Source organism: Microbacterium galbum, from assembly GCF_032464915.1.
In the GTDB taxonomy this organism is placed as follows: domain Bacteria; phylum Actinomycetota; class Actinomycetes; order Actinomycetales; family Microbacteriaceae; genus Microbacterium; species Microbacterium galbum.
In genome coordinates this window covers 732,828-841,948 of record NZ_JAWDIS010000001.1, presented here as the reverse complement: position 1 = coordinate 841,948, position 109,121 = coordinate 732,828, and the positions used below count along the sequence as shown (strand labels likewise).

Below are 109,121 nucleotides of genomic sequence, written 5' to 3'. Positions count from 1 at the left end.
CCACGGATCCGCCTACCGATACCCCGACGGATCCGCCGACGGAGGAGCCGAGTCTCCCGCCGATCATCGTCGATCCCCCCACCACCGGTGACGGCACGGGGACCAGCTCGTGATCGCCGACGCGAGCTCGCGCCGCGACAGGTCTCGCCGCTCGGGTGGGGATGAGGCGCCCGAGCGCTCGTCTCGCGCCTCTCTTGCCGCCACCATCACCGGCTGGACCCTGGGCGCTCTCGGCTTCGCCGTCTTCGGAGCGGCCGCCGTCGCCCTCGCGTTCGCCCACCAGGCGGGCGTCGTGCGCACCGACCTCCTCGGGGCGCAGGCGAAGCTCTCCTTCGTTCCGCAGATCGTCGCCAACCGCGACATTGCGGGTCTGAACCAGGTCTCGGGCGAGGTGCTCGAGCAGACGAATCGGGCGGATGCCAATTCGTCCGGACCGCTCTGGGACCTGGCATCCTCCCTTCCTCTCGTCAGGGACAACACCGAGGCGGTGCAGAATCTCACCGCGATGACGCGAGAGCTGACCGCGCGGGCGCTCCCGCCGACGGTCGCGCTGCTGTCGGCCTCGGACTTCTCGTCGCTCGCCGTCGAAGGCGGGGGCATCAACCTCGAGCCGTTCCGCGCGGCCGAGGGCGCTCTGCCCGAGATCACCGCCGCGTTCACGGATGCCAAGGTGGTCACCGACGGGATCGACCGCACCAACCTGCTGCCCATCGTCACCGAGCCGCTCGACCAAGTCGCGCAGATCGTCGACCAGGCCGCCCCCTCGCTCACGCTGGTGCAGAAGTACCTGCCGTCGCTGCTGGCGGCCGCGGGGGCGGACGGACCGAAGACGTATCTGGTGCTCTTCCAGAACAACGCCGAGATCCGCGCCACCGGCGGCAACCCCGCCGCATCGAGTGTCATGGTCGTCGACAACGGACGGATCGAGCTCAAGGAGCAGTCCGACTCGATGGCGTTCTACGCCGCGGGTCAGGCCGGCCGCTCGGCGCTCGACCTGCCCGAGAGCACTCTCGCGCTCTACCCCGACACCTTCACGCGGTACTCGCAGGACTTCACGTTCTCACCGGACTTCCCGACCACGGCGCGCCTGTTCGAATCCCTGTGGAAGCGCACCGATGGCTCGCAGTTCGACGGTGTGATCTCGATCGACCCGGTCGTGCTCGCGCACATGCTCGAGGTTCTCGGACCCGTCGATCTGCCGACAGGCGAGCAGATCACCGCGGAGAACGCGGTGAAGCTCGTGCTCAGCGACGCCTACCAGCGCTACGGCGACGCCGGCGACAACGGACGTTCGTCCGACGAGTTCTTCGCGGCCGTGTCGTCGACGGTCTTCTCGCGCCTCGCAGCCGGGCAGTGGAACCCGATCGCGATGTTCGACCAGCTCACCCGGAGCGCGCAGGAGCAGCGCATCAACCTCTGGTTCACCGATGAGCAGGCCCAGGCCCTCGTCACGGAGGTGGGCCTCGACGGCGGTCTGCGCGGCGACAACGCCGCGTCGACGCAGCTGGGTATCTACCTGAACGACTTCTCGGTCAGCAAGCTCGAGTACCACCTCTCAACCGAGGTCTTCGCCTCGTGCAACGCAGCGGATCGCACCGTGAATGTCAGCATGAACATGCGCAACGGCATCACGGATGACATCACGAACGCGTACACGCTGGGCTTCCGTAACAGCTCCTACGGCCTGCCTCCGCGCACGATGATGCTGGACACGCTGTTCTTCGCACCTCCCGGCGCGGCGATCACGGCGATGGACCCCGGGCAGGGCGACATCGCGTCGCTGTCGCGCAGCGGCAACGAGAACGGCAACACCGGCGAGAGCCGTATGGTCACGCTCGGCCAGAACGAGACCCGCACCGTCTCGTATACCGTGCAGCTGCCCTCCGGCCCGCTCGGTCCGCTCGATCTGCGCCACACCCCGACGGCGAGCGACACCCCGGTCACGATCGATCCGTCGTGCGACCCGTTCGTCGCCGGTTTCTCCAGCTGACGATCCTCGATCTCTTCGAGCCACCGCCGGGCTCTGAGGGGGAGGAAGGATGCCGTGAGCTTCACCGCTCGCGGCATCCGGCTGCGCGAATTGTGCAAGTCTTAGCGCAATCTTGACAATCCCTTGACGTTCCACCGCGAAAGCATTGCGGTCCTCCCGATTGCATGGGTGATGCGCTGGGCTGCGATCCGGCGCGACGATCGCGCATCCGGTGCGGTCCTGTCGTACTGCGTCGGGGGGCGTCGGTGGTCATCGCGGTCAACGACACCGCTCCGATCGAAGCCGGATTCGGCAGCGTGCGTATTCGCGCGAGTGTTCACGCGCGGCCGGTGTCCGTGGCATCCGGAGCCGCGGACGACGAGGTCTCCCTGCTCATCGCGCTCGACCGCCCTCCCTCCATTCGTGGGGCGGTGACCGAGAAGGGGCCGAGCACGGCACTGCTCGCCTCACGAGCGCAGGCGGCGATGACCCCGGCGGCGAAGTGCCACCTCGTGCTGACGTTCCCCGCTCAGGTGCTGAACGGCATCGGGATCGAGGCTCCCTTCGCGCACGCGATCGACACGCATTCCGCCCTCTTCTGGCCGTTCTTGACCTTCGCGTGGACCTGCGCGACGACGCGAGACCGGCAGACCGGGCTTTCGCTCTACTTCATGGAGCGACTGCTGCAGGAGATGATCGTCGGCGTCGTCGTGGCGTCGCTGAAAGCCCGGCACGACAAGCCCGCGGCGGACCTGCACGCGGCCGCCCTGTCGGTCATCACCGCGCGCGTCGGGGATCCCGACTTGACGGCGGCGTCCGTCGCCGCGGAGCTGAACACGTCGTTGCGCACGTTGCAGCGGCAGTTCACGGCGCGCGGCACGACGATGGACCGCAGCATCCGGGGCGCGCGTGTTCGGCACGCCATGACACTGCTGCGCGATCCGGCCTATTCCTCGCTCTCGATCGAGCGGGTGGCGCACACCTGCGGTCTCGCGAACGGCTCGTCTCTTGCCCGGGCGTTCGCCGCTGAGGGGCATCCCTCTCCGACGCGCGTGCGCGCTGCGCGCCGCCCGCACGCGGTTCGCGCCTGACGCGCCATCTCTCATACCCGAGACGCCGTCTTCCGCCACTCACCCGCGTGCTCACCGCCCCGCGTCGAGATCATCGCCGTGTTGTCACCTCGTTCTTCACCCGATGACGGACGAGACATCCGATCGAACCCCTGGGGGGCACACATGAGCACCGAGAACTCCGAGACCGCCACCGGCTCCGTCAGCCGTCGCGCCGTCATCAAGACCGCCGCGTGGGCCGCGCCCGTCATCGCCGTGGCCGTCGCCGCGCCGCTGGCCTCCGCCAGCACGACCGGACCGCAGCCTGTGCCGTCGGGGTCCGCGAGCACGCTCGACGGTGGCACGTCGATCTCCACCTACCGTGGCGGCAACCCGAACGAGATCCGTATCAACCAGTCGACCTCGGGCTTCGGGTTCTTCATCTACGACGGAAACGGCGACGAGTATCCGGCCGGTTCCTACTACGCGTCGGCGCCCACGATCACGGTGAAGTGGTCGGGATCGGGCGACTACACCCCGATCCTCCAGAACCTGCGCGGCTGGACCCAGTCCGGCGGTACGGTCGCGTCTGGGACGTCGGGCAGCATCACGTTCTCGTACTCCGGCCAGCTGCTCAACGGCTCGGCGAACCGCGTTCCGGCTCCGTACGTCATCCTCCGCCCGACCTCGGGAAACACTCTGCCGCCGACGCGCGCCGTCGTCGAGGCCTCGGCCGTCAACTTCGAGACGATCGACAGCGGCGTCACCATCTGATCCACCGGTGACACGAGGGCGTCGCGCACACCGCGCGGCGCCCTTCGTCGTCCGTGCGCGTCAACGTCTTCCCCGCGATGACCACGCGCGCCACAATGAGCGGTGAATCGACCCGGCGTTCCGGCCGGATCGACCGAGTGAGGGGGAACGCCATGGGCGTCGACGACATCATCAACAAGGGCAAGAAGCTCCTCGACGAGAACCGCGACAAGATCGAAGAGGCGCTCAAGAGCGAGAAGGCCGAAGAGGTCAGCGACAAGATCCTCGACGGCGCCGCCGACGCGATCAAGAAGGTCGTGCCGGCCGAGCAGCACACAAAGGTCGACGAGGTCCGTCAGAACGTCGACAAGCACATCGGCAACGCCTGACACCAATTCGCGCCGGCGCCGTTCCCACCTCGGGGGCGGCGCCGTCGTCGTATGGACGCCGCAGACGGGGGAGCGGCGGCCCGCCCGCCGTCAGTCCAGTGGGCCGAACGCGCGGTCGAGGGGCCACACGATCGCGCGTACCTCGCCGATCATGTCCGCGCGGTCGACGAAGCGTGCGCAGTCCGTGGATGCCGGGGCTCCTCGGCATCCGACGACCGAGTCGGCCGAGTTCGCCCGGTTGTCGCCCATCACGAGGTAGTGGCCCTCGGGAACGTCGATGGGACCGAAGCATCGCGAGGACGTGGGGGCGCTCTCGCAGTCGAGCTGTCCAGCGATGAAGGGCAGGTCGTTGCGAACGTAGTCCTCGTCGAGCGCGACCTCGTCGACCTCGACCTGCCCCTCAGTGCTGCAGCACCGCACCGTCGACCCCGGGGTCCCCACGACGCGCTTCACGAGCGCATCGAGGTTGCTCGGACCGAATCCGACGAGGTCGCCGACCCACCCCGCCGCCGTCCGCAGCGCTCCGCGCGGCGCGGCATCCGTCTTCCACCCGTCCGGGCGCGAGAAGACGACGACGTCGCCCTGCGCAGGGTCGGACACGGCGAGCGAGATCCGGTCGGCCACGATGCGGTCGCCGGTCTCGAGCGTGGGCGACATCGACTCCGACGGCACCTGGAACGGCTTGACCAGGAACAGCTGTACGAGGGCCAGCACGATGAACGCCGCGATCACGTGGGTCACGGGCGACCGGCGCACCCGTCGCCATCCGCGCGCACGCGGCACCGGGGGAGAGGTCCGGTCGGTCATGCGGCCTCGATGAACCCGCGTGTGCGCAGCTCGTCGAGAGTGGAACGGATCACCGCCGACGCGCTCCCCTCCGCCGGCTCGCCGAACTCCGCCTCCGCCGCCTCGGCGATCGCCTCCTCGGACGCCCCCGCGAGACACAGCGTCCACACGAGGCGTCCGAGCTGCTCGAGCGCCGTCACCACACCGTCGCGGAGGATGCACGCGCGGCCGTCCACGAGGATCGCGTCGTCGTACGCGGTGGCCCGCCACGGACCCACGGAGTCCGTGCGGCGGGGGAGCGTCCAGGCTTGGGCGCGCGGCGGGGGCGCATCGAACATCTGCTGCACGAGGGCCGGGAGCTCGGTGGCATCCCGGTAGATCAACCGGGTGGGGGCGCCGATCGTGTCGAACAGTCGCGCCAGCCGCTGCAACGGGGCCGGCATCTCCGGCAGATAGCTGATCTGCGGGGTCAACTCGCAGACGGCGTCGATGAGGTCGACGACTTCGGGGCCGACCGTCGGGGACCCGGGTCGGCGGTCGATGAGCGTGAGCCCGACGAGCCGGAGCGGCACAGCGGGCAGACCCTTCAGCCCGAAGTGGCTGGGCGCGATCTGCTCCTTGTGGACGAGCCCCTCGGTGATGACCGAGAGCGGCTTGCGATAGGGGCTCACCGCGAGGTCGTCGGCGACGGCCACGGTCTCGTCGCTCACGTAGCTGAAGTGCCGTCCCAGATGACGGGATGCCGTGGTCTTGCCGCGACCGGAGGGTCCCACCAGCGCGATCGTGCGGCCGTCCTCGGTGGCCACCCCGGCAGCGTGCAGGAGCAGCCGCGTGCCGCGGAGGGCGTCGAGCGCCTCCAGCGTGACGAGGGTGGAGAGGTTCGAGAGCCCGCCGTCGGGGTCGACGAACGCGTCGGGGTGGAGCTCCAGCACGCGACGACCGCGGGTGTCCTCGGCCCCGACGCGGCAATCGCGCCACGCCTCCAGGATGCGGGAGCGCATCCGATCCGGCAGGGGGGCGTCGGTGCGCATGTCGACGACGACGCCCATCGCGTCGACGGTGCATACGGTCGCGGGTGCAGACCCGTCGTCAGCAGGACTCATCCGTGCCTTCCTGTCCGGCCGGAGACGCGCGATGGTCGTTGTGATCGCCCCCCAGGCGCGACCATCCTATGGCGCAGCTCCGCCGGTTCGGGATGGGTTCGAAGGGTGATCCTGAGCATCCGCCGCACGCGACACGCCCGGGTTTGCGACACGTGCCGGGGGTCCGTAGACTAGTCCAGTTCCACATTCCGGCGTGCGCTTGGCGCGCGCCAGGATCACTGTCTCGGCAGTGCACAGGCGGCGCGGAAGCGCAGGGTCCTGGGCCGCGGGCAGCAGAACACCACACCGAACCCCTCATCCTTCACGGGATTCGCATGCGTGCGTGCGCGGGGCGGGCCGGAGGCCACAACGTGGCATCCGGTTTGACAGCTGAACAGCGGTGCAGCATCTCTCGCGTGAGCGAGGGGAAGTGCCAGGGTGCGTCAGCACCACCGTGCGTCCAATGCCCCAGGTCGGGTAAGACGCTGAAAGAGAGAGAGCAGACAATGGCGGGACAGAAGATCCGCATTCGCCTGAAGTCGTACGACCACGCCGGGCTCGACTCGTCGGCGCGCAAGATCGTCGACACCGTGACCCGTGCCGGCGCCACCGTGGTGGGCCCGGTTCCCCTTCCGACCGAGAAGAACGTCGTGTGCGTCATCCGGTCGCCCCACAAGTACAAGGACAGCCGCGAGCACTTCGAGATGCGCACCCACAAGCGCCTCATCGACATCATCGACCCGACGCCCAAGGCCGTCGATTCGCTGATGCGCCTCGACCTCCCGGCCGATGTCAACATCGAGATCAAGCTCTGAGGTTCGACATGGCTGACATCAACTCCAAGATCTCCAAGGGCCTCCTCGGCACCAAGCTCGGTATGACCCAGGTGTGGGACGAGAACGGCAAGCTCGTTCCCGTCACCGTCATCGAGGTCGCCCCGAACGTCGTGACCCAGCTGCGCTCGCTCGAGAAGGACGGCTACAACGCCGTTCAGATCGGCTACGGCCAGATCGACCCCCGCAAGGTGAACAAGCCCCTCACGGCTCACTTCGACGCCGCCGGTGTCACCCCGCGCCGCCACCTCACCGAGGTGCGCACCGCGGATGCCGCCGACTACTCGCTGGGCCAGGAGCTCACCGTCGACGGTCTCTTCGAGGCCGGCCAGCTGGTCGACGTCGTCGGCACCAGCAAGGGCAAGGGCACCGCCGGTGTCATGAAGCGTCACAACTTCAAGGGTGTCTCCGCATCGCACGGTGCGCACCGCAACCACCGCAAGCCCGGTTCGATCGGCGCCTCGTCGACCCCGAGCCGCGTCTTCAAGGGCATGCGCATGGCCGGCCGTATGGGTGGCGAGCGCGTGACCGTCCTCAACCTCACGGTGCACGCCGTCGACGCCGAGAAGGGCCTGATGCTCGTCAAGGGCGCCGTCCCCGGTGCTCGTGGCCGCATCGTCTACGTCCGCAACGCAGTGAAGGGTGCCTGATCATGGCTGACTCGACTCTCGCGCTCGACGTCGTGAAGGCCGACGGCAACAAGGCCGGCTCTGTCGAGCTGCCCGCCGCGCTCTTCGACGTCAAGACGAACATCCCCCTCATCCACCAGGTCGTCGTGGCGCAGCGCGCCGCGGCTCGCCAGGGCACGCACTCGACCAAGCGTCGTGGCGAGGTCTCGGGTGCCGGCCGCAAGCCCTTCAAGCAGAAGGGCACGGGTAACGCCCGTCAGGGCTCGATCCGCGCGCCGCACATGACCGGTGGTGGCATCGTCCACGGGCCCAAGCCCCGCGACTACAGCCAGCGCACCCCCAAGAAGATGATCGCCGCCGCCCTCCTGGGTGCGCTCAGCGACCGTGCTCGTGGGCAGCGCCTCCACATCGTCGACAGCTTCGCCATCGAGGGTGCGCCCTCGACCAAGGCCGCCGCTGCCGCGCTGAAGGCCTTCGGTGCCGTCAAGAACGTCCTGGTGGTCATCGACCGCGACGACGAGCTGACGATCAAGAGCGTGCGCAACCTCGCGTACGTCCACGTGCTGACCGTCGGCCAGCTCAACACGTACGACGTGCTCGTCTCCGACGACATCGTCTTCACCAAGGCCGCCTACGACGCGTTCGTCGCGTCGAAGAGCGCTGCCACCGAGGAGGTCTCGGCATGACCACCGTCAACAAGGACCCGCGCGACATCATCCTGAAGCCGGTCGTCTCCGAGAAGAGCTACTCGCTCATCGACGAGGGCAAGTACACCTTCCTGGTGGACCCCCGTTCGTCGAAGACCGAGATCAAGCTCGCGATCGAGAAGATCTTCGGCGTCAAGGTCGCTTCGGTGAACACGCTGAACCGTCAGGGCAAGGCCCGTCGGACCCGCTTCGGCATCGGCAAGCGCAAGGACACCAAGCGTGCCATCGTCACGCTGAAGTCCGGCACCATCGACATCTTCACGTCTGTCGGCTGACGGTCGGGATAGAGGACAAGAACAATGGCTATTCGCAAGTACAAGCCCACGACCCCCGGTCGCCGCGGCTCGTCGGTGGCCGACTTCGCCGAGATCACCCGATCGACGCCTGAGAAGTCGCTGCTGCGCCCGCTGTCGAAGACCGGTGGCCGCAACAACCAGGGCCGCATCACCACGCGTCACATCGGTGGTGGACACAAGCGTCAGTACCGTCTGATCGACTTCCGTCGTAACGACAAGGACGGCATCGACGCCAAGGTCGCTCACATCGAGTACGACCCCAACCGCACCGCGCGCATCGCGCTGCTGCACTACGCGGACGGCGAGAAGCGCTACATCCTCGCCCCCGCGAAGCTGTCGCAGGGCGACGTCGTGGAGTCGGGTGCCGGCGCTGACATCAAGCCCGGCAACAACCTGCCGCTGCGCAACATCCCCACCGGTACCGTGATCCACGCGATCGAACTGCGTCCCGGCGGCGGAGCGAAGATGGCCCGTTCGGCCGGCGCCTCGGTGCGTCTGGTCGCGAAGGACGGCCCCTACGCGCAGCTGCGTCTGCCCTCCGGCGAGATCCGCAACGTCGACGTGCGCTGCCGCGCCACGATCGGCGAGGTCGGCAACGCCGAGCAGTCGAACATCAACTGGGGCAAGGCCGGCCGCATGCGCTGGAAGGGCGTCCGCCCGACCGTGCGTGGTGTCGCCATGAACCCGGTCGACCACCCGCACGGTGGTGGTGAGGGTAAGACCTCCGGTGGTCGTCACCCTGTTTCGCCGTGGGGTAAGGCCGAGGGCCGCACCCGCCACGCGAACAAGGAAAGCGACAAGCTGATCGTCCGCCGTCGCACCGCCGGCAAGAAGCGCAAGTAGGAGTAGAGGAAGATGCCTCGCAGCCTTAAGAAGGGCCCCTTCGTCGACGAGCACCTGCTTCGCAAGGTCGTCTCGCAGAACGAAGCCGGTTCCAAGAACGTCATCAAGACCTGGTCGCGCCGTTCGATGATCATCCCCGCCATGCTGGGACACACCATCGCCGTGCACGACGGTCGCAAGCACATCCCCGTGTTCGTGACCGAGACCATGGTCGGCCACAAGCTGGGCGAGTTCTCGCCCACCCGCACCTTCCGCGGCCACGTGAAGGACGACAAGAAGGGCCGTCGCCGCTAAGGCGACCGAGGAGGAGAGAGAAATGGTGGAGTCCATCGCACGTGTGCGACACATCCGCGTGACCCCTCAGAAGGCTCGTCGTGTCGTCGCGCTCATCAAGGGCAAGCAGGCCGAAGAGGCCCTCGCGATCCTGAAGTTCGCGCCGCAGGGCGCGAGCGAGCCGATCTACAAGCTCGTCGCCTCGGCGATCGCGAACGCTCGCGTCACCGCCGACAAGACGAACGAATACCTGGATGACGCCGACCTGTACGTGAAGAACGCGTACGTCGACGAGGGCACGACGCTCAAGCGTTTCCAGCCCCGCGCTCAGGGTCGCGCCTTCCAGATCAAGAAGCGCACGAGCCACATCACGGTCGTGCTCGCGACGCCCGAGGCCGCTGAGGCAGCCCCGGCTCGCGCCAACAAGAAGGCGAGCAAGTAATGGGACAGAAGGTCAACCCGTACGGCTTCCGCCTCGGCATCACCACCGACCACGTGTCGCGGTGGTTCTCGGACTCGACGAAGCCCGGTCAGCGTTACGCCGACTACCTCGCCGAGGACATCAAGATCCGTCGCCTGCTGACCACGTCGCTCGACCGCGCCGGTGTCAGCAACATCGAGATCGAGCGCACGCGTGACCGCGTCCGCGTCGACATCCACACCGCCCGTCCGGGCATCGTGATCGGTCGCCGCGGCGCCGAGGCCGAGCGCATCCGCGCCGACCTCGAGAAGCTCACCGGCAAGCAGATCCAGCTGAACATCCTCGAGGTCAAGAACCCCGAGGCCGACGCTCAGCTCGTCGCGCAGGGTGTCGCCGAGCAGCTGTCTGCTCGTGTGGCGTTCCGTCGCGCGATGCGCAAGGGTCTGCAGGGCGCTCAGCGCGCCGGCGCCAAGGGTGTCCGCATCCAGGTGTCGGGCCGCCTCGGCGGCGCCGAGATGAGCCGCTCCGAGTTCTACCGCGAAGGCCGTGTGCCCCTGCACACCCTGCGCGCGAACATCGACTACGGCTTCTACGAGGCCAAGACGACCTTCGGCCGCATCGGCGTGAAGGTCTGGATCTACAAGGGCGACCTCACCAACAAGGAGCTCGCCCGCGAGCAGGCCAACGCGCCCAAGTCGCGCGGTCGTGACGACCGCGGTGGCGACCGTCGTCGTGGCCCGCGCAACGAGGCCCCCGTGGCAGAAGGAGCGTCGGCGTAATGCTCATCCCCCGCAAGGTCAAGTACCGCAAGCAGCACCACCCCGGTCGCTCGGGTCAGGCCACCGGTGGCACCACGGTGTCGTTCGGTGAGTTCGGCATCCAGGCGCTGACCCCCGCGTACGTGACGAACCGTCAGATCGAGTCCGCTCGTATCGCCATGACGCGTCACATCAAGCGTGGTGGAAAGGTGTGGATCAACATCTACCCCGACCGTCCGCTGACCAAGAAGCCGGCCGAAACCCGCATGGGTTCCGGTAAGGGTTCCCCCGAGTGGTGGGTCGCCAACGTCAAGCCGGGTCGCGTCCTCTTCGAGGTCGCGGGTGTCAACGAGGAACTCGCTCGTGAAGCACTCACCCGTGCCATCCACAAGCTGCCGCTGAAGGCACGCATCATCAAGCGCGAGGAGGGCGACGCGTAATGGCGATCGGCACCAAGCAGCTCGCTCCGAGCGAGCTCGACACGTTCGAAGACCAGCGCCTCGTCGAGGAGCTGCGCAAGGCCAAGGAAGAGCTGTTCAACCTGCGCTTCCAGTCGGCCACCGGCCAGCTCGAGAGCCACGGTCGCATCCGTGCAGTCAAGCGCGACATCGCGCGTCTGTACACCGTGATCCGTGAGCGCGAGCTCGGCATCCGCGCCACCCCGGCTCCGGTCGAGGCTCCGGCGAAGGCGAAGAAGAGCAAGGCGAAGAAGGCGGATGCCGCTGACGACGCCGCGAAGGAAGAGGCGGAGTAATGGCTACCGCGAAGAAGGCCGAGGCGCAGGTCGCCGGTCACGAGCACGCCGAGAACGATGTTCGCGACGAGAACGCCCGCGGTTACCGCAAGGCGCGTCGTGGCTACGTCGTCAGCGACAAGATGGACAAGACGATCGTCGTCGAGGTCGAGGACCGCGTGAAGCACCCGCTCTACGGCAAGGTCATCCGCCGCACCTCCAAGGTCAAGGCGCACGACGAGACCAACTCGGCGGGCATCGGCGACCTGGTCGTCATCAACGAGACCCGTCCGCTCAGCGCCACCAAGCGCTGGCGCCTGGTCGAGATCCTCGAGAAGGCCAAGTAAGCCTCGCGGCTTGCTTGGAACCCAAGGAGTAAAAAGTGATTCAGAACGAATCCCGGCTGAAGGTCGCCGACAACACCGGCGCCAAGGAGCTGCTCACCATCCGCGTGCTCGGCGGCTCCAACCGCCGCTACGCCGGCCTGGGTGACGTCATCGTCGCCACGGTCAAGGACGCGATCCCGGGTGGAAACGTCAAGAAGGGCGACGTGGTCAAGGCCGTCGTCGTCCGTGTCGTGAAGCAGACCCGCCGTCCCGACGGCTCGTACATCAAGTTCGACGAGAACGCCGCCGTGATCCTGAAGAACGACGGGGAGCCCCGCGGCACCCGTATCTTCGGACCGGTCGGTCGTGAGCTTCGCGACAAGAAGTTCATGAAGATCGTCTCGCTCGCCCCGGAGGTCATCTGATCATGGCGAAAATCAAGAAGGGCGACCTGGTTCAGGTCATCTCGGGCGCCAAGCCCGAGCGCGGCGGCGACCGCGGCAAGCAGGGCAAGGTCCTCGAGGTCCTGTCCGAGCAGAACCGCGTCATCGTCGAGGGCGTGAACTACGTCACCAAGCACAACCGCGTGGGTCAGTCCCAGCGCGGCACCAAGACCGGTGGCATCGAGACGTTCGAGGCCCCGATCCACATCTCCAACGTCGCGCTCGTCGACCCCTCGACCAAGAAGCCGACCCGTGTCGGTCACCGTGTCGAGGAGCAGGTGAAGGACGGCGTCAAGCGCACCGTCCGTGTGCGCTACGCGAAGAAGAGCGGCAAGGACCTCTGAATATGAGCACCGACACTGCCGCGGTGGCTGGCAAGATCCAGCCCCGCCTGAAGCAGAAGTACAACGCCGAGATCAAGAAGGCGCTGCAGGACGAGTTCGGCTACGAGAACGTCATGCAGATCCCCGGCCTGGTCAAGGTCGTCGTGAACACCGGTGTCGGCGAGGCTGCTCGCGACAGCAAGGTGATCGATGGTGCGGTCGACGACCTCACCAAGATCACCGGTCAGAAGCCCGTCGTCACCAAGGCCCGCAAGTCCATCGCGCAGTTCAAGCTGCGCGAGGGCCAGGCCATCGGTGCGCACGTCACCCTCCGCGGCGACCGTGCGTGGGAGTTCATCGACCGTCTCGTCAACCTCGCCCTGCCCCGCATCCGCGACTTCCGCGGTCTGTCGGCCAAGCAGTTCGACGGCAACGGCAACTACACCTTCGGTCTCCAGGAGCAGTCCGTGTTCCACGAGATCGATCAGGACCGCATCGACCGCGTGCGTGGTTTCGACATCACCATCGTCACCACCGCCAAGACCGACGACGAAGGCCGTTCGCTGCTCCGCCAGCTCGGGTTCCCCTTCCAGTCGGCCGACCAGCAGGCCTGACCCCTCGGGCCCCCGGGTTTCCGGGGGCCCGTCATCGAAGGTCGGCTGTCGCGTAACGGCAGCCGAAACCTCATGAAAGAAAGAAGCAACACATGACGATGACAGACCCGGTCGCAGACATGCTGACCCGTCTGCGCAACGCGAACTCGGCGCACCACGACTCCGTGTCGATGCCGAGCTCGAAGTTGAAGACGAACATCGCCGCCATCCTCAAGCAGGAGGGTTACATCGCCGACTGGAGCGTCGAAGACGCCCGCGTCGGCCAGACCCTCAACATGACGCTGAAGTACGGTCCGAACCGCGAGCGGTCGATCGCCGGCATCAAGCGCGTCTCCAAGCCCGGTCTTCGCGTGTACGCGAAGTCGACCGAGGTCCCCACGGTCCTCGGCGGACTCGGCGTCGCCATCCTGTCCACCTCCTCCGGTCTCCTCACCGACCGTCAGGCCGAGCAGAAGGGCGTCGGCGGGGAAGTCCTCGCCTACGTGTGGTGATCTGACATGTCGCGTATTGGACGTCTTCCCATCGACATCCCCGCCGGAGTCACCGTCTCGGTGAACGGCCGGGAGGTCAACGTCAAGGGCCCCAAGGGCGAGCTCGCGCTCACCGTTGCCCAGCCCCTCGAGGTGTCGGTCGAGGAGAACCAGGTTCTCGTCACCCGCCCCGACGATGAGCGTGAGTCGCGGTCGCTCCACGGCCTGACCCGCACCCTCATCAACAACAACATCATCGGTGTCACCCAGGGCTACTCCAAGGGCCTCGAGGTCGTCGGCACGGGTTACCGCGTGGCGCAGAAGGGCAGCTCGATCGAGTTCGCCCTCGGCTTCTCGCACCCCGTCCTGATCGACCCGCCCGCGGGCATCACCCTCACGGTCGAAGGCAACAACAAGGTCACCGTGAGCGGCATCGACAAGCAGGCCGTCGGCGAGGCCGCCGCCAACATCCGCAAGATCCGCAAGCCGGAGCCGTACAAGGGCAAGGGTGTGCGGTACGCGGGCGAGGTCGTGCGTCGCAAGGCCGGAAAGAGTGGTAAGTGACCATGGCTGTCAAGACAAAGTCTGTCGCTCGTGCTCGTCGTCACGCGCGCCTTCGCAAGAAGGTCGTCGGCACCGAGCTGCGCCCCCGTCTCGTCGTGACGCGTTCGGCGCGCCACGTGTTCGTCCAGGTCGTGGACGACAGCAAGGGCCACACCGTGGCCTCCGCCTCGACCCTCGAGACCGACCTGCGCGGTTTCGACGGTGACAAGACCGCCAAGGCCCGCAAGGTCGGCGAGCTCGTCGCCGAGCGTGCCAAGGCCGTGGGCGTCTCCGACGTCGTGTTCGACCGTGGCGGCAACCGCTACGCGGGACGCGTCGCGGCGATCGCCGACGGAGCTCGCGAAGGAGGGCTGAACCTGTGAGTGACAACAAGGAGACCGAAGTGACCGAGCAGACTGCACCGGCTGAGGGTGCGGCTGCGGCTCAGGCCCCCGCCGAGCGCGAGCGCGAGCCCCGTCGCGGTGGTCGCGAGCGCAACACCAACCAGCGCGACCGTGGTTCGCGCGACCGCAACGAGAGCCAGTTCCTCGAGCGCGTCGTCACCATCAACCGCGTGTCGAAGGTCGTCAAGGGCGGCCGTCGCTTCAGCTTCACGGCGCTCGTCGTCGTGGGTGACGGCAACGGCGTCGTGGGTGTCGGTTACGGCAAGGCCCGCGAAGTGCCCCTCGCAATCTCGAAGGGTGTCGAAGAGGCCAAGCGCAACTTCTTCCGCGTCCCCCGCTCGGGCTCGACCATCCCGCACCCCGTCCAGGGTGAGGCCGCCGCCGGTGTGGTGCTCCTGCGCCCCGCCGCCGCCGGTACCGGTGTTATCGCCGGTGGTCCCGTCCGCGCCGTCCTCGAGTGCGCCGGCATCCACGATGTCCTCTCGAAGTCGCTCGGCTCGTCGAACACGATCAACATCGTGCACGCGACCGTCGAGGCTCTGAAGGCGCTCGAGGAGCCCCGCGCCGTGGCCGCCCGCCGTGGCCTGGAGTTCGACCAGGTCGCCCCGGCCCGCCTCGTGCGAGCCGAGGCCGCCGCTCAGAAGGTAGGTGCCTGATGGCCGAGCGTCTGAAGGTCACGCAGATCAAGTCCAAGGTGAGCGAGAAGCAGAACCAGCGTGACACGCTGCGTTCGCTCGGTCTCAAGCGGATCGGCGACTCGGTCGTCCGTCCCGACGACGCGCAGACGCGCGGCTACGTCAAGACCGTCGCCCACCTCGTCAAGGTTGAGGAGATCGACTAATGGCTGCCAAGAAGGACGAGACCGCTACGGTCGACGCCCCGAAGAAGGCGACGGCCGGTAAGACGGCCGCCAAGAAGGAAGCCCCCGCGGCGCGCCCCGGCGTGCTCAAGGTCCACCACCTGCGTCCCGTCCCGGGCGCTCACACCGCGAAGACCCGTGTCGGTCGCGGTGAGGGCTCCAAGGGTAAGACGGCCGGTCGCGGTACCAAGGGAACCAAGGCCCGTTACCAGGTCAAGGTCGGCTTCGAGGGTGGGCAGATGCCGCTGCACATGCGCACCCCGAAGCTCCGCGGCTTCAAGAACCCGTTCCGCGTCGAGTACCAGGTCGTGAACCTGGAGAAGCTCGCCGAGCTCTACCCGCAGGGTGGCGACGTGACCGTCGCCGACCTCGTGGCCAAGGGCGCCGTCCGCAAGAACGAGAAGGTCAAGGTGCTCGGCACCGGCGACATCTCGGTCGCGCTGACCGTTTCGGTCGACAAGGTCTCCGGCTCCGCTGAGCAGAAGATCGTCGCCGCAGGCGGCTCCGTCAACTGACGCCCGACCCCGCAGGGGCCGGCGGCCTTACGGCCGTCGGCCCCTTCTGGGTTAGTCTGATTTGGTGTGCGCCCCGTCGCGCGCCGAGATCGTTCTGGAGGAATCTCCCTTGTTCAGCGCCATCGCGCGGGTTTTCCGCACGCCCGACCTGAGGCGGAAGATCGCCTTCACGCTGGGCATCATCGCCATCTACCGGCTGGGTGCCCACGTGCCGACGCCCTTCGTCGACTTCCCCAACGTTCAGCAGTGCCTGAACCAGTCGGGCGGCACCGAGGGCCTGCTCTCGCTGGTCAACCTGTTCTCGGGTGGCGCGCTGCTCCAGCTGTCGATCTTCGCGCTGGGTGTGATGCCGTACATCACGGCGACGATCATCGTGCAGCTGCTGCGCGTGGTGATCCCGCACTTCGAGACGCTGTACAAAGAGGGCCAGGCAGGGCAGGCCAAGCTCACCCAGTACACCCGCTACCTGACGATCGCGCTCGCGCTGCTGCAGTCGACCACGCTCGTGACCGTCGCCCGCTCGGGTCAGCTCTTCGGTTCGGCCGGCGTTCCCGAGTGCCAGCAGCTGCTCACCAACGACATCTGGTGGGCGCAGCTGCTCATGATCATCACGATGACCGCCGGTACGGGCCTGGTCATGTGGTTCGCCGAGCTCGTCACCGAGCGTGGCGTGGGCAACGGTATGTCGATCCTCATCTTCACCTCGATCGCCGCGACCTTCCCCGGTGCGATGATCTCCATCCTCAACGCCCGCGGAGTCGAGGTCTTCCTCCTCGTGCTGGCGGTGAGCATCGTCATCGTGGCGCTCGTCGTGTTCGTCGAGCAGTCGCAGCGGCGCATCCCGGTGCAGTACGCCAAGCGCATGGTCGGGCGCCGCACCTACGGCGGTACCAACACCTACATCCCGATCAAGGTGAACATGGCCGGCGTCGTGCCCGTGATCTTCGCCTCGTCGCTGCTGTACATCCCCGCGCTCATCGCGCAGTTCAACCAGCCGCAGGCGGGCCAGGAGCCGCAGCCGTGGGTGACGTGGATCTCGCAGTACCTCACGCGCGGTGACCACCCGCTCTACATGCTGATCTACTTCCTCCTGATCATCGGATTCGCCTACTTCTACGTCGCGATCACGTTCAACCCGGTCGACGTCGCCGACAACATGAAGAAGTACGGCGGATTCATCCCCGGCATCCGCGCGGGCCGCCCCACGGCGGAGTACCTGGACTACGTCCTGACCCGCATCACGCTCCCGGGCTCGATCTACCTCGGCCTCATCGCGCTGCTGCCCCTGGTGGCGCTCGCGACGGTCGGTGCCAACCAGAACTTCCCGTTCGGCGGGGCCTCGATCCTCATCATCGTGGGTGTCGGTCTCGAGACGGTGAAGCAGATCGACGCGCAACTCCAGCAGCGTCACTACGAAGGGCTGCTGCGATGACCGCGCGTCTTCTGATCGTCGGACCGCAGGGATCCGGAAAAGGAACGCAGGGTGTTCGCGTCGGCGAAGCCCTGGGCATCCCCGTCGTCTCCACCGGCGACGTCTTCCGTGCCAACGTCAAAGACGGCACCGAGCTCGGCCTCCAGGTGAAGTCGATCATCGACGCCGGTGATCTGGTCCCCGATGAGCTCACGAGCGCGGTCGTGCGCGACCGCCTTGCGCAACAGGATGCCGCCGAGGGATTCCTCCTCGACGGATACCCGCGCAACCTCGCGCAGGTGCTGCACCTCGATGAGTTCCTGGAAGGGCGTGACGAGGCGCTCGACGCGGTCATCGCGCTCGTGGTCCCCCGCGAGGAGTCGTTGTCGCGCCTGACCGCGCGCGCGGCGGAGCAGGGGCGAGCAGACGACACCGAAGAAGCCATCGCGACGCGACTGGGGATCTACGAGCGGGAGACCGCCCCGATCCTCGACGTCTACGGCACGCGCGGCATCGTCGACGAGATCGACGGTGTCGGCAGCCTCGACGAGGTCACGGTTCGTATCTTCGCGGCGCTCGACGCGCGCGGCATCTCGGCTCGCTGACGTGGGACTGCGCTCCTCGATCTACAAGAAGCCGGCGCAGCTGCGCTCGATGATCGAGCCCGGGCTGATCACGGCGGACGCGCTGGATGCCGTCCGTCGTCTCATCGAGCCCGGTATGACCACCCTGCAGCTCGACGCGGAGGCCGCGCGTCTCATCGGCTCGCGGGGGGCGAAGTCGAACTTCCAGATGGTGCGCGGCTACCGCCACACCATCTGCGCATCGGTCAACGAGCAGGTGGTGCACGGCATCCCGAACGAACGACCTCTTCAGGCCGGCGACATCCTGTCGATCGACGCCGGTGCGGAGTTCCAGGGGTGGAACGGTGACTCGGCCTTCACGGTGATCGTGCCGGGCGATGCGCCGGACGCGCTCGTCGCCCCCCGCCGCCGTCTCTCCGAGGTCACGGAGGGTTCGCTGTGGGCCGGCATCGCTGCTCTCAGCCGCGCGACCCACCTCGGCGAGGTCGGTGCCGCGATCCAGTCCTACATCGAGGAACACGCGCCCGAGGGCGGGTACGGCATCCTGCGCGATTACGTCGGCCACGGGATCGGGCGCAAGATGCACGAATCGCCCAGCATCTTCAACTACGCGGTCGAGGACCGCGGTCCGGAAGTACGCCCCGGTCTGGCTGTGGCGATCGAGCCCATGGTCGTCATCGGAGACCAGGCAACCCTGGTCGAGGACGACGGGTGGACCGTGTCCACCGTCGACGGCACCGACGGCTCCCACTGGGAACATAGCGTCGCGGTGCATGATGGGGGCATCTGGGTCCTCACCGCTCACGACGGCGGTGCCGAGAAACTGGCGCCGTTCGGTGTGGTGCCGAAGGAGATCGACTGATGATGATGGCGGCTGTCCGCAAGTCCACGAACTGGTTCGCGATCGGGATCACGGCCGCGGTCGTGGTGGTCGTGCTGGTCGTGGGTGGCGTGGTCTGGTTCGCCAACAGTCAGGCGACCTCGCCGGGAACCCTTCCGCAGTCGTCGGCCGTGAACACCGAGACGGGCGCGATCTCCGTCGGCGCGGGGGAGAAGACGGTCGACACGTATGTCGACTTCATGTGCCCGATCTGCAACCAGTTCGAGCAGAGCTACGGCCCGACACTCGACCAGCTCGTCGCCGACAACGAGATCACCCTCAACGTCCACCCGATCTCGATCCTCGACCGCGCATCGCAGGGGACGCAGTACTCCACGCGTTCCGCGAATGCCGCGTACTGCGTGGCGGTCGACGACGCCTCCAACATCCCGGCTTTCGTGAAGGCGATGTACGCGCAGCAGCCCACGGAGAACACCTCGGGTCTCGACAACGCCGCACTGGCGTCGATCGCGACGTCGGCGGGTGCGTCGGATGCCGTGACCTCGTGCATCGACGACGGGACCTACTCGAAGTTCGTCACGGCGATGACGCAGAAGACCCCGGTGCAGCCCGGGCAGAGCGGAATCGCCACGCCGACCATCGCCGTGGACGGGACGGTGCTGTCGAACCAGTCCGACCTCACCGGCGATCCGCAGAAGGACATCGTCGGTCGACTGAACGGCTGACGCGCGCCCCGCGAGTTGCCGGGGCGAGTATTACCACGTATGCTTGATCTTTGGTGCGTTGCGCCTTCCTTGGCGTGTCGAGGCACCGAATCCCCATCCACCGCAGACCGGCCGGTCTGCAACTGAGCGTGAGCGAGTTTATGGCGAAGAAAGACGGTGTCATCGAGATCGAGGGCACGGTGTCCGAGGCACTGCCCAACGCGATGTTCCGTGTCGAGCTGACGAACGGTCACAAGGTGCTCGCCACCATTTCGGGCAAGATGCGACAGAACTACATCCGCATCATTCCCGAGGACCGCGTCGTCGTCGAGCTGAGCCCGTACGACCTCACCCGTGGTCGTATCGTCTACCGCTACCGCTGAGTCCGGTCGAGAAGTAACGAGCCGCACCCGCGGTCTCGAAGACAGCGAAACAGGAACATCATGAAGGTCAACCCCTCCGTCAAGCCCATCTGCGACCACTGCAAGGTGATCCGTCGTCACGGGCGCGTGATGGTGATCTGCAAGAGCAACCCGCGCCACAAGCAGCGCCAGGGCTGAGCTTCCAGCTCGACACCTTTTCCAACTGAATACATATCGGCAGGATCAGATCCCTCCCGCGCAGGCGGGTGGGGGACACCTCGGGGCGGAGGCCCGAGCACCGATCCTGCTCCACACCTCCACGACACTCTGAGGAGAGCCGCATGGCACGTCTCGCCGGCGTCGACATCCCGCGCGACAAGCGCGTGGTGATCGCACTTACCTACATCTACGGCGTGGGCCGCACCCGCTCCGTCGAGATCCTGAACGCCACTGGCATCAGCCAGGAGATCCGCGTCAAGGACCTCACCGACGACCAGCTGGTCGCGCTTCGCGACCACATCGAAGGCACCTACAAGGTGGAGGGTGACCTCCGTCGCGAGGTCGCCGCCGACATCCGCCGCAAGGTCGAGATCGGTTCCTACGAGGGCCTGCGCCACCGCCGCGGCCTCCCGGTGCGCGGTCAGCGCACGAAGACGAACGCGCGTACCCGCAAGGGTCCCAAGCGCACCGTCGCCGGCAAGAAGAAGGCGCGCTAAGCCGCGGGCTGAGCGTCAGGATTCAGGAGAACGCACATGGCACAGGCCAAGTCCGCCGCGCGCAAGCCGCGCCGCAAGGAGAAGAAGAACATCGCCGTGGGTCAGGCCCACATCAAGTCGACGTTCAACAACACCATCGTTTCGATCACGGACCCCTCGGGTGCCGTCATCAGCTGGGCCTCGTCCGGCGGTGTCGGATTCAAGGGCTCGCGCAAGTCGACGCCGTACGCCGCCGGCATGGCCGCGGAGTCGGCCGCTCGCCAGGCGCAGGAGCACGGCGTCAAGAAGGTCGACGTCTTCGTGAAGGGTCCGGGTTCGGGTCGTGAGACCGCGATCCGCTCGCTGACCGCTGCGGGTCTCGAGGTCGGCTCGATCCAGGACGTGACGCCGCAGGCTCACAACGGCTGCCGTCCGCCCAAGCGCCGCCGCGTCTGACGCGTCCGTTCCCGGGGAGTGCTCGTCGCTCCCCGGGAACGCCGCGCTCACGCGCGACTCAGACTTCCGGATGCCGCGAGACCGTCGCGGTCGAGCGTCATCCCGCGAGTACAACTCAACACCTCACCCCATTACACGTGTCATATAGCGGGCACGTGATCGAAAGGAACACATAGTGCTCATCGCACAGCGTCCCACTCTGACCGAGGAGAAGATCGGGGAGTTCCGCAGCCGTTTCGTCATCGAGCCGCTGGAGCCCGGTTTCGGTTACACGATCGGCAACGCGCTGCGCCGCAGCCTCCTGTCGTCGATCCCCGGCGCGGCCGTCACGAGCATCCGCATCGACGGCGTCCTGCACGAGTTCAGCACCATCCCGGGCGTGAAGGAAGACGTCACCGAGATCATCCTGAACATCAAGCAGCTGGTCGTCTCGAGCGAGCGCGACGAGCCCATCACGGCGTACCTGCGCAAGACCGGCGCCGGTGAGGTCACCGCCGCCGACATCTCCGCTCCGGCGGGTGTCGAGGTGCACAACCCCGAGCTGGTCATCGCGACGCTCAACGACACCGCGAAGTTCGAGCTCGAGCTGACGATCGAGCGTGGCCGCGGCTACGTCTCGGCCACGCAGAACCGCAACGAGTACGCCGAGGCCGGTCAGATCCCGATCGACTCGATCTACTCGCCGGTGCTCAAGGTCAGCTACCGCGTCGACGCCACCCGTGCCGGCGAGCGCACCGACTTCGACAAGCTCGTCCTCGACGTCGAGTCGAAGGCGTCCATCGCGCCGCGCGACGCCGTCGCTTCGGCTGGCCGCACCCTCACCGAGCTGTTCGGTCTCGCTCGCGAGCTGAACGTCGAGGCCGAGGGCATCGAGATCGGCCCCGCGCCGGTCGAGACCGTCCTCTCGAACGAGCTGTCGATGCCGATCGAAGACCTCGACCTGTCCGTCCGCTCGTACAACTGCCTCAAGCGCGAGGGCATCAACACCGTTTCGGAGCTGGTCGCCCTCTCCGAGACGCAGCTGATGAACATCCGCAACTTCGGTCAGAAGTCGGTCGACGAGGTGCGCGACAAGCTCACCTCGCTCGGACTGTCGCTCAAGGACTCGGTGCCCGGTTTCGACGGCGCCCAGTTCTACAGCGGCTACGACGAAGAGACCGTCTGACCCCGGTCGGACCCGACCGAACCTTTCACTGGAGTAACACGACATGCCTAAGCCCACGAAGGGTCCCCGCCTCGGAGGCGGCCCGGCCCACGAGCGTCTGCTTCTCGCGAACCTCGCGGCAGCCCTGTACACGCACAAGTCCATCAAGACGACCGAGACGAAGGCCAAGCGCCTGCGTCCGCTCGCCGAGCGTCTCATCACCTTCGCCAAGCGCGGCGACCTGCACGCGCGTCGTCGCGTGCTGAGCGTGATCGGTGACAAGGAGGTCGTGCACACCCTCTTCACCGAGATCGCGCCCCTGGTGGCCGAGCGTGACGGCGGATACACCCGCATCACCAAGGTCGGCAACCGCAAGGGCGACAACGCCCCCATGGCCGTGATCGAGCTCGTCCTCGAGCCCGTCGCCAAGAAGGCGTCGTCGAAGGCCGCTGCGGCTCCTGCCGCTGCCGCCCCGGCCGCCGAGGAGCCCGCTGCGGAGGAGCCCGCCGTCGAGGAGACCTCGACCGACGAGGCCGCCGACGCCGGCGCCGAGTCGCCCGAGGAAGGCGCGGCTGCTGAGGCCGCCGCCGATGACGCCGTCCAGGACGACGCCAAGGCCTGAGCTTCCTGCTCGCACGGAGCCCCCACCCATCAGGGTGGGGGCTCCGTCGTTTTCTCGGCCGTCCCCGACCGGGGGATCCGTCGTTTCCCCGGCTGCGGCGCTCGTAGGCTGGACGTGTGCGCATACGTCTCGACATCGCCTACGACGGCACGCATTTCCGGGGATGGGCGCGGCAACCGCGGCTGAGGACGGTGCAGGGCGAACTCGAAGGGGCGCTCGAACGCATCATCGGCGGCTCGCCCCGTCTCGTCGTGGCCGGGCGCACCGACGCGGGAGTGCACGCCTCCGGCCAGGTGGCGCATCTCGACCTCGACGACGCGCAGATCACCCGCCTGCCGCGACGGCGTCGTGACAACGATGAGGGTGACGCGGTCGCCGCCCTGGCCGGTCGTGTCCGCGGCGTCCTCGGCGCCTACCCGGATGTCACGGTCCGTCGCACGTCTCTCGTGCCGGAGGGCTTCGACGCCCGCTTCTCGGCGGTGTGGCGTCGATACTCCTACCGTCTGGCCGACGCGGAAACGGACTACGACCCGCTCGATCGCTCGAGGACGACGACCGTTCGCAGCGCTCTCGACGTCGAGGCGATGGATGCCGCCGCCGGTCGCCTCATCGGGCTCCACGACTTCGCCGCTTACTGCAAGGCCCGCGAAGAGGCGACCACCATCCGCACCCTCCTCGAATACGACTGGCACCGTGGCGACGACGGCGTCCTCGTGGCGAACGTGCGCGCCGATGCCTTCTGCCACAGCATGGTCCGCGCGCTCGTGGGCGCGTGCGTCGCGGTGGGGGAGGGGCGCATCGCGATCGACGACGTCGTGGCGATCCGCGACGCTCGCATGCGGATCCCGGAGACGAAGGTTCTCGCGGCCCGGGGGCTCGTCCTCGCCGAGGTCGGATACCCCGCCGACGACCTGCTCGCGGCGCGCGCGGAGCAGACGCGGAACCGACGGGACGCCGACGAGTCGGCATCCTGAATCGACCTCACGGCGGCTGCGCAACCCCTCAGGAGCGGCATCGGCGCGAGTCGTAGGCTGGCTCCGCCATGAAGGTCATCTCGTACAACCTCAACAAGCACCGCGCTGCGGGTGAGCTCGCCGCGCTCGTCGAGCAGCACGAGGTGGACGTGCTCTGCCTGCAGGAGTGCGACTCCACGGACATTCCGGAGCGGATCGGCGGCCTCCGATTGGCGGATGCCACCCAGCGCAATCGGCTCGGTCTCGCGCTGTACTACCGCGAGAACACGTTCCGCGCCGAAGAGGTCCGGGCGATCGCGTTGAAGAAGTCGCTTCACGACTACGTGCTCAAACCGGCCGAGGAACGGATGCTCGGCGTGCGCCTGCGCGACATCGACCACGGGCGAGACGTCATCGTCGCCTCGTTCCACGCCGCGCCCCTGACCGCGCTCAACTCGCTCCGCCGCCATCAGATCCGGACGGCGCTCACGGAGCTGCAGAACCTCGGCCCGGGGTTGCCCGTGCTGATGGTCGGCGACTACAACTACCCCGTCTTCAAGGAGAACCTCGGGCAGAAGGTGCGCGATCAGGGCTACGAGCTGACGCTCAGCGACACACGGACGTACACGCGGTACCGCTTCTTCCGCGGGCACTACGACTTCGCGACGTCGATGGGATTCGACATCGCCCACATCAAGACGCTGCCCCAGGGACAGAGCGACCACCTCCCGATCCTCATCACCGCGGAGGTCACCCCATCGCGTGCGGGCGCCCTCGACTGAGTGCTCGGCAACGCCGAAGAGGGGGCCGTCCGAGGACGGCCCCCTCTTCTTGTCAGGAGGGTCAGCTCTTCGAGGCGCGGCGGCGGCGGATGACGGTTCCGATGCCGACGGCCGAACCGCCGACCAGGAGGGCCGCGCCGGTGAGCCACAGGCCCGTCGTGCTGCCCACATCGAAGCCGGTGACCGCGAGACCGCCCTGGGCGGGTGCGCTCGGTGCTCCGACCGGGGTGACGGTCACGCTCGAGTGGAGGACCACGCCGCTGCGGGTGCCGGTGAAGGTGAACGAGTAGACGCCGGTCGCGTTCGCCGGGAAGCGAACCTGCGCGTGAATCTTGCCATCGACGGCTTTCGTCCGCAGCGAGTCGTTGGTCTCGGTCGCGATGGACGCGAGGGCCACGCCCTTCGCGGCCACACCGGTGATCGAGATGGCGACGTCTTCATCACCGTCGAAGCCCTCGCGATCGGTCGTGAACGTCGCGCTGCCGCCCGGAGCGACGACGGGCGGCGTCACCGAGATCACGGCGGGGTCGGTGTAGGCGTTGGCGGCCGTGGGCGCCAGCACAGCGGCGGCGGCGAGCGAGAGCGCCGCGACGGCCCGGATGATCGTGGTCTTCATGGTGTGCCCCATCTGCTTGGCGTGGTCGAGCCGGTGTTCGAAAAGCGGAACGCGCCGCTCCACCGGGGAGTCTCGCGGAGGAGGAGTACTCGGTGCGGCGTGTCCCGTTCCCTTTCACGCCCCGTGCCTCGCGACTTCACCCGCAGCCGCCGAAGAGGGGTCACCCAGCGGCCGGACACGCCCCCACGTCGGGCGTCTCGCGTGGATCCCGCGTCGGCGTGGACAGGATCTCGAGGCGGGGGGTGGTCGGCATCCGGATGTCGAGGTCCAGGACGCCCGTCTGGCCGGGGGACAGCTGCACGGACCACTTGACCACGGCCCGGCCGTCGTGCAGACCGCCCGCGAAGCCCGGGGCGACGGCTCCGTCGGACGACGTGCGTCTGTCGACGACCTCGGCCCCCGGCGGAAGGTAGACGTACACGCCGGTCAGCGCGTCGCCGGGACGGACGCCGTACTCGCCCCCACCCGTCACGTAGGGCGGGAGCGTGGAGGGCTCGGGCGCGTCGTTGCGCAGGCTCACCCGGAGGGTCGCCAGGCCGTCTGCGCACCATCCGATCGCCGTGCGGGGGTGCAGGTAGTAGTCCATCTTCGAGCCCGTGCCGTCGTTGAGATAGACCCCGACCGTTGTGCGGGTGTCATCGGACACGGGAAGAGCGCCCTGCAGCGTCGATCCGTCGAGCACGGCCTGGTCGGCGGCATCCGCGTTCCACACCAGGAGGCGGCGCTCGTCGCCCGCCCGCGTCAGGGCCTCGACGAGAGCGGTCGAGTCGCCGCGTCCTTCCGCCAGCGCCCCGAAGACCGCGGCGGCGGCGCTCTGGAAGAAGGCGTCCTGTTCGCGCGGATCAGCGAAGCGGCGGTACACCTCGTCGAGGAGGAGGGGAACGGCATCGTCGCCGTCGATCACCTCGCCCGTGGGGAGGGTGACGGGTCCGGTCGCCCGCAGCAGATACGACAGCGTCACCGGGTCCAGCGCGACGACCGCATCGACCTCTTCGCCGTGCGTGCGACGCCACATCTCACGGGCGACAGCGGCACCGACGGCGAAATCGGGAACCTGGGTGGTGTTCTGCAGGTACCGGGCCGGACGCGTGTCGAAGACGCCGCGCACATCGTCGGGCAGAGGAAGGACCGGGTCGTCGACGAAGGCGGTGACATCGGCGCTCGACGCCTGAGCGACGAGGGCGAGGCGCCCGGCATCGGCATCCACCTGGGCCACGGCCCCGACCACCCCGCCGAGGGATCGCCACTCGGCGTTGTTCTGGAAGAGCAGGAGGGTGGAGCGTCGGCCGTCGGCCCCGAGCATGCGAGGGACGAGGGTGGTCGCGCGCTCCAGCGCCTCGGCGGCGGTGGCCGCCCGATCCAGCGCGGCGGAGGTCGAGGAGACGGCCCTGGACACGGCCCCGAGGAGAGGTGCGCGGTCGATCTCGGCGATGCGGTCGACGGCCATCCGCAGCCGCGTCGCCGCATCGGCGGCCGCGGGCCGCGCGGCCGCGATCCGCGCCACGTCGATGGCCCCATCGGGCGTGTGGAGGGCGCCGGGTGCGAGAACGGCGGCGGCGGCTCGGAGAGGGAGGACGGCGGTGGATGCCGCGTCGTCCACCGACGCGGCGACGGTCCTCACAGCGGCGAGCTGCGGTCCGATCCAGGGCAGGATCTCTGCGCCCCCCCACACCGGGTCGCCGGTGAGGGCGCGCGCGGCCGAGGTGTCGGGGGCGGCTTCGCCGAGGCGCTCGATCGCTCCCGCCGGATCGGCGACCTCGGTCGTCGCAGAGCCGACCGTCGCCTGCGCCGACCGCAGGTGCTGCACGGCCGACGCGCCCCGAAGCCCGATCCAGACCGCACAGCCGAGGCCGACGATGAACACGCCGAGCACCACGGCCGCGAAGACGGCGGGCGCACGACGGCGAGGGACCGAAGGGGACGAGCGTTGCACGCGCATACCTTAGACACCCGGCGGCAGCCACCCGTCCTCGGACACCTACACTGAAGGGAACGATCCGGGGGAGGACGAATGGGGCTCGCAACGAGGCGCGGCAGGCTCGTCGGTGCCGCGGCACTGCTGGTCGCGGGTGCGTTCGCTCTCGCCGGATGCGGCGCTCCTCCGTGGGCCCAGGGAGGAGGACCGGCGACGGCCTCGGCTTCGCCGACGCCCACGGCATCCTCCGCTCCGCAGCCCGTCCGCAACGACCTGAGCAGCGGCTCGACGCAGCGGCCGTTGACCGCGGGGGCCGTCAGCGCCACGGTCGACTACTGGTCGACGCTGTCGATGGACCGCTGGACGCCGACGGCGTTGAAGCCCGTGAGCCTGTCGATGATGACCACGGTCTCCCCGGATGACGGGCAGAAGGTCTACCTGCAACGGGCCACCATGACGGCCGTCCCCGGCAACGCGGCGCAGTCGTTCTCACCGCTGGCGGCGCAGACCGATCAGACCGATGCCCCGGGCTATCTCGTCCTGTCTCCGTACAGCTATTCGCAGACGTTCAATGTCGGGGAGGTGCCGGCGGAGGCGACGTTCGTCACCCTCCAGTTCACCTTCGAGTTCTTGGTGCAGACCACCCCGACATCGAACGAGTTCGCCAAGCAGACCGCCAGTGACACCCTCACCGTCGCGATCGCCGGCGGCGGAGAGACCGGATCCGGCGGCTGATCAGGCGCGCACGCGCTGCCAGCGGTCCCCGCCCTGCAGGGTCGCCTCGGCGGCCGCGCGATCGGCATCCGCGATGAGGGTCGGCAGGTCGAAACCGCCCATTTCCGCGGCGACCCATCCCACGCTCGCCGAGAGCTGGACGCCGACGGATGCCGATCCATCGAGTTCGGTGATGCGTCGCAGCACCGTGCGCACCTGTTCGCGAAGGACGGAGTCCGGACGCGCCAGGACGACCACCACCCGACCGCGCGTCTCTCGGCCCAGATCGGCTTCGGCGGGGAATGTCTCGACGACGACCCTCTCGAAGTCCTCGACGAGTCGCATCCAGGCGTTCTCGCCGGCGGCGCTGCGCAACTGCTGAGGGTCATCCAGTCGGACGGTGAGGACCGCCCAGGACTCCTCCCGGGCCTGAGCCGCGCGGCGCAGGCGGTCGGACGCGGTGACGACGAAGTGGGGCCACGAGGACGCGGCCCGCCGCCCACTGGGCGACACCGACGTGAAATACAGCAGCGACACCGTGGCGCAGACGAGGAAGACCAGCATCGCCAGACCATTGAGCACACGCGGCAGGGCGAGGTCGCCGATCGTCGCGGGGGCGGAGAGCCCGGAGATGAGGATGCCGGCGCCCAGGGCGACGAATGCCGCGGAGACGATCGTGAGGGGCAGGGCCATCCGCTCGAGCCGATCGGCCGCGCGACGCAGCTCGGCGAGCGTGAGGCCGGCGAACACCGCCGCAGCGAGGAACGCGAGTCGGAACGCGAGCCCGTAGGCGCTGACATCGACGACGGACACGAAGACGATCGCCGTGACGATGGCCTGCAGGCCGCCGATCCACGGCAGCGAGGCGACCCCGCGACGCGCGCGGAACCCCGACCAGATCAGCGCCGGGGCGCCCAGCATGAGCCCCAGACCGGCCCTCCGCACGGTCTCGTCGTCGAGGATCGCGCCGGTCACGGAGACCCAGGTGCTGGTCATCGCCAGGACGAAGGCGAGCGACCACAGCAACGCGGAGCGGGAGGGCCGGTGGAGGAACCCCAGCCCGATGATCATCACGGTGCCGAGCGTGGCCACCGTCGCCTGCGCCAGGCCCAGATTGGACAGGACGTCGTCGGGCATCACGCGGCTTCCGCCTCGCTGCGCACCGGAAGGATGACGGTCACCGTGGTGCCGGCGCCGAGCTCGCTGTCCAGAAACAGCGAACCGCCCTGGTCCTCCACGATGGTGCGGATGATCCCCATTCCCAGACCCGTGCCCGGGGTGGAACTGTCGCGCACGCTCTGGGCGCGGAAATACGGATCGAAGACACGGGCGAGATCATCGGGATGGATGCCGATCCCCGTGTCGGCGAAGCGCAGGATGACATCGTCGGGGGACACCTCGCCGGAGATGCGGATGGTGCCGCCGGCCGGGGTGTACTTGATGGCGTTACTGAGGATGTTGTCGAAGGCCTGGCGCAGACGGAAGGCGTCGCCGAGGACGTCGGCCGACGGGGGCAGTTCGTCGATCACGTTGACGCGACGCGCCGCGGCGGCGGGACGGAAGGAGGCGAGCGACGACGCGATGATGCGGCTCGCGTCCGCGGTGGCCGGGGCGCTCTGGTCCTTGAAGACACCGCGCGAATTGGCGAGGATCTCCGAGATCAGCGCCTGCATGCGCTCGCCGGCTCCCGCGATGACCTCCAGCTGGTCTCGGACCTTCGGGGGCAGCCCGGGGTCGTCGAGGGCGAGATCGGCGTGTCCGATGATGGCCGTCAGCGGATTGCGCAGCTCGTGCGAGACGGTGGCGGCGAGTCGTTCGCGTGCGCGCTCCGACTCGATCAGCGCGGTGATGTCGTGCACGATCAGCAGCGTGCTCTCCGCCTCGTCCGAGGAGATCAGGCGACGGGTCGACACGGACAGGGCGTGCCATTCGCCGTGCGTGTCGAAGAGCCACACCCTCTCGTCGTCGAACTGCTCGCCTCTGGCTGCGCGGGCGAACGGCCGCTCGGACTCCGGAAGCGGCTCGCCGCGCAGGTTCGCGTACTCGACGGCACCGCCGGGACGCTGGGGCTCGTCCCGCTCCACGCCGTACAGGTCGACGTACGTGTCGTTGAGGGCGAGCACCTCGCCGTCGACGGAGAGGCGGGCGATACCGGTGTCGAGACCGTTCAGCATCTGCGAGACGCGCCGCTCCTGACCGGACACGCGCTGAAGCGTGCCCTGGAGTCGGCTGGCCTGGCGGCGGAGGAGCTGTTTGAACGCCCGCGTCTGACGGGCGGAGAGGAACGACGTGATCGCGATGAACGTCAGCGACAGGAGCACCACGATCAGGCGCAGAGCCGTCACGGGCCCCGTGGCGTTCACGGCGGCGTCGATGACGATCAGCGCACCGACGGTGCCGAGGGCGGAGACGAGGTATGCGAGGGCGAAGTGGGTGGCGATCCAGATGATGGGGAACACCCAGAAGAACCCGAATCGGAGGTCGGTCCCGAAGCTCAGCAACCCGATGCCGATGATGTCGCCGAAGGGGACCGCGGCCACCGCCGCGCGAGGGAGCCGCTGCCACGGTACGACGATCGCGACCGCGGTGAGCGCGATGACCACGCCGACGCCGGACGAGAACGACCACAGGGAGAACAGGGAGGGCTCGAGCGCTTGGACGAGCAGGACGGTGATGACCACGCTGGCGCCGAGCACCAGTTGGAGGAGCCAGACGGAGCGCGTGCGACTGCTGGGGCTCGCGCCGTCTTCGTCGTGTGCGCCTCCCGCGACGACCGCCGGGGGGACGCTCCTCGCGGATGCCATGTCATCGAGTGTATAGAGAGTGGTGTAATGTTCAGCGCGCCATCCTGTCTCTGCTCGCCGCGCGTGAACACGTGTCACGACGCCCGGTCAGATTCCCCCTGAGGCCTGCATCCCGCAGCGTGATGGTCGTTCATCGACCTCTGCGCGATCTCGCGCTGATCCTCAGGAGAATCCCGTGAGCAAGACCTCTCGCCGTCGCGCGCGCGCAATCGCCCCGGCCCTGGCCGTGGCCGTCGTCCTTCCCGCGACGCTGACCGGCTGCACCCAGGTCGCCGATCTGTTCGCCGCGCTGCCCGGCCAGGCCGGCGGAGCGGGCGGGCAGTCCGTCGTCGTCGCCACCCCCGAACCGGCGGCGTCGGCGTCATCCAAGCCGTTCGACTCGCAGTTCACCTACGACGGATCCGTCTCGCTCACCTCCGAGGTGGCCGACGGTCTCGAGGTGCGGTTGGACGTCTGGGCGGTCAACCCCAAGCGCACGATGGAGTGGTCGTCGACGGACGAGAAGCAGTTCGGCTTCGCGATCAACGTCGTCGACAACCGCGTCGACGAGAAGGCCGTCCTCACGCAGAAGCGACGCGTCTACCTGTCCTCCGTGTCGATCTCGTCGCAGACCGCCCAGACCAGCGGTCAGGTCTCCAACCCCTTCCAGTTCAGTGCCGATCCCCGCACCCTGGTTCCCTCGGACACCCTGCGCTCCGACCGCGGCCTGCTCCTGAACAGCTTCCAGGGCGGCCTGCTGGTGCCGACGACCTCCATCCGGCAACTGCCCAACGACACGTACGGCATCACCCTCGAGTTCGCGCTCAACGTGGCCGTCGAAGGCACCGCGAACACCGACTCGTCGTTCTCGCAGCAGACGGTCTACCAGTACCTGCCGATCGCGATCTTCACCGATCAGGGCCAGGGCGCCAGTTCCGGAACGACCGGAACCTCGTCGAGCACCGGCCGTGCCCCCGGGTGGGGGCAGAGCACCGGTTCGAACTGACGCCGTCGACGGGTCGGCCTCAGTCGTCGCGGTGCTCCTGCCGCGGGCGCTGGCGGGTGCTCTCCATCAGGAGGGAGAGGTCGTCGACGTCGCCCACGAGGTAGTGCTCGAAGACGAGGTCGGGAACGTCGTCGTAGTCGATCCCGGGCATGCGTCCGGCGAAGGCGCGGCGGACCGCCTGCTCGAGCTCCGCCGCGTCGAGGACGGCGGGAGCGACGGCGAAGACCGTGTCGCGTGACGGCATCCCGCACGCCGCGTCGTCGATCGCGTCATCGAGCGCCGCTGCCACGGTGCGCAGCATCGTCTCGGCTCGTCCGGTGCTGTGGGCGGCGCGGATCAGGTCGATCTCGGGCACGCGGACGAGCGTGGCCCGCACGGGCGAGTTCCCCGCGATCATCCGGGCGGCCTCGCGGCGGAGGGAGCCCCGGTCGTGCGCACGGGTGCCCGGTGCCGGTGCGTCGTCGAGCTGGCGTCCCAAGCGCACGGCCGCGACGGAGACGAGGGCGATGGCCACGGCGCTGGCGGCGGCGGTCGCCTCGGCCGAGACGGGGCCGCTCCCGACGAGGGGCTCCAGCCCCATGACGGCGGCGACCACGAGTCGGCAGAGGTTGTATGCCGCATAGACGCCCAGCGTCCACGACAGGATCTGTGCGCCGGACAGGGCGCCGAGGGGCCGCCGCGAGAGTTCGAGTGCGCTCAGGGCGCCGTAGACGGTGAGGCCGGCGGTCTTCAGCAGCGTCGCATCCTCCAGGGGGATCAGGAACGTGAAGCCCAGCATCAGCACGGCGCCCGCGGCGGTGCTGACCGCCCCGATCGCGCGGCGGTGGTTCAGCCGCCGCGCGCCCGCCCAGAGCAGGCCGACGGCGACCAGATTCGTGGCGTTGCCCACCGCCGCCGCCGTTTCGCCGGCTCCGGCCGTCTCGAGGACGTTCATGGTGCCGCAGAGCAGGGCTGCGACCGCGGCGATCCCGAAGTAGCGGACCATGTCGGCGCGTTGGCCGCCGCGGTCGTCGTCCGGTCGACCATGGGTGAGGAACAGCATGGTCAGCGCGATGCCCGCAGCGACGATGGATGCCAGCAGCGCCAGGAAGATCACGGGGCGCGTCTCCTTCGGGTGTCCGTCGCAAATCTTGCGGAAATCTTGCGGGGACGGTGGTCGTGTGCGGTGGTCGCCTTGCGGTGAACCTACCAGAGTGGGACATGGCCGATCCGCCGCTACACCGACAGGAAGACACCGCCATGACTGATGCGCGAAGCTTCACCCCCACCGCCCGGGAATTCAACCTCCACCAGGGCGAGCTGGCGGCGTCGGCGTCGGCGGAGGATCACGGCTTCGCCGACGACTTCGCCGCGGTACTCGAGCACACCTCGGTGCACCGCTCGACGATCGGTTGCGTCATCCCCGCGTACAACGAGGAGGAGTCGATCGCCGATGTGATCGAGGCGCTGCTCGCGCAGACCCGTGTGCCCGACGTCATCCACGTCGTCGTCAACAACACCTCCGACGCGACCGTCAAGATCGCCTCCGAGTACAGCGGGCCGCACGAGCTGCAGACCGAGTTGGGCGAGCAGTTCACCGAGGTGTTCGTGCACGACATCGGCAAGAACCCCGACAAGAAGGTGGGTGCCCTCAATTACGGGTATTCGCTCGTCGAGGGATACGACTACCTCCTCGGCGTCGACGGCGACACCATCGCCGACACCAAGGCCGTCGAGTACCTGGAGACCGAGGCCGTGTCGGATTCCCGCATCGGCGGCATCTCGGCGATCTACACGATCGACGACAAGCCGATCAAGGGCGCCATCGCCCGCTTCCTGACCGCCGGGCAGCGCACGCAGTTCGCCGCGTTCAACCTGCAGAACATGCTGCGCGGGCGCAACATGGCCGTCCTGGGTGGACAGTTCTCGATCTTCTCGACGAACGCCCTGCGCGACGCCATGAAGCAGAACCACCAGTCGACTCCCTGGGTGAAGGACTCCGAGGTGGAGGACTCGCTCCTCTCGCTGCAGATCAAGAGCGCCGGCTACCTCACCAAGATCAGCCCGTACGCGCGGGCCGACGTGGGCGGCATGACGACCCTGTCGGGCTACGACGCCCAGCAGGTCAAGTGGACCTACGGCGCGATCGAACTCATGTGGCCGGGGCAGCGCGGTGACACCAAGGGCCAGCCCTTCCACCCCAACCTGCGTCTGCGCTGGTTCGAGAACTTCGGCATGCTGACCAACCTGTTCGTGCGCGTCGCGTTCCTCACGTTGCTCGCGGGCTCGCTGTCGATCGGCGCCTTCGTGTTCTCGCCCCTGTGGCTGATCCCGCCGGTCATCGCCATGCTGCTGAACCTGCGCATCGCGCGGACCATGAAGAACTGCAACCGCAGCGACGTCCTCTTCGCCGTGCTGTTCTTCCCCGCCGAGTTGTTCATGTGGATCCGCATCAGCCACTTCGTGCGTTCGTGGACCCGCTTCCTCTCGCGCAAGAAGGTCGACAACTGGGCGATGCAGGCCAAGGCGGAGCGCGGTGGCGGACTGGGGCACTGGACCCCGATGGTGGTCCTCATCGCCGTCGCCATCGCCCTCGCAGTGATCTGGGTCATGGTCGGGCCGATGGTGCAGTCCTCGATCCTGTGGATCGGATGGCCCATCGTCGGCGTGGTCACCGTGCTGCAGACCCTCCTCATGTTCTCCAAGCTCGTTCGTCGCCAGCACGGCTTCAAGGTCTGACGAACACACGATCTGATCGCGCCCGAACGCATCAGAGACACGGATGCCTCGGCCCTGGGGAGGGCCGAGGCATCCGTTATTCGCAGGGGGCTCAGGGCGTGGCCAGCAGCTCCGAGGTCAGGCGGTAACCGACGCCGCGCACGGTCTCGATGTAGCGCGGATTGGCCGGGTTGTCGCCGAGCTTGCGGCGCAGATTCGTCATGTGCGCCTCGATCGCCCTCTTGTCGGCCTCGCCGACGAAGTAGCTCGTGACGTAGGACTCCCCGCGGAGGACGAGCGTGAGATCGGCCTTGCTGCGCACGCGGCGCTTGGACTCCATGAGGGTGGCCAGCAGGTCGAACTCGGTGCGCGTGAGCTCGAGTTCTTCGCCGCCGACGCGGACGAGACGGCTGTCGGGGTCGAGCTGCAGGTCGCGGTGCGCGATCCACGCTCCACCGGTGGGGGTGAGGTCGCCGGCGGCGGGACGGGGCACGAGCTCCGTCCGTGCGGCGGGGGCTACCTGCGCCTCGGCGCGGGGTTCCGGTCCCTGCGACGACGGCACGATCACCGCAGCGCTCGGTGCCGAGGAGGTGACCGGGGGAGTGGTCGCCTCGGGGCGGGGGTTCGGGAAGGAGCGGCCGACGCTGTCCTGCCGAGGTGCGGTGCTCGCGTGAGACTCCCCGCCGCGGGGGCGTCGGAGGAGCGCCTCGATGCGGGCGCGCAGTTCGCGCGGACGGAACGGCTTGACCACGTACTCGTCGGCGCCGGCGCCGAGTCCGAGCACCACGTCGGCCTCTTCCTCGAGGCCGGTCAACATGATGATGTACGTGTCACTCTGCTGACGGATGCGGCGGGCCGCCTCGAACCCGTCGATGCCGGGCATGTTCACGTCGAGGGTGGTGATCAACGGCTGGTAGGCGAGGACCGCGCGGACACCGTCGATGCCGTTTCCGACCGAGACGGTCGAGAACCCGGCGGACTCGAGCACTTCGACGAGGAGGTGACGGATGTCGGGATCGTCTTCGACGATGACCGCGGTCTTCAGCAACTCGGAGCTGTCGCTCATTTCACCCACTCTTCCGGCTTCGCACGGGATCGTGCCCGCGTACTCCCCCGAGACGCGGTGTCGCGAAGCGACGAGCGCAATCTTGACACACTTCCCGACGATGACGACTGACGGGTTGCGCGCGGCGCGGACTGCGGGTGCGCGGTCAGCGCTGGTCGCGCGTGAGTTCCACGGCCGCCGAGGGCCACCAGGTGCCCGCGGTGGGCCCTCCGTTGCACTCGCCGTCGCTCTCGCCGGGCGGCTTGATCCACAGATTCGTGTCGACGACGCCGTCGCCGAACGAGCCGCCGGGGCTGCCCACGAGACGATCGGCCGGGTTGCACCACTCGGACCCCGCGGGGCCGGCGCCGTTGCGGGACGTGTCGATCACGGCGTGCGTGCCGCCCAGCTCGTCGGACAATGCGTGGGCGTAGTCGAACTCGGCCGCCGTGTCCTGGTAATTGGAGACGTTGAGGGCGACGCCGCGCACGTCGGACAGGAGGCCGGTCGCGCGGATCAGGTCGGCCATCTCCTTCACCGGATGCCAGGACGAATGGCCCCCGTCGATGTAGATCCACGTGTTGGTCCCGCGGATGTTGTCGACGGCCTCCTTGAGGTAGCCGGCGCGGTCGGACGGTGTGCCGCACGTCGACGACAGGGCGATGCTGTCGGGCTCGAGCACCACGATCTTCTGAATGTCCGACGCGTTGCCGAGCGCGTCTCCGATGCGCTGCGTCCACGCGCGATACGACTCCGGGTCGAGACCGCCGGCGGAGTGGTTGCCGCAGTCGCGATCGGGAAGGCCGTACACCGCGATGGAGAGGGCGGCATCCTGATCGCGGGCCTCTGCGGCGAGGTGTGCGACGCGGTCCCACACCTCGTCGACGGGGTCGATCTCGGGGGTGAGCCAGTAGGTGGTCGGCTGCGAGGCCAGCCACTGCGCCGCGGCCTGCTCGGTGGCGTCGCCGTCGGGGGCGCTCGCCGCCTGCGCGGCCTTCGATTCGTCGGGCGCCACGATGCGCGTGTCCACGGCGGGCGGGCGGGCGGCCAACGTCTGGAAGAGGGTCGTGACGAGGTTGCCGACGACCGCGATCAGGGCGATGACGGCGACAGCCGCCACCACGGCGAGCGCCACCAGCACGGCGCGGGGAACCCGGCGCCGGGTGCGGAGGGAACGCGGGAGTCGGGGCACGCTGAGCACTCTAGTTGAGGCCCGAGAGAAGCTGTCGAGCAGTAGTTAACCGGGTGGAGCGCGGTACGCTGTCATGGTGGGAAAACTGGTTTACAACACCCTGGGTCACTCGTTCGACATTGAGGATCGAACCCTGTCCCACCTGCGCATGGTGTTCATGAACAAGCTGCGTCGCGGGGAGCCCTTCATGTTCCACTTCCCGCTCGGTGACGGCAGCGGGACGCGCAGCCTGTGGATCTCGCCGTCGATCCCGCTGGTCTTCCACTTCTACGGCAGCCGATCCCCGCAGCTGAATCGTCGATGGATCGACGACCTCATGAACGAGGCGAGCTCGCCCGGGGGCTTGAGCATCACGAACGAGCCCGAGCCGGAGGCGGTCGCGGCGACCTGACGCCGTCAGCGACATTCGGCGTCGACGACTTCGCGAACCCGGTCGAGGAACTGCACGAGTTGACCGGCGGTGTCGGTGGGCAGATCGAGCGCGAACTCCCGGATGCGAGCCGTGACGGGGTCGACGGCATCGGGATCGGCGTCCCGATCCAACGGCATCACGAACTTGCTGCGTCTGTCGGCGGGGTTCGCCTCGAAGGAGATCAGTCCACCGGCATGCAGGCGGTCCAGCATTCCGGTGACGGATGCCGTGGAGATGGCGAGCGACTGGGCGATCTCCGTCGGCGTGATGCGTGCGCCGGCGTCCGCGCGCTCGAGGATGAGGCGCATCGCGGCCCGCGCATTCTCACTCGGACCGCACTCCGTCTGGCGCCGCCGCGCGAGACGGGCTTCGGCGAGGCGGAGGCGTTCGACCGCTCGAGCGGTGGTGGATGCGGGGTCGTGAGCGGTCTCGATCGTCATACGTCTCCTCCGGGTCGGGCCCCCGTGGCGCCATTGTAGTTCGGTCCCCGAGATTCCAGAGGACCGAACTAATTCGCGCCCCCGTCCAACAATTCGATTCCCCTCAGATTCTCCGCGAATTCACTTGGCGATAGTTAGCCAACCTAGTAAAATAATCGAAGATGGCATCCTCGGAAGGAGGAGCTGATGGGCTCACTGTTCTACGGTTCCTCCGAGCGCCCGATCGAGATCCCCGATCGTGTCCTCGCGCATGTGAAGGTCGTCATCGCCACCAAGCTGCGTCGCGGGGAGAGCTTCACGATGTCGTGGCGGCATCCATCGGGTGAGGCGACCGGTCGCAGCACGATCTGGATCCAGCCGTCGATCCCGCTGCGCTTCGTCTTCGGAGCGGTCGAGCCCGAGATGCTCGATCCCGCCCTCCTCCAGACGTACGCCAACTCCGCGAATTCCTCGAGCGGTCTGACCGTCGATCTCGAGACGCACGGCGTGATCGCAACCCCCGTCGACGCTTCCTGAACAGCGACGGTCCACCTGGCTCCGGCCTCAGGCCCGCCCGGATGCGTGCCGATGCGCGATGGCCGACACCCACTGCATACCCGGGCACGGGGGAGCGTCACGGCCGCGCATGCGTTCCCACGCCTCGACGTAGATCCCCTCCAGCAGCAGCTCGGCCTTCGCGGCCACACCCGTCAGCGCGAGCAGGGTGGCGTAGATGCGCGGCGCCGTCGCGTCGTAGAAGGCGACGAATGCGTCGCAGTCGCCGGAGGCGGCCCGAATGAGCAGCGCATCGAGATCCTCCTCGCGGATCGACGGGGATCCGGCGTCTGTCATCGTCATGGGGCACCTCCTCGTCTGACGTGTTCCCAGTCAAGCGCGACGCGTCGTCAGCGGCCGGGGGTTGCGTGAACCGGACCGGTGTCGTAGCGCCCGGTTCGAGGGGGCGAAGAGCCCGGACGTGCGTCGTCAAGCCCGCCGGGGGGCGGACGGTCGCGATCTAGCGTGCTGCCATGAAGACCTTCGTGCGCTGGGCGTTGGCCCTGGCAATGATGTTCGCCGGAATCTCGCACCTGACCTTCGCTCGGCGGGATTTCCAGGCGCAGGTGCCGGATGCCCTCGTAGAGCACGGCCCGCTCGATCGAGACGCGGTGGTCGTGGCCTCCGGAGTGGTAGAGGCGGCGTTCGGGCTCGCGCTCGTCGCGCTGCCGAAGGAGCGTCGCCGTGTCGGCGCCGCTTTGGCGGCCTTCTTCATCGCGATCTTCCCGGGGAACATCGATCAATGGCGCAAGGGGCGGTCGGCCTTCGGCCTCGACACCGACCAGAAGCGGTTCGGACGACTCTTCTTCCAGCCGGCACTGGTGGCGGCGGCGTGGTGGTCGACCCGGTGATCCGGCCGTGAGCGACATCGTCAGTCTGGAGCTCGTCTTCGACGACGAATCCGACGCGGCGATCCGCGGGGAATGGGATGCCCTCGTCGCAGCCGACCTGCCGAGTCAGGCGCGCCACACCGGAGAGAGCAACCGTCCCCACATCACGCTGCTGGTGCGCCCGACCCTCGCCGACGTGGACGGCGCACTGCTCGCGGACGCCCTTCCCCGGGGGATGACCCTCGGGGCTCCCGTGCTGTTCGGCACGGGGCGCACGCGGGTGATCGCGCGCTCGGTGGTCCCCTCGGCCGCGTTGTTGGACTTTCACGCGCGGGTGCACGACCTCGCGGGGGCGGGAGACGACGGCGACCACACGCAACCGGGAGCGTGGACGCCGCACGTCACGCTCGCCCGCCGGGTTCCGCTGGAGCGCCTCGGCGACGCGCTGCGGGTGCTCGCCGCCGACGCCCCCCTCGAGAGGACGGTCCGAGCCGTCGGCATCCGTCGATGGGAGACGGCCACCAAGACCGTGTCGGAGGTCGTCTCGCGTGGCACGCTGGAGGGGTGCTGACCGATGAAGCAATCGCCTTCCTGAGCGAATACCACCTGGCCACCCTCTCGACCCTCGGTCGGTCGGGACGGATCCATGCCGTCCCGGTCGGCTTCACCTACGAGGACGGCGTCGTCCGCGTGATCGGATCGCGTGGGACACAGAAGTTCGTCAACGCCGTCCGCGGCGGGCGCGCCGCGGTGTGCTCGGTCGACGGGGCCCGCTGGATGAGCTTCGAAGGCACCGCCCGCGTGAGTGATGATCCGGATGCCGTGGCCCACGCCGTCGAGCTCTACGCCGCGCGGTATCGCCGGCCTCGTGTGAACCCCGAGCGCGTCGTGCTGGAGATCGTCGTCGAGCGCGTCCTGGGCTCGACGGGGCTGCGGGGCTGACGGGCGGCGCGCCGCCGACGGCGTGCCGCGCTTCCCGCCGCGAACGCGGTACTGTTCACTGTCTCCCCCGGACACAGGTTGGCATCCTCGGTTACGGGAGGACCGGATGACACAGGCACCCCTCGACGGGCGTCTCGACGAGGTGCTGCGCACGCTGGCTCGTCATGTGCGCCGGTTGCGCGAAGAGCGCGGCCTGACGGTACTGACCCTGTCGTTCGAGGCGGGGCTGTCGGAGTCCCGCGTGCGGGCGATCGAAGCGGGCCGCACGACGGCGTCGCTGGCGACGCTGGTCGCGCTCGCCGAGACGTTCGAGGTCGAGGTCGGCGAGCTGTTCGGGGATGCCGTCCCCGCCCCCGCCGAGCCGTCCGTGGCCCCGCAGAGCGCCTACGTGGTTCCCAGCGACGTGGTGTGGGGCGGAGACCTGCCTCCGGCTCCCTGGCTCGAGACCGCGCCGGCCCCTCCCGTCGCGAGCTCGTACGTGGTGCCGAGCGAGGTCGTCTGGGGCGGTGAGCTCCCCGTAGCGCCATGGACGTCTGCGAGAGCCGCGCCGACGATGCCCGAACCGATCGGGGAGTCGATCGTCAACGCCCCTCCCGAGGGGCAACCTCCGCGCGAGCAGGCAGGAGCCGTCGTGCCGGCGACGGAGGTCACCTGGGGCGGAGAGCTACCGCCGGCGCCGTGGACGCCGACCCGCGGGCCGGTCGCGATCGAGGCCGCGCCCACCGGCGCGCCGGAACCGGCTCCGTCAGCGTCCGAGCGTCCGCATTCGCCTCGCCGAGCCGTCGAGGCGAGATCGCCCTACGTCCTGGATGCCTCGGGACCCGTCGCGACGCGCCAGCCCCGCACGTTCGCGGAACTGCGGGAGGGGGCCCTCGCCGGTCGGGAGTTCACGTCGCTGCGGGAATTCGCCATCGCCGCGGTCGTCGAAGGACGCTTCACGGCGGTCGCGGTCGCCCGCGTCTTCCGCCTCCCCGTCTGGCGCCTCGAACAGTGGGTCGCCGAGACGGGACGAATCGGCCGGTGAGCCGCGGGACGCGCCGTCGGGCGCGCCCCGCCGCCGGTCACAGGGCGCGGAGCTTCTCCAGCAGCGGAGCGGCGATCTCGTCGACGAATCGCTGCTGTTGCTCGTCGCCCACCTGGACGATGGCGATGTCGGTGAAGCCGGCATCGATGAAGGGACGCACGCTCTCCGCGAGCTCGTCGAGATCCGGGCCGCAGGCGATCGAGTCGGCGACGTCCTCCGGTCGGACGAACTGCGAAGCCCCCGCGAAGCCCGCCGGCGTCGGGAGGTCGGCGTTGACGGCCCATCCCCCCGCGAACCAGCGGAACTGGTCGTGAGCGCGTGCGATGGCGGCATCCTTGTCGGGATCCCAGCTGATCGGGATCTGACCGATCTTGCGCGACTCTCCGTCGTGGTGGGAATCCCACCCGCTGATGAGGTCGCCGTCGGGCTCCGTGGTGATGAGGTGATCGCCGAGCGGAGCGAAGCGCTCGATGGAGTGCTCGCCGGAAACGGCCACACCGATCGGGACCCCGCCGTCGGGGGCATCCCACACGCGGGCGGAGTCGACGCGGAAGTACTCGCCGTCGTAGGTGACGAGGTCGCCGGTGTGCAGCGCGCGGATGATCTCGATCGCCTCGACGAGCATGTCCTGACGGGCGTGGACCGCGGGCCATCCCTCGCCGACGACGTGCTCGTTGAGGTTCTCGCCGGATCCGAGACCGAGAGTGAAGCGGCCCTCCGACAGCAGCTGCAGCGTCGCCGCCTTCTGGGCGACGACCGCGGGGTGGTATCGGACGGTGGGGCAGGTCACATAGGTCATCAGCTCGACGTCGGTGGTGGCGTGCGCCACGGCGCCGAGAACGGTCCAGGCATAGGGGGCGTGGCCCTGGCTGGTGAGCCACGGCGAGTAGTGATCGCTGGAGACGAGGAAGTCGTAGCCGGCGCGCTCGGCGCCGACGGCGTAGTCGACGAGCGCCCGCGGGCCGCTCTGCTCGGTCATGAGGGTGTAGCCGAATCGCGTCATGTCGGCCACGGTAGGACGACCACCGGAGCGTCTCGCCGGGGTTGCGCTCGTCGGTCGGATGCGGCAGACGACGACGGGCCCGCGGCGACCGCCGCGAGCCCGTCATCGGTTCGGAGGGTCAGTCCTCGGGAGCGTGGATGACCTTCTCGCCGTCGAAGGTCTCGCGCTTCTTCTTCTCGTCGTCGTTCCGGGTCTTGCGCAGGCTCGCGATCGTCGCGACGGCCACCGTGGCGGCGATGAAGAGCAGCGAGAACCAGATCGGGATCTCGGGCACCCAGAGCAGCGGTTCGCCCCCGTTGATGAAGGGGACCTCGTTGACGTGCAGGGCGTGGAACACGAGCTTCACACCGATGAAGGCCAGGATGACGGCCAGTCCCTGCGCCAGGTAGACGAGGCGTTCGAGCAGGCCGCCGATGAGGAAGTACAGCTGGCGCAGGCCCATGAGGGCGAAGGCGTTCGCCGTGAAGACGATGTACGCCTCGTTCGTCAGGCCGTAGATCGCGGGGATCGAGTCCACGGCGAAGACCAGGTCGATGAAGCCGATCGCGATGATGACCAGCAGCATCGGCGTCACGAAGCGCTTGCCGTTCTTACGAACGGTGAGCTTGTCGTCGTTGTACTCCTCGGATACGGGGAGCACGCGGCGGACGAACTGCATGAACTTGCCGTTGGCGGGGTCGCTCTCGCCGTGCGAGAACGCCTGACGGTACGCAAGGAACAGCAGAAGGGCGCCGAAGAGGTAGAAGATCCAGGAGAAGTTCTCGATCAGTGCGGCGCCCACCGCGATGAACGCCCCGCGCATGATGAGCGCGATGACGATGCCGATCATCAGCACCTTCTGCTGGTAGATCTTCGGCACCGCGAACCCGGTCATGATGATCAGGAACACGAACAGGTTGTCGATCGACAGGGCCTTCTCGGTCAGGTACCCGGCGAAGTACTCGCCGCCGTACGTCCAGCCCGACACCACGCCGATGCCGACACCGAACAGCAGCGCGAGCCCGATGTAGAACGCCGACCAGCGGGCGGACTCGGCGATCGACGGCTCATGCGGCTTCCGCACGTGCGCGAAGAACTCGAAGACGAAGAACGCGACCGTGATCGCGATCGTGATGATCCAGATGAGGGGGGTGACGCCCATGGCGGCCTCCAAGGGAGAAAGGTGTACGACAAGACACCAAGGTCTCCTCCACCCGGCGAGACGGGCCGACGTCCCGGGTTCACGATGACGTGGACCGTACTGACGAGATCGTCGCGATGGGAGTACTCCCCTTGCTCCCTCCAGTGTACGGGACGCGGCTGAGCGTTCCCGGTCTGGACGCCGGTCAGCGCCGCGTGGTAGAGATCAGGGTGCTGACGGCCGCGGGGTGGCGAGCGGTGTGCGTCAGCGGCGGGGTGTCGGCGTGCCGATCACGGCGTCGACCAGGTGCAGCATGTCGTCGAAGTCGAACTCCTCACGGCTGAGCGCGCGCAGGATCACGGCGCCGAGGAGGGCGTCGGCCGCCGCGTCGAGTCGAGGTCCCGTCGTTCCGGCCATCGCGGTGGAGAGTCGCTCGACGAGCGGTGCCGCGAGGATCTCCGCGCGCAGTCGTCGACCCGTCTCCGCGCTCCCCGCGGCCGCGGCGACGAGAGAGCGCAGCAACCCCTCGCCGTCGGCGCTGGCCCGTAGCGTGAACAGTCCGTTCAGCCAGGTGGCCAGGTCTCTGCGCGCGTCCCCCGTGTCGGGCAGGTCGCGCTCGCGGCCGAGCAGGCGTCCCTCGAGGATCGCCTCGGCGAGGACGTCGCCCTTGCTCGGCCACCACCGGTAGATCGTCTGCTTCCCCACCCCGGCCCGCCGAGCGATGCCCTCCATGGTGAGGTGGTCGTAGCCGCGCTCGGCGAAGAGGGCCACCGCGGCGTCGAGGATCGCCTGGTGCGCCGCTTCGCTTCGGACCGGTCCGCTTCGCGATAGAACCATGCCCTCATTCTGGGGGATGACGCGGTCGAACAAGACGAGACGGTCCGTGTTATCTTTGCCGGGACTGGTCGGAGCCGACGGTGCTCTTCCGCGTGCACCGCACGAGAGGAACACCGCATGGCCGAACTGCTGCACCGTCTCGGAACCTTCGCCGCCCGGCGCGCCTGGGCCGTGATCGTCGCGTGGGTGGTGATCCTCGGCGTGGTCGTCGGCGGGTTCCTCGTCGGCTTCAAAGGCCTGAGCTCAAGCTTCGACATCCCCGGCACGGCATCCGGCGACGTCATCGCGGAACTTCAGGACGAGCTCCCGGACTTCAGCGGCGCTTCCGGAGCGGTGGTGTTCCGCACGACGGACGGCTCGGCTCTGACGTCCGACCAGAAGAGCGCCATCACCTCTCTCGTCGACTCGTCGAGCGACCTCCCCGACGTCGCCCGCGTCACCGATCCGTTCGCGACCCAGCAGCAGCTCGACGATCAGCGCCAGCAGGTGGTCGACGGCCGCGGGCAGCTCGCCGATGCGCGCTCGCAGGCCGAGTCCGGCCAGCAGCAGCTCGACGCGGGCGCCGCGCAGCTGGACGCCGGTCAGCAGCAACTCGACTCGGCCCGCGCGCAGCTCGAAGCCGCACCCCTCCCGGCCGCACAGAAGCAGGCGCAGCTCGACGCCCTCGACGCGCAGCAGGCGCAGCTCGACCAGCAGCGCAGCGCCCTCGAACAGCAGCAGACCCAGGTGGCCGACGGTCTCGCGCAGATCGCCGCGCAGGAGGCGCAGCTCGACGACGGCGCCGAACTCCTCTCCTTCGCGGACGCCATCCGGCTCGTTTCCGATGACGGATCGACCGCGATCGTCAACGTCTCGTTCGATCAGCCCCGGCTGGAGCTCGCCGAGGCGTCGAAGGAGGCCGTGGTCGAGCACTTCACCGCCGACCCCGTCGCGGGCGTGGACGTCGCCTTCAACACGGAGATCTCCCAGGGCGTGCCCGAGATCCTCGGAGTCGGTGAGGCCATCGGCGTCGCGATCGCGGCGATCGTCCTCGTCGTCGTGCTCGGGTCGCTCCTGGCGGCGTCGTTCCCCATCATCACGGCGCTCGTCGGGGTCGCCATCGGCGCCATGGCGACGCTGTCGTTCTCGGGCCTCGTGCAGATGGCATCCGTCACCCCGATCCTCGGCGTGATGCTGGGACTGGCCGTGGGTATCGACTACGCACTGTTCATCCTCTACCGTCACCGACGGCAGCTGCTCCAGGGCGCGGACGTCGTCGAATCGATCGGTCTCGCCAACGGCACCGCCGGCAATGCGGTCGTGTTCGCCGGGATGACGGTGATCGTCGCGTTGCTCGCGCTCAACATCACGGGCATCCCGTTCCTCGGGCTCATGGGTACCGCGGGCGCCGTCAGTGTGCTCGTCGCCGTGCTGATCGCGGTGTCGCTGACGCCGGCACTCCTGGGCCGCGCGGGGATGCGCGTCCTCGGTCGCGCGGCCCGTGCCCGCGCCGCGGCCGCCGCGGATGCCGCGGAGCACCCCCGTCGCACCGCTCGTACCGCGGTGATCGAAGCCGACGAGCACCCCCGGCGCGCGGCCCGGATCGAGACCGGATCCGTCGCGACGACCGGTCGCCCCGTTCGGCCGATGTCGACGGTGCGCGCGGTGGTCACGATGCTCGTCGCCACGGTCGCCCTCCTCGTCGTCGCCATCCCCGCCCTGTCGATGCGTTTGGGGCTGCCCGACGGAGGGTCCGAGGCGGAGGACTCGACCGCCTACCAGGCCTTCACGTGGACAGAGGATGCCTTCGGTGCCGGCGCGAATGCGCCGCTGCTCGTCACCGCCGCCCTCCCCGGGGGCACCGCCGAAGCCGACGTCCAGGGCCTGCAGCTCGACGTGGCCCGCGAACTGTTCGCGCAGGACGACGTCGCGGCGGTCGCCCCCGTCGCCGTCTCAGACGACCGCACCCTCGCCGCGTTCCAGGTCATCCCCGCCGAGGGGCCGAACGCCGTGTCGACCGAGCAGCTGGTGCGCGACCTTCGCGCGCTGCCGCCCGTGAACGGCGATATCGCCCTCGGCGTGGCCGGAGCAGCGGCGATCAACATCGACATCTCGGAAGGGCTGGCCGACGTCCTGCCGATCTACCTCGTCGTGGTCGTGGGCCTGTCGTTCCTCATCATGGTGGCGGTGTTCCGCTCGCTGCTCGTGCCGCTCATCGCCACAGGAGGCTTCGTGCTGTCGCTGTTCGCGACCTATGGTGCGGTGACCGCGGTGTTCCAGTGGGGCTGGCTCGGCGACCTGTTCGGCGTGCACAATCCCGGCCCGATCCTGAGCTTCCTGCCCGTGATCCTCGTCGGCATCCTCTTCGGGCTCGCCATGGATTACCAGCTGTTCCTCGCATCCGGGATGCGCGAGGCCTGGGCTCACGGCGCGGCGCCGCGCCTGGCCGTCGCCCAGGGCTTCCGCGCGGGCCGCACCGTCGTGACGGCTGCCGCGATCATCATGATCGCGGTGTTCTCCGGCTTCATCGCCTCCGACTCCGTGATCATCAAATCGATGGGACTCGGGCTGGCCCTGGGCGTGCTGTTCGACGCGTTCGTCGTGCGCATGCTGCTCGTGCCGGCGCTCATGCACGTGCTCGGCGGGTCGGTCTGGTGGCTGCCGCGCTGGCTCGACCGCATCGTGCCGAACGTCGATGTCGAGGGCTCCGCCCTCGAGCGGCGTCACCCCGCGCACCACGGCGTCTGAGCATTCCGGGCCGAGCGGCGCAAGCCCCGGTTCCCGGCGGCAGGCAGGGGTCAGGATGCCGTAACACTGTCACCGAGGAGGACGACGATGACCGATCGCGAAGAGACGCAGGACGCCCCCGTCATGGACGGCGCCACGGACGCGGGCGTCGAGGAGAAGAAGGACGGCGCGGAGGAACAGCAGGCGGCGGACGCGGCCGTTCAGGACGGCGCGCCGCAGAACGACATCGTCCCGGGCGACGCCTCGAAGGAGGACCTGAAGGACGACCTCCGCAGCATCCGCGGCTACGGCGAGGACCGCTGACCCGGACGACGACTCCCGTCCGGAGCCGTGTGGGGGACGGGCTCGACGGGCGGGAGTCGTCGGGGACGCCGGATCGGCGTCATCCGCGCCGGCGATGCCGGGGCCGGGTAGAGGCAGCGTACGCCCGCTCGGGCGTGTGCGGCAGGGGTCTCAGCCGATCCGAAGGCGGCGCCGGACGACCTCGCGGATTCGCCAGGTCGCCTCGCGCAGGCGGTGACGCCGTACGGCGCGCGACAGGGTCAGGGCCCACCTGGTGAGCACCCGCGACTCGTCGTAGAGCCGCGCACGCTCCACCGCCTGTCGACGCATCCGCGAGAGCGTCGTCGGATCGAGGGATGCCGCCCGCACGACCGCCTCGGCGAGGGCGTCGACGTCGCCGGCGGGTACCAGCCACCCCGTGCGGCCGTCGAGGATCAACTCACGCGGACCGTAGGGCACGTCGTACGCGATGGGCAGGCACCCCGCCGCCATCGCCTCCGCGACCACGAGCGAGAAGGCCTCCGAGCGGCTCGTCAGCAGAAGGACCGATGCCCGGCGGAGGGCGTCGCGCGCCGTGGGGTCGAAGCCGTGGAAGCGGACGCCCTCGGCGTCGCCCCGTTCCAGACGCGAGCGGTCCGGGCCGTCGCCGTAGACGTCGAGCGTCAGGGACGGCATGCGCTCGCGGGCGCGGGACACGGCATCCACCGCATGCTCCACCCGCTTGATGGGCTCCAGTCGCGCGAGCACGACCGCGCCCTGGCGCGGGCTGCGCGTGTCGACGTCTCCCGCGACGGCGACGGGGTGGGGCACGACGGCCAGAAGGGGCGCGGGGCCGACCTCGCGTCGCACGTCCCCGGCCTGCCGCGCGGTGCAGAACACGACGGCATCGAAGGCGCTCAACCGCGAGAAGACCTCGGCGCGGGACGGGCGGATCGCCGTTCCGTCGTCGGTGCGGTGCGAACCGTGCACGACGTGCAGCACGATCACCCCCGGCCGGCGGTAGCCGGCGGCGAAGCGCGCCATCGCCTTGCTGTCGACGAGGAGGAAGGACCGCTCGCCCGCCGTGAGGCGGTCCAGCCATGCGGCGTAGAGCTGGCGCACCCCGCGCCACACGGCACGGGGGGCCCCGCTCGCGTCGCACGTCACGATGATCCGTCGCGGTCGTGCGGACGAGTGGGGGACGTCCCGACGATCGCTCGCCGCGAGCGTTCCGTCCGGGCGCAGGTGGTCGATCTGCAGCACCGTGCCGTCGGCATCCCTGCGGAGACGGCGCACGAGAACATCGCCCGTGAACTCCTCCTCCGCGTCGGAGGGGAGAGGCGAGAATCCGGCGCCGCTCGAGACCGGACGCCCGCGCAGCTCGTTCTCGCGCAGCCAATCCCACAGGTTGGTGACGCGCACTCCGGCGCCGAGGGCGTCGCGGCGGGTCAGCTCGGCGCTGACCGCGTCGCGGTCGTCCCGGTCGTCGCACGTCAAGATGTGCACCGGCGTCGCCCCTCGACCGGCGAAGAGACGGGACCGCTGCAGCAGCGCGGCGGTCAGCCCGCCGTACTCGCGCGGAACGCCCCAGGTGAGGACGAACTGGCGCCCGGGCGGCAGGATCGTGCCGCGGGTCATCCGGCGTCGTCGGTGGGGATCTCCCCGGCGGCGATCGCGTCGGCGTAGGTGCGAATATCCGGGCCCGGCTCATAGTCGATGAAGCGGTCCTTGATCCGCGCGTTGATCTGCGCGAAGGCCTCGTCCGACGAGAGCCCGTCGTTCTCGCGTGCGATCGCCACGACGGCCTCCCGCAGCACGTTGTCGGCGTCGTCGAGGATCTTCTGCCGTGCGGGCTCGTTCCAGCGGATGTCAGAGATGTCCATGGCCCGAGCCTAGGGGGGCCTCGAGCGCCGAGATCCCGGGGTTGCGCCCGCTGTGCGGGTGTGCGGCACCGTCGCCGCAACCCCGCAGACGGCCCGCGTCCGAGCCCGCAGGATGGGGGGATGCCGATGGATGCCGTGACCGCCGTGCGGACCGGAGCGCGTGACCTCTCGTGGTGGGCGAAGGACTACGCCTACGCCGTGCGAGCGCAGGTGCGCGCGGCCTGGGGGCGTGCAGTCGATGAGGACCTTCGCGAGGGCTCGGGCCGCCCCCTCGTGCTCCTCCCCGGGATCTACGAGACCTGGCGCTTCCTGGAGCCGCTGGCCCGCGCCCTGCACGAGCGCGGACACCCGGTGCACGCGGTCGCGGAGCTGGGCGACAATCGTCGTCCCATCGCCGAGTCGGCCGGTCGCGTCGCGGCTCTTCTGTCGTCCCGCGACCTGCACGACGTCGTCCTCGTGGCCCACAGCAAGGGCGGACTGATAGGCAAGCACCTGATGGCCTTCGACCCGGAGGGGGCTCGGGTGCGGGCGATGGTCGCCGTCGCGACGCCCTTCGGCGGGTCTCGGTACAGCCGCCTCATGCCCACGCCCTCGCTGCGCGCGTTCGCCTCGGGGGATGCCACCATGCGCGCGCTCGCGGCGGCGGCCGACGCGAACGCGAGGATCGTGTCGGTCTACGGCCCCTTCGACCCGCACATCCCCGAGGGCAGCGAGCTCGCCGGTGCCCGGAACGTGGAACTGGCCAGCGGAGGCCACTTCCGCGTGCTCGCCGACCCGCGCGTCATCGCAGAGGTCGTGCGCGTCGCCGAGTGACCGGTCGACTCAGCGTCCGCCGCCTCCGCCGCCACCCGAGCCCCCACCCGAGAATCCGCCCCCGAACGAGCCGCCCGAGAAGCTCCCCGAGCCGCTCGTGGTCGTCGCGACCGGGGTGCTCGCCGTGCGCAGCGTCCCCATCGTCGACATCAGAGCGGCGGAGGAGAACCCGCCGCCGCCCCGGTACCAGTGCAGGTCGTCGCCGCTCTCGCGGACCCGCGTGTCGAGCGCCTCGGACCACTCCTTCTCGACGCCCCACACGATCGCCCACGGCAGGAGGCGCTCGTAGAGGTACAGCACCTGGCGCGCGTCGCCCGCATCGATCCGTCGTCGCTCCGCCCCTTCGGGGCTCTGCAGCACGCGCAGTCGGTCCGCCTCCGCGAGCTGCAGATACTCGCGCAGCCCCCGAAGATGGTCGCGCGCCGGGGCCCCGGCATCCGTGATCCGATCGCGGTAGCGCAGCAGTGTGAAACTCAGGATGCCGAGCACCACCGTCACCGGGATCGCAGCGATCTGCCACCACGCCGGGGTCGTCCCCATCGCGGCGAGGATGAGGGCCAGCACCGCGACGACGAACGCGCCCACGGCGATACCCGCCGCGGCGAGGGAGCGTCCGAGACGCTGCTTCTCGCTCCACCCGCGAGCGCGCAGCTCGGACGCGGCGGCGAGGGGGAGCCGCTGCAGGGCCTTCGCGACGTCTTGACGCTCGGGGCCCAGCGATACGCGAGCTCCCGGGCGCGCGTGCGCCCCGAAGACGGCTCCGAGGATCGCCCCGTGCAGCGCATCGGCTCCCTCGGCCGTGACGAGCTCGAGCGAGAGGCTCCGCGCGTCGCCGTCGTCGACGATGCGGAGGTGCCCCGCCACAGCGGTGTCGACGATGGCCGCGGGGATGCCGGTCCCGCGACGCGCCACCAGTTCCGCGCCCTGCAGCACGTCGACTCCCGCCGGCGGGTCGTACTCCGCGACGATGATGCCGCGCCCCTCGGCGTCGCGTCCGCGACGCCGAGCCATGACCGCTGCGGCCACACCGAGGGCGCCGACACCCACGGCGCCGAGCGACGAACCGGCCAGGAGCGGGGCCGCATCGACGGAGAACTGCTCGAGCGGCGTGCGGACCACCTCACCCGGGACGAAGGTGCCGCGCGCGAAACCGACGGCGATCGTGACGTTCTCTCCCGGGGCCAGCCCTTCGGCCCCCGCTTCGAAGACGAGGCCGCCCCCGTCCGTCGTGCGGTCGAGGGTGCACGTCTGCGATGATCCCTGCGTCCCGACGTAACACGCCGCGGCGCCGTCGAGGGCGGCATCCGTCAGGGCGGGGTCGACCCGGAGGCGAGCGCTCACCGCACCGAACGGCTGCTCCCACTGCGTGCCGTTGATGTCGCGGTAGAACTCGTCGGCGTTCGTGTCGGCGAAGGAACGGATGGCGTCGCGCTGGGTGTACGAGATGACGTAGGTCTGCACGCCGCGCACGAAGAAGTCGTCGCCCGTGAGCACCCGCACCTCGCGCCGGTCCGTCTCGACGTCGTAAGGGATGGGGGCGCCGGAGGCATCGGTCACCGAGACCACCCGCGTGTGCAGGGGGACCCCGTCGTAGTCATCGGGGAGGGAGCGGATGATGCCGCGGTTCTGATCCTCGTCGGGGAAACGTGCGACCAGGGTCTCGGTCACCGCGAGTTCCGCGTGCCCGTCGTCGGCTCGGGAGAGCGTCATGTCGGCCGAGAACGAGTCGAAGGTGAAGTCGCCGACGTCTGCGCGCGCCGGCGCGGGAACGGCCATCGCGCTCAGAACCACGAGAGCGAGGCCGACGAGTCCGACGACGAGACGGGGGAGCAGGCGAGGCGACCGCACGATGAGGTCCATGCCCCGACGCTACCCGGGGTGGCGTGACCGTGCCTCCGTCTCGAGACGGAGTCAGCGCAGCAGGATCGACGCGTCGGGATCGTCCGGGACGAGATCGCCGACGGCCACTGCCGTCACCTCGACCGACTCCAACGTCGCCGTGCCCGACACAGTCGTGAGGAAGGCGGTATCGGCGGCGTCACGACCGGTCGCGATGCGGACGAAGTGGGCTCGGGGTGCGAGGCGTGTGGCATCGACGACCTCCCACCGGCCGTCGACGAACGCCTCGACGACGGCGTGGAAGTCCATCGGGTCCAGTCCCGGGGCGAAGACGGACACGAGTCGCGCGGGGATCCCCGCGGCGCGCAGGAGGGCGATGGTCACGTGCGCGTAGTCGCGGCAGACTCCGGCGCCCTCGCGGAGCGTGTCGAGAGCGGTATCGGTGGGGCCGCTGACGCCGGAGACGTAATCGAGCCTCTCTGAGACCCACTGCGTGATCTCGCGTACGCGCTCCCGCGCCGAGGAGGACCGCGAGGGCGCCAGGTCCGAGAGGCGCGGATCGTCCGACGGCGCGTAGCGGCTGGGTCGCAGGTAGCGCACGGGGTCGATCTCGTCGGAGGGGGCGGGCGCGCGAGGAGGGGAGACGGAACCGCGATAGGTGACATGGGTCCGCCCCGCGGGGAGGACGACGCGATGCGCGCGAGTACCGTGCGCGTCCGCGACCTCGACCGCGGGGATCGCCCGTCCGTCCGTGTCGACCGTCAGGGTCTCGTCGTGGGCCCACCCGTCCGCGGGGGTGATCGAGAGGACGACGTCCGCCTCGGCCTCGGTGTGCAGGACGATCCCGACACCGACGGAGGTCCTCACGCGGCAGCGTCCGACGAAAGGGGGGAGGAGTGCTGAGCCCGTGCCGGCGGACAGCACGTTCCGCTTCGGCCGCAGAGGTCGGCGACGGCGCACCGCATCCGGTCGAGGAAGCCCGTGACCGCGACCGTCTCCTCCTCCGTCATGCCACGGGTGGCCTGCATCATGCGCGCGTGCATGCCGGTCAGGGTGTCGCGCATCTCGTCGTCGGCATGGGTCGTGCTCGAGACGAGGACCTTCCGCCGATCGGACGGGTGGGGGCGGCGCCGGAGATGCCCCGACTTCTCGAGCCGGTCGAGGAGGGCGGTCATGGATGCCGTCGACACGCCGAGATGCCGGGCGAGGTCGATCGGAGTGACGGCGGAGTTCGCTGCGGCCGATCGTGTCAGGAAGCGGAGGACGAGTAGCTCGTTCTCGCCCATCGCCATGGACTCCTGGGTGCGCCGGCGCATCGCCATCTCGGCGGAACGATATGCCCGCATCGCCTCCATCATTCGTGCGCCACGCTCGTCGTCCGAGCTCTCGCTGTACCAATACGACGGGGGCGATGGGGTGTCGATTGTCATCGCTCTCCTAATATCTCGCTTGCCTATTCGCTAGTCTACCTAGTAAGTTCATCCGTGAGCAACGAGCAAAGGGGAATCACCATGGCGAAGCTCTTCTACGGCACCTCGACGGAGCCGATCGACATCGACGACCGCATGCTGGCGCACGTGAAGGTGGTCGTCGCGACCAAGCTCCGCCGGGGGGAGAGCTTCACGTTGTCCTGGGTGCACGGTCCGGATCAGCCTGTCGGCCGGTCCACGATCTGGCTGCAGCCCTCGATCCCGCTGCGTTTCGTCTTCGACTCCGAGCAGCCCGAGGCGCTCGACCAGAACCTCCTGAAGCGCCTGGCGAACGACGCCAACTCCTCGCGCGGGCTCAGCCTCGACATCGCGCTCGACGAGCCCGCGACGGCATCCTCGTCCGCTCGCCCTGCCCCTCAGGGTCACAAGGTCGCACGAAGCCTCGCCCGCGCCGCCTGACCTTCACGTCGCGCGTCGACCGGCGACGGTCGCCCGAACTCAGACACCCACGAACGGAAGAACTGAATGGAACCCCTCGCCTCGTGGGAACTGCCCACCGAACCGATCTCCGTGATCACCGCGGACGCCCTGGAGGCGCTCACTCCTCGGTGACGGGCTCCTCCGGCGGGGCGGTGATGCGTTCGATCCCTTCCGCCCGGATCCGCACTACGGAGACGGCGAACACGACCGTTCCGACCGCCAGGAAACCGAGTTTCGGCTCCGTCGGCGAATCCGCGGGGAAGACCAGGGTCGGGGCTGCCAGGATCACCGCCGCGACGCCGCTGAAGACGGCTCCCCACGGGCGTCGGGATCGCGACATTCGTGGCCTCGTCTCGTCAGCGGTCGGTGCCAGCCTAGGCGACAGGCCGTGCCCCATATCCTCCCCGGACCCTCTCGTCTACCGTCGGGCTGACCGGCCGGGGCGTGCGTAGCCTGGGCGATCCGACGGAAGGAACGCTGTGCGCACCGGAAAATCCCCCCTGATCACCTCGGCGGTGCTCGCCACCGCGATCACTTTCGCACCCATGCCCGCGTTCGCCTCACCCACCGGGTCGGCGAGCGTGCAGGGCGACGTCGCGGTCACGGCCTCCTCGGTATCCGCCGTCGTCGCCGAGCAGGCTCAACCGGATTCCGAGGCGGAAGCCGGGCGTCTCGCCTTCGTCCTGATCCCGCTTCTCGGCGCGGCCATCGTCGTCATCGGCGCCATCGTCGTGATCTCCCGAGGCCGACGCCGTCGTCGCGGCGACTGACAAGCGACGCGCTCAGGGAACGACGTAACCTGCGGCACGCACGAGCGCGTACCACTCCGCCCGGGTGAGCTCGATGTCCGAGCCCTCCGCAGCCTCGGTGACCCGCCCCGGTGTCGTCGTGCCCAGGACGACCTGCATCCCCGCGGGATGCCGCGTGATCCATGCCACCGCAATCGCCATGGGCGTGACGCGGTATCGGGCAGCCAGAGAGTCGATGACCGCGTTGAGTTCGTCGTACTCGGGGTGTCCGAGGAACACCCCGCCGCCTCCACGCGTCCCCTGCAGCGGAGACCAGGCCTGGATCGTGATGCCCTCGATGCGGCAGTACTCGACGAGACCGCCGCCGTCGAGGACGACCGATTGCTGAGCACTCTCCATGTTCGCCGCGAGCCCCTGCGTGATGACGGGCGCGTGCGCGATGGACAGTTGAATCTGGTTGGCGACGATCGGCTGGCGGACCGCCGTCCGCAGGAGGTCGATCTGGCGGGGCGTGTGGTTAGAGACTCCGAAGGCCCGCACCTTTCCGGATTCCTCGAGGTGATCGAACGCCCGGGCCACCTCGTCGGGTTCGACGAGCGCGTCGGGTCGGTGCAGCAGGAGAACGTCCACGTAGTCGGTACGCAGGGCCCGCAACGAGCTCTCGACCGACGACACGAGGTGCTCGTACGAGAAGTCGAAGTACGGCCCTTCCCGCACGATCCCCGCTTTGGTCTGCAGGCGGATCTCGGCGCGCTCCGTGTCGCTCAAGGACAGGGCCTGCGCGAACCGTTCCTCCGCGGAGTGCAGGGACCGCGCGTAGATGTCGGCGTGGTCGAAGAAGTCGATGCCGGCGTCACGCGACGCCTGGTAGAGCGCGCGGACCTCCGCGTCGCTCTTGTCGTCGATCCGCATCATGCCCGCCACGACGTTGGGGGCGGAGAGACCGGAGGAGCCGAGGGGAACGGTGCGCATCGCTCCACGCTAGTGGGAGCAGGAGCGGCTCGGCGCTCACTCTCCGTGATCGGAGGATGCCGCGAGACCCTCTGCGTCGTCGAGCGCGTCGGCCGCATCGCCGTCGGCGACACCGGGCCCGGACGGACTCGTGCCGTCGTCGTCGCCGAGGTCGCGCCCGCCCGATCCGCCTCGCGGAACGGCGCGGAGCAGTTCGTTCATCTCAGCCATGAAGCTACCGAGTTGCTGCTGCTGCCAGCGCAGGTCGCGCGTGCGGTCCTCCGCATCGCGCAGAACCGAGGCGGCGTGCTGGGTGATCGTGTCGGCGATCGTCTGAGCCCGTTCGCGTGAGGCATCCAGCACCTCGCGAGCGCGCACCTGCGCATCGGCCTCGACCTGTTGGGCCTGCGCGCGAGCGAGACGTTCGTAGTCGTCGGCCCGGGCCGCGATGCGTCGCGCGTGTTCCAGCGCCGCGGCGACCTGCTCGCTCGCGTCGGAGGTGATCCGCTCGGCGTGGGCCACGGCCTGGTCGTGCAAGACGAGGAACTCCTGCTGGGCCTCGTCCTGCCGCCGGGTGAGGGACTCCTCGAACTCGAGCACCCGCGCCGTCATCTCCCGCACGTCGCGTTCGGCCTTGGCGCGGAGGTCGGCGGTCTCCCTCGACACGAGCGAGCGCAGCGCGGCCGCCCCCTTCTCCGACTCGGTGCGCACCGCGACGGCCTCTCGCTCGGCCTGCGAGACGCGCTCGGCCGCGTGAGCCGCCTCCCGCTCCAGCCGCGCCGCGTGCGCGGTCGCCTCGGTCTCGATGCGGAGACGGATCTGATCGGCATCGTGCTGCGCCTCCGCGCGGAGGCGGGCCTGCTCGGTCACCGCGTCGTCGCGGATCGTCGCGGCCTCGGCGTGCGCGCTCGCGAGCAGCCGCTCCGCCTGCCCGACGGCGTTCTGAACGAGGACCGACGCCTGCTCCTCGGCGACGCGCAAGATCGCGTCGAACTGCTGGCGGCTCTGCTCGGGGTCGTCGTCGCTGCGGCGGCCCGCGAATTCGCTCGAGAGCGCCGAAACCTGCGTCTCCGCCGCCGCCGCGCGGGCAGAGGCCTCGCGCACCTGCTCGCGGAGCGCGCTGTTCTCCTCCGTGTGTCGACGGATGGCCTCCGCGAGCTCCTGATCGTGCTCCGCCCGTTGCTGCGCCAACCTCGCCTCGGCCCGGAGCTGCGCATCGTGCGCCTCCTCGGCACTGCGCCGCACGCGTTCGCCGAGTTCGCGAACGGCTTCGTCCACGGAATCCCGGTCGTATCCGCGGAACCCGACGGGGAAGACGGGACCGGCGTCGCTCTCGACCGCCCTCAGCAGCGCGTCGAGCTCGGAGTCATCCGCTGCGGCTTCGGACGGGCGGTCGTCGCCGAGGGCGTCCGGGCTGCGGTCGGGTCGCTCGGTCACGTGTGCCTCCTGATGATCGCCACCCGCGCCTCGACCCGACCTCATCGGTCATGGTGGTCGTGGATTCGAGGGGGTGGAGGATGCGCGGCCCTGCGGCCGGGTGCCGTGACCGGGACCGCGCATCCGTGAGCGAGCAGAGCCACGGGAGAGTGAGGTTCTGGGGGAGAGCCACTCGGCATCCGCTCTCTCCGAGCCTCCCAGTCGGGGTCGATGCGCGCCCGCGAAGAGGTCCGTTTCTCACCCGCGGATTCGCCTGTCTGCGGGGGCTGCACGCGTGCCGCGCTGAGCGATCCGCCCGCCCGGCGTGCGCGCAGGGGGTGCGGGCAGAGCGACGGTCCGACGGTGCGGCCCCCCGGCTCGCACGATGACGCTGTCGCTCTGCCCGCACGCCCAGCATCCGACGCGGACGGGATCGGGTCCGCGGACCGCCCCCGGAAAATCACCCATGATGATGCGCACATCACCCCCACCCCGCGGAAGGGGGACCGGTCGAACGGTAATGTGGCGGAGCCCGATCCAGGAGGAGCCGATGACCGAGACCGTCGACCGGTTGGCCGGCATCCGCCCGACCGCGATCGCACGCCGACACGTCACCCAGGCCGCGGGCGGCGCCGCCGCCGCGTTCGCGAGTGCGGCGCTCATCTGGGTCTGCCGCCTGTGGGACCCGAGCGTGCACTACGTCAGTCAGCTCGGGGCGACTGGGATGCCGACGGCCCCGGTGTTCAACCTCGCGCTGCTGCTGCTGGCCGTCGCGGCCGTCCTCGTCGACCGGGCTCTCCACCGGATCCCGGATGACGCCTATCGTGTCGGGTGGCCCATCGCCACGACTCTTCTCCTGTGCGGCCTATGCTTCGGTGTCGCGTCGGCCGTCACCTGCTCGCCGGGGTGTCCGGTTCCCTTCACGCCCGGAGCGCTCCCGCAGGATCTCGTGCACATCACATTCGCCGTGATCGGCTTCCTGCTCGCGATCGTCGCGATGGGGCAGGTCGCCCTGGTGCGGCGGCGCCCGTGGATGCGGGGGGCGAGCGTCTTCATCCTCGTCGCGGTCGGAGCGACCTCTCTCACCGGCGCGATGCTCGCCCTGTTCCGGGGCGACACCGTGCTGGGCGGCAACCTGGAGTTCACGGCCGCGACATTAGCGATCGCCTGGTTCGGCGTGTTCGGATCGCAGATCGCGAGCGAGCTGCGGAAATCGACGCCCGATGGACGCGGGTTCTGACGTGGGGTCCCGCCCGCCGCGCCGCCGGGCGAAGGGTCTTCTGACGGTTCGCCAGCTGAAGCGGGCGGCGGGCGTCCTCCTGCCCGTCGCGGCTCTGGTCGTCGTGCTGATGGTCGTGCGAGGGGCCGGAATCCCGTCGACCGTTCCCGGCGTCGTGTTCGTCTTCGTCCTGCTCTTCGTCGGACGCGCAGTGGTGGGGTGGTCGCGTCGACGGCGGCGCGACCACCCGATCAGCCCTCGCCGTCGCCCTCGATGAGTCCCCATGCGTGGGCCGCACGGATCGCGCTCGACCGGTCCGACACCTCGAGCTTGCGGTAGAGGCTCTGCAGCTGCGTCTTGACCGTATTGGGTGAGACGACGAGTGCACGGGCGATGTCCGCGATCGTCGAGGTGGGTGTCAGATGCGCGAGGACCACCTGCTCGCGCTTGGTGAGATGGGGCACGCTCACCGACGATGCGAAGAACGACGCGCGTTCGGCGACGTGCGCCCGTGCGGCGGGAGACAGCAGTCGCAGCACCAGAGCGCGATCCTCCGGTGCGACGGCGCTCCACGGACCCCAGAGATCGTGACGCGTGCGGAGCGCCTCCGCTCGTTGCACCGCCGTACGGTGCGCGTCGACGCCGTTGAGCCGCACATCCGCGACGACGCTCACGACGAGACTCTCCAGCGCCGCACGAGCGGACGGCTCGTGGTGCAGGCCCCATTTCACGCTCATGACGAAGGCTTCATGCGTGCGTCCCGCATACAGCTGAGAGAGGGCGATCGCGGGCGCCGTCACCGGCGAGAGGGCGAAGGGTCCTTCGAACAGCGCCAACGCCTTCCTCGCCTGACGGAGCGCGATGAGCACTTTCGCTCGTGCGGTGAGGATCTGCGTGGATTGATAGTGCGAGGGAGGCGTGCTGCGCGCGCGCCCCGTCCAGGCGCGCAGCAGCCCGAGAGCATCGGATGCCGCACCCGAGAGCAGGAATGACAGGGTGTGCGCCGCCGCGGCGAAAGGCCACAACTCACGGGCTCCCTCGGTCGCCGGGATGGCGTCGAAGCGTTCCCTCGCCTCCGCGGCGTCGCCGGTCTCGAGGAGCAGCCAGGCCTCGGCGACGCGCATCCCCTCGCCCCAGGGCGACGCCAGCCAGGGGTCCTCGCGATTGTCGTCGATAATGCGCCGAGCGCCGCGCACGTCCCCCTCGAGGAGGGCGATGACGGCGAGGGCTCCGCGGACGCGCATGCGCCGTGCCGGAGGCGCCGCGCGCTCGGCCTGTCCCAGCCCCACGGTCGCCTCGCGGAGCTTGCCCATCGCGAACGCCGTCATCCCGATCTGGTACCAGCCCTCGTGCACCGGCTCGCCGGCGAGGTCATGACGGCGCCGCAGGGCGTCGGAGAGGAGTGTCGCCGCTTCCGTGGCCAGCGCGAAGCGACCCGCGGCGCGGAGCAGGCTCACGCGCAGGATGAGCGCATCGAGGTCGGCCGCGGCGGCGCTCTTGGCATCCGTGAGTCGGCCGAGGGCGGTGACCGCTTGCGCCGGGGTCTCGGGCGACGACGCCGTCTCGGCGTCGAGAGCGAGCAGGGTGCCGACGACCTTCGGGTCCGCGGGCCCGCTCACCCGGAGTGCGGAGACGAGACGGGTGAAGGCGTCGTGATCGCGTGCCCAGATCTCGGGTCCCGATGATCGGAGGACTCCCGCGAGGGTGTTCCACTGGCCGGCGTCAGCGGCGAGCTGAGCGGCCAGGAGTGGCTCTCCTCCCTCGACGAGGTGATCGAGGAGCCGGAGCCGTGCGGTGGACACGAGTTGGGGGCTGCGGGCGGCGATGACCCCCGCCCACTGCTCGCGGATCGGTTCGGCGAGGGTGACGCGTGTGGAGCCCGGCCAGACCAGGCCCGCCGATTGCATGCGACTCAGGAGATCGTGCGAGAGGACGGTGGTGGTGTCCACCCCGATCGCTTCGGCCAAGGGGGCGGTGATGTAGGGCGCGACGGCGAGGAGGCGCATCTCATCGGTGATGGGCAGGGCGAGGCGCTGTTCCATGTCGCTGGTCAGGGCGGCGACCGCGTAACGCGCCGCACCGACCGCGTCGTCCTGCGTCCGCAGCGACGTCCCTTCCAGGCGCAGACGAGTGCCCGCCAGCTGCACGAGGGCGGGCCAGCCGTAGGTGAGCTCGGTCAGCACGTCGACGGCGGGGTCCGTCCATGGCACACCGTTCAGGGAGAGGACCGTGGTCAACTCGTCGCGGGTCATGCGCAGGTCGTCCGCGGCGATCACCTGCACGTCGAACTCCAGTGCCACGAGCGGGCTCTCCAGCCCCGTCGACACGCGAGTGGCCACGATGAGGCGGAGGGTGGGATCGCTGCGGAGCATGCCGAGGAGGTCCTCGGTCGTCACCCCGGCTTCGTCGACGAAGTTGTCGATCAGGAGCACGTGGACCGGCGGCCCCTCGGCGAAGGCCTCGAGGACGCGCGGGACGGGGATCGCCGGCACCTGGACGGCATCGATGAGCTGCACGCCGCGCTCCGGATCGTCCTCGAGCGAAGCGGCGAACTGACGCAGCAAAGAGGTTTTCCCCACCCCGGCCGGACCGCGGACCAGCACCACGTCGCCGCTCAGCGCGTCGTGCAGACGAGCGAGCGTGCCGTCGCGGGGCGCCCAGAAACGGCTCGTGCGACGGGTGGAGCGCGCGTTCGTGGGCAGGCTATCCACATCGATCAGCATCGGTACCTCCTGTTCAGAAACCGAACGCCTCCGGTCGGACGCGTTCGTGCGCGCAGCGGGTCGCCGACCGCGCAGGAATGATCCTGGGGGTGAGGGGGAGGAGGAGACGGATCGAGGGCGGCTCTTTCATCCTCCTCGTCATCCCCTCATCACCCCATCCGCGTCACCCCTTGCGACGGCAGCAGAGCGACCCGATCGATTCCTCGCCCGGTCGCGGCGGGGGAGGGACTGGTCCCGCCGTCGCGTCGCGCATGCCTATGCTGCGGGCGGTCCGACGGGTCTGTCCGGCGGGCGCGGAAAGGCGGACACGAGTGGACATGCAGCGAGTGGTGCGCATCCTGCGCGCGTACTGGAAGGCGATCGTCGCCCTGACGATCGCCGGCGGCCTGGTGGGACTGGCGTGGAGCGCCGTGCAACCCCGGGTGTACACCGCGGACGCCAGCGGCTACGTCGCCGCCGTCGCCTCCGACGGATCGACGGGTGCCGCGCTCGCCGGCGATCAGCTCGCGCTGTCGAAAGTGAAGTCCTTCATCGACATGGGGTATTGGCGCAGCGTCGCGGAGACGGCGAAGTCCGAGCTCGGGTTGACCGACAGTCCGGAGGCGTTGGTGCAACGCGTTCGCGTCTCCAACCCCGTCGACACGGTGAACGTGCGCGTCGATGCCACCGGCCCGACGCCGGAGTCGGCCCGCGACCTCGCCGAGGCCTGGATCCGGGGGATGACGACGCAGGTCGACCAGCTGCAGACGGGGAAGGGCGGTGAGAGCGCCGTGCGGTTGATCGCGGGCGACTCCGCGCGGTTGCCGACCTCGCCCTCCTCTCCGAACGTGAAGCTCGACATCGGGATCGGCGCCCTCGTCGGGGCGCTCGCGGGAGTCGTGTTCGCCCTCGTGCGCCGGGCCTTCGACCGCCGCGTACGCACAGCCTCGGACATCACCGACACCATCGCGGCATCCGTGGTCGGCATCCTGCCCGTCGACAAGGAGCTGGCGTCGGGGCGCGCGGTCTTCTCCTTCGACGACATCCGCGACGGCCGAGGGTCGTTCGCGCACAAAGAGGCGATGCGCGAGCTGCGCACCAACCTGCAGTACGTCGACGTCGACAGGCCCGCGCGCGTGATGGTGATCACGAGCCCGCTCCCCGGTGACGGCAAGTCGACGACGGCGGCGAATCTGGCCGTGAGCATCGCCGCGACCGGGCAGGCCGTCATCCTCGTCGACGCAGACCTGCGTCGCCCGGTCCTGGGTGGGATGTTCGGCTTCTCCGACGACGTGGGGCTGTCCGACGTGCTCGCCGGGCGCGCCCAGATCGAGCAGGTCGCCCACCAGGTGGACGAGAACGGTCGACTCTTCGTCGTCGCTGCCGGGCGCACCCCGCCCAATCCGAGCGAAATGGTCGGATCGCAGCGGATGCAGGCGCTGGCGCGCAAGCTTGCCGAGGACCTCGTGGTCATCGTCGACTCCCCGCCCACGCTCGCGGTGGCCGACGCCGCCGTCATCGCGAGCTGGGCCGACGGTGCAGTCCTCGTGGTGACCGCGGGACGGACGACCGACGACATGCTCTCCCGGGCCGCCGAGAACATCGGCAAGACGCGAGGACATCTCCTCGGGGTCGTCTTGAACCGGGCTCCCCTCCGTGGCGTCGACTCGTCGTACTACGGGGGCCGGTACGGCGGGTACTACGGATACGGGGCGCCGCGCGGCGCGGTGAAGGCGTCCTGGTGGCGATTCGGTCGGAGAGGCCGGGTCGCGGAGGTCGTGGACGGAGACGAGACCACCGGCCCTCGTCGGCGGACATCGGAGCTGCCCCCGGAGAACGTCAGCGGGCTGCGAACCCTCTCGCAGCGCAGGACCTCCGTCTTGGTCGAGGGTGACTCGTCGAGTGAAAACGAGACCCCCGTGACTCCCGTCTCGTCCGCGACGGGGCGTCGACGCCGCCGGACGAACTGAGCACGCGAATCGAAGACGAGAAGAGGCGCCGGCCAGATGGTCGGCGCCTCTTCTCGTCGGTCGAGGTCAGTGAGCGGTGTCGCCTGGCACCAGGACCGCCTTGAACGTCCGCGCGAGGATGGTGAGGTCTCCCACCAGTGACCAGTTCTCGACGTAGAAGAGGTCGAGCCGGATCGCATCGTCCCAGGCGAGTGCGGACCGACCGCTGACCTGCCAGAGGCCGCTCATGCCGGGGCGCACCATGAGGCGGCGGTGGGCGTCGTCGTCGTAGAACTCCACCTCGGCGTCGCGCTGCGGGCGGGGGCCCACCAAGCTCATCTGGCCTGCGAGCACGTTCAGCAGCTGGGGCAACTCGTCGAGGGAGTATTTGCGGAGCCAGCGACCGATCGGCGTGATGCGGGGATCGTCGACCACCTTGAACAACGGGGTCCCCTCCCGCCCCTGCTCGGCCAGGAGGGCCTGCAGCGTGGCATCGGCGCCGTCGATCATCGACCGGAACTTCATCATGCCGAAGTGCGTCCCGCCCTGACCGACGCGCTCCTGACGGTAGAAGACCGGACCGGGGCCGGATGCACGGACGAGGAGCGCGAGCACGAGGAACACGGGCGACAGTGCGAGCAGGAGCGTCGCGGCGCCGACGATGTCGAAGGCACGCTTGAGGAGGCGCTGCGTCGCCGAGAACTGCGGCGTCTCGATGTGCACGAGGGGGAGCCCGGCGACGGGGCGCGTGTGAAGGCGGGGTCCCGCGACGTCGGTGAGGTTGACGGCCACGATGAGATGCTGCTGGCCCGGGTCGAGGCTCCACCCGATCCGTCGGATGTCGCGCGCCTCGAGCTGAGCGCCCCCCGAGATCAGCACGCTGTCGGCCCGCAGGTCGGTCAGGAGCCGCCGCAGAGACGCCGCCTGCGCGTCGTCCCACGCGGTGGCTGCATCGCCCGCGAGCTCGTGGATGCCGACGACCTGCAGTCCGGCGCCGGGCTGTCGCGCGAGTTCCGCTGCGACGCGGGCGTTCTCGTCTGCTGCGCCCACCAGGATCACGCGGGCGTTCATCACGCCGTGACGGCGGCGGTTCCGCAGCCAGAGGCGGCACACCGCCCGCCCCGTCAGCAGGGCGGTCGTCCCGATGGGGAGGCTCAGGAGGAAGTACCCGCGGGAGACGTCGGCCCCTGCCAGGTAGGCGACGATCGCCAGTGCGCCGAACAACTGGAACGATGCCGCGAGCGTCACGCGGTACTCGGTCACCCCGTAGCCGATCACCCGGGGATGGCGCGTCCCCCAGACGGTCAGGGCCGCGAGCCACGCGACGGAGAGGACGAGCGAGAGAGTGGTGTAGTCCAGCGGAGAGGACGCGACGTCCACCGAGTGCGGGCCCAACCAGAAGAGCTGCGACCCGAAGACGGCGACCGCGACCACGATGGTGTCGATCGCGAGGACGAGCCGCGCGTACCGGCGTTGCCAGGGAATGCGTCGCTCGGCCGTGAGAGGGGTGACGTCATCTGAGGTGGGGGGTGAGTCGACAATTGAGACGGAAGGGTTCATCTGTGCTCCGCGGACCGCGCCCCGAGGTCGTGAGGAAACCGCCGCCCGGGTGTGGATACGACGGTGGGCGCGGGAAATGTCCCACCCGTGCGCGCGCGCGATGGTCGGCCGCAGAGGAGCAGTGCGCGGGTGAGGCGCGCAGCCACGTCTCCGGGTGCGGGCGGACGCGGTACGAGGAGGTGGGGGGCGACCGGTGGATCGCCGCGACCCGCACGCGGATCGCTCCCCTCATCACCCCAAGGGCCCTCCCGCTCACCATGTCCTCCTGGCGCTGACGGAGTTGCAATCCGCACCAGGGCAGCATGTTCACATGTTCATGTGAGAGTTGGTCGCCGATCAAGCTGGAAGCATGAGCGAAGCGCCCGACCCCTGGACCGAGTTCGCGCGAGAGCTCGGAGTGCGCCTTCTCCGCGCGCGGGCCGGGAAGCACCTGTCGCAGGAGCAGGTGGCGCACGCGGCCGGACTCGCGACCTTCACCTACCGGAAGCTCGAGAAGGGCGAGTCCAACCCGGGAACGGCGGCGAATCCCCGGCTGCGCACCCTGGTGCTGCTGTCGGAGGTCCTCGACGTTCCTCTCCGCGACCTCGTCCCGACGCCGCCGGAAGGCCTCGCGCCCGGGCGCTGACGGCAGTGTCGGAGGTTCGCGGCAGACTGGTGTCGTGCCCACCCCCGTTCGGTCCGCCCTCCCGGGCGGTCCTCTGAGAGAGGTGTGCGCCATGAACCGACAAGACGCTTTCGACTCCGACCCCCGTCCCTGTGCTTTCGACTGGTGCGCGACGGAGCACGGTCGTACCGTTCATCCCGACGACGAAGACCACCGCAGCGGCGGCGTCGCGGTCACTCTCCGCACGCGAGCCGCGACGGGTCGCGGTCTCGGTCACCTCGAGGAATGGGAGATCGGCCTCATCCGCCGATCCGCCGACGCCGAGACATGGCTCGTCGTCGAGGCGCCCCGCGGGGTGTCGATCGCCCTGTCCAGGGAGGCGACGAGGGCACTCGTAGACGCCGTCCGTGCCGACCGTCACCTCCGGGACTTCGTCGACGGAAGTCCGTCAGGCGCCTGAGAGCACGCGGCGGGCCTTCCGTCGATCGTGGATCCACGTCCACACAGCGGCGCCGACGTAGAGCACGCACAGGGGCAGAGCCACGAGCACCATGCTCATGACGTCCGAGGCGGGGGTAACCACGGCCGAGAAGACGATGATCGCCACCAAGGCGACCCGCCATCCTCGGATGATCGCCCGGGCGCTCAGCACCCCCGCGGCGTTCAGGGCCACAAGGGCCAGCGGCGAGACGAAGGAGATCCCGATGCCCACGACCAGCTTGAGAAGGAAGTCGAAGTACTGACCCGCGGTCAGCATGGTGGTCGACGCTGCCGGAGCGAATCCGGCGAGCACGTTCACGACCTGGGGGACGATCGTCCATCCGAAGACGACCCCTCCGAGGAAGAGGGGGACGGCGGCGCAGACGAAGCCGACGCCGATCCGCCGCTCGCGCGACGTGAGTCCGGGTACGAGGAACGCCCACACCTGCCAGATCCAGACCGGGGCGGCGAAGACGATGCCCAGCGTCAGGGCGATCTTGAAACGGAGGTCGAAGGCTTCGCCGAGTCGGGTGAAGTTCAGAGTGGCGACCGAGGGACCGTGCACGTGCGACAGCGGCTCGGCGGCCGCACCGATCACGATGTCCGAGAGGAGGAACCCGGCCACGCCCCCGATCAGGATGGCGCCGGCCGCGATCATGAGTCGGCGTCGGAGCTCCGAAAGATGGGAGAGGAGGGGCATCGCCCCTCCTCCCCCATCCGACCGGATCCGTTCGCTCCGACGGCGCTCGCGCGCGTCGCGGCTCACGCCGACGGCGATGTGCGTCCGCTGTCGGCGGCGCGATCGGCCACGGCAGGCGAAGCGGCTGTTGCGGCATCATCGGCGGCCTCGTCGGGCGCCGCGCTCTCCGATCGGAGAATGCGAACGGACTCGCCGACGCTCTTCGCCAGACCCGGCAGCTTCGACGCCCCGAACAGCAGCAGGACGACGGCGAGGATCAGGAGGAGATGCCAGCCGGAGAATGCGTTGCCGAAGATGCCCATGAGGTGACCTTTCGAGGAGGACCGTCCTTTCATGCTCGGGTCCACGCTCTTCCACTCCTCCTGAGGCGTTCGACATTCGCCCGGACCCCGGCATGACTTCACCAGCTTCACCGTCGCAGTCGAGAGGGAGGGACGGCGAGGCGGCATCCCGCAGCACGGCTTTACTGGGTTCACCCCCGCGCCGTCCTTCGCCGGGGGCGACCGTGCCACGAGGAGACGAGGTGACCGTGAGCGCTGACCGCGTCGTGATCGTCTGCACGGCGAACGTGATCCGTTCGGCCTTCGTCGCAGCTCTGCTGTCTTCGCGGTCGCCCGAGGGGCACAAGGCGCACCTGACGTTCCAGAGCGCCGGAACGCTCGCCCGGCCCTCCACCCCGGCCGACGAGAAGGTCGTCACTCTCGGGTGCACGTACGGGCTGAGCCTGGAGGGGCATCGCGCACGGCGGCTGGACGAGGGATTCCTCCGCACGGGGGACACCGTTCTGTGTGCGGAGCGCGCGCACCGTCGCGTCGTCCTCGACCTGCGTCCCGATCTCATCTCGTCGGTGTTCACCATCCGCGAGTTCTCGCGTCTGGTGGAGACGGTCCCCGGTCGAGCTCCGAGCTGGGCGGCGCTGGTTCAGGCGGCGTCGCGCTCACGGCTCAGTCGTCCTCCGCGGGATCCCGAGGAGGACGACATGCTCGACCCCGTGGGGGGTGCCGACGCTGCGTGGCTCGCCTTCGAGCGGCAGGCGACGCAGGCGGTCTCGTCGATCCTCGCGGCCCTGACGGCCCTACCGACACCGTCCGACGCAGGGCCATCCGTGGCGCGACCCCTCAGTCGGCGGGAGTATCGCCACGCGCGTGAGAACGCCCTGCGGGTCGCCGGATCGAGCGAACGGAGCTGACGTGTTCGACCTCGGAATAGACAAGATGATCGTCGTCGCCGTCCTGGTCGGTGTGATCATGGGACCCGAGCGGTTGCGCGAGCTCCGGCGGGCGCTTCCGCGCCACATCGGCCGCCTCCACGCGCTGTATCAGCAGGGTCGTGCGCAGGTCGTCGACGAGCTCGACGAGCTCGCACCGGACTGGCGGGAATACGACCCCCGGCCGTTGCATCCCCGTCGCATCCTCAAGGACATCGCGTCGGGGGCGACCGAGTCAGCGATATCGCCCGCAGAGTCGGGCGAGCATCCGGGTGGGGCCACGGGTGAAGCCCAGTGGGGATCCGGCGAAAGTGGGGACGCCGCTCGGTCAGCGCCCGCGAGCGAGACCGCGCAGAAGAAGGAGGCGAGCGGGGAGGGGCGCCGAGTGGGCGACGATGCGCCCTCCGCGGATGACGATCGGCTCCCGCGCGCCCGCGCGTAGCCCATCCCTCGCGTGCAGGGTGGGGGAACGCCCGGCATCCGGCCGCACGGCTCCACACTCAGGCGCGGGCGGGCGTCAGGGGGCCGGTTCCCCGCTCACGACGGCACCGTTTCCGACAGACGCGGCGTTGCGGACAGTGAGCCCTTCGCCCTCTCCGAATCCGCACGGGCGATGACCCGTCCGAGTCCGATCCCCGTGGCGAGAGCAGTGATCGCCCAGGTGGCTGCGGCGATGACGACGACGGCGAGAGCGATCATGGGACTTCTCCTTCGGAGCCCGTCCACCGGTCGGTGGTGCGCTCACCGTACTGCCGCGGCGCGGGCGGCATCGCGCACGACGCGCCGACGCCTCACCGCGGTCGGGTGAACGTCCTCCGCACGATGCGAAGGAGGCCCAGGAACCCGAACAGACCGATCACCGCGCCGAGGACGGCGAACAGGGTCACCGACCCGCCGAGCACAGGACCGCCTCCCGCGATGACGAGGACGACCGCGATCACGACGGCGGCGATCGACACGAGCGTCGACGCGACCTCGGCCGTCACTCGTCCGAGGATCCCGCTGACGTCGTTCCCGTCGTCACTGCGCAGGGTGACGCCGATCGACCCCTTCTCGACACCCGACAGCAGGGCGTCGAGACGCTGCGGCATCCGTTCCAGGCGCGCCAGCGAGATGACGGCTTGCGCTTGCAGATCGGTGGCCATGCGCTTGAGCGAGAGGGTCCGACGCAGCAGCGTCGGCATGAGGGGGAGAGCACGACCGACCATGTCGAAGTCGTCGACCAGGACGCGCAGACACCCCTCGAGGGTGGCGAAGCTGCGGAAGGCCGAGGCGAGCTCGCCGGGGAGGGCGATGCGGTGCTGACGGATCACGTCGACCATGCGGGTGAAGATCGACCCCTGGCCGTCGGTGCGGAGGTGCTCGGTCGTGAGGACGACGCCGACGTCGTGGCGGAACGCGTCCATGTCCAGGCCGTCCGGGGGATCGACGATCAGCAGGAGCGCGTCGGTGGCGGCGACGTCGTTCTCGCTCAATGCGGCGAGGAGGAAAGCGGTCATGTGCTGCCGGCGGCTGCGTTCGATGATCCCGACGGCGCCGAAGTCGATGAGCCCGAGAGTCCCGTCGTCTTTGAGGAGGACGTTGCCGGGGTGCAGGTCGGCGTGGAAGACGCCGTACACCAGGATCTGTTCGATGACCGTCGACATCAGCGTCTGAGCGAGACGATCACGATCCTCGGCGGAGAAGGACGCGAGGCGATCGACGCTGTCGCTCAGCGCCGCGCCGTCGACGAGGTCCATCGTGAGCACGCGTTGTCCCGAAGCCGCCTCGAAGACCCGGGGAGCCGTCACGATGCCGCGGCGGGAGGGCTCCGCGCGGTCGATGAGGTCGAGGGTGGAGAGGATCATCCGGGTGTTCCGGGCCTCGATCCGGTAGTCGAGTTCTTCCACCAGTGTGCTCGTGAACCCCCGCGCGACGGACTCGATCCGCAGATCGCGGCCGACGCGGGTGCGCATCTCGGCCCGGTGCGCGAGACGGCCGATAATGTCGGCATCCGCTTCGACCTGGGCGCGGGCGGCGGGGCGTTGCACCTTCACGACGACAGGGGTGCCGTCGCGCAGGACGGCGCGGTGGACCTGCGCCACCGAGGCCGCGGCGAGGGGCACCGGATCGACCTGCGCGTAGACCTCGTCGATGGCCGCGCCCAGGTCGGCCTCGATGACCCCGCGGACGGTGTCCCACGCGAGCGTGGTGGCGTTCGTCTGGAGGGACGACAGGGCGGAGAGGTACGGCTCGGGGATGAGATCGCGGCGGGTGGAGAGGACCTGGCCCAGCTTGACGAAGCTCACTCCCGCGTCGTTTATGGTCGCGACGATGGCGTTCGCGCGCTCTTCCGAGGTGCTGAGCTGCTCCTCGACGCGAGAGCGACCGCCGTGGAACAGCCATCCCACGCCGTGCCGGGAGGCGATCGTCAGGATCTCGAGGTAGCGACGGGTGCGCTTGCGCTGACGCAAGGCGGCGCGCACGAGGTCGATGGGATTGGGGAGAGGGCGCGTCGGGAAGATCGCCTCGCTCGCGACGAGCGCGGCGACACCGAGGGCGAACACCCACGCGAGTGACAGGGCGATGAGCCCGATCCACAGCCAGACATCGTTCGCCGGAACGGGGGCGGCCGTGTCGGTGAGACCGGTCTGCCGGAGCGTCCACTGGGCCGAGGGCACACCGAGGAAGAAGACGAGCAGGCCGACCACGATGCTGCGCGGCCATCCGACGGCGGTCCCGAGGATGCGCCGAGCGACGAAGCCGACCAGCACCGCCGAGACGACGGCGGAGATCGAGATCAGGATGGTGGCCCCCACGGGCTCAGCGTAGCCGCCCGGTCAGACGATCAGGGGGAGCGCGCACTCGCCGCATCGCCACCACGCGCGCTCGTCGCCCGAGGAGTGCGGCTTCATCGTGCTCGCGCAGGCCGGGCACTTCGGGGGGAAGCCGTCCAGGAGGTCGTCGTCGCCGTGGTGGTCACCGTCTCGCCGCACATCGGAAAGTGATGGGTTCATGGTTCCTCCTCGCGGCAGCATTCTTGCATGCGCATGCCGCGGTGTGGGGGCGTCATCCACAGGCGTGCGTCAGCCCTGCCCGCCGAACCGTTGCACGAGCTGTTCGACGACGCTGCCCAGGTCGCCCGCGCGCTCGACGGAGCCCACGATCACGGCGATGAGCGGGAACGCCGTCACGACGACGGCCACGACCACCGCCGTCGCGGAGAACGCCCACGCCGCGGGTGCCCGGCGGCGGGTCGCGGAGGCCGCGAGCAGCGCGATCGTCACGAGGAGCCCGACGAGCGTGACCAGCGAGACGCTCACCGCGGGAAACGGCACCAGTCCGGCGGTGCTCGCCGTCGCGCCCGCGAGGAACCCCACGAGGGGGAAGAAGCCGAGCAGCGCGATGCCGGCGACGACTCCCGCGCCGGTCAGCGCGGCAGCGGTGCTGCGGCGCGAGCGGATCAGCGTCCGACTCGAGGCGGTGCGGCCCATGGTGGGGTGTTCCCTTCTCTCTCGGTGGCGTCGCGTCAGGAGCGCAGGTCGTGCAAGGTGCGGCGGGCGCGCTTGCGGGCGGCGTGGGCGGCCTTCTTCGCCGCCTTGTGCCGACGGCGGCGCGCCTTGGGGTCGTCCCACAGCCGCACGATCTGGTGCCCGACGGACTCCCGCTTCTTGACCTGCACGCGCGGGGTGCGGGTTCCCACGACATAGGCGACGAGCGCGACGGCGCCGATCAGGATGATCTTGTTGCGCATGGCATCCTCCTTCTGCATGGGGTCCGGCGGTGATCCCTTCCGGACCGTCACTACGCAGACGCGTCGCGGGGCGTATTCGTCACGCCCGAGGACGAAAATGCGAGGTCGCTCGCGCGGCGGTCAGTCGCGATCCTCGCCACGGGTCAGCCGGATGCGGCGTCCCTCGGCGACGTCCTTCTCCTTCTTCTCGCGAGCCTTCTCGATCTTCGCCGTGCCCCGTGGGGGCAGCTGCACCCGGCGCTCCGCCGGGATCCCGGCCTGCAGTTCACGTCCGCGTTCGAGCTCGGCATCCAGCTCCGCACCGAAGAGGATGGCGATGTTGGCGATCCAGAGCCAGAGGAGGAAGACGATCACGCCGGCGAGCGAGCCGTAGGTGCGGTCGTAGGAGGAGAAGTTGGTCACGTAGAGGCCGAAGCCGACCGTCGCCACCGCGAGGACCACGATCGCGACGATCGCACCCACGCTGATCCAGCGGAAGCGCGGCTGCTTCACGTTCGGTGCGCCGTAGTAGAGCACGGCGAGGATGACGACCACGACGGCCAGGAGGACCGGCCACTTGACGATGTTCCACGTCGTCACGACGGCGCCACCGAGCCCGAGAGCGGATCCGACGGCCTCGGCGACGGGCCCCGACACGACCAGGAGCAGCACGGAGAACGCCACCAGCACCACCGTCACGACGGTCAGCAGGAGCTGGGCGGGAAGCAGGGCGAGGAAGGGGCGCCCCTCGTCGATCTCGTAGATGCGGTTCATCCCTCGGCTGAACGCGCGGACGTAGCCGGATGCCGACCAGATCGCCAGGACGAGACCGGAGACCAGCGCGAAGCCCGCCGCGGGCGAGGCGGCGAGGTCGCGGATGGGTTGGGACAGGAGGTCCGTGGTGCCGCCCGGTGCCACCTGCGCCAGGATGTCCAGAACCGTGTCGGCGGCGGCGTCGCTCTGCCCCACGACGCCGAGGAGGGAGAAGACCGCGATCAGCCCGGGGAAGAGGGCGAGGACGCCGTAATAGACGAGGCTGGCCGCGATGTCGGTGCACTGATCGGCGCCGAACTCGCGGACGCTCGTGCGCAGGACGTACTTCCAGGAACGGGGGTGCAGATCGGTGGGGGAGTCGGGCTTCGCGGTGGGCGATGACATGAGCGGGGGGGCCTTTCGCACGGAGGGGTCCCCCCGGTCTAGGTCGTGAACGCCCGCTGCGTCGCGACCGTTGACGTCGCTCCCCTCCTCGTGCGACGAACGCCCCGGCCAATGGCCGGGGCGTCCGTGAGTGCGGCATCTGCGGTCAGGGGCGACCCATGCCGAAGTACGTCCAGCCCGCGGCACGCCATGCGACGGGGTCGAGGCAGTTGCGTCCGTCCACGACGACGCGCCCCCGGGCCAGCGAAGCGGCGTGCTCGGGGGACAGCTCGCGACGGTACTCGTCCCATTCGGTCACGACGATCACGGCATCGGCGTCGCGGAGGGTCTCGTCGAGGTCGGCTTCGTACGTGAGTTGGGGGTGGATGCGCCGGGCGTTCTCGATCGCAGCCGGGTCGGTGAGCGTGACCCGCGCACCGAGGCCGTGCAGGCGCACGGCGACGTCGAGCGCGGGGGAGTCGCGGATGTCGTCGCTGTGGGGCTTGAAGGCAGCGCCGAGGACGGCGACCTTCTTCTCGAAGACGCTGCCGCCGAGGGCGTCGGTGGTCAGTTCGACGGCGCGGTCGCGGCGGCGGAGGTTGATCGCGTCGATCTCGCGGAGGAAGGCGACGGACTCGCCGCGGCCCAGCTCCTCGGCGCGGGCGGAGAAGGCGCGGATGTCCTTTGGGAGGCATCCGCCGCCGAAGCCGATGCCGGCGCCGAGGAAGCGGCGGCCGATGCGGGCGTCGTGACCGATGGCGTCGGCCAGGGTGGTGACGTCGGCTCCGGTGACCTCGGCGATCTCGGCGATGGCGTTGATGAAGCTGATCTTCGTCGCGAGGAACGCGTTCGCCGAGACCTTCACCAGCTCCGCGGTGGCGTAGTCGGTGACGATGAAGGGGGTGCCCTTCGCGATCGACGGGTGGTAGACCTCGCGCAGGACCTCGGCGGTGCGCTCGCCGTCGGCGGTGGGCTTGCCGTCTTCGGACGGGACGCCGGCGACGAGGCGGTCGGGGTCGACGGTGTCCTGGACGGCCCAGCCCTCGCGCAGGAACTCCGGGTTCCAGACGAGCACGGCGCCGCGCTCGGCCACGCGCGGGGCGAGGCGGGCCGCCGTCCCCACCGGCACGGTGGACTTGCCGGCGACGATGTCGCCCTCACTGAGGAAGGGGAGCAGCCCATCGACGGCGGCATCCACGTACGTGAGGTCGGCGGCGTGGCCGCCGGCCTGCTGGGGCGTCCCGACGCCGACGAAGTGCACCTTCGCGCCCTGCGCGGCCGACATGTCGGTGGTGAACGACAGGCGGCCCGACGCGATGCCCTCGGTGAGAATCTCCTGCAGACCGGGCTCGAAGAACGGCGCCTCTCCCTTCGACAGCGACGCGATCTTGCGCTCGTCGACGTCGATGCCGACCACCTCGTGCCCGATCGACGCCATCGCGGCCGCGTGCACGGCTCCCAGGTACCCGCAACCCACCACAGACAAACGCACGATCAGAGCCTTTCAGATTCACATCGACGCGACACGGACACGCCGGGTCGCGGACCCGCGAGGGAGCGCAGGATTCTCACGCGGCCGTCTCGCCCGGCGCCAAGGCGGCGCGGGCGGTCTTGCCGAGGATGACGAAGTCGCCGAGGAGCGTCCAGTTCTCGACGTACGAGAGGTCGAGGCGGACCGATTCCTCCCACGAGAGCGAGGAGCGCCCGCTGACCTGCCAGAGGCCGGTGATCCCGGGCTTGGCGAGGAAGCGGCGGTGCACGTGATCGGCGTAGACGGCCACCTCGGAGGGCAGCGGCGGGCGGGGGCCGACGAGCGACATCGACCCTCCGATCACGTTGAACAACTGGGGCAGCTCGTCGAGGCTGAACTTCCGCATGATGCGCCCGATGGGGGTCACACGCGGGTCGTTCTTCATCTTGAACAGCACTTCGTTGCCCGAGTCGCGCTCCTGCGCGGCGAGTTGTTCGAGCAGGTCTTCGGCGTTGACGACCATCGAGCGGAACTTGATCATCGTGAATTCACGTCCGCGGAACCCGATGCGGGTCTGGCGGAAGAACACGGGACCGTCGCTGGAGAGACGGACGGCGATGATGAGGAAGATGAGCAGAGGGCTCAGCAGGACGACGCCGACGGACGCTGCCAGGAGATCGACGCTGCGCTTGAGGAAGCTCTGCCCGCGGGAGAACTTCGGCGTCTCCACGTGGATGAGGGGGAGTCCCGCCACGGGGCGCGTGTGCAGTCGGGGGCCGGCGATGTCGATGATGCTCGGAGCCAGGACGAGGTGCTGACGGCCGGCCTCGAGGCTCCACGAGATCTGCTTGACCTTGTCGGCGGGCAGGTCGTCGGCGCTCGTGATCGCGACGGTGTCCGCGCCCGTCACCTGCAGGGCGCGGGTGACGTCTCCGACGTGCCCCATGACGGGGATCGCCGTGCCGGGGATGACGTCCGCGATCTTGCCGTTGGGGACGCATGCGCCCACGACGCGATAGCCCGCGCTCGGCGAGCGACCGAACTCGCGCGCCAACTGCGTGACGGAGGGCAGCGACCCGACGAGCAGCACGTTCGCGGAGTAGAGACCGCGTGAGCGCTGCGCCACCAGCCACTGTCGCCACATCCAACGCGTGAAGATCAGGACCAGGATGCCGAGGGGCAGGCTGATGAGCAGGTAGCCGCGAGCGACGTCGATCTGCGTCAGGAACGCGATGATCGCGACCGTCCCGAACAGGCGGAAGCTGGCGTCGGCGATGCGGACGTACTCCTGAGATCCCGTGCCGATGACCCGGTCGCTGCGGGAGTCGACGAACGACAGCGCCCACATCCAGGTGACGATGAGGATCGCCGAGAAGAGCCAGTACGACAGATCGCTGATCCGGCTGTCGCGACCGGCGGCGACCTGGGCGTTCCCGAGCCCGAACCAGAGCAGCTGCGTGCCGTAGACGACCCAGACCAGGGAGAACAGGTCGGTGAGCGCGAGGTTGAGTCGGTAGCGCCGTCGCCACGGATCGCGGCGGTACATCGGAGTCGGCGCCGCGGCCTCCCGCGGCACCCGCGCGTCGAGCGGTTCCGCGTCGGGAGAGACAGCGCTCACCTGCAGGTCGGACGTCACGATGTGCAGCTCCTCCCCCCACCGGCGAGCTTGTCGGCTTACCCCGTGAACGATAACAGGCGAAAGTCACCCGGCGAGTCACCCTGCCTTAGTTGTCATGAGTCTGAAACACCCCAGTACTCACCCCATAACTCGCCTGTCGTGTGAGGTTGGTTCGCCAGATCACGCGGTTCACGTCAGCGCAGGACGGGGCACGGGTGGCCCTGTGAGAGACGCGTCCCCTACACTCGGGCAGCGGATCGGCCGCCACCGGCCGCCTGCGAGATCACCCCCGCGACGCGGGATGGATGCCACACCCGCCGTCCGGAGGAACACGATGACCCGCGTCTCCCCGCCCCTCACCGGCGCGCGACGCGAGGGGTCGGCGGGCCTCATCGCCGCGATCGCGATCGCCGCCGTGCTCTTCGTCGCCGTGGCGGCGATCTTCGCCTTCGCACTTCTGCGGCCCGCCGGGGATCCGGTTGCGATCGACACCACCGCCTCGCCGACCGCGGCGTCGCCTTCTCCGTCGGCGTCAGCGCCCGAGTCCCCGGCCCCGGCTCCCGTGCCGACCCCGACCCCGACACCGACCCCGACGCCGGATCCGCCCACGTCTCCGGCCGCACAGACCTGCGACGGGGCGCCCACGCTCCTCACCGTCTGGGCCCATCCCGACGACGACATCATCTTCGCCAACCCCACGATCTCCGACGCCATCGCCGCGGGTCAGTGCGTCCGGACGGTCTTCCTCACGGCGGGCGACGCAGGCAAGGGCATGGAGTACGTCCAGGCCCGGGAGCTCGGCATCCTGCGCGCCTACAACGCCATGCGCGGGCAGGAGGGGCTCTGGCACGCCGACGACATCACCCTCGACACCGGCCTGCACATCCGCCGTCTCAGCCCGGACGGCGATCCCCGCATCTCGGTCGCCTACGTACGGCTGCCGGACGGCAACATCACGGACGGCGGCTTCGCGGCGACGGGCTTCGCCACTCTGAGCAAGCTTATCGACGGCTCGATCGGCTCGCTGGCCCCGGTGGACGGGGGCCCGGCGATCACCCGCGACCAACTCGTCGCATCGCTGCGCGAGCTCGGCGACGCCGTGCGGCCGAGTGCGACGCTCACGCACATTCCGCGCGGGAGCGCCTTCGCCCCCGGCGACCACCCGGATCACTCGGTGGTCGGCACCCTCGTCCGTGAAGCGCTCTCGTCGGACGTGGCGGTGGCGCCCGGCATCCGGTACTTCGTCGGCTACCCGTCCGAGAACCTGCCGCGCAACCTCGACGGCGCCGTGCTGGACCGCAAGGTGGACACCTACCGGATCTACACGCAGCAGGACAAGGTGATCCGCTGCGCCGACCGGGCCAACTGCCTCAAGACCCGCAAGTTCGGCGAGTGGTTGCAGCGCTCGTATCCGAAGACCGAGGCGGAACTGCAGCTCGGCTGATCACGCCTTGGAACCGAGGGCGTCCTCGACGGCCGCGCGGGCGTCGCGCTCCGCGATGATATCGACGAAATCCTTCACGGGGGCGTCGGCGTACTTGTCGACGGCGGCCACCGCCTCGTCGTGCACGACCTCCGGCGAGGCGTCGGGGAAGCGCACCTTCACACGCTCCTCGACGTCCGCGATCGTCTCGTCCTTGTCGAAGCCCTCACTGCGTTTCGTCATCGCCCGGCCTCAGTGCTGGTAGGTGCCGTGCAGGATGGCCCGGCCGAGCGTCTTGAAGGCAAGGTTGAACGACACGACGGCGGGGCTCGCGTCCGCGTCGACGCCGAGCGTCTCCTCGCCGACGGCGTGGACGACGAAGAAGTACCGGTGGGGCTGATCGCCCTGCGGGGGAGCGGCGCCCATGAACCCGCTCTCGCCGCCGTCGTTGCGCACGTGGAAGGCCGCGCCGGGCAGGTCGTCCGCAGCGGCCCCCGTGGCGAGCTCGTGCACGTCGGCCGGGATGTCGACGAGCACCCAGTGCCAGAAGCCGCTCGGCGTGGGCGCATCGGGATCGAAGCAGGTGACGACGAACGACTTGGTGCCCTCCGGGGCGCCCGACCATCGCAGGTGGGGGGAGGTGTTGCCCTTCTCGGCGACCTGGTCGTCCTTCAGCGGCTGACCGTCGCCGATGTCGTCGCTGGCCACGTCGAACGACGCGGCGGCGGGAAGGAGCGGGTACGGATCGGGCGTCTGAGGGCGGGAGAGATCGACCATGAACCGCACGATAGGACCCGGTCCTGACCGGTCGGCAGGGCTTGCGCCCCGGATCGCCGAGGGTTAGCGGTCAGCGGGACAGGGCGAGGAGCGAGCGGGCCGCGTCGTGGCATCCGTCGGGGGAGGGGAGCCCGTAGTCGACCTCGACGACCTCTCGCAGATCGTCTGCCAGCTCGTCGACGCTCGGGGCGACCTCGAGGGCTTTCAGGATCGGCAGGATGAGGTCGTCGTACTCGTCGTCGGGCCATCCCCGGCCGATGAGATGGACTCCGATCGGGTCCCAGTCGTTGAGGACGGCGCGGATGCGGAGGGCGACGGGCGACAGAGACCGCGGCGGTGAGGACGTCTGCATGGGGCGAGTCTCGTGAGCGTTCTTAGGCGCGGGCTGAGCATCGGCCATGTGTGGGGTGGACCGCTCCGCCGGGCGGTGTCACCCGCGGGATGATCGATGCGGTGACCGGTCCGCTCTGCCCGCGACGTCGCGCCGCCGCGGGGTTTCGTGTGCGGTGAGCGGCGTGCATCGCGATACCGTCGAGGTACGCCCGAGGGCGAGGGGGAACCCGAAAATCCGTCGCCGGGGGGCGCAACACAGGACGGAGTCGCCGTGAGTGACATCGACGAGCCTTCGGGCGGCGACGACGCCGTCGGCCGCGACGCGCGGAACGGGTCGGGCGCGGCCCGCCGGCCGTCGATCTCGCGCCGCTCGCTCGTCTTCGGCGGCCTCGCCGTCGGGGGCCTCGCCGCGATCGGCGGGGGTGCGCTGGTCTACCGGGAGATGCGACGCTCCGACGGTCCCGACGGCACGTGGGTGAAGCTGAGCCCGATCGTGCCCCAGCCCCGGGACGCGCCCCGTGACGCGTCGCCCGCCTTCGAGGAGCCGGGCGCCGACACCACGGTGGCGGTGTGGGCGCATGCCGATGACGACATCATCTTCGCCAATCCGCACCTCGGCGACGTCATCGCCTCGGGAGCGACCCTGCGGACGATCTTCATCACCGCGGGCGACGCCGGACGCGGCCTCGCGTATGCGCAGCAACGAGAGGCCGGCATCCGCGCGGCTTACGACCGGATGCGCGGCAGTGAGGCCCCGTGGCGGACGAGCGAGATCACCCTCCTGAGCGGGGCCCGCGTCACGCGGTTCGTTCCCAGCGACGAGTCGCGTCTGTCGATCACCGTGCTGCGACTGCCGGACGGCAATCTGAGCGCCAAGGGCTTCCCCGCCACCGGCGGCGCCGGGCTGACGCAGCTCATCAACGGCATCGTGCCGGCCCTGGCGCCCATCGACGACGGCCCCACTCTGGACGCCGTTCGTCTCTCGGACACGGTCGCCGAGCTCATCCACGCGGGGCGGCCCGACCACATCACGACGAACATCCCGCACGAGAGCGCCTTCGCCCGCGGCGATCATCCCGACCACTCGTGCGTCGGCTCGCTCGTGCGGGCCGTGGCGCCGTCCGCGGGGGTGTCGGCCGACGCGGTGACGTACTACATCGGGTATCCGTCGAAGCGTCAGCCGGTGAACGTGATCGGTGCTCTGCTGGATGCGAAGGTCGGGGTCTACCAGGTGTATGCGGCCGAGGACCCGGTCGTCACGTGCGCCGATGAATCGGCCTGTCTCGCCCAGCCGGGATTCGGCCAGTGGCTGCGCCGTTCCTACCCCAAGACCGAGGCCGAGCTGCAGCTGTCCTGACAATCGAGGGTGGCGTCGGCGGATACGACGACGCCGCCCGCACAGAACGGGCGGCGTCGCACGCTGCCGGAAGCAGACCCAGGACGGGACGCGATACGTGGGGCTCAGCGCCCCGCCCCGGGAGTCGAGAGGTCAGTCCTCGGAGACCGTGACGGTCACCTCGATGTTGCCGCGCGTGGCGTTCGAGTAGGGGCACACCTGGTGCGCCTGGTCGGCGAGCTCCTGGGCGAGGTCGTGCTCGATGCCGGGAAGGACCACCTCGAGCAGCACCGCGAGCTGGTAGCCGCCCTGGCCGTTCGGCCCGATGTGAACACGGCCGCCGACCGACGAGTCCTCCAGCGCGATCTTGCGACCGCGTGCGACGGCGTGGAGGGCGCTGTGGAAGCAGGCCGCGTAACCCGCGGCGAAGAGCTGCTCGGGGTTGGTGCCCGCGCCCGATCCGCCCATCTCCTTCGGCGGCGCGACCTCGAGGTCGATGTAGGGACCGGCCGTCACGTGGCCGGTGCGGCCGTGGCCCGTCGAGACGGCTTCTGCGGTGTAGAGAACGTCCATGGGTGTTCCTTTCTGGGGACGAGGGGGAGCGGCGGCATCATGCCGGGTGGCGAGGGGCGCCCACCGCCGACAGAACGGTGTCGGGGTGGTCGCGCAGGTCTTTCATGGCCTCGGTCAACTGGTGCAGAGCATCGATGAGCTCACGTGCGGTGTCGGCGTCGGACAGACCCGCTCCTGCCGCGATGCAACGGGGGACATGAGCCAGCTCCTCGCGAAGCGCGGCACCGCGCGTGGTCAAGGACACCGACACCACGCGCTCGTCGTCGGAGCGACGGCTCCGCTCGATGTAGCCCGCCGCTTCCATCCGGGCGAGCATCGGCGAGAGGGTGCCCGAGTCGAGCTGCAACGCCTCCCCGAGGCTCTTGACGGTCTGGTCGCCGTCGGCCCACAGGGTGACGAGGGCGATGTACTGCGGGTAGGTGAGGTTCCACGGCTCGAGGAGCACGCGGTAGGCCTGCGTCGTCGTGCGGTTGGCGGCGTAGAGCGCGAAGCACACGAGGGCGTCGACGGCGGGCATGAGAGAACTGTTGCACACAATTGAGTTGTGCACAACTCAATCGGCGGAGGTCGGCTCCGGCATCCTGTCAAGCCCTGCCATCGCCCCCGCTCCCGGGCGACGATGGGCGCATGATCCGCCGCAGCGACGCGAGCTTCACGGTGCCGTCGGGCTTCCTGCCCGACGGCGACCGCGATCTGCTCGCCATCAACGGGCATCACTTCGAGCTGGGGGACTCCGTCGCCCCGCTCGGAGGCGACCTCGCCTGAGCCTCCCCACCCGCGGGCGGGCGACGCCCCGCCGGCGACCGGTCGTGCGCCCGGAGCGGGCCCGGACCGTCCGCGGGCGCTCAGTCGCGGGCCGCGGCGTCCTCGTCGTGGTCGACCGGATGCCGCGTGACGAGCAGCTCCGCCACGCGGCGACGGTCGACCGCGCTGACCTGAAGGGTGGCGCCGTCGACCTCCACGGTGTCGCCGACGCGGGCGAGGCGGCCGAGTCGCTCGACCACGAACCCGGCCACGGTGTCGGACGCACCGCGTGGCAGGACCACTCCGGTCGCCTCCTCGAAGTCCTGCAGATTGAGGCGTCCCTCGACGGTCCCGTGCTCGCCCTCGGCCAGGGGCTGCTCGGCGGCGACGTCGTATTCGTCGAAGATCTCGCCCACCACCTCTTCGACGAGGTCCTCGAGGGTCACGATGCCGTCGGTGCCGCCGTACTCGTCGACGACGACCGCGATATGGCTGCCCTCGGCGCGCATCGCGGTGAGGGTGGGCAGCACCCGCGCGGTCGAGGGGATGTAACGGATGTCGCGCATGACGGCGGCGAGGGGGCGCGCAGTGTCCTCGTAGAGGTCACGCACGTGCACGAAGCCGACGACGTCGTCGATCGTGTGCTCGGCGACGGGATAGCGCGAATACGGCAGGTCCCGCACGCGCTCCACGGCTTCGGCGATCGAGCCGCCGGCATCCAGGGTGACGACCTCCGGACGGGGGCGCATGACTTCGCTGACATGTCGATCGCGCAGGGACAGCACGTCGTCGAGGATGCGGCGTTCATCAGCGGGGAGGCCCTCGTGGCTCGAGACGATGTCGCGCAGCTCCTCCTCGGTGAGCTCCTCGCCGGTCTTGTCGGGATCGCCGCCGAGCAGGCGCACCAGCACATTCGTAGAGATCGACAGCAGCCAGATGACGGGCCGCATGAGCTTCGCGAAGCCGTTCAGCACGGGGGCGACGGCGTAGGCGAACGCCGCGTTGCGTTGGATCGCGAGTCGTTTGGGCACCAGTTCGCCCAGGACGAGGGAGAGGTAGGCGATGACCAGGGTGAGCGCGATCGTGGAGACCGTGGCCGCGACCGGCTCCTCCAGCCCCCAGGCGGTGAAGAGCGGGGTCACCGACGGCGCGATCGAGGACGCGCCGTACGCGGCCGACGCGAAACCGGCGACCGTGACGCCGATCTGGACGGCGGAGAGGAACGTGTTGGGATTTCGAGCGAGGTCTGCCACCTTCTGGCCGCGCCGCCCGCGCGCGGCGAGCGCGTTCACCTGACTCTCGCGGAGGGTGACGAGGGCCATCTCGGTCGCGGCGAACACTCCGCCGATGAGCACGAAGACGACGACCAGGACGATGTTGAGCGCGAGGTCGTTCATCGCCGCTCCGTTCCTCCCGCGATGTGTCCGGTACCCGGGGTCACCCGGGCGCTCGGACTATGTCCGTCGGCGTCGAGAGCGTGGCGCATGCGCCGAGTGTAATGAGACGGGGCGAGCCTCACGGATGCCGGCGCCGGGCTTGCGCATGCGGCATGCTTCTGCTGCCTCAGCGGACACTTCCGTCGACGCCCGAGACGCGGACCGTCGTGCCTCCGGCGATCTCCACCTTCCACACGGGAGTACCGTCCTCCTGCTCGAGGGCCGCCTCCTCTACCCGTGCACCGCCGGAGGCGCGTGCCGCAGAGATGCGGATGGCATCCGCGAGGGTGGTCGTGGCGGCCCGGAGGGCGGCGTCGTCGTCGGCGTCGAGCTGCTCGGAGTCGTCGGACGATTCCGCGCGGGTTCCGTCGGTGGTGACCCGGACCTCGACCTCCCGGTCGCCGACCGCGACGTGCACCTGCCACTGATCGTCATCGCTGTCGAGTTCGAACGCGCGGCCCCCGGCATCGGACTCGGCAGTGGTCACCGCGCGGACGGCATCCTGATCGGTGGGGGTGAGGGATCCGCCCCCACCGGCGGCGGGCGAGCATGCGCTGAGAGCGAGGGTCGATGCGGCGAGCAGGGCGACGGCGAAGGAGCGGGTCGAGGCCATGGCGCGAGGCTAGCCGGGTGCGAACGGGCCCGCGGAGAGCTTGCGTCGCGGCAACGCCTGTGCGTCGATCGGGGACTTACCAAGACTCGGCGCGGTCGTCAACGGCGGGCTTCCGTTCAGACGACGGGCGAACCATGTCTGCCATGAGCGAGATCACCGCACACCATGGACTCCTGACCGACATCGACCTCCACGTGGACGACACCGGCGGCGCCGGTCGCCCCGTGGTGCTGATCCACGGGTGGCCCTTGTCGGGCGAGTCGTGGGAGCACCAGGTCCCGGCCCTCGAGGCGGCCGGCCACCGGGTCGTGACCTACGACCGCCGCGGCTTCGGCCGGAGCGACAAGCCCCGCACCGGGTACGACTACGACACGTTCGCCGACGACCTGCAGGCCGTGATCGAGACGCTCGATCTGCGGGATGCCACTCTGGTGGGCTTCTCGATGGGCGGCGGCGAGGTGGCGCGCTACCTCACGCGCCACGGCGCCGATCGCATCCACAGCGTCGTCTTCGCCGCCGCGGTGCCGCCGTACCTGGCCAAGACCGAGGACAACCCCGAGGGCCCCCTCGACGACGAGACCGCCGACGGAATGAAGCAGGGGCTCAAGGACGACGAGAAGGCCTTCTACCACCAGTTCACGACGGACTTCTTCTCGGTGGACGGCCAGCTGGCCGTGGCGCCCGAGGAGCAGGCCGAGGCAGAGCGCCTCGCGAACCAGGCCGATCACCACGCGGCGCTGAAGTCCATGGAGGCGTTCGCCACCACTGACTTCCGCGACGACCTGCCGCACGTCACCATGCCCGCTCTCGTCATCCACGGCGACAGCGACGCGACCGTGCCGTTCGAGGGCTCCGGAAAGCGGACCCACGAGGCCATCGCGGGCAGTGCGCTGCACGTGGTCGCCGGGGCGCCGCACGGCGTCAACGTGAGCCATGCCGACGAGTTCAACCGCGTGCTCATCGACTTCCTGAAGCGCTGACCCGGTCGACGCGCCCCACTCTCGCCCGCACCCGCGGGGGACGCGTCCGATCCGACCGATGCCCCGTCGCCGCCCGGTGACGGGGCATCGGTGCGTGATGAGGGCGGGGGTGAAACGTGGGGGCGCACGTCCACATCCGCCGGGCGAGGAGGGCGAGTAGGCGCAGACCGGACCTAGCCTGAGCGCCATGTCCGACGTCGCCGACGCCTCGACCGGCGGGTCGTCACGGCGTCGACGCCGTCGTCCACGGCTCTGGCGGGAGGGGCGCTCGACGACCCGCCGCTGGGACCTCGGTCTGCTGGCCTGGGCCGTTTGTGCGCTCGGCGCGGGCCTTCTGGCCCAGCGGGCGGCATCCGCGCTGTTCCCGCCGGAGACGGCCGAGGCGAGCGCGCGGGCCATCGTGTGGGTGGCCCTCGGTGTGCCGGTCGGCGTCGCCTTCTCGCGCTCCCGGCCGCGCGGGTTGCTTCGCCTCCGTCCGGTCGACGTGCTCTACGGCATCGTCTTCGGCGTCGCTCTCCGCGCGATGCAGGGCGCCGTCGCCGGAATCGGGGGCGTCCCGGCCGCGTGGCCCTCCACCTTCTCCTCCGACGGATCGCTGCCGGAAGCGTTCCTCGCCGAGGCGCTCGCCGACACGATCGGCGCCGCGATGGTGGAGGAGTTCTTCTTCCGCGGGGTCGTGCTCGTCTGCGCCTACGTGCTCCTGCGGGAGCGCAGCGGGCGCGTCCCGGCGGCGATCGCCGCCGTCGCCTTCTCGACGGCCCTGTTCGTGCTCGCGCATCAGTTCGCGGCGGGACAGGACCATCTCGCGTCGATCGCGCTCGCCGCGGTCGGCGCCGTGACCGGGGCGTTCGTGGTGGCGACCGGGCGCGTCTGGCCGGCCGTCGCGGTGCACATGGTCTTCAACGCCACGGGGTACGCGCTGGTGGCTGCGGGCACCCTGCTCTCGTAGGGACGCACGCGCCCCGCCGTCGGGGGGTGCCGTCGGCGTTTGGCGATGGCATTCGGATGCCGTAGTCTTGCTCTTTGGTGCCCGCCTCCCTGCGAGCGGGTCGCCCGAACGTGAGCCCTCCACCGGCCCTGTTCCTCCGTCATCGGCGGGGCAACGGACCACCGGAGCGGGATTCACGAACTCCTCCGTTCGATCAAGAAAGCAGCACTATTGTGACGCGCACTTTCACCCCCAAGGCCGCTGAGGTCACGCGCGAGTGGGTCGTTATCGACGCCACCGACGTCGTTCTCGGCCGCCTGGCCTCGCACGCGGCGGTCCTCCTCCGCGGCAAGCACAAGCCCACCTTCGCCAACCACATCGACTCCGGCGACTTCGTCATCGTGATCAACGCCGAGAAGGTGGCGCTCACGGGTCAGAAGCTCCAGAACAAGAAGGCCTACCGCCACTCGGGCTACCCGGGCGGCCTCAAGTCCGTCACCTACGACGAACTGCTCGAGAAGAACCCCGTCCGCGCGGTCGAGAAGGCCATCCGCGGCATGCTGCCCAAGAACAGCCTCGGCGCGGCGCAGCTCAAGAAGCTCAAGGTTTACCGCGGCGCAGAGCACCCCCACGGTGCCCAGCAGCCCACGGCATACACCTTCGACCAGGTCGCCCAGTAAGCGCCGCCGGATAAGGACGAAACAGTGTCGAACATCGACTCCAGCAACTACAGCACCGAGACGCCGGCCGAGCAGTCGGTCGTCGCGGCCGAGCGCCCCGTGCTCTCGGTTCCCGGCGCAGCCGTCGGCCGTCGCAAGCAGGCCATCGCCCGCGTGCGTCTGGTTCCCGGCTCGGGCACGATTACGGTCAACGGCCGCACGATCGAGGACTACTTCCCGAACAAGCTGCACCAGCAGCTGATCAACGACCCGTTCACGGTGCTCGAGCTCGCGGGCTCGTACGACGTGATCGCGCGCATCTCCGGTGGTGGCCCCTCGGGTCAGGCCGGCGCGCTGCGCCTGGGCATCGCCCGCGCGCTCAACGAGATCGACGCCGAGAACAACCGCCCGACCCTCAAGAAGGCCGGCTTCCTCTCGCGCGACGCTCGCGTCAAGGAGCGCAAGAAGGCCGGTCTCAAGAAGGCCCGCAAGGCGCCTCAGTACTCCAAGCGCTGAGTTCGACCCTCCGTATGCCTCTCTTCGGCACGGACGGGGTGCGGGGGCTGGCCAACGGCCTCCTCACCGCCGAACTCGCGCTGCACCTGGCCCAGGCGACTGCTGTCGTCCTGGGCCAGGGCCGTTCTGCGGAGGCGCGGAAGGCCGAAGGCCGCCGCCTCACCGCCGTCGTCGCGCGTGATCCGCGGGTCTCGGGGGAGTTCCTCGCGGCCGCGGTCGCCGCGGGCCTGGCCTCGTCGGGTGTCGATGTCCTCGACGCGGGCGTCATCCCCACCCCCGCCACCGCTTTCCTCATCGCCGACCATGATGCCGACTTCGGCGTGATGGTGTCGGCGTCGCACAACCCCGCTCCCGACAATGGGATCAAGATCTTTGCGCGCGGGGGCACCAAGCTCCCGGACATCGTCGAGCAGCGCATCGAGCGCGCCCTCGAGGGGGAGCGTCTGCAGCCCACCGGTGCCGGTGTCGGTCGCATCCGACGCTTCGCCGATGCCGAGGACCGCTACGTGCTGCACCTGCTCGGCTCGCTCCCGCACCGGCTCGACGGCATCCACGTGGTGCTCGACTGCGCCCACGGCGCGGCGGCCGGGGTGTCTCCCGAGACGTTCAAGGACGCCGGCGCGCAGGTCACCGTCATCGGTGCCGACCCCGATGGCCTGAACATCAACGACGGCGTGGGCTCGACCCACCTCGACGTGCTCGCGGAGGCGGTGGTGCGCCTCGGCGCCGATGTCGGCATCGCCCATGACGGCGACGCGGACCGGTGCCTCGCGGTCGACGCGCAGGGCAACGTCGTCGACGGCGACCAGATCATGGCCATCCTCGCGGTGGCGATGAAGGAGCGCGGCGCTCTCGTCGACGACACCCTCGTGGCGACGGTCATGAGCAACCTCGGTCTTCATCGCGCGATGCAGGAGCACGGCATCCGGGTGCTGCAGACCGCGGTCGGCGACAGGTATGTGCTCGAGGCCATGAACGAGGGCGGCTACTCCCTCGGCGGCGAGCAGTCGGGTCACGTGATCATGAGCGAGTTCGCCACGACGGGCGACGGATTGCTCACGGGTCTGCACCTGGTGGCCGAGATGGCGCGCCAGGGCAAGACGCTCGGCGAGCTCGCCTCGCTGATGACCGTGTACCCGCAGGTACTGGTCAACGTGCGCGGTGTCGACCGCGACGGCGTCGCCGACGAGGTCGTGCAGCGCGAGGTCGCGGCATCCACCGCAGAACTCGGCGAATCCGGTCGCGTGCTGCTTCGCGCCTCGGGGACCGAGCCGCTGGTGCGTGTGATGGTGGAGGCGGCATCCGAGGATGTCGCCCGAGCCCACGCCGACCGTCTCGCCGAGGTCGTGCGCGAGCGCCTGGCGCTGTAGGTCCGGTCGGTTCGACAGGCCCAGGGACCCCGTGCGGGGTGCCTGGGCCTTCGTCGTCGGTGCGAGTGGGTTCGCCGGGCGGGGCCCGGTCCCGTCGACAGGCTCAGGGGCCTCGGTGTCGGTGGCGGGTGGCGGGGCGCGGAGCGCCGCGGCGGTCAGTACTCGAGCGACTCGATGTAGCGCAGGAGCACGCCCTCGCGCAGCGCCCAGGGCGAGACCTCGAGCTCTTCGACGTCCATGGCTTTCATCGCACGCTCGACGACGACCGCCGCCGCGACGATCTGGAATGTGCGATCGGCGGTGATGCCCGGCAGGGCCTCGCGTGCGTCGGCCGGGATGCGGGCGAGCCGGGGGATCCAGTCCTTCAGCTCTTTGCGCGGCAGCACCATACGGTCGATGCCCGACCATCCCGGAACCGGGTAGCCGGCGAGTTTCGCGAGCGAGCGGATGGCCTTCGACGACCCGATGACGTGGTCGGGGCGGGGGAGCGCGGCGAACCGCTCGGCCACAGGAGCGAGGACGGATGCCGCGTGCTGGCGGAGGGCGTCGATCTCGGCGTCGCTCGGGGGGTCGTGCGGGAGGAACTGCACGGTCGAGCGTCCGGCGCCCAGGGGCACCGATTCGGCGAGGTCGGGGAGCTCATCGGCGCCGCCCGCGATCTCGAGCGAGCCGCCGCCGATGTCGAACAGCAGGATCTGCCCCGCCGACCACCCGAACCAGCGTCGGACGGCGAGGTAGGTGAAGCGCGCCTCCGTCTCGCCGCCGAGCACCTGGAGCGGTTGCCCGAGCACCTCTTCGATCCTGGCGATCACGTCTTCGCCGTTCGTCGCGTCGCGCACGGCCGAGGTCGCCGTGGCGAGCAGTTCGTCGACCCCTTCGGCGCGGGCGCGCTCGCAGGCGGCGGTCACGGCATCCACGAGGCCCTGGACGCCCTCGGGCGAGATCGATCCGTCGGGCAGCAGATAGCGCATGAGACGGAGCACCGAGCGGTGGGAGCTCGTCGCGGTCGGCCGTCCTCCCGCCCGGGCGTTGGCCACCAGGAGGTGGACGGTGTTCGAGCCGATATCGAGGACTCCCAAGCGCACGGTCCGAGCGTAGCGAACGGCGCCGGGCGTGCGTCGCCGGGTGGTGCGGCCCCCGCGGGTAGCATGAGCGGGTGTCCGCCGCCGAGACGACCGCTTCCGCACCGTCGCTGAGCCCCTACCGTCAGATCGACCGCGACGACTGGGCCCGCATGGCCGGGGGTCTCCAGCAGCCGTTGACCGAGAACGAGATCGTGCAGCTGCGGGGCATCGGCGACCGCCTCGATCCGCGCGAGGTCGCCGAGGTGTATCTGCCGCTCAGTCGTCTGCTCAGCCTGTACGCCCGGGCCACGCGGCGACTGGGAGCCGACACGAGCGAGTTCCTGGGCGAACCGGATGCCACGACCCCCTTCGTCATCGGCGTCGCCGGATCGGTGGCGGTGGGGAAGTCGACCATCGCCCGCCTGCTGCGCGAGCTCATGAGCCGGTGGCCCGACACCCCGCGGGTCGAGCTGGTCACCACCGACGGGTTCCTTTACCCCAACGCGGAGCTCGAGCGCAGAGGGCTCATGGACCGCAAAGGATTCCCCGAGTCGTACGACCGTCGGGCGCTCGTGGAGTTCCTGAGCGAGGTCAAGTCGGGGGCGGAGGAGGCGCGGGCGCCGTTCTACTCCCACGTGCGGTACGACATCATGCCCGATGCGCACGTGAGCGTGCATCGGCCCGACGTGGTGATCGTGGAGGGTCTGAACGTGCTGCAGCCGCCGCCGTCTCCGAACGAGGTCGCGGTGAGCGATCTGTTCGACTTCTCGATCTACGTCGATGCCGACGCCGCCCACATCGAGCGCTGGTACGTGGACCGGTTCCTCGCCCTGCGCGACAACGCCTTCACGAACCCGACCTCGTTCTTCCGCGTCTTCGCCGACATCAGTGACGAGGAGGCGGTGGAGCGGGCCCTCGGGTACTGGCGCGAGATCAACCTGCCCAACCTCGAGGAGAACGTGCTGCCCACCCGGCATCGCGCCAAGCTCGTGCTGCAGAAGGGCGCCGACCACACCGTGGAGTCGGTGCTGCTGCGCAAGCTCTGACCGCATCCCCGCGGTCCGACGGGTGGCGCCGCGCCCGGTCGCCGCTCGGGGCACGCCGCGGAGGGGTTCCCTCAGCCCCGCCGCGTAGACTCGGTGACCATGTGCGGAATCATCGGTTACGTGGGTCCTCGGCAGAGCCAGGACATCCTTCTGGCGGGCCTGTCGCGTCTGGAGTACCGGGGGTACGACTCCGCGGGCATCGCCGTGATCGACGGTGACGGCGCTCTCGGCATGCGCAAGCGCGCCGGCAAGCTCGCGGTGCTGCGCGACGATCTCGAGTCCTCGCCGATGCCGAACGGCACGACGGGCATCGGGCACACCCGCTGGGCCACGCACGGCGGACCCACCGACGCGAACGCGCACCCCCACCTCGCCGATGACGACAAGCTCGCCGTCATCCACAACGGCATCATCGAGAACTTCGCCGAGCTCAAGAGCGAGCTCGTGGGCGAGGGCTTCAGCTTCCGCAGCGAGACCGACACCGAGGTCGCAGCCGTCATGATCGGCCGCGAGTACGCGCGGTCCAAAGACCTCGTCGCCGCCTTCCGCGCCGTCGTGTCGCGCCTGGAGGGCGCCTACACGCTCCTGGCGATGCACGAGGACCACCCCGGCCTCGTCGTCGGCGCGCGCCGCAACTCCCCGCTGGTGATCGGCCTCGGCGAGGGCGAGAACTTCCTCGGATCCGACGTCGCCGCCTTCGTCGAGCACACCCGCAACGCGCTCGCGATCGGGCAGGACGAGATCGTGGCGATCACCCCTGAGGGCGTCGAGGTCACGGACTTCTCCGGCGCCCCGGTCGAGGTCGAGGCCTTCGAGGTCACCTGGGACGCGTCGGCGGCCGAGAAGGGCGGCTGGTCGTCGTTCATGGCCAAGGAGGTCTCCGAGGAGCCCGAGGCCGTCGCGAACACCATTCGCGGCCGCATCCACGAGGGTCGGGTCGAGATCCCCGAGTTGGAGGGGATGGACGACTTCCTCGCCGAGATCGACCGCATCCTCGTCATCGCGTGCGGCACCGCCGCCTACGCCGGAATGGTCGGCAAGTACGCCCTCGAGACCTGGGCCCGCGTGCCCGTCGACGTCGAGCTCGCGCACGAGTTCCGCTACCGCGACCCGGTGCTCTCGTCCCGGACGCTGGTGGTGTCGATCAGCCAGTCGGGCGAGACCATGGACACGCTGATGGCCGTCAAGTACGCCCGCTCGCGCGGCGCGAAGACGCTGTCGATCTGCAACACCCAGGGCGCCACGATCCCTCGCGAGTCGGATGCCATCGTCTACACGCACGCCGGCCCCGAGGTCGCCGTGGCCTCGACGAAGGCGTTCGTCGCGCAGATCACCGCGCTCTACCTGCTCGCCCTGCACGTCGGGCGGGTGCGCGGAGCCATCGACCCCGTCGTCGCCGTCGAGGCCGTCACCGAGCTCGAGGCGGTGCCCGGCAAGATCGCGCGCGTCCTCGAGTCCGAGCAGACCCGCATCGAACAGCTCGCGCACTGGATGGCCGACACCCGCTCGGTGCTGTTCCTCGGCCGCAACGTCGGCTACCCCATCGCTCTCGAGGGAGCGCTGAAGCTCAAGGAGCTCGCGTACATCCACGCCGAGGGCTTCGCCGCGGGCGAGCTGAAGCACGGGCCGATCGCCCTGATCGAGCCCGGGCAGCCGGTCTTCGTGGTCGTGCCGAGCCCCCGCGGCTCGGGCGAGATGCACAAGAAGGTCGTCTCGAACATCGAGGAGATCCGCGCGCGCGGCGCCCGCGTCATCGCGATCGCCGAAGAGGGAGACGTCGCCGTGCTCCCCGCCGCCGACGAGGTGCTGCGCATCCCTCTCGCGGCTCCCCTCTTCGAGCCGCTGCTCGCCGTCGTGCCGCTGCACATCTTCGCGATGGGACTGGCCGAGGCGAAGGGCCTCGACGTCGACCAGCCGCGCAACCTGGCGAAGTCGGTGACGGTCGAGTAGGACCGCCGATGGAAGGGGGCCGGATGCCGTGGCATCCGGCCCTCGTCGTCTCCGTCGACGGGGTCCGAGGCGTCCGCCCCGCCGCGGGCCGCATCGGACGCTGATCCCCCTGCGTCCGGCGCCGACAAGGGCGACCGACGTCGGCGGACACCGGCAGAATGGACAGGATGCCAGGAGGAGGCCGCATGATCGTCGGAATCGGCGTCGACCTCGTCGACGTGCCGCGGTTCGAGGAGCACCTCGCGCGGACGCCGCGGCTTCTCGCGCGCCTGTTCGCGCCCGCGGAGCGGGTTCTCAAGCCACGGTCGCTCGCCGCGCGGTATGCGGCGAAGGAGGCGCTCATCAAGGCGCTGGGCGGGTCGGACGGCGTGCACTGGACCGATATCGAGATCGCCTCCGAGCCCTCGGGACGCCCCGTCTTCGCCCTGCGGGGCGAGACGGCGTCCACCGTCGCCGCGCGCGGCATCACGGCGCTGCACCTCTCGATGTCGCACGACGCGGGGCTGGCGACGGCGTACGTGATCGCCGAGGCGGTTCCGGCCACGACTCCCCACGCGGGCGGAGAGCCCTCGCATCCGGCATCCGTTCCCGTTCCGGCCCGAGAGGACACCGCATGAAGATGGCACCGGGCGTGTTGCGCGAAGCGCTGGTCGACGTCGACGCGATCACCGAGAACGTGCGGCACCTGCGAGCGCTCACCGACGCCGAGGTGATCGCGGTGGTCAAGGCCGAGGGCTACGGGCACGGGGCGCACCGGTCGGCGGTGGCCGCGTTGCGCGGTGGGGCCGCGCGGATCGGCGTCTCCGACATCTCCGAGGCCCTGGCGCTTCGCCGGGCCGGCATCCGCGCTCCGCTCTTCGCCTGGCTGCACGCCCCCGGGGCGTCGTTCGACGAGGCCGTCCGTGAGGGGATCGAGCTGGGGATCTCCGACCTCGATCAACTGCTGCGGGCGGCTCAGGCGGCGACGGAGGACCGCCCCGCGGCCGTCCACCTCAAGATCGAGACGGGGCTCTCGCGCAACGGCATCGCCCCGGCGGACTGGCGGGTGGTGTTCTCCGAGGCGGCCCGTCTCGAGCGCATCGGCCGTCTGCGTGTCGTCGGGCTCTTCTCGCACCTGTCGAACACCACCCTCGACGACGACCGCGCGGCACTGGCCCGATTCGAGGAGGGCGTGGTGCTGGCGGCGTCGACGGGCCTGCAGCCGCCGTTGCGGCACATCGCCGCGACGAACGCCGCGATCGCGCTCCCCGAGGCCCGTCTGGGCTGCGTGCGCATCGGCATCGGGCTCTACGGCGTCTCGCCCTTCGCCGACCGCACCCCGGCCGACCTGGGTCTGCGGCCCGCGATGACCCTGCGGGGCGCGGTCGCGGCCGTGCGTCGCGTTCCCGCGGGGACCGGCGTCTCGTACGGCTACGACTACCGCACGTCGGCCGACACGACGCTGGCCCTGGTGCCGCTCGGCTATGCCGATGGCGTTCCGCGTCAGGCGTCGGGCCGCGGGCCGGTGTCGATCGGTGGCCGCCGCTTCACCGTCGCCGGTCGCATCGCGATGGATCAGTTCGTCGTCGACGTCGGCGAGCATCCCGTGGCCGTCGGCGACGAGGTCGTGCTCTTCGGTGATCCGACGCTCGGAGCGCCCTCGGCGCGGGACTGGGCGGATGCCGCGGACACGATCGACTACGAGATCGTCACGCGCGTGGGTGCGCGCGTCCCCCGACGGGAGGTGCACGCGTGAGCGTTCCGGAGGCGCTGCTGGGTGAGCGGGTGGTGGAGGCCCCCGCCGACATGGAGGAGCTCGGACGACGGATCGGGCGAGCGCTCGAGCCCGGGGACGTCGTGGTGCTCACGGGTCCCCTCGGCGCCGGCAAGACGACGCTGACCCGCGGCATCGGCGAGGGACTCGGCATCCGGGGGCCGGTGCAGAGCCCCACGTTCGTGATCGCGCGCACGCACCCCTCGCTGGTCGGCGGGACGCCGTTGGTGCACGTGGACGCCTATCGACTCGGCGCCGCCGTGGAGCTCGACGACCTCGACATCGACGTCGCCCACAGCGCGGTGATCGTGGAGTGGGGCCGTGGCGTCGCCGAATACCTGGCCGACGCGTGGTGGGAGATCGAGATCTCGCGGCAGACCGGCGGTCGCGGCGTCGACAACGCGTGCGGCGAGATCGCCGTGCACACCGTCGAACTCGACGCCGACGCCCCGCGCACCGTGACGATCTCGCGTCGTCCCTGACGGCACGGCCGCTCTCGTCAGGTCGCCGGCGTTGCGCGCCCGCGTCGGGGCTCGGCGCCACGGCGGCGCGGTCGCGGAGACTGCGCCGTCCGTGCGGCCGCCCAGACCTCGCGCAGGGCGCGCAGCGTCTCGGCGGGTTGCTCGACGTGGGCGAAATGCCCGCTGTCGGCGAGGACGCGGTCGTCGACGTCGCGCATCAGGCGGGCCCAGGCCCGGGAGTCCTCCGCAGCGACGAAGACGTCGTGCGCGCCGCGCACCGAGCGCACCGGGCAGGCGATGCGGCGCCAGACGCCGTCATCGTGCGTGCGCGACATGCGCGCGGCGGTGAGGAAGGCCGACGGGCGGATCTCGTCGGCCAGTGCCGCGCTCACGGCCGGGTCGACGCGCTCCGGATGCCGGAACAGCGGCCGCGCGAGCGTGCGCAGCGCCCCCGTTCGACGCAGGACGCGTAGCAGGGGGCGGGCGAGACGACCGAGTGCGCGCAGGATGCGCATGGCCAGCACCATGCCCGCGAGCCAGGGCAGGCGGACCCCGCCGATCAGCGGGCGCTGCATCACCGCGCGGGCGCCCGCGCCGCTCGGGGAGACGACGCCCACGGCGACCGTCTCGGCGGGGAAGCGCGCGGCGACGTCGAGGGCGATCACTCCGCCCAGCGAGTGGCCCACGATGCGCCAGCGGGGATAGCCGAGCGCGCGCGCCACCGCCGCGACGGCGACGGCGAGGTCGGCGGGCGCGGGAACCGGGCCGGGGGACTCGCCCCAACCGGGCAGGTCGATCGCGACGATGTCCGAGAGCGGGAGCCCGAGATCGTCGGACGCCGCGATCATCGGCGCCCAGGTGGCCCACGACCCCGCCGCGCCGTGCAGCAGCACGGTCGCGACCGGACTGCCCGACGCCCTCCCCGCGCGCACGACGACGGGGCCGACCCCCGTGGGGACGACCATGCGGCGCAGCCCGAGTGCCGTGGCATCCATGCCCTTTCTTCGGAGCGGAGGGGCCGGCGGATGCCGTGACGCTCGGGGGAGGAGGGCGGCGGATACCCTGGAACGGTGATCTTGGGCATCGACACCTCGCTCGGCACCGCCGTCGCGGCGATCGCGCGCGACGGGGAGGTGCTCGCCGACGAACAGAGCGCCAATCCCCTCGGGCACGCCGAGGTCATCGGCGACCTGTTGCGCCGCGCATCGTCCGCCGTCGCCCCCACCCATGTGGCGGTCGGCATGGGCCCCGGTCCGTTCACCGGTCTGCGGGTCGGTATCGCCACGGCGCGCGTCTACGCGCTGGGCCGCGGCGTCCCGGTGGTGCCGGTGCCCAGCCACGACGGTGTCGCCCTCGGCGTCCTGCTCGCGGATGCCCTGACCGGCACAGAGACCGGGCGCTTCGCCGTGGTGACCGATGCGCGGCGACGCGAATTCGCCTTCAGCGTCTACGACGGCCTCGACGACGACGGTCTACCGGTGCGCCTCTCCGACGCCGCCCTCAGCCCGCGTGACGACCTCGACGCGCGCCTCGACGAGATCGGTGCCCGGCGATACGACGCCACGAGCGTGTCGGCGGCGATGATCGCCCTCGTCGCGGCGCGGGCGCTCGACGCCGACCGCACCCTCACCGGCGCGGAGCCGCTCTACCTGCGCAGCCCCGATGTCGTCGCCGCCCACGCGCCGAAAAGGGTCAGCTGATGTCGACCCGCGCGGCCACCGCCGCCGATCTCGACGCGATCATGGACCTGGAGCGCACGTCGTTCCCCTCCGACGCTTGGAGCGCGGCCATGATGCGCGAGGAGCTCGCCTCCCCGCACGGCTTCTACGTCGTCGTCGAAGAAGCCGGGCGTCTCGTCGGGTACGCGGGCCTGCGCGCGGTGCGGGGGGCTCGGGATGCCGACGTCCAGACCATCACGATCTCGGCGGCCGCTCGCGGACGCGGGCGCGGGCGGGCCCTGCTGACCATGCTGCTCGATGAGGCCGTCGCACGCGGTGTGCACGACGTGTTCCTCGAGGTGCGCGCCGACAATCCGGTGGCGCAGGCGCTCTACGCGTCGGAGGGGTTCGCCGAGGTCGGGCGACGCCCCCGCTACTACCAGCCCGACGACGTGGACGCGATCGTGATGCAGCTCGACCTGCGGGGGTGGGCCGCCCGGCGCGCCGAGGTCTCGGGCGGCGCGGCGCCCGGTGTCGCGGCGTCCGACGCGCCGTCGGCCTCCGCGACACCGTCGCCCACCGGAAAGGGATGGTGCTGATGGACGCGCCCCTCGTGCTCGGCATCGAGACCAGCTGCGACGAGACCGGCATCGGCATCGTGCGCGGCCGGACGCTGCTGAGCAACACGATCGCCTCGAGCATGGACGAGCACGCCCGCTACGGTGGCGTGGTCCCGGAGGTCGCGGCGCGCGCCCACCTCGAAGCGCTGCAGCCCTCGATCGACGCCGCGCTCGCCGAGGCCGGCGTGACGCTCGCCGACCTCGACGCCGTCGCGGTGACGAGCGGCCCGGGGCTCGCCGGAGCGCTCATGGTCGGGGTGGGGGCGGCCAAGGGCCTCGCCGTCGCGCTCGACAAGCCCCTCTACGCGGTCAACCACCTCGTGGGCCACATCGCCGCCGACATCCTGGATGCCGAGGCGGGGGAGCTCGAGTACCCCACGGTCGCCCTGCTCGTCAGCGGAGGGCACACCTCGCTCCTGCTGGTCCGCGACCTCACGAGCGACGTCGAGCTGCTCGGCGAGACCATGGACGACGCTGCGGGCGAGGCATTCGACAAGGTCGCGCGGCTGCTGAAGCTGCCCTACCCCGGGGGGCCCGAGATCGACCGCGCGGCGGCGAGCGGCGACCCCACGGCGATCCGCTTCCCGCGGGGGCTCTCACGCGCTTCCGACATGGCATCCCACCGCTACGACTTCTCGTTCTCGGGGCTCAAGACCGCGGTCGCCCGCTGGGTCGAGCAGCACGAGGCGACCGGTGAACCGGTGCCGGTCGCCGATGTCGCGGCATCCTTCCGCGAGGCCGTCGTCGACGTTCTCGTCACCAAGGCCCTCGACGCGTGCGCGCGGTACGGCGTGCCCCGACTGCTGCTGGGCGGAGGCGTGATCGCGAACAAGCGCCTGCGCGACGTCGCCCTCGAGCGCGCGGCGGCGGCGGGGGTCGCTGTGCGCATTCCGCCGCTGCGGTTGTGCACCGACAACGGCGCGATGATCGCCGCCCTCGCCGCGGAGCTCATCGCCTCGGGTCGGCGCCCGTCGACCCTCGCCTTCGGAGCCGACTCCACCCTTCCCGTCACCGAGATCCAGGTCGCCGAAGACCCGGATGCCCCCGCTCCGGATGCCGAGACCCGGTCGCCGTGACGGATCAGACCCCGCCCACGCGCCGTGCGCGCAAGGAGACCCCCGAGTCGGCCGCGGCGCCCATCGACCCGCGTCGGCCGTGGATGGTGCCCGCGGGCGAGCGCCCGGAGATCGCGGATGACGACCCCGAACGCCTCCCCACCGCGCAGCTGGAGATGGCGGCCTTCGGCGACCACCTGATCCCGTACGTCCCGCCCGCGCCGAAACCCCCGCCCTCGCTGGCGCCGTGGGCGCTCGCCGTGGCGATCCTCGCGCTGGTCGCCGCCCTCATCACCGGGTGGCTGCTTCCCCTGGGCGTGATCGGGGCGATCCTCGCCATCCTGTCGCTAAGACGCGCGCACGACAGCCGGCGCGTGGCCGTGTGGGCGTTGTCCCTGTCGTTGCTGGCCGTCGTGTTCAGCGCAGGGTGGTTGATCTGGGGTTTCTCGCAGCTCGCCGTGCGCTGAGGCGCGGGAGCCCGGCGGGCGTCAGACGCGGTCGGCCAGCAGAGCCAGGCGCGTCGACCCCACGCGGGTGAGCAGCAGGGTCGCCGCTTCGTCTCCGCGGAGCGAGAGCTTCCGGCGGAGCGCCGCCGGGTCGACGTCGACGCCGCGCTTCTTGATCTCGAGCGTGCCGATCCCGCGCGCCCGCAACGCCTGTCCGAGCTTCTTCGGGTCGGCGGGCAGGTGCTCGCGCACCCGGAACGACTGCACGAACGGACTCGTCAGCGGTGCGTCGGAGGTGAGGTAGGCGATCTGTGGCGAGAGCATCCCCGCCTCGAGTGCTCGCGCGACCTCGCCGATGAGCCGGGCGCGGATGACCGCGCCGTCGGGCTCGTGCACGAAGGCGCCCAGGTCCCGCGGCTCGGCGTCGGGGCTGTCCGCCGGAGCCGTGAGCTCCCACGCGTCGGTGCCGCGCACCACGAGCGCGGCGCGTCGCACGTTCTCGCGCGCGAGCGCCCCCGCCCAGAGGACGAGCTCGATGGTCGAGCCGTCGGCGCTGATCCACTGGGCCTCGACGTCGTCGGGGATCCGCGCGCGATCGAAGCCGGGGCCGAGCTTGACCCCGCCCGGGGTGCTCCGCAGCAGCTCGAACACCCAGTCCAGCGACGGCGACCATTCGCCGGAGGCGACCTGCCGCGTCTCGGAGTGGCCCGCCGTGCGGCGTGCAGGGTCGAGCCACACGGCATCCGTCCCCGTCAGGTCGACCTCTTCGGCGCGCGCGTGCGCCACCGTCGCGGCATCGCCGAACGGGGCGAGGTTGTACGCCGCGATGGCGGCGGTCACCTCGTCGGCGTCGACCGCGTGCACCCGGATGCCGAGTCCCGCCAGCCCGAGCGCGTCACCGCCGATACCGCAGCCGAGGTCGGCGACGCTCGACACGCCCGCGGCGCGGAAGCGGCCCGCGTGACGCGCGGCGATCGGAAGGCGCGTGGCCTGTTCGAGCCCCGCGCGGGTGAAGAGCATGCGGTCGGCGAACGCGCCGAACTTCGCGGTCGCGCGGACGCGGAGCCGGGCCTGGCCGACGACCGCCGACACGAGGTCGGGGGAGTGCCCGGCCGCCCGCAGCCGCGACACCGCGCGGGCGGCCTCGTCGGTCGAGCCGATGGGGCCGAGCTCGTCGAGCAGGCGCAGGCCGTCGGGCGTGAGCAGGGCGGTCAGCTCGCTGGTATCCACCGATTCAGCCTAGGCGGGGGAGTGTGCTGGCACTCGCGTTGCGTGAGTGCCAGCGCTTCTCTACACTCGGATTAGCACTCTCCCCGCGTGAGTGCTGACAAGTCTTCTGTAACGAGAAAGAAGAGGTAGACCGTGTCGGTTTCCATCAAGCCGCTCGAGGACCGCATCGTCATCAAGCAGGTCGAGGCTGAGCAGACCACCGCGAGTGGTCTCGTCATCCCCGACACCGCCAAGGAGAAGCCGCAGGAGGGCGAAGTCGTCGCCGTCGGCCCCGGCCGTATCGACGACAACGGCAACCGTGTCCCCCTCGACGTCGCCGTCGGCGACCGCGTGCTCTACAGCAAGTACGGCGGCACCGAGGTCAAGTTCGGCGCCGAGGAGTACCTCGTGCTCTCGGCTCGCGACGTCCTGGCGGTCGTCGTCCGCTGATCGCGTGACTCGATCGAAGGCCCCGGGTGCTCGGCATCCGGGGCCTTCGTCGTTCCCGGGGGAGGGCGGGGGGCGCGCGTCGTCCCCGGGGGTCGATGGACGATGCGGAGCGCTCGCCACGCGATGGCAGGAATGCGCGGGTGCGCGACCGTCGCCGCCTCGGGGGCGCGCGTAGGCTGTATCGGTGACCCCCGCTCCCTCCGCTCTGACCGGCGGGAGCACCCGCGGCGCCCTGTACGCACTTGGCGCCTACCTGCTGTGGGGCGTGCTGCCCATCTACTTCCTGCAGCTGAAGCCGACCGGCCCGTTCGAGGTGGTGGCCTGGCGCATCCTCCTCGCGTTCGTCTTCTGCCTGCTGCTTCTCACCGTGCTGCGCGCGTGGCGCCCGTTCCTCGCGATCGTGCGGCAACCGCGGCTGATGCTGTTGACCGCGGTCGCCGGTGTGCTTATCTACGTCAACTGGCAGACCTACCTCTTCGGTGCCCTCACGGGGCACGTCATCGAGACGAGTCTCGGCTACTTCATCAACCCCATCGTGACCGTGCTGCTGGGTGTCGTCGTGCTGCGCGAGCGTTTGCGGCTCCTGCCGTGGATCGCGGTGGGCATCGCCGTGGCCGCGGTCCTGGTGATCGTCGTGGGATACGGCGCCTTCCCGTGGATCGCGCTGACCCTCGCCTTCTCGTTCGGCTTTTACGGACTGGTGAAGAAGCAGATCGGTCCCGCGGTGGATGCCGTGAGCGGGCTGACCCTCGAATCGATGTGGTTGCTGCCGGTCGCCGTCATCCAGCTGATCTTCGTGGCGAACCTGACGGGGATCACGCTGGGCACGGCCGGGGTGCTGCACACCGTTCTCCTTTTGCTCGCCGGCGCGGTCACGGCCGTACCGCTGCTGCTGTTCGCATCCGGTGCCCGGCGCGTCCCCCTCACGGTGATCGGCCTGCTGCAGTTCGTCGCGCCGATCATCCAGTTCATCATCGGCGTATGGGTGCTCCACGAGCCCATGACGCTCGAACGGTGGGTGGGGTTCGCGCTCGTGTGGGTCGCGCTGGTCATGTTGAGCGTCGACTCGATCGTGGCTGCGCGGCGCCACCGGCGCGTGGTGGACGACGTCGCCGAACCGGTCTGATCCCCTCGTCCGACCCGCCGTCGCGTCCTCCGTTCGGTCGACAGACAATGTCGGCGGCGGGTGGGACGATGAGGGCGCGGAAGATGTCGTTCCGCGTTCGTCCTGCCCGATCCGGCCGTTTCTTCGTTCCGGGTCCGGCGACCCGTGCTCCTTCGGGGTCGCCGTCAAGACGCGGGCTGAACCGTTATGCGGCCGTGACCGCTTCGACGCACATCGTTAACGAACGGCAACACGCGGAAAATGCGCTGCCGATTAGGTTTAGGACACCAGGTGGCCCATAGGGTCGCCCAACGTTCATTCACAGCAAGGAGCACTATGAACGTCATTTCGCGCACGCGCGGCGCCAAAATCCTCGGCGGCATCGCCCTGGTCGGCGCCAGCGCGCTCGTCCTCGCCGGATGCTCCGGTGGCGGCAACGATGCCGCTGCACCGAGTGCATCGTCGGGCGGCGGCGGCGCCGTGTCCGAGGCCGACGGCACGTTCAGCGTCGGCACGATCCTGCCCGCCACGGGTAACCTCGCCTTCCTCGGCCCGCCCGAGGTCGCCGGTGTGAAGCTGGCCATCAAAGACATCGAGGCCACGGGAGACGCATTCCCGTTCAAGACCACGCTGACCGAGCGCGACTCGGGCGACACCACGACCGACATCGCGACCCAGTCGGCGTCCGAGCTCGTCAGCGCCGGAGCCGACGTCGTCATCGGTGCCGCGTCGTCGGGTGTCTCGTTCACCTTCATCGACCAGCTGGTCAACGCGGGCATCGTCCAGATCTCGCCGGCCAACACCTCGCCCGACTTCACCACCTACGCCGACGACGGGTACTACTGGCGTACCGCGCCCTCCGACGTGCTGCAGGGCCGCGTGCTCGGCAACCTGATGGTCGGCGACGGTGCCGCCAACGTGGGCATCATCTACATCAACGACCCCTACGGCACCGGCCTGAAGGACAACGCGACCACGGCCATCGAGGCCGCCGGTGGCGAGGTCTCGGTCGCGGTCCCCTACAACCCGGGTGACACGGTCTTCACCTCGCAGGTCGACCAGCTGCTCGCCTCCCAGCCCGACGCGATCGCGGTCATCGCGTTCGAGGAGACCTCCTCGATCATCCCGCAGCTGGTCAGCACGCAGGGCTACGCGGCGTCGAAGGTGTACTTCGTCGACGGCAACCTGTCGAACTCGTACGAGTTCCCGGCCGGCACGCTCCAGGGCGCGAAGGGCACGCTGCCCGGCAACCCCGCCGACACCGACTTCCAGTCGCGTCTGAAGGAGATCGACCCCGCGCTCACCGACTACAGCTACGCGCCGGAGTCGTACGACGCGGTCATCGTCGCGGCTCTCGCCGCGGCGCAGGCCAAGGACGACTCGGGCACGGCCATCCGCGACAACATGCAGTCGGTCTCCGAGGGCGGCGAGAAGTGCACGACGTTCGCCGACTGCCTCGCGCTGATCAACGACGGCATGGACATCGACTACGACGGTGTCTCCGGTCCGATCACGTTCGACGAGAACGGTGACCCGACCGAGGCGTACATCGGCATCTACCAGTACGGTGCCGACAACAAGTACACCCTGCTGAACACGGAGTTCGGCTCGCTCAACGAGTGACCTGACCCCACGCGAGGGGCTCGGATCTGCGGATCCGGGCCCCTTTCGCGTGCTCCGGAACTCGCTCGCACCCCTCCTCTCCGGGCAGAGGAACCCGGCTCACGGCGCGGGGGTCAGGCCGCACACCTGGGCGGTGAGCACGAGCAACGCGTCGGCGACGTCCTTCGAGCGCTCCAGGGGCACCACGATCTCCCGCCCGTCGACGCGGGCGACGAGGTCGAAGAGGGTGCCCACCTTGTCCTCGGCGATGGCGTGCGCGTCGCAGCGCTGCGGCACCACGGCGACCTCGACGACCGACCGCGCGTCCCGCGCGGACACGCTCACCCCGAGCGGTGCCGCAGCACCCGCGGCGAAGCGCAGCAGCACCGTTCCGCGCAGAGCGACGAGTTCGGCCGTCCCCTCGCCGCTCTGCGACGGCTCCACCGCCAGACGCAGGGTGATCGAGCCGTCAGGGCCCACGGCGGCTCCGGTGGCCGTCACCCGCACCACGGATGCCAGCTCCGCACGATCGCACGCGGTGGCGCTCGCCCGGTGCAGGAAGTCCAGGTCGTCGGACAGGGTCACGGTCGTCGTCGCGCCGTCGGCCGTGACCGTGGCCTCGGGAACACCCGAGGCGTCGGTGCAGCGGATGGCGGGGAGGAAGACGGGGAGGTCGACCGTCCGCCCCGCCGCGAGGGTCGTCGTCCGCGTGGCATTCCATTCCGCGGGCCCGTCCAGGACGGGGGAGGAGAAAGATGCCGCTGTGAGCGTGGTGGCCACGGGGGAGGTGTTCGTCACGCGCAGCTGCACGCGGTCGACGGCGATGTCGCCGCGCTGCTGCACGAGGGCGACCTCGAGCGATGGCGCGGGCGGTGGGGAAGGCGCCGAACACGCCGCGAGTGCGGCGCCCACCAGGGTGAGCGCCGCACTCGCGGCGTATCGGCGGCGGATCAGGCCTCGGGGCCCTTCCCGTCGCGCTTGGCGTCCTCGTCGGCGGCGAGGGTGCCCAGGTACAGCTCGATGACGCGGGGGTCGGTGAGCAGCTCGCGACCCGTGCCCGTGTACGCGTCCTTGCCCTGGTCGAGCACGTAGGCGCGGTGGCAGATCTGCAGGCAGCGGCGGGCGTTCTGCTCGACCATGATGATCGTCACGCCGGCGCGGTTGATCTCCGCCACGCGAAGGAAGGTCTCGTCCTGTCGCACGGGCGAGAGACCCGCGGAGGGCTCGTCGAGCAGGAGGACGGAGGGATCCATCATCAGGGCGCGTCCCATGGCCACCATCTGACGCTCACCGCCCGACAACGAGCCCGCGCGCTGGCGACGCCGCTTGCCGAGCTCGGGGAACAGGCCCGTGACGAACTCGAAGCGCTCGGTGAACACCTTGGGGCGCTGGAAGAGCCCCATCTGCAGGTTCTCCTCGATCGACAGGCTCGGGAACACGTTGTTGTTCTGCGGAACCATGCCGACGCCCTTGCCGACGAGCTTGTCGGCCTTCAACGAGGTGATGTCCTCGCCGTTGAGCAGGACGGCGCCGCCGCGGATCTTCACCTGGCCGAAGATGGCCTTCAGCAGGGTCGACTTGCCGGCGCCGTTGGGGCCGATGATGCCGATGAGGTCGCCCTGGTAGGCGTCGACGGTGCACCCGTTGAGGATGTTGACGCCCGGGAGGTAGCCGGCGACGAGATCGTCGGTGCGCAGGACCGGGGTGCGGGTGGCGGTGGTGTCGGTCATCAGAGCTTTCCGTCCTTCTCGTCGGCGGTGAGCTCCGCCTCCGCTTCCGCGGCGGCCTCGGCCTGGATGGTCTCGAGCTGCGACGTGGTCATGTCGCCCAGGTCGGTGTCGTGGTGGGCGCCGAGGTAGGCGTCGATGACGGCCTGGTCGCTCATGACCGTCTCGGGCGGTCCCTCGGCCACCACGCGGCCCTCGGCCATGACGACGACCCAGTCGGAGATGTGACGGACCATGTGCATGTCGTGCTCGACGAACAGCACGCTCATCCCCTCCTTCTTCAGGTCGAGGATGTGGCCCAGCAGGCTCTGCGTGAGCGCAGGGTTGACACCGGCCATCGGCTCGTCGAGCATGACGAGCTTCGGGTCGCTCATCAGAGCGCGCGCCATCTCGAGGAGCTTGCGCTGGCCGCCCGAGAGCGACGCGGCGAAGTCCTCGCGCTTGGCATCCAGCTTGAAGCGGCGCAGCAGGTCGTCGGCGCGCTCGGTGTTAGCGGCCTCCTGCGAGCGCCAGGTGCCCGGGATGAGGGCGCGGAACAGATTCTCGCCCTTCTGCCCGCGGGCGCCGAGCAGCATGTTCTGCAGCACGGTGAGCCGACCGAGCGACTTCGTCAGCTGGAAGGTGCGCACCATCCCGCGGCGCGACACCTTGAACGCGGGGACGCTGGCGAGGTTCGAGCCCTCGAAGCTCCAGCGACCCGTGTTCGGCTTGTCGAAGCCGGTGAGCAGGTTGAACAGCGTGGTCTTGCCGGCGCCGTTCGGGCCGATGAGGGCCGTGATCTGCCCGCGGGGGATCTCGAGGTGCTCGACGTCGACGGCTTTCAGACCGCCGAACTGACGGGTGACGCCGTCGGCGACGACGATCGGGTCGACCTTCTCGCAGCCGGGTCGGACCTCTCCCTTGACGAGAGGATGGGTGACGGTCGTGTCAGACATTGAACGACAGCTCCTTCTTGTTGCCGAAGATGCCCTGCGGTCGGAAGATCACGAGGAGCATCAGTCCGATGCCGACGAGGATGAAGCGCACCTGGCCCGTCTGCGTGCTGGACATGAAGCCCAGGATGCCGACGTCGCGCAGTCCCACGATGATGCCGTTCGACAGCGAGAGCAGCACCCAGAAGAGCATCGAGCCCACGATCGGGCCGAGGAGCGTGGCGGCTCCACCGAGCAGGAGCGCGGTCCAGATGAAGAACGTCAGGGCCGTTCCGTAGTTACCGGGCTGCACGGCGCGGGGGAGGATGAACACCACGCCCGCGAGTCCGCCCATGACGCCGCCGAGCACCAGCGCCTGCATCTTGTAGGAGTACACGTTCTTGCCGAGGCTGCGCACGGCGTCCTCGTCTTCCCGGATGCCCTTGACCACGCGACCCCACGGGCTGCGCATGAGCAGGAACACGAGGATCGTCGCGATGATGACGAGGCCCCAGCCGAACAGGCGCACCCACCAGTCGTTCGCGGAGTAGGTCCACGGTCCGATGCCGTACGTACCGGCCGGCAGCGGGTTGATCGCCTGGAACTCGCGGTTGTACCCGTTCAGGCCCTGGGACCCGCCGGTGACGCTGGTCAGACCCACGGTCGAGACGACGTAGCGGACGATCTCCGCCGCCGCGATCGTCACGATCGCCAGATAGTCCGCCCGCAGACGCAGGGTCGGGATGCCGAGGAGGAAGGCGAACAGCACCGAGGCGACGATCGCGACGAGGATCGCGAGCCACACCGGAGCTGCGAACGACAGGGTCGCGATGGCGAAGGCGTAGGCGCCGACGGCCATGAAGCCCGCCTGACCGAAGTTGAGCAGCCCCGCGTAGCCGAAGTGGACGCTCAGGCCGATGGCGGCGAGGGCATAGGCCGCGGTGGTCGGGCTGATGAGCTCGCCCGCGGCGTTGTTGAAGATCGAAAGCCAGTCCATGTCGTTCTTCCTCAGCCGATCCGCTCTTTACGACCGAGCACACCTTGCGGCCGGAACAGCAGCACGCCGATGAGCACGATCAGGGCCACCGCGTACCGCAGGTCGGGTGGGATGACGATGGTCGACAACTCCGTGATGATGCCGATGATGAGCGATCCGACGAGGGCGCCGAAGGCGCTGCCGAGACCACCGAGGGTGACCGCCGCGAACAGCAGCAGCAGGATCGCGAAGCCCATGTCCCACGTGACTCCGCGGTACAGGCCGTACAGCACGCCGGACAGACCCGTGAGAGCGCCCGCGAGCACCCAGACGATGCGGATGACACGGTCGACGTTGATGCCGGACGCCGCGGCGAGCGATGCGTTGTCGCTGACGGCGCGCGTCGCCTTGCCGATGCGGGTGCGGGTCAGGAAGTACGCGACGAGTCCCAGCATGACGACGCTGATGCCCATGCTGATGATCGAGGTCAGGGTCACCGTGACCGGGCCGATCGTGACGTTGTCGGTGATGCCGGTGTCGATGTTGCGCGTGCCGCCGTCGAAGAAGTAGAGGTACAGGTAGCGCAGCACGATCGAGAGGCCGATCGTCACGATGAGCACCTGTACGAGTCCGACGCCGCGCTTGCGCAACGGTTTGAACAGCACGGCATCCTGCGTCCATCCCAACGCCGCCGAGAGGGCGACCGTGAGAAGGATCGCGAGGAGGATGTTCCACCCCATCGCCGTGAAGACGTAGAAGATGATCGCGCCGAAGGTCAGCATCTCGCCGTGGGCGAAGTTGTTCACGCCGGTGGTGCCGAAGATGAGCGAGATGCCGATCGCGGCGAGGGCGAGCAGCAGGCCGAAGTTGAGCCCGTAGAAGAAGCGCGAGAAGAGCGTGTCCCAGATGGAGCCCGTCGCAGCCGTGCCCTCACCGGTGGGGAAGAGGACGTTCACCGTGTTGGTCGTCCCGATGGTCACGTCGCGCGTGACGTTGTCGGGGTCGCGCGGGGCGACGCCGTCGGGGAGGGTGTCGACCTGCAGTGTCGCGGTGTAGGCGCCGGGTCCGGGGACCGCGACCGCCCAGCGTCCGTCGGCGCCCGTGGTGCCGATCTCCGAGAAACCGGAGCCTTCGACGCTGATCTCGACGCCTTCGACCGGTTCGTCTCCCGCGCGGATGATGCCGCCGATGGAGTACTGGGTGGCGACGTCGCCCGTTCCCGCCGAGGCGGAGGGGGTGGGGGCGGGCGTGGTCTGGGCGTTCGCGGGTGTCGCGAAGAACAGGCTCAGGACGGCGATCGTGCTCGCGAAGAGCGCGACGATCACGGCCAGTCGGGATAGGGTGCGCGATCGTATCGCGGTGGGGGAGGAATGACCCACGGAGTCTCCAGTTCGGCAGCGCTGACGAAGTCGTCCCGTCAGCTTCGACGGTCGACGCTACGAGCGTAATGTGTCGACGGTGTTTCGCAGACACTGTCGTTAGCGAACCGTGTCATCCGCGGTGCGTGCAGCGGCCAGGCCCACGGGAACAATTCCGGGGCCGCCGACGCTTTAGAATTCCAGGCGGAGCGCTTTCCCGGGCGCACCGGCCGACGACGTCCTTTCATCGAGCAGGCGCCGCGCGCGCAGGAGGATCCATGGAGCAGCACGACCCCTTCGGTTTCATCGGACTGACCTACGACGACGTCCTGCTCCTGCCGGGGCACACCGACGTCATCCCGAGCGAGGCCGACACGTCGTCGCGGCTCACGCGTCGGATCACGGTGGCCACCCCTCTGCTCTCCAGCGCGATGGACACCGTCACCGAGGCGCGCATGGCGATCGCGATCGCCCGCCAGGGCGGTATCGGCATCGTGCACCGCAACCTCTCGATCGAGGACCAGGCCGGCATCGTCGACCAGGTCAAGCGCAGCGAGTCGGGCATGGTCTCCAACCCGATCACCACGAACCCGGATGCCACGGTGGCCGAGGTCGACGCGATGTGCGCGCAGTACCGCATCTCGGGTCTGCCCGTGGTCGACCCCGACGGCGTGCTCGTCGGCATCATCACCAACCGCGACATGCGCTTCGTCTCGGGCTTCGAACGTCAGACCACGAAGGTCAAGGACGTCATGACCAAGGACGGCCTGATCACCGGGCACGTCGGCATCCACGCGAACGACGTCATCGCGACCTTCGCGAAGCACCGCGTCGAGAAGCTCCCCCTGGTCGACCAGAACGGCAAGCTCGCCGGTCTCATCACGATCAAGGACTTCGACAAGAGCGAGAAGTACCCCCTCGCCACCAAGGACGACCACGGGCGCCTCCGGGTGGGTGCGGCGATCGGCTTCTTCGGCGACGCGTGGCAGCGCGCCGAGGCCCTGCGCGACGCGGGCGTCGACGTGCTCGTCGTCGACACGGCCAACGGCCAGTCCGCCGGCGTCATCGACATCGTCCGTCGACTCAAGGCCGACGCGTCGTTCGACCACATCGACGTCATCGGCGGCAACGTCGCGACCCGCGAGGGCGCTCAGGCGCTCATCGACGCGGGAGTGGATGCCGTGAAGGTGGGTGTCGGACCGGGCTCGATCTGCACCACGCGCGTGGTCGCCGGCGTCGGCGTGCCCCAGGTGACGGCCATCTACGAGGCCGCGAAAGCCGCGATCCCGGCGGGCGTGCCCGTCATCGCCGACGGCGGTCTGCAGTACTCGGGCGACATCGCCAAGGCGCTCGTCGCCGGCGCCGACACCGTCATGCTGGGTTCGCTGCTCGCCGGCACCGACGAGTCGCCGGGCGAGATCGTCTTCCAGGGCGGCAAGCAGTTCAAGCAGTACCGCGGCATGGGTTCGCTCGGCGCGCTGCAGACCCGGGGCAAGAAGACGTCGTACTCGAAGGACCGCTACTTCCAGGCCGACGTGCCCAGCGACGACAAGCTGATCCCCGAGGGCATCGAAGGCCAGGTGCCCTACCGCGGACCGGTCTCCGCCGTCGCCTACCAGCTGATCGGCGGACTCCGTCAGTCGATGTTCTACGTCGGAGCCCGCACCGTGGAGGAGCTCAAGGCCAAGGGCAAGTTCGTCCGCATCACGTCGGCGGGGCTGAAGGAATCGCACCCGCACGACGTGCAGATCGTCGTCGAGGCGCCGAACTACAAGAAGTAACGCGCTTCCCGCGAAGGGCCGGGTGGGCGACCACCCGGCCCTTCGTCGTGCTCGGCGACGCGGATACGCTGAGCGCATGATCCGGAGCAGGAGTCACCCGGAGGCGTCCGTGTCGACGCGCCGCACCGAGGCGTTCACCGACGGGGTCTTCGCGATCGCGGCGACCCTGCTGGTGCTCGGGCTGACGGATCAGTCGCTCGGGACGGTGCGCACCGACGACGACCTCGTCACGGGCCTGCGCGACCTGGGCCATCCGCTCTTCTCGTTCGTCATCAGTTTTCTCATTCTGTGCGTGATGTGGATGACGCATGTGCGCCAGTTCGAGTGGATCGTCCGCATCGACAATGCGGGCATGTGGATCAACAACGTCCGCCTGCTTCTGATCGTGCTGGTGCCGTTCACGTCATCCCTCGACACCACGTACAGCGACTTCCTCCTGGGACGTGTTCTCCTGCCCGTGAACTTCTTCCTGGCGATCGTGCTGGGGTGGCTGCAGTGGATGTGGGCGGTGCGATCCGGAGCCGTCACCGACCTGTCGGCCGTCGACGCCCGCCGTCTGGGGCGGGCAAGCGTCAGTGCAGTGGTCATCAGCGGGCTGGCGATGGCGCTCAGTCCCTGGCTCGGGTCCATCGGTTTCGTGCTGTTCGCCCTCGACGGACCCCTCACGCGGCTCCTGCGCGGCGCCGATGAGCCGTCGTCGCCGCCGTGGGCCGCTTCTCGCGACGGTGGAGGATCCGACGGGGATGTCGGGGGGCGCGGGTAGGCTGGTCGGGTGACCATGGAGATCGACCTCGGCCGCGCCAAGCGCGCCCGCCGCGCCTACACCTTCGACGACATCGCCGTCGTGCCGTCGCGGCGCACGCGCAATCCCGAAGACGTCTCGACCGCGTGGACCATCGACGCGTTCCCGTTCGAGATCCCGGTGCTCGGAGCCCCCATGGACTCTGTGGTCAGCCCGCGCACCGCGATCGAGCTGGGGCGCCTCGGCGGCCTGGGCGTGCTCGACCTCGAGGGTCTCTGGACGCGCTACGACGACCCCGAGCCGCTCCTCGCCGAGATCGCGACCCTCCCCGAGGCCGACGCCACGCGGCGCATGCAGCAGCTGTACTCCGAGCCGATCAAGCCCGAGCTCGTGCGCGACCGCCTCGCCGAGGTGCGCGCCGCCGGTGTCACCGTCGCCGGTGCCCTCACCCCGCAGCGCACGCACGACCTCTACGAGACCGTCGTCGCCGCCGGCGTCGACCTCTTCGTCATCCGGGGCACCACGGTGTCGGCCGAGCACGTGTCGAGCGTCGCCGAGCCGCTCAATCTCAAGAAGTTCATCTACGACCTCGATGTGCCCGTCATCGTCGGTGGGGCTGCCACGTACACCGCGGCCCTGCACCTCATGCGCACCGGAGCTGCGGGCGTGCTCGTCGGCTTCGGCGGGGGAGCCGCGTCGACGACCCGTGCCACCCTCGGCCTGCACGCGCCGATGGCGACCGCCGTGGCCGACGTCGCCGGCGCCCGCCGCGACTACCTCGACGAGTCGGGCGGACGCTACGTCCACGTGATCGCCGACGGCGGTGTGGGAACCTCGGGCGACATCGTGAAGGCCCTCGCCATGGGCGCGGATGCCGTCATGCTCGGCGTCGCGCTCGCGCGGGCCACCGATGCCCCCGGCCGGGGCTT

At 69.8% G+C, this 109,121-nt stretch carries 130 protein-coding genes (2 of these 130 cut by a window edge); 81 read left to right on the top strand and 49 right to left on the bottom strand.

Annotated features, from left to right (window positions below; genetic code table 11):
• The 5 genes from RWH45_RS04100 to RWH45_RS04080 all read left to right on the top strand — a co-directional run.
• Positions 1-113: the final stretch of a hypothetical protein gene (locus RWH45_RS04100; RefSeq protein WP_315993620.1), read on the top strand. The gene continues 1,303 nt to the left of window position 1, outside the view; the window shows 113 of its 1,416 coding nt (coding positions 1,304-1,416); its start codon lies beyond the left edge, outside the window; its stop codon occupies positions 111-113.
• Positions 110-1,990, top strand: a complete 1,881-nt coding sequence (locus RWH45_RS04095; protein ID WP_315993619.1) for a DUF4012 domain-containing protein — start codon at positions 110-112, stop codon at positions 1,988-1,990. Before RWH45_RS04100 ends, RWH45_RS04095 begins: the two co-directional genes overlap by 4 nt.
• Positions 1,991-2,235: 245 nt before the next feature.
• A complete protein-coding gene (locus RWH45_RS04090; RefSeq protein ID WP_315993618.1) occupies positions 2,236-3,060 on the top strand; it encodes a helix-turn-helix domain-containing protein in 825 nt (274 codons plus the stop codon).
• Between the two features lie 144 nt (positions 3,061-3,204).
• A complete protein-coding gene (locus tag RWH45_RS04085) occupies positions 3,205-3,792 on the top strand; it encodes a hypothetical protein (protein WP_315993617.1) in 588 nt (195 codons plus the stop codon).
• A 152-nt stretch (positions 3,793-3,944) separates the two neighbouring features.
• A complete protein-coding gene (locus RWH45_RS04080) occupies positions 3,945-4,160 on the top strand; it encodes a hypothetical protein (RefSeq protein ID WP_315993616.1) in 216 nt (71 codons plus the stop codon).
• 90 nt (positions 4,161-4,250) lie between these two features.
• Here the strand turns inward: RWH45_RS04080 and lepB are convergent, their stop codons facing one another.
• Both lepB and RWH45_RS04070 read right to left on the bottom strand, forming a co-directional pair.
• A complete protein-coding gene (lepB, locus tag RWH45_RS04075; protein ID WP_315993615.1) occupies positions 4,251-4,967 on the bottom strand; it encodes a signal peptidase I in 717 nt (238 codons plus the stop codon).
• The gene (locus RWH45_RS04070; protein ID WP_315993614.1) at positions 4,964-6,049 is read right to left on the bottom strand and encodes a PqqD family peptide modification chaperone; all 1,086 of its coding nucleotides are present in this window, start codon (positions 6,047-6,049) and stop codon (positions 4,964-4,966) included. Before RWH45_RS04070 ends, lepB begins: the two co-directional genes overlap by 4 nt.
• Positions 6,050-6,534: 485 nt before the next feature.
• Between RWH45_RS04070 and rpsJ the strand changes: the two genes are divergently transcribed.
• The 32 genes from rpsJ (at position 6,535) to RWH45_RS03910 (ending at position 24,572) form a co-directional block, all read left to right on the top strand.
• A complete protein-coding gene (gene rpsJ, locus RWH45_RS04065; RefSeq protein ID WP_013584016.1) occupies positions 6,535-6,843 on the top strand; it encodes a 30S ribosomal protein S10 in 309 nt (102 codons plus the stop codon).
• Between the two features lie 8 nt (positions 6,844-6,851).
• Entirely contained in the window at positions 6,852-7,511 is a 660-nt protein-coding gene (gene rplC, locus RWH45_RS04060; protein ID WP_076673698.1) for a 50S ribosomal protein L3, read from the top strand.
• Positions 7,512-7,513: 2 nt separating this feature from the next.
• Entirely contained in the window at positions 7,514-8,176 is a 663-nt protein-coding gene (gene rplD, locus RWH45_RS04055; protein WP_076673700.1) for a 50S ribosomal protein L4, read from the top strand.
• Positions 8,173-8,472, top strand: coding sequence for a 50S ribosomal protein L23 (rplW, locus tag RWH45_RS04050; protein ID WP_013584013.1), 300 nt, complete (start codon positions 8,173-8,175; stop codon positions 8,470-8,472). The genes rplD and rplW overlap by 4 nt, the downstream gene beginning before the upstream one ends.
• Positions 8,473-8,496: 24 nt before the next feature.
• The gene (rplB, locus tag RWH45_RS04045; protein WP_013584012.1) at positions 8,497-9,336 is read left to right on the top strand and encodes a 50S ribosomal protein L2; all 840 of its coding nucleotides are present in this window, start codon (positions 8,497-8,499) and stop codon (positions 9,334-9,336) included.
• Positions 9,337-9,348: 12 nt separating this feature from the next.
• Entirely contained in the window at positions 9,349-9,630 is a 282-nt protein-coding gene (gene rpsS, locus RWH45_RS04040) for a 30S ribosomal protein S19 (protein ID WP_013584011.1), read from the top strand.
• 22 nt (positions 9,631-9,652) lie between these two features.
• Positions 9,653-10,051, top strand: a complete 399-nt coding sequence (rplV, locus tag RWH45_RS04035) for a 50S ribosomal protein L22 (protein ID WP_136585944.1) — start codon at positions 9,653-9,655, stop codon at positions 10,049-10,051.
• Positions 10,051-10,809, top strand: a complete 759-nt coding sequence (gene rpsC / locus RWH45_RS04030) for a 30S ribosomal protein S3 (protein ID WP_058230882.1) — start codon at positions 10,051-10,053, stop codon at positions 10,807-10,809. Before rplV ends, rpsC begins: the two co-directional genes overlap by 1 nt.
• A complete protein-coding gene (gene rplP / locus RWH45_RS04025) occupies positions 10,809-11,228 on the top strand; it encodes a 50S ribosomal protein L16 (RefSeq protein ID WP_013584008.1) in 420 nt (139 codons plus the stop codon). Before rpsC ends, rplP begins: the two co-directional genes overlap by 1 nt.
• Entirely contained in the window at positions 11,228-11,542 is a 315-nt protein-coding gene (gene rpmC, locus RWH45_RS04020; RefSeq protein ID WP_058623969.1) for a 50S ribosomal protein L29, read from the top strand. Before rplP ends, rpmC begins: the two co-directional genes overlap by 1 nt.
• On the top strand, positions 11,542-11,868 hold the full coding sequence (gene rpsQ / locus RWH45_RS04015) for a 30S ribosomal protein S17 (protein WP_076673706.1): 327 nt from the start codon (positions 11,542-11,544) through the stop codon (positions 11,866-11,868). The genes rpmC and rpsQ overlap by 1 nt, the downstream gene beginning before the upstream one ends.
• Before the next feature lie 35 nt (positions 11,869-11,903).
• Positions 11,904-12,272, top strand: coding sequence for a 50S ribosomal protein L14 (gene rplN / locus RWH45_RS04010; protein WP_013584005.1), 369 nt, complete (start codon positions 11,904-11,906; stop codon positions 12,270-12,272).
• 2 nt (positions 12,273-12,274) lie between these two features.
• Positions 12,275-12,634 carry a 50S ribosomal protein L24 gene (gene rplX, locus RWH45_RS04005; RefSeq protein WP_076673708.1) on the top strand — a complete coding sequence of 120 codons (360 nt, stop codon included), beginning with the start codon at positions 12,275-12,277 and terminating at the stop codon, positions 12,632-12,634.
• A 2-nt stretch (positions 12,635-12,636) separates the two neighbouring features.
• Positions 12,637-13,227, top strand: coding sequence for a 50S ribosomal protein L5 (rplE, locus tag RWH45_RS04000; protein WP_315993613.1), 591 nt, complete (start codon positions 12,637-12,639; stop codon positions 13,225-13,227).
• A 92-nt stretch (positions 13,228-13,319) separates the two neighbouring features.
• Positions 13,320-13,718: a 30S ribosomal protein S8 gene (gene rpsH / locus RWH45_RS03995; RefSeq protein ID WP_013584002.1), complete on the top strand. Its 399-nt coding sequence runs from the start codon at positions 13,320-13,322 to the stop codon at positions 13,716-13,718.
• Positions 13,719-13,724: 6 nt separating this feature from the next.
• Complete coding sequence (gene rplF / locus RWH45_RS03990) at positions 13,725-14,261, top strand: 50S ribosomal protein L6 (protein WP_136585941.1); 537 nt, start codon at positions 13,725-13,727, stop codon at positions 14,259-14,261.
• A gap of 2 nt (positions 14,262-14,263) precedes the next feature.
• Positions 14,264-14,623 carry a 50S ribosomal protein L18 gene (rplR, locus tag RWH45_RS03985; protein WP_043361012.1) on the top strand — a complete coding sequence of 120 codons (360 nt, stop codon included), beginning with the start codon at positions 14,264-14,266 and terminating at the stop codon, positions 14,621-14,623.
• The gene (gene rpsE, locus RWH45_RS03980; protein ID WP_055959318.1) at positions 14,620-15,300 is read left to right on the top strand and encodes a 30S ribosomal protein S5; all 681 of its coding nucleotides are present in this window, start codon (positions 14,620-14,622) and stop codon (positions 15,298-15,300) included. The genes rplR and rpsE overlap by 4 nt, the downstream gene beginning before the upstream one ends.
• Positions 15,300-15,485: a 50S ribosomal protein L30 gene (gene rpmD / locus RWH45_RS03975; RefSeq protein WP_013583998.1), complete on the top strand. Its 186-nt coding sequence runs from the start codon at positions 15,300-15,302 to the stop codon at positions 15,483-15,485. Before rpsE ends, rpmD begins: the two co-directional genes overlap by 1 nt.
• Complete coding sequence (rplO, locus tag RWH45_RS03970) at positions 15,485-16,018, top strand: 50S ribosomal protein L15 (protein WP_264629984.1); 534 nt, start codon at positions 15,485-15,487, stop codon at positions 16,016-16,018. Before rpmD ends, rplO begins: the two co-directional genes overlap by 1 nt.
• 109 nt (positions 16,019-16,127) lie before the next feature.
• The gene (secY, locus tag RWH45_RS03965) at positions 16,128-17,450 is read left to right on the top strand and encodes a preprotein translocase subunit SecY (RefSeq protein ID WP_315993612.1); all 1,323 of its coding nucleotides are present in this window, start codon (positions 16,128-16,130) and stop codon (positions 17,448-17,450) included.
• Positions 17,447-18,034 carry an adenylate kinase gene (locus RWH45_RS03960; RefSeq protein ID WP_315993611.1) on the top strand — a complete coding sequence of 196 codons (588 nt, stop codon included), beginning with the start codon at positions 17,447-17,449 and terminating at the stop codon, positions 18,032-18,034. Before secY ends, RWH45_RS03960 begins: the two co-directional genes overlap by 4 nt.
• A 1-nt stretch (position 18,035) precedes the next feature.
• Complete coding sequence (gene map, locus RWH45_RS03955) at positions 18,036-18,875, top strand: type I methionyl aminopeptidase (RefSeq protein WP_315993610.1); 840 nt, start codon at positions 18,036-18,038, stop codon at positions 18,873-18,875.
• A complete protein-coding gene (locus RWH45_RS03950) occupies positions 18,875-19,579 on the top strand; it encodes a DsbA family protein (RefSeq protein ID WP_315993609.1) in 705 nt (234 codons plus the stop codon). The genes map and RWH45_RS03950 overlap by 1 nt, the downstream gene beginning before the upstream one ends.
• A 140-nt stretch (positions 19,580-19,719) precedes the next feature.
• Positions 19,720-19,941 (top strand): translation initiation factor IF-1, encoded by a 222-nt coding sequence (gene infA / locus RWH45_RS03945; RefSeq protein WP_013583992.1) that lies wholly within the window; start codon positions 19,720-19,722, stop codon positions 19,939-19,941.
• 60 nt (positions 19,942-20,001) lie between these two features.
• On the top strand, positions 20,002-20,118 hold the full coding sequence (rpmJ, locus tag RWH45_RS03940; protein ID WP_005050492.1) for a 50S ribosomal protein L36: 117 nt from the start codon (positions 20,002-20,004) through the stop codon (positions 20,116-20,118).
• 143 nt (positions 20,119-20,261) lie between these two features.
• The gene (gene rpsM / locus RWH45_RS03935; protein ID WP_076673723.1) at positions 20,262-20,636 is read left to right on the top strand and encodes a 30S ribosomal protein S13; all 375 of its coding nucleotides are present in this window, start codon (positions 20,262-20,264) and stop codon (positions 20,634-20,636) included.
• Positions 20,637-20,672: 36 nt separating this feature from the next.
• Entirely contained in the window at positions 20,673-21,071 is a 399-nt protein-coding gene (rpsK, locus tag RWH45_RS03930) for a 30S ribosomal protein S11 (RefSeq protein WP_013583990.1), read from the top strand.
• A gap of 175 nt (positions 21,072-21,246) precedes the next feature.
• Positions 21,247-22,236, top strand: a complete 990-nt coding sequence (locus RWH45_RS03925; protein WP_058230893.1) for a DNA-directed RNA polymerase subunit alpha — start codon at positions 21,247-21,249, stop codon at positions 22,234-22,236.
• A gap of 43 nt (positions 22,237-22,279) precedes the next feature.
• Positions 22,280-22,837, top strand: a complete 558-nt coding sequence (gene rplQ / locus RWH45_RS03920) for a 50S ribosomal protein L17 (protein ID WP_315993608.1) — start codon at positions 22,280-22,282, stop codon at positions 22,835-22,837.
• 116 nt (positions 22,838-22,953) lie between these two features.
• A complete protein-coding gene (gene truA / locus RWH45_RS03915) occupies positions 22,954-23,811 on the top strand; it encodes a tRNA pseudouridine(38-40) synthase TruA (RefSeq protein ID WP_315993607.1) in 858 nt (285 codons plus the stop codon).
• Positions 23,812-23,879: 68 nt separating this feature from the next.
• On the top strand, positions 23,880-24,572 hold the full coding sequence (locus tag RWH45_RS03910; protein WP_315993606.1) for an endonuclease/exonuclease/phosphatase family protein: 693 nt from the start codon (positions 23,880-23,882) through the stop codon (positions 24,570-24,572).
• Between the two features lie 61 nt (positions 24,573-24,633).
• On the opposite strand, the gene RWH45_RS03905 is transcribed toward RWH45_RS03910, so the two are convergent.
• A complete protein-coding gene (locus RWH45_RS03905) occupies positions 24,634-25,188 on the bottom strand; it encodes a cytochrome c-type biogenesis protein (RefSeq protein WP_315993605.1) in 555 nt (184 codons plus the stop codon).
• Between the two features lie 160 nt (positions 25,189-25,348).
• On the bottom strand, positions 25,349-27,121 hold the full coding sequence (locus tag RWH45_RS03900; RefSeq protein WP_315993604.1) for a DUF4012 domain-containing protein: 1,773 nt from the start codon (positions 27,119-27,121) through the stop codon (positions 25,349-25,351).
• 78 nt (positions 27,122-27,199) lie between these two features.
• Here RWH45_RS03900 and RWH45_RS03895 point away from each other — a divergent pair, with 78 nt between their 5' ends.
• On the top strand, positions 27,200-27,838 hold the full coding sequence (locus tag RWH45_RS03895; RefSeq protein WP_315993603.1) for a hypothetical protein: 639 nt from the start codon (positions 27,200-27,202) through the stop codon (positions 27,836-27,838).
• Here the strand turns inward: RWH45_RS03895 and RWH45_RS03890 are convergent, their stop codons facing one another.
• Both RWH45_RS03890 and RWH45_RS03885 read right to left on the bottom strand, forming a co-directional pair.
• Entirely contained in the window at positions 27,839-28,954 is a 1,116-nt protein-coding gene (locus RWH45_RS03890; protein WP_315993602.1) for a hypothetical protein, read from the bottom strand. It lies immediately after the preceding gene.
• Positions 28,954-30,621, bottom strand: coding sequence for a sensor histidine kinase (locus tag RWH45_RS03885; protein WP_315993601.1), 1,668 nt, complete (start codon positions 30,619-30,621; stop codon positions 28,954-28,956). Before RWH45_RS03885 ends, RWH45_RS03890 begins: the two co-directional genes overlap by 1 nt.
• 175 nt (positions 30,622-30,796) lie before the next feature.
• On the opposite strand from RWH45_RS03885, the gene RWH45_RS03880 reads away from it, so the two are divergent.
• Positions 30,797-31,606: a fructose 1,6-bisphosphatase gene (locus tag RWH45_RS03880; protein WP_315993600.1), complete on the top strand. Its 810-nt coding sequence runs from the start codon at positions 30,797-30,799 to the stop codon at positions 31,604-31,606.
• 19 nt (positions 31,607-31,625) lie between these two features.
• Here the strand turns inward: RWH45_RS03880 and RWH45_RS03875 are convergent, their stop codons facing one another.
• Complete coding sequence (locus RWH45_RS03875) at positions 31,626-32,702, bottom strand: hypothetical protein (protein ID WP_315993599.1); 1,077 nt, start codon at positions 32,700-32,702, stop codon at positions 31,626-31,628.
• A 143-nt stretch (positions 32,703-32,845) separates the two neighbouring features.
• On the opposite strand from RWH45_RS03875, the gene RWH45_RS03870 reads away from it, so the two are divergent.
• Entirely contained in the window at positions 32,846-34,324 is a 1,479-nt protein-coding gene (locus RWH45_RS03870; protein WP_315993598.1) for a glycosyltransferase family 2 protein, read from the top strand.
• 91 nt (positions 34,325-34,415) lie between these two features.
• On the opposite strand, the gene RWH45_RS03865 is transcribed toward RWH45_RS03870, so the two are convergent.
• Together RWH45_RS03865 and RWH45_RS03860 are read right to left on the bottom strand one after the other, a co-directional pair.
• Entirely contained in the window at positions 34,416-35,369 is a 954-nt protein-coding gene (locus tag RWH45_RS03865; protein ID WP_315993597.1) for a response regulator transcription factor, read from the bottom strand.
• A gap of 145 nt (positions 35,370-35,514) precedes the next feature.
• Complete coding sequence (locus RWH45_RS03860) at positions 35,515-36,540, bottom strand: glycoside hydrolase family 6 protein (RefSeq protein ID WP_315993596.1); 1,026 nt, start codon at positions 36,538-36,540, stop codon at positions 35,515-35,517.
• A gap of 76 nt (positions 36,541-36,616) precedes the next feature.
• Here RWH45_RS03860 and RWH45_RS03855 point away from each other — a divergent pair, with 76 nt between their 5' ends.
• Entirely contained in the window at positions 36,617-36,931 is a 315-nt protein-coding gene (locus RWH45_RS03855) for a DUF7882 family protein (RefSeq protein WP_315993595.1), read from the top strand.
• A gap of 5 nt (positions 36,932-36,936) precedes the next feature.
• Here RWH45_RS03855 and RWH45_RS03850 read toward each other — a convergent pair whose 3' ends face one another.
• Positions 36,937-37,392, bottom strand: a complete 456-nt coding sequence (locus RWH45_RS03850; RefSeq protein ID WP_315993594.1) for a MarR family transcriptional regulator — start codon at positions 37,390-37,392, stop codon at positions 36,937-36,939.
• A 186-nt stretch (positions 37,393-37,578) separates the two neighbouring features.
• Between RWH45_RS03850 and RWH45_RS03845 the strand changes: the two genes are divergently transcribed.
• Positions 37,579-37,908 (top strand): DUF7882 family protein, encoded by a 330-nt coding sequence (locus tag RWH45_RS03845; protein WP_315993593.1) that lies wholly within the window; start codon positions 37,579-37,581, stop codon positions 37,906-37,908.
• Between the two features lie 27 nt (positions 37,909-37,935).
• Here RWH45_RS03845 and RWH45_RS03840 read toward each other — a convergent pair whose 3' ends face one another.
• Positions 37,936-38,229: a sigma-70 family RNA polymerase sigma factor gene (locus RWH45_RS03840; protein ID WP_315993592.1), complete on the bottom strand. Its 294-nt coding sequence runs from the start codon at positions 38,227-38,229 to the stop codon at positions 37,936-37,938.
• Positions 38,230-38,399: 170 nt separating this feature from the next.
• On the opposite strand from RWH45_RS03840, the gene RWH45_RS03835 reads away from it, so the two are divergent.
• From RWH45_RS03835 to RWH45_RS03820, 4 genes are all read left to right on the top strand, one after another.
• Positions 38,400-38,777 (top strand): DoxX family protein, encoded by a 378-nt coding sequence (locus tag RWH45_RS03835; RefSeq protein ID WP_315993591.1) that lies wholly within the window; start codon positions 38,400-38,402, stop codon positions 38,775-38,777.
• 7 nt (positions 38,778-38,784) lie between these two features.
• Positions 38,785-39,327: a 2'-5' RNA ligase family protein gene (locus RWH45_RS03830; protein ID WP_315993590.1), complete on the top strand. Its 543-nt coding sequence runs from the start codon at positions 38,785-38,787 to the stop codon at positions 39,325-39,327.
• Positions 39,321-39,698 (top strand): PPOX class F420-dependent oxidoreductase, encoded by a 378-nt coding sequence (locus tag RWH45_RS03825; RefSeq protein WP_315993589.1) that lies wholly within the window; start codon positions 39,321-39,323, stop codon positions 39,696-39,698. Before RWH45_RS03830 ends, RWH45_RS03825 begins: the two co-directional genes overlap by 7 nt.
• A gap of 106 nt (positions 39,699-39,804) precedes the next feature.
• Positions 39,805-40,722, top strand: a complete 918-nt coding sequence (locus tag RWH45_RS03820; RefSeq protein ID WP_315993588.1) for a helix-turn-helix domain-containing protein — start codon at positions 39,805-39,807, stop codon at positions 40,720-40,722.
• Between the two features lie 37 nt (positions 40,723-40,759).
• Here RWH45_RS03820 and RWH45_RS03815 read toward each other — a convergent pair whose 3' ends face one another.
• From RWH45_RS03815 to RWH45_RS03805, 3 genes are all read right to left on the bottom strand, one after another.
• Entirely contained in the window at positions 40,760-41,725 is a 966-nt protein-coding gene (locus RWH45_RS03815; RefSeq protein ID WP_315993587.1) for an LLM class F420-dependent oxidoreductase, read from the bottom strand.
• Positions 41,726-41,843: 118 nt separating this feature from the next.
• The gene (locus RWH45_RS03810; protein WP_315993586.1) at positions 41,844-42,866 is read right to left on the bottom strand and encodes a TerC/Alx family metal homeostasis membrane protein; all 1,023 of its coding nucleotides are present in this window, start codon (positions 42,864-42,866) and stop codon (positions 41,844-41,846) included.
• Between the two features lie 243 nt (positions 42,867-43,109).
• Complete coding sequence (locus RWH45_RS03805) at positions 43,110-43,682, bottom strand: TetR/AcrR family transcriptional regulator (protein ID WP_315993585.1); 573 nt, start codon at positions 43,680-43,682, stop codon at positions 43,110-43,112.
• 117 nt (positions 43,683-43,799) lie between these two features.
• Between RWH45_RS03805 and RWH45_RS03800 the strand changes: the two genes are divergently transcribed.
• Together RWH45_RS03800 and RWH45_RS03795 are read left to right on the top strand one after the other, a co-directional pair.
• Complete coding sequence (locus RWH45_RS03800; RefSeq protein WP_315993584.1) at positions 43,800-46,409, top strand: MMPL family transporter; 2,610 nt, start codon at positions 43,800-43,802, stop codon at positions 46,407-46,409.
• A gap of 87 nt (positions 46,410-46,496) precedes the next feature.
• Complete coding sequence (locus tag RWH45_RS03795; RefSeq protein WP_315993583.1) at positions 46,497-46,712, top strand: hypothetical protein; 216 nt, start codon at positions 46,497-46,499, stop codon at positions 46,710-46,712.
• Between the two features lie 150 nt (positions 46,713-46,862).
• Here RWH45_RS03795 and RWH45_RS03790 read toward each other — a convergent pair whose 3' ends face one another.
• Together RWH45_RS03790 and RWH45_RS03785 are read right to left on the bottom strand one after the other, a co-directional pair.
• Positions 46,863-48,308 carry a glycosyltransferase gene (locus tag RWH45_RS03790; RefSeq protein ID WP_315993582.1) on the bottom strand — a complete coding sequence of 482 codons (1,446 nt, stop codon included), beginning with the start codon at positions 48,306-48,308 and terminating at the stop codon, positions 46,863-46,865.
• A complete protein-coding gene (locus RWH45_RS03785; RefSeq protein WP_315993581.1) occupies positions 48,305-48,553 on the bottom strand; it encodes a hypothetical protein in 249 nt (82 codons plus the stop codon). Before RWH45_RS03785 ends, RWH45_RS03790 begins: the two co-directional genes overlap by 4 nt.
• Positions 48,554-48,673: 120 nt before the next feature.
• On the opposite strand from RWH45_RS03785, the gene RWH45_RS03780 reads away from it, so the two are divergent.
• Positions 48,674-49,366: an esterase/lipase family protein gene (locus RWH45_RS03780; RefSeq protein ID WP_315993580.1), complete on the top strand. Its 693-nt coding sequence runs from the start codon at positions 48,674-48,676 to the stop codon at positions 49,364-49,366.
• A gap of 9 nt (positions 49,367-49,375) precedes the next feature.
• Here RWH45_RS03780 and RWH45_RS03775 read toward each other — a convergent pair whose 3' ends face one another.
• From RWH45_RS03775 to RWH45_RS03765, 3 genes are read right to left on the bottom strand one after another with little or no spacing between them, the layout of a single operon-like run.
• Entirely contained in the window at positions 49,376-51,226 is a 1,851-nt protein-coding gene (locus RWH45_RS03775) for a DUF2207 domain-containing protein (protein WP_315993579.1), read from the bottom strand.
• 51 nt (positions 51,227-51,277) lie between these two features.
• Entirely contained in the window at positions 51,278-52,072 is a 795-nt protein-coding gene (locus RWH45_RS03770; protein WP_315993578.1) for a transglutaminase-like domain-containing protein, read from the bottom strand.
• On the bottom strand, positions 52,069-52,551 hold the full coding sequence (locus tag RWH45_RS03765) for a MarR family winged helix-turn-helix transcriptional regulator (RefSeq protein ID WP_315993577.1): 483 nt from the start codon (positions 52,549-52,551) through the stop codon (positions 52,069-52,071). Before RWH45_RS03765 ends, RWH45_RS03770 begins: the two co-directional genes overlap by 4 nt.
• 165 nt (positions 52,552-52,716) lie before the next feature.
• Here RWH45_RS03765 and RWH45_RS03760 point away from each other — a divergent pair, with 165 nt between their 5' ends.
• The gene (locus RWH45_RS03760) at positions 52,717-53,094 is read left to right on the top strand and encodes a DUF7882 family protein (protein WP_315993576.1); all 378 of its coding nucleotides are present in this window, start codon (positions 52,717-52,719) and stop codon (positions 53,092-53,094) included.
• 139 nt (positions 53,095-53,233) lie between these two features.
• Here RWH45_RS03760 and RWH45_RS03755 read toward each other — a convergent pair whose 3' ends face one another.
• Entirely contained in the window at positions 53,234-53,455 is a 222-nt protein-coding gene (locus RWH45_RS03755; RefSeq protein WP_315993575.1) for a hypothetical protein, read from the bottom strand.
• A gap of 139 nt (positions 53,456-53,594) precedes the next feature.
• Here RWH45_RS03755 and RWH45_RS03750 point away from each other — a divergent pair, with 139 nt between their 5' ends.
• Positions 53,595-53,885: a hypothetical protein gene (locus tag RWH45_RS03750; RefSeq protein WP_315993574.1), complete on the top strand. Its 291-nt coding sequence runs from the start codon at positions 53,595-53,597 to the stop codon at positions 53,883-53,885.
• 12 nt (positions 53,886-53,897) lie between these two features.
• On the opposite strand, the gene RWH45_RS03745 is transcribed toward RWH45_RS03750, so the two are convergent.
• Positions 53,898-54,836, bottom strand: a complete 939-nt coding sequence (locus RWH45_RS03745; RefSeq protein ID WP_315993573.1) for an aldo/keto reductase — start codon at positions 54,834-54,836, stop codon at positions 53,898-53,900.
• Positions 54,837-54,872: 36 nt separating this feature from the next.
• Entirely contained in the window at positions 54,873-56,252 is a 1,380-nt protein-coding gene (locus tag RWH45_RS03740; protein WP_315993572.1) for a coiled-coil domain-containing protein, read from the bottom strand.
• A 529-nt stretch (positions 56,253-56,781) separates the two neighbouring features.
• On the opposite strand from RWH45_RS03740, the gene RWH45_RS03735 reads away from it, so the two are divergent.
• A complete protein-coding gene (locus RWH45_RS03735) occupies positions 56,782-57,471 on the top strand; it encodes a DUF998 domain-containing protein (RefSeq protein WP_315993571.1) in 690 nt (229 codons plus the stop codon).
• Position 57,472: 1 nt separating this feature from the next.
• Positions 57,473-57,727 carry a hypothetical protein gene (locus tag RWH45_RS03730; protein WP_315993570.1) on the top strand — a complete coding sequence of 85 codons (255 nt, stop codon included), beginning with the start codon at positions 57,473-57,475 and terminating at the stop codon, positions 57,725-57,727.
• Here the strand turns inward: RWH45_RS03730 and RWH45_RS03725 are convergent.
• A complete protein-coding gene (locus RWH45_RS03725) occupies positions 57,702-60,161 on the bottom strand; it encodes a LuxR C-terminal-related transcriptional regulator (protein ID WP_315993569.1) in 2,460 nt (819 codons plus the stop codon). The two genes, RWH45_RS03730 and RWH45_RS03725, sit on opposite strands and share 26 nt — an antisense overlap.
• A 329-nt stretch (positions 60,162-60,490) precedes the next feature.
• On the opposite strand from RWH45_RS03725, the gene RWH45_RS03720 reads away from it, so the two are divergent.
• The gene (locus tag RWH45_RS03720) at positions 60,491-62,122 is read left to right on the top strand and encodes a tyrosine-protein kinase domain-containing protein (protein ID WP_315993568.1); all 1,632 of its coding nucleotides are present in this window, start codon (positions 60,491-60,493) and stop codon (positions 62,120-62,122) included.
• Positions 62,123-62,188: 66 nt separating this feature from the next.
• Here the strand turns inward: RWH45_RS03720 and RWH45_RS03715 are convergent, their stop codons facing one another.
• A complete protein-coding gene (locus RWH45_RS03715; protein WP_315993567.1) occupies positions 62,189-63,661 on the bottom strand; it encodes a sugar transferase in 1,473 nt (490 codons plus the stop codon).
• A 349-nt stretch (positions 63,662-64,010) separates the two neighbouring features.
• Between RWH45_RS03715 and RWH45_RS03710 the strand changes: the two genes are divergently transcribed.
• Together RWH45_RS03710 and RWH45_RS03705 are read left to right on the top strand one after the other, a co-directional pair.
• Positions 64,011-64,286 (top strand): helix-turn-helix domain-containing protein, encoded by a 276-nt coding sequence (locus tag RWH45_RS03710; RefSeq protein ID WP_315993566.1) that lies wholly within the window; start codon positions 64,011-64,013, stop codon positions 64,284-64,286.
• A 91-nt stretch (positions 64,287-64,377) separates the two neighbouring features.
• A complete protein-coding gene (locus RWH45_RS03705) occupies positions 64,378-64,725 on the top strand; it encodes a hypothetical protein (RefSeq protein WP_315993565.1) in 348 nt (115 codons plus the stop codon).
• On the opposite strand, the gene tatC is transcribed toward RWH45_RS03705, so the two are convergent.
• Entirely contained in the window at positions 64,714-65,445 is a 732-nt protein-coding gene (gene tatC / locus RWH45_RS03700) for a twin-arginine translocase subunit TatC (RefSeq protein ID WP_315993564.1), read from the bottom strand. The genes RWH45_RS03705 and tatC overlap by 12 nt on opposite strands.
• Before the next feature lie 62 nt (positions 65,446-65,507).
• Positions 65,508-65,747 (bottom strand): twin-arginine translocase TatA/TatE family subunit, encoded by a 240-nt coding sequence (locus RWH45_RS03695; protein ID WP_315993563.1) that lies wholly within the window; start codon positions 65,745-65,747, stop codon positions 65,508-65,510.
• A gap of 221 nt (positions 65,748-65,968) precedes the next feature.
• Between RWH45_RS03695 and RWH45_RS03690 the strand changes: the two genes are divergently transcribed.
• Positions 65,969-66,634: an arsenate reductase/protein-tyrosine-phosphatase family protein gene (locus tag RWH45_RS03690; RefSeq protein WP_315993562.1), complete on the top strand. Its 666-nt coding sequence runs from the start codon at positions 65,969-65,971 to the stop codon at positions 66,632-66,634.
• 1 nt (position 66,635) lies between these two features.
• Positions 66,636-67,094: a Sec-independent protein translocase subunit TatA/TatB gene (locus tag RWH45_RS03685; RefSeq protein ID WP_315993561.1), complete on the top strand. Its 459-nt coding sequence runs from the start codon at positions 66,636-66,638 to the stop codon at positions 67,092-67,094.
• 95 nt (positions 67,095-67,189) lie between these two features.
• Here RWH45_RS03685 and RWH45_RS03680 read toward each other — a convergent pair whose 3' ends face one another.
• The 8 genes from RWH45_RS03680 to RWH45_RS03645 all read right to left on the bottom strand — a co-directional run bounded on the left by RWH45_RS03680 (position 67,190) and on the right by RWH45_RS03645 (position 74,548).
• Complete coding sequence (locus RWH45_RS03680) at positions 67,190-67,351, bottom strand: hypothetical protein (protein ID WP_315993560.1); 162 nt, start codon at positions 67,349-67,351, stop codon at positions 67,190-67,192.
• Between the two features lie 92 nt (positions 67,352-67,443).
• Positions 67,444-69,450, bottom strand: coding sequence for an ABC1 kinase family protein (locus tag RWH45_RS03675; protein ID WP_315993559.1), 2,007 nt, complete (start codon positions 69,448-69,450; stop codon positions 67,444-67,446).
• A gap of 21 nt (positions 69,451-69,471) precedes the next feature.
• Positions 69,472-69,648, bottom strand: a complete 177-nt coding sequence (locus tag RWH45_RS03670; RefSeq protein WP_315993558.1) for a hypothetical protein — start codon at positions 69,646-69,648, stop codon at positions 69,472-69,474.
• 69 nt (positions 69,649-69,717) lie between these two features.
• On the bottom strand, positions 69,718-70,125 hold the full coding sequence (locus tag RWH45_RS03665; protein ID WP_315993557.1) for an MFS transporter permease: 408 nt from the start codon (positions 70,123-70,125) through the stop codon (positions 69,718-69,720).
• Between the two features lie 35 nt (positions 70,126-70,160).
• Positions 70,161-70,385: a hypothetical protein gene (locus tag RWH45_RS03660; RefSeq protein ID WP_315993556.1), complete on the bottom strand. Its 225-nt coding sequence runs from the start codon at positions 70,383-70,385 to the stop codon at positions 70,161-70,163.
• Positions 70,386-70,505: 120 nt separating this feature from the next.
• On the bottom strand, positions 70,506-71,522 hold the full coding sequence (locus RWH45_RS03655; RefSeq protein WP_315994589.1) for a YihY/virulence factor BrkB family protein: 1,017 nt from the start codon (positions 71,520-71,522) through the stop codon (positions 70,506-70,508).
• A gap of 145 nt (positions 71,523-71,667) precedes the next feature.
• Positions 71,668-72,993 (bottom strand): UDP-glucose dehydrogenase family protein, encoded by a 1,326-nt coding sequence (locus RWH45_RS03650; protein WP_315993555.1) that lies wholly within the window; start codon positions 72,991-72,993, stop codon positions 71,668-71,670.
• 76 nt (positions 72,994-73,069) lie between these two features.
• A complete protein-coding gene (locus RWH45_RS03645; protein WP_315994588.1) occupies positions 73,070-74,548 on the bottom strand; it encodes a sugar transferase in 1,479 nt (492 codons plus the stop codon).
• A gap of 376 nt (positions 74,549-74,924) precedes the next feature.
• Here RWH45_RS03645 and RWH45_RS03640 point away from each other — a divergent pair, with 376 nt between their 5' ends.
• Positions 74,925-76,034, top strand: a complete 1,110-nt coding sequence (locus RWH45_RS03640) for a PIG-L family deacetylase (protein WP_315993554.1) — start codon at positions 74,925-74,927, stop codon at positions 76,032-76,034.
• Here the strand turns inward: RWH45_RS03640 and RWH45_RS03635 are convergent, their stop codons facing one another.
• From RWH45_RS03635 to RWH45_RS03625, 3 genes are all read right to left on the bottom strand, one after another.
• Positions 76,035-76,256 (bottom strand): three-helix bundle dimerization domain-containing protein, encoded by a 222-nt coding sequence (locus RWH45_RS03635; RefSeq protein WP_315993553.1) that lies wholly within the window; start codon positions 76,254-76,256, stop codon positions 76,035-76,037.
• A 9-nt stretch (positions 76,257-76,265) separates the two neighbouring features.
• Positions 76,266-76,790 (bottom strand): YbhB/YbcL family Raf kinase inhibitor-like protein, encoded by a 525-nt coding sequence (locus RWH45_RS03630; RefSeq protein WP_315993552.1) that lies wholly within the window; start codon positions 76,788-76,790, stop codon positions 76,266-76,268.
• Between the two features lie 70 nt (positions 76,791-76,860).
• Complete coding sequence (locus tag RWH45_RS03625; RefSeq protein WP_315993551.1) at positions 76,861-77,142, bottom strand: hypothetical protein; 282 nt, start codon at positions 77,140-77,142, stop codon at positions 76,861-76,863.
• Positions 77,143-77,394: 252 nt separating this feature from the next.
• Between RWH45_RS03625 and RWH45_RS03620 the strand changes: the two genes are divergently transcribed.
• Positions 77,395-78,480, top strand: coding sequence for a PIG-L family deacetylase (locus tag RWH45_RS03620; protein ID WP_315993550.1), 1,086 nt, complete (start codon positions 77,395-77,397; stop codon positions 78,478-78,480).
• A 132-nt stretch (positions 78,481-78,612) separates the two neighbouring features.
• On the opposite strand, the gene RWH45_RS03615 is transcribed toward RWH45_RS03620, so the two are convergent.
• Both RWH45_RS03615 and RWH45_RS03610 read right to left on the bottom strand, forming a co-directional pair.
• Positions 78,613-79,032, bottom strand: coding sequence for an organic hydroperoxide resistance protein (locus RWH45_RS03615; protein ID WP_315993549.1), 420 nt, complete (start codon positions 79,030-79,032; stop codon positions 78,613-78,615).
• A gap of 37 nt (positions 79,033-79,069) precedes the next feature.
• On the bottom strand, positions 79,070-79,549 hold the full coding sequence (locus RWH45_RS03610) for a MarR family winged helix-turn-helix transcriptional regulator (RefSeq protein WP_315993548.1): 480 nt from the start codon (positions 79,547-79,549) through the stop codon (positions 79,070-79,072).
• Positions 79,550-79,659: 110 nt separating this feature from the next.
• Here RWH45_RS03610 and RWH45_RS03605 point away from each other — a divergent pair, with 110 nt between their 5' ends.
• Positions 79,660-79,797 carry a hypothetical protein gene (locus RWH45_RS03605; RefSeq protein WP_315993547.1) on the top strand — a complete coding sequence of 46 codons (138 nt, stop codon included), beginning with the start codon at positions 79,660-79,662 and terminating at the stop codon, positions 79,795-79,797.
• 80 nt (positions 79,798-79,877) lie between these two features.
• Here the strand turns inward: RWH45_RS03605 and RWH45_RS03600 are convergent, their stop codons facing one another.
• Both RWH45_RS03600 and RWH45_RS03595 read right to left on the bottom strand, forming a co-directional pair.
• Positions 79,878-81,173, bottom strand: a complete 1,296-nt coding sequence (locus RWH45_RS03600) for a hemolysin family protein (RefSeq protein WP_315993546.1) — start codon at positions 81,171-81,173, stop codon at positions 79,878-79,880.
• 166 nt (positions 81,174-81,339) lie between these two features.
• Positions 81,340-81,825, bottom strand: coding sequence for a PepSY domain-containing protein (locus RWH45_RS03595; RefSeq protein ID WP_315993545.1), 486 nt, complete (start codon positions 81,823-81,825; stop codon positions 81,340-81,342).
• Positions 81,826-81,968: 143 nt separating this feature from the next.
• On the opposite strand from RWH45_RS03595, the gene RWH45_RS03590 reads away from it, so the two are divergent.
• The 5 genes from RWH45_RS03590 (at position 81,969) to glmM (ending at position 86,278) form a co-directional block, all read left to right on the top strand.
• On the top strand, positions 81,969-82,805 hold the full coding sequence (locus RWH45_RS03590) for an alpha/beta fold hydrolase (RefSeq protein WP_315993544.1): 837 nt from the start codon (positions 81,969-81,971) through the stop codon (positions 82,803-82,805).
• 187 nt (positions 82,806-82,992) lie between these two features.
• Positions 82,993-83,754: a CPBP family intramembrane glutamic endopeptidase gene (locus tag RWH45_RS03585; RefSeq protein ID WP_315993543.1), complete on the top strand. Its 762-nt coding sequence runs from the start codon at positions 82,993-82,995 to the stop codon at positions 83,752-83,754.
• Between the two features lie 212 nt (positions 83,755-83,966).
• Entirely contained in the window at positions 83,967-84,413 is a 447-nt protein-coding gene (gene rplM / locus RWH45_RS03580) for a 50S ribosomal protein L13 (protein WP_058597861.1), read from the top strand.
• A gap of 24 nt (positions 84,414-84,437) precedes the next feature.
• Positions 84,438-84,908 carry a 30S ribosomal protein S9 gene (gene rpsI, locus RWH45_RS03575; RefSeq protein ID WP_058597862.1) on the top strand — a complete coding sequence of 157 codons (471 nt, stop codon included), beginning with the start codon at positions 84,438-84,440 and terminating at the stop codon, positions 84,906-84,908.
• A gap of 14 nt (positions 84,909-84,922) precedes the next feature.
• Complete coding sequence (gene glmM, locus RWH45_RS03570; RefSeq protein ID WP_315993542.1) at positions 84,923-86,278, top strand: phosphoglucosamine mutase; 1,356 nt, start codon at positions 84,923-84,925, stop codon at positions 86,276-86,278.
• Between the two features lie 155 nt (positions 86,279-86,433).
• On the opposite strand, the gene RWH45_RS03565 is transcribed toward glmM, so the two are convergent.
• The gene (locus RWH45_RS03565) at positions 86,434-87,363 is read right to left on the bottom strand and encodes a Ppx/GppA phosphatase family protein (RefSeq protein ID WP_315993541.1); all 930 of its coding nucleotides are present in this window, start codon (positions 87,361-87,363) and stop codon (positions 86,434-86,436) included.
• Between the two features lie 71 nt (positions 87,364-87,434).
• Between RWH45_RS03565 and coaA the strand changes: the two genes are divergently transcribed.
• The 5 genes from coaA (at position 87,435) to tsaE (ending at position 92,573) form a co-directional block, all read left to right on the top strand.
• A complete protein-coding gene (gene coaA, locus RWH45_RS03560) occupies positions 87,435-88,388 on the top strand; it encodes a type I pantothenate kinase (protein ID WP_315993540.1) in 954 nt (317 codons plus the stop codon).
• A 99-nt stretch (positions 88,389-88,487) separates the two neighbouring features.
• Complete coding sequence (gene glmS / locus RWH45_RS03555) at positions 88,488-90,338, top strand: glutamine--fructose-6-phosphate transaminase (isomerizing) (protein WP_315993539.1); 1,851 nt, start codon at positions 88,488-88,490, stop codon at positions 90,336-90,338.
• Positions 90,339-90,523: 185 nt separating this feature from the next.
• A complete protein-coding gene (locus tag RWH45_RS03550; RefSeq protein ID WP_315993538.1) occupies positions 90,524-90,955 on the top strand; it encodes a holo-ACP synthase in 432 nt (143 codons plus the stop codon).
• On the top strand, positions 90,952-92,073 hold the full coding sequence (gene alr / locus RWH45_RS03545; protein WP_315993537.1) for an alanine racemase: 1,122 nt from the start codon (positions 90,952-90,954) through the stop codon (positions 92,071-92,073). The genes RWH45_RS03550 and alr overlap by 4 nt, the downstream gene beginning before the upstream one ends.
• Positions 92,070-92,573, top strand: a complete 504-nt coding sequence (gene tsaE, locus RWH45_RS03540; protein WP_437127320.1) for a tRNA (adenosine(37)-N6)-threonylcarbamoyltransferase complex ATPase subunit type 1 TsaE — start codon at positions 92,070-92,072, stop codon at positions 92,571-92,573. The genes alr and tsaE overlap by 4 nt, the downstream gene beginning before the upstream one ends.
• A 17-nt stretch (positions 92,574-92,590) precedes the next feature.
• Here tsaE and RWH45_RS03535 read toward each other — a convergent pair whose 3' ends face one another.
• Positions 92,591-93,547: an alpha/beta fold hydrolase gene (locus RWH45_RS03535; RefSeq protein WP_315993536.1), complete on the bottom strand. Its 957-nt coding sequence runs from the start codon at positions 93,545-93,547 to the stop codon at positions 92,591-92,593.
• Positions 93,548-93,622: 75 nt separating this feature from the next.
• Between RWH45_RS03535 and tsaB the strand changes: the two genes are divergently transcribed.
• From tsaB to RWH45_RS03515, 4 genes are read left to right on the top strand one after another with little or no spacing between them, the layout of a single operon-like run.
• Positions 93,623-94,252 carry a tRNA (adenosine(37)-N6)-threonylcarbamoyltransferase complex dimerization subunit type 1 TsaB gene (gene tsaB / locus RWH45_RS03530; RefSeq protein ID WP_315993535.1) on the top strand — a complete coding sequence of 210 codons (630 nt, stop codon included), beginning with the start codon at positions 93,623-93,625 and terminating at the stop codon, positions 94,250-94,252.
• Entirely contained in the window at positions 94,252-94,809 is a 558-nt protein-coding gene (rimI, locus tag RWH45_RS03525; protein ID WP_315993534.1) for a ribosomal protein S18-alanine N-acetyltransferase, read from the top strand. Before tsaB ends, rimI begins: the two co-directional genes overlap by 1 nt.
• Positions 94,809-95,906, top strand: a complete 1,098-nt coding sequence (gene tsaD / locus RWH45_RS03520) for a tRNA (adenosine(37)-N6)-threonylcarbamoyltransferase complex transferase subunit TsaD (protein ID WP_315993533.1) — start codon at positions 94,809-94,811, stop codon at positions 95,904-95,906. The genes rimI and tsaD overlap by 1 nt, the downstream gene beginning before the upstream one ends.
• Positions 95,903-96,352 (top strand): hypothetical protein, encoded by a 450-nt coding sequence (locus tag RWH45_RS03515; RefSeq protein WP_315993532.1) that lies wholly within the window; start codon positions 95,903-95,905, stop codon positions 96,350-96,352. Before tsaD ends, RWH45_RS03515 begins: the two co-directional genes overlap by 4 nt.
• A 21-nt stretch (positions 96,353-96,373) precedes the next feature.
• Here the strand turns inward: RWH45_RS03515 and RWH45_RS03510 are convergent, their stop codons facing one another.
• Positions 96,374-97,561, bottom strand: coding sequence for a THUMP-like domain-containing protein (locus tag RWH45_RS03510; protein ID WP_315993531.1), 1,188 nt, complete (start codon positions 97,559-97,561; stop codon positions 96,374-96,376).
• Between the two features lie 132 nt (positions 97,562-97,693).
• On the opposite strand from RWH45_RS03510, the gene groES reads away from it, so the two are divergent.
• The 3 genes from groES (at position 97,694) to RWH45_RS03495 (ending at position 100,718) form a co-directional block, all read left to right on the top strand.
• Positions 97,694-97,990, top strand: coding sequence for a co-chaperone GroES (groES, locus tag RWH45_RS03505; protein WP_013583903.1), 297 nt, complete (start codon positions 97,694-97,696; stop codon positions 97,988-97,990).
• A gap of 184 nt (positions 97,991-98,174) precedes the next feature.
• Positions 98,175-99,116: an EamA family transporter RarD gene (gene rarD / locus RWH45_RS03500; protein WP_315993530.1), complete on the top strand. Its 942-nt coding sequence runs from the start codon at positions 98,175-98,177 to the stop codon at positions 99,114-99,116.
• A gap of 315 nt (positions 99,117-99,431) precedes the next feature.
• Entirely contained in the window at positions 99,432-100,718 is a 1,287-nt protein-coding gene (locus RWH45_RS03495; RefSeq protein WP_315993529.1) for an ABC transporter substrate-binding protein, read from the top strand.
• A 99-nt stretch (positions 100,719-100,817) separates the two neighbouring features.
• On the opposite strand, the gene RWH45_RS03490 is transcribed toward RWH45_RS03495, so the two are convergent.
• From RWH45_RS03490 to RWH45_RS03470, 5 genes are all read right to left on the bottom strand, one after another.
• Positions 100,818-101,540 carry a hypothetical protein gene (locus RWH45_RS03490; RefSeq protein WP_315993528.1) on the bottom strand — a complete coding sequence of 241 codons (723 nt, stop codon included), beginning with the start codon at positions 101,538-101,540 and terminating at the stop codon, positions 100,818-100,820.
• Positions 101,541-101,647: 107 nt separating this feature from the next.
• Positions 101,648-102,427 carry an ABC transporter ATP-binding protein gene (locus RWH45_RS03485; protein ID WP_315993527.1) on the bottom strand — a complete coding sequence of 260 codons (780 nt, stop codon included), beginning with the start codon at positions 102,425-102,427 and terminating at the stop codon, positions 101,648-101,650.
• Positions 102,427-103,359 carry an ABC transporter ATP-binding protein gene (locus RWH45_RS03480; RefSeq protein WP_315993526.1) on the bottom strand — a complete coding sequence of 311 codons (933 nt, stop codon included), beginning with the start codon at positions 103,357-103,359 and terminating at the stop codon, positions 102,427-102,429. Before RWH45_RS03480 ends, RWH45_RS03485 begins: the two co-directional genes overlap by 1 nt.
• Positions 103,352-104,332, bottom strand: coding sequence for a branched-chain amino acid ABC transporter permease (locus tag RWH45_RS03475; protein WP_315993525.1), 981 nt, complete (start codon positions 104,330-104,332; stop codon positions 103,352-103,354). Before RWH45_RS03475 ends, RWH45_RS03480 begins: the two co-directional genes overlap by 8 nt.
• Before the next feature lie 11 nt (positions 104,333-104,343).
• Positions 104,344-105,636: an ABC transporter permease subunit gene (locus RWH45_RS03470; RefSeq protein WP_315993524.1), complete on the bottom strand. Its 1,293-nt coding sequence runs from the start codon at positions 105,634-105,636 to the stop codon at positions 104,344-104,346.
• A gap of 311 nt (positions 105,637-105,947) precedes the next feature.
• Between RWH45_RS03470 and guaB the strand changes: the two genes are divergently transcribed.
• The 3 genes from guaB to RWH45_RS03455 form a co-directional block, all read left to right on the top strand.
• A complete protein-coding gene (gene guaB, locus RWH45_RS03465) occupies positions 105,948-107,450 on the top strand; it encodes an IMP dehydrogenase (RefSeq protein ID WP_315993523.1) in 1,503 nt (500 codons plus the stop codon).
• A gap of 76 nt (positions 107,451-107,526) precedes the next feature.
• Positions 107,527-108,213, top strand: a complete 687-nt coding sequence (locus RWH45_RS03460) for a TMEM175 family protein (RefSeq protein WP_315993522.1) — start codon at positions 107,527-107,529, stop codon at positions 108,211-108,213.
• 15 nt (positions 108,214-108,228) lie between these two features.
• Positions 108,229-109,121: the 5' portion of a GuaB3 family IMP dehydrogenase-related protein gene (locus tag RWH45_RS03455; RefSeq protein ID WP_076673877.1), read on the top strand. 223 nt of this gene lie beyond the right edge of the window; 893 of the gene's 1,116 nt are visible here — the first part of the coding sequence; its start codon is at positions 108,229-108,231; its stop codon lies off the right edge, out of view.

Excerpts from the sequence above, each read along its gene's own strand:
- RWH45_RS04085 (WP_315993617.1), top strand. The coding sequence starts at position 3,205 with ATGAGCACCGAGAACTCCGAGACCGCCACCGGCTCCGTCAGCCGTCGC.
- RWH45_RS04080 (WP_315993616.1), top strand. The coding sequence starts at position 3,945 with ATGGGCGTCGACGACATCATCAACAAGGGCAAGAAGCTCCTCGACGAG.
- lepB (WP_315993615.1), bottom strand. The coding sequence starts at position 4,967 with ATGACCGACCGGACCTCTCCCCCGGTGCCGCGTGCGCGCGGATGGCGA.
- RWH45_RS04070 (WP_315993614.1), bottom strand. The coding sequence starts at position 6,049 with ATGAGTCCTGCTGACGACGGGTCTGCACCCGCGACCGTATGCACCGTC.
- rpsJ (WP_013584016.1), top strand. The coding sequence starts at position 6,535 with ATGGCGGGACAGAAGATCCGCATTCGCCTGAAGTCGTACGACCACGCC.
- rplC (WP_076673698.1), top strand. The coding sequence starts at position 6,852 with ATGGCTGACATCAACTCCAAGATCTCCAAGGGCCTCCTCGGCACCAAG.
- rplD (WP_076673700.1), top strand. The coding sequence starts at position 7,514 with ATGGCTGACTCGACTCTCGCGCTCGACGTCGTGAAGGCCGACGGCAAC.
- rplW (WP_013584013.1), top strand. The coding sequence starts at position 8,173 with ATGACCACCGTCAACAAGGACCCGCGCGACATCATCCTGAAGCCGGTC.
- rplB (WP_013584012.1), top strand. The coding sequence starts at position 8,497 with ATGGCTATTCGCAAGTACAAGCCCACGACCCCCGGTCGCCGCGGCTCG.
- rpsS (WP_013584011.1), top strand. The coding sequence starts at position 9,349 with ATGCCTCGCAGCCTTAAGAAGGGCCCCTTCGTCGACGAGCACCTGCTT.
- rplV (WP_136585944.1), top strand. The coding sequence starts at position 9,653 with ATGGTGGAGTCCATCGCACGTGTGCGACACATCCGCGTGACCCCTCAG.
- rpsC (WP_058230882.1), top strand. The coding sequence starts at position 10,051 with ATGGGACAGAAGGTCAACCCGTACGGCTTCCGCCTCGGCATCACCACC.
- rplP (WP_013584008.1), top strand. The coding sequence starts at position 10,809 with ATGCTCATCCCCCGCAAGGTCAAGTACCGCAAGCAGCACCACCCCGGT.
- rpmC (WP_058623969.1), top strand. The coding sequence starts at position 11,228 with ATGGCGATCGGCACCAAGCAGCTCGCTCCGAGCGAGCTCGACACGTTC.
- rpsQ (WP_076673706.1), top strand. The coding sequence starts at position 11,542 with ATGGCTACCGCGAAGAAGGCCGAGGCGCAGGTCGCCGGTCACGAGCAC.
- rplX (WP_076673708.1), top strand. The coding sequence starts at position 12,275 with ATGGCGAAAATCAAGAAGGGCGACCTGGTTCAGGTCATCTCGGGCGCC.
- rplE (WP_315993613.1), top strand. The coding sequence starts at position 12,637 with ATGAGCACCGACACTGCCGCGGTGGCTGGCAAGATCCAGCCCCGCCTG.
- rpsH (WP_013584002.1), top strand. The coding sequence starts at position 13,320 with ATGACGATGACAGACCCGGTCGCAGACATGCTGACCCGTCTGCGCAAC.
- rplF (WP_136585941.1), top strand. The coding sequence starts at position 13,725 with ATGTCGCGTATTGGACGTCTTCCCATCGACATCCCCGCCGGAGTCACC.
- rplR (WP_043361012.1), top strand. The coding sequence starts at position 14,264 with ATGGCTGTCAAGACAAAGTCTGTCGCTCGTGCTCGTCGTCACGCGCGC.
- rpmD (WP_013583998.1), top strand. The coding sequence starts at position 15,300 with ATGGCCGAGCGTCTGAAGGTCACGCAGATCAAGTCCAAGGTGAGCGAG.
- rplO (WP_264629984.1), top strand. The coding sequence starts at position 15,485 with ATGGCTGCCAAGAAGGACGAGACCGCTACGGTCGACGCCCCGAAGAAG.
- RWH45_RS03960 (WP_315993611.1), top strand. The coding sequence starts at position 17,447 with ATGACCGCGCGTCTTCTGATCGTCGGACCGCAGGGATCCGGAAAAGGA.
- RWH45_RS03950 (WP_315993609.1), top strand. The coding sequence starts at position 18,875 with ATGATGATGGCGGCTGTCCGCAAGTCCACGAACTGGTTCGCGATCGGG.
- infA (WP_013583992.1), top strand. The coding sequence starts at position 19,720 with ATGGCGAAGAAAGACGGTGTCATCGAGATCGAGGGCACGGTGTCCGAG.
- rpmJ (WP_005050492.1), top strand. The coding sequence starts at position 20,002 with ATGAAGGTCAACCCCTCCGTCAAGCCCATCTGCGACCACTGCAAGGTG.
- rpsM (WP_076673723.1), top strand. The coding sequence starts at position 20,262 with ATGGCACGTCTCGCCGGCGTCGACATCCCGCGCGACAAGCGCGTGGTG.
- rpsK (WP_013583990.1), top strand. The coding sequence starts at position 20,673 with ATGGCACAGGCCAAGTCCGCCGCGCGCAAGCCGCGCCGCAAGGAGAAG.
- rplQ (WP_315993608.1), top strand. The coding sequence starts at position 22,280 with ATGCCTAAGCCCACGAAGGGTCCCCGCCTCGGAGGCGGCCCGGCCCAC.
- RWH45_RS03910 (WP_315993606.1), top strand. The coding sequence starts at position 23,880 with ATGAAGGTCATCTCGTACAACCTCAACAAGCACCGCGCTGCGGGTGAG.
- RWH45_RS03905 (WP_315993605.1), bottom strand. The coding sequence starts at position 25,188 with ATGAAGACCACGATCATCCGGGCCGTCGCGGCGCTCTCGCTCGCCGCC.
- RWH45_RS03895 (WP_315993603.1), top strand. The coding sequence starts at position 27,200 with ATGGGGCTCGCAACGAGGCGCGGCAGGCTCGTCGGTGCCGCGGCACTG.
- RWH45_RS03890 (WP_315993602.1), bottom strand. The coding sequence starts at position 28,954 with ATGCCCGACGACGTCCTGTCCAATCTGGGCCTGGCGCAGGCGACGGTG.
- RWH45_RS03885 (WP_315993601.1), bottom strand. The coding sequence starts at position 30,621 with ATGGCATCCGCGAGGAGCGTCCCCCCGGCGGTCGTCGCGGGAGGCGCA.
- RWH45_RS03870 (WP_315993598.1), top strand. The coding sequence starts at position 32,846 with ATGACTGATGCGCGAAGCTTCACCCCCACCGCCCGGGAATTCAACCTC.
- RWH45_RS03865 (WP_315993597.1), bottom strand. The coding sequence starts at position 35,369 with ATGAGCGACAGCTCCGAGTTGCTGAAGACCGCGGTCATCGTCGAAGAC.
- RWH45_RS03850 (WP_315993594.1), bottom strand. The coding sequence starts at position 37,392 with ATGACGATCGAGACCGCTCACGACCCCGCATCCACCACCGCTCGAGCG.
- RWH45_RS03845 (WP_315993593.1), top strand. The coding sequence starts at position 37,579 with ATGGGCTCACTGTTCTACGGTTCCTCCGAGCGCCCGATCGAGATCCCC.
- RWH45_RS03840 (WP_315993592.1), bottom strand. The coding sequence starts at position 38,229 with ATGACGATGACAGACGCCGGATCCCCGTCGATCCGCGAGGAGGATCTC.
- RWH45_RS03835 (WP_315993591.1), top strand. The coding sequence starts at position 38,400 with ATGAAGACCTTCGTGCGCTGGGCGTTGGCCCTGGCAATGATGTTCGCC.
- RWH45_RS03820 (WP_315993588.1), top strand. The coding sequence starts at position 39,805 with ATGACACAGGCACCCCTCGACGGGCGTCTCGACGAGGTGCTGCGCACG.
- RWH45_RS03815 (WP_315993587.1), bottom strand. The coding sequence starts at position 41,725 with ATGACGCGATTCGGCTACACCCTCATGACCGAGCAGAGCGGCCCGCGG.
- RWH45_RS03810 (WP_315993586.1), bottom strand. The coding sequence starts at position 42,866 with ATGGGCGTCACCCCCCTCATCTGGATCATCACGATCGCGATCACGGTC.
- RWH45_RS03805 (WP_315993585.1), bottom strand. The coding sequence starts at position 43,682 with ATGGTTCTATCGCGAAGCGGACCGGTCCGAAGCGAAGCGGCGCACCAG.
- RWH45_RS03800 (WP_315993584.1), top strand. The coding sequence starts at position 43,800 with ATGGCCGAACTGCTGCACCGTCTCGGAACCTTCGCCGCCCGGCGCGCC.
- RWH45_RS03795 (WP_315993583.1), top strand. The coding sequence starts at position 46,497 with ATGACCGATCGCGAAGAGACGCAGGACGCCCCCGTCATGGACGGCGCC.
- RWH45_RS03790 (WP_315993582.1), bottom strand. The coding sequence starts at position 48,308 with ATGACCCGCGGCACGATCCTGCCGCCCGGGCGCCAGTTCGTCCTCACC.
- RWH45_RS03785 (WP_315993581.1), bottom strand. The coding sequence starts at position 48,553 with ATGGACATCTCTGACATCCGCTGGAACGAGCCCGCACGGCAGAAGATC.
- RWH45_RS03780 (WP_315993580.1), top strand. The coding sequence starts at position 48,674 with ATGCCGATGGATGCCGTGACCGCCGTGCGGACCGGAGCGCGTGACCTC.
- RWH45_RS03775 (WP_315993579.1), bottom strand. The coding sequence starts at position 51,226 with ATGGACCTCATCGTGCGGTCGCCTCGCCTGCTCCCCCGTCTCGTCGTC.
- RWH45_RS03765 (WP_315993577.1), bottom strand. The coding sequence starts at position 52,551 with ATGCGGGCATATCGTTCCGCCGAGATGGCGATGCGCCGGCGCACCCAG.
- RWH45_RS03760 (WP_315993576.1), top strand. The coding sequence starts at position 52,717 with ATGGCGAAGCTCTTCTACGGCACCTCGACGGAGCCGATCGACATCGAC.
- RWH45_RS03755 (WP_315993575.1), bottom strand. The coding sequence starts at position 53,455 with ATGTCGCGATCCCGACGCCCGTGGGGAGCCGTCTTCAGCGGCGTCGCG.
- RWH45_RS03745 (WP_315993573.1), bottom strand. The coding sequence starts at position 54,836 with ATGCGCACCGTTCCCCTCGGCTCCTCCGGTCTCTCCGCCCCCAACGTC.
- RWH45_RS03735 (WP_315993571.1), top strand. The coding sequence starts at position 56,782 with ATGACCGAGACCGTCGACCGGTTGGCCGGCATCCGCCCGACCGCGATC.
- RWH45_RS03720 (WP_315993568.1), top strand. The coding sequence starts at position 60,491 with ATGCAGCGAGTGGTGCGCATCCTGCGCGCGTACTGGAAGGCGATCGTC.
- RWH45_RS03715 (WP_315993567.1), bottom strand. The coding sequence starts at position 63,661 with ATGAACCCTTCCGTCTCAATTGTCGACTCACCCCCCACCTCAGATGAC.
- RWH45_RS03710 (WP_315993566.1), top strand. The coding sequence starts at position 64,011 with ATGAGCGAAGCGCCCGACCCCTGGACCGAGTTCGCGCGAGAGCTCGGA.
- RWH45_RS03705 (WP_315993565.1), top strand. The coding sequence starts at position 64,378 with ATGAACCGACAAGACGCTTTCGACTCCGACCCCCGTCCCTGTGCTTTC.
- tatC (WP_315993564.1), bottom strand. The coding sequence starts at position 65,445 with ATGCCCCTCCTCTCCCATCTTTCGGAGCTCCGACGCCGACTCATGATC.
- RWH45_RS03695 (WP_315993563.1), bottom strand. The coding sequence starts at position 65,747 with ATGGGCATCTTCGGCAACGCATTCTCCGGCTGGCATCTCCTCCTGATC.
- RWH45_RS03680 (WP_315993560.1), bottom strand. The coding sequence starts at position 67,351 with ATGATCGCTCTCGCCGTCGTCGTCATCGCCGCAGCCACCTGGGCGATC.
- RWH45_RS03670 (WP_315993558.1), bottom strand. The coding sequence starts at position 69,648 with ATGAACCCATCACTTTCCGATGTGCGGCGAGACGGTGACCACCACGGC.
- RWH45_RS03665 (WP_315993557.1), bottom strand. The coding sequence starts at position 70,125 with ATGGGCCGCACCGCCTCGAGTCGGACGCTGATCCGCTCGCGCCGCAGC.
- RWH45_RS03660 (WP_315993556.1), bottom strand. The coding sequence starts at position 70,385 with ATGCGCAACAAGATCATCCTGATCGGCGCCGTCGCGCTCGTCGCCTAT.
- RWH45_RS03655 (WP_315994589.1), bottom strand. The coding sequence starts at position 71,522 with ATGTCATCGCCCACCGCGAAGCCCGACTCCCCCACCGATCTGCACCCC.
- RWH45_RS03640 (WP_315993554.1), top strand. The coding sequence starts at position 74,925 with ATGACCCGCGTCTCCCCGCCCCTCACCGGCGCGCGACGCGAGGGGTCG.
- RWH45_RS03635 (WP_315993553.1), bottom strand. The coding sequence starts at position 76,256 with ATGACGAAACGCAGTGAGGGCTTCGACAAGGACGAGACGATCGCGGAC.
- RWH45_RS03630 (WP_315993552.1), bottom strand. The coding sequence starts at position 76,790 with ATGGTCGATCTCTCCCGCCCTCAGACGCCCGATCCGTACCCGCTCCTT.
- RWH45_RS03625 (WP_315993551.1), bottom strand. The coding sequence starts at position 77,142 with ATGCAGACGTCCTCACCGCCGCGGTCTCTGTCGCCCGTCGCCCTCCGC.
- RWH45_RS03615 (WP_315993549.1), bottom strand. The coding sequence starts at position 79,032 with ATGGACGTTCTCTACACCGCAGAAGCCGTCTCGACGGGCCACGGCCGC.
- RWH45_RS03610 (WP_315993548.1), bottom strand. The coding sequence starts at position 79,549 with ATGCCCGCCGTCGACGCCCTCGTGTGCTTCGCGCTCTACGCCGCCAAC.
- RWH45_RS03605 (WP_315993547.1), top strand. The coding sequence starts at position 79,660 with ATGATCCGCCGCAGCGACGCGAGCTTCACGGTGCCGTCGGGCTTCCTG.
- RWH45_RS03600 (WP_315993546.1), bottom strand. The coding sequence starts at position 81,173 with ATGAACGACCTCGCGCTCAACATCGTCCTGGTCGTCGTCTTCGTGCTC.
- RWH45_RS03595 (WP_315993545.1), bottom strand. The coding sequence starts at position 81,825 with ATGGCCTCGACCCGCTCCTTCGCCGTCGCCCTGCTCGCCGCATCGACC.
- RWH45_RS03590 (WP_315993544.1), top strand. The coding sequence starts at position 81,969 with ATGAGCGAGATCACCGCACACCATGGACTCCTGACCGACATCGACCTC.
- RWH45_RS03585 (WP_315993543.1), top strand. The coding sequence starts at position 82,993 with ATGTCCGACGTCGCCGACGCCTCGACCGGCGGGTCGTCACGGCGTCGA.
- glmM (WP_315993542.1), top strand. The coding sequence starts at position 84,923 with ATGCCTCTCTTCGGCACGGACGGGGTGCGGGGGCTGGCCAACGGCCTC.
- glmS (WP_315993539.1), top strand. The coding sequence starts at position 88,488 with ATGTGCGGAATCATCGGTTACGTGGGTCCTCGGCAGAGCCAGGACATC.
- RWH45_RS03550 (WP_315993538.1), top strand. The coding sequence starts at position 90,524 with ATGATCGTCGGAATCGGCGTCGACCTCGTCGACGTGCCGCGGTTCGAG.
- alr (WP_315993537.1), top strand. The coding sequence starts at position 90,952 with ATGAAGATGGCACCGGGCGTGTTGCGCGAAGCGCTGGTCGACGTCGAC.
- RWH45_RS03535 (WP_315993536.1), bottom strand. The coding sequence starts at position 93,547 with ATGGATGCCACGGCACTCGGGCTGCGCCGCATGGTCGTCCCCACGGGG.
- rimI (WP_315993534.1), top strand. The coding sequence starts at position 94,252 with ATGTCGACCCGCGCGGCCACCGCCGCCGATCTCGACGCGATCATGGAC.
- tsaD (WP_315993533.1), top strand. The coding sequence starts at position 94,809 with ATGGACGCGCCCCTCGTGCTCGGCATCGAGACCAGCTGCGACGAGACC.
- RWH45_RS03495 (WP_315993529.1), top strand. The coding sequence starts at position 99,432 with ATGAACGTCATTTCGCGCACGCGCGGCGCCAAAATCCTCGGCGGCATC.
- RWH45_RS03485 (WP_315993527.1), bottom strand. The coding sequence starts at position 102,427 with ATGACCGACACCACCGCCACCCGCACCCCGGTCCTGCGCACCGACGAT.
- RWH45_RS03480 (WP_315993526.1), bottom strand. The coding sequence starts at position 103,359 with ATGTCTGACACGACCGTCACCCATCCTCTCGTCAAGGGAGAGGTCCGA.
- RWH45_RS03475 (WP_315993525.1), bottom strand. The coding sequence starts at position 104,332 with ATGGACTGGCTTTCGATCTTCAACAACGCCGCGGGCGAGCTCATCAGC.
- guaB (WP_315993523.1), top strand. The coding sequence starts at position 105,948 with ATGGAGCAGCACGACCCCTTCGGTTTCATCGGACTGACCTACGACGAC.
- RWH45_RS03460 (WP_315993522.1), top strand. The coding sequence starts at position 107,527 with ATGATCCGGAGCAGGAGTCACCCGGAGGCGTCCGTGTCGACGCGCCGC.